Annotated in this window: 100 protein-coding genes and 3 pseudogenes (1 of these 103 running past the window's edge); 75 read left to right on the top strand and 28 right to left on the bottom strand. The window is 48.7% G+C overall.

The window, feature by feature from the left end:
- Positions 1 to 135 (top strand): annotated as a pseudogene (locus H583_RS37715) (IS256 family transposase); the annotation flags it as partial.
- 94 nt (positions 136 to 229) lie between these two features.
- Here H583_RS37715 and H583_RS0125920 read toward each other — a convergent pair.
- Positions 230 to 577: a hypothetical protein gene (locus H583_RS0125920; protein WP_028563027.1), complete on the bottom strand. Its 348-nt coding sequence runs from the start codon at positions 575 to 577 to the stop codon at positions 230 to 232.
- An 832-nt stretch (positions 578 to 1,409) separates the two neighbouring features.
- Here H583_RS0125920 and H583_RS37380 point away from each other — a divergent pair.
- The 5 genes and pseudogenes from H583_RS37380 to H583_RS34340 form a co-directional block, all read left to right on the top strand.
- Entirely contained in the window at positions 1,410 to 1,802 is a 393-nt protein-coding gene (locus H583_RS37380) for a hypothetical protein (RefSeq protein ID WP_028563026.1), read from the top strand.
- A gap of 661 nt (positions 1,803 to 2,463) precedes the next feature.
- Positions 2,464 to 3,078 carry a hypothetical protein gene (locus H583_RS0125905; RefSeq protein ID WP_028563025.1) on the top strand — a complete coding sequence of 205 codons (615 nt, stop codon included), beginning with the start codon at positions 2,464 to 2,466 and terminating at the stop codon, positions 3,076 to 3,078.
- Between the two features lie 47 nt (positions 3,079 to 3,125).
- Entirely contained in the window at positions 3,126 to 3,722 is a 597-nt protein-coding gene (locus H583_RS34345; RefSeq protein ID WP_051237008.1) for a hypothetical protein, read from the top strand.
- Between the two features lie 229 nt (positions 3,723 to 3,951).
- Positions 3,952 to 4,278, top strand: a complete 327-nt coding sequence (locus tag H583_RS0125895; protein ID WP_154665990.1) for a hypothetical protein — start codon at positions 3,952 to 3,954, stop codon at positions 4,276 to 4,278.
- Positions 4,259 to 4,612: pseudogene (locus H583_RS34340) on the top strand (alpha/beta hydrolase fold domain-containing protein); the annotation flags it as partial. The gene H583_RS0125895 and the pseudogene H583_RS34340, both read left to right, overlap by 20 nt.
- 248 nt (positions 4,613 to 4,860) lie before the next feature.
- On the opposite strand, the gene H583_RS0125885 reads toward H583_RS34340, so the two are convergent.
- Positions 4,861 to 6,066 (bottom strand): MFS transporter, encoded by a 1,206-nt coding sequence (locus H583_RS0125885; protein WP_028563022.1) that lies wholly within the window; start codon positions 6,064 to 6,066, stop codon positions 4,861 to 4,863.
- A 122-nt stretch (positions 6,067 to 6,188) separates the two neighbouring features.
- Here H583_RS0125885 and H583_RS0125880 point away from each other — a divergent pair, with 122 nt between their 5' ends.
- The gene (locus H583_RS0125880) at positions 6,189 to 6,809 is read left to right on the top strand and encodes a TetR/AcrR family transcriptional regulator (protein WP_028563021.1); all 621 of its coding nucleotides are present in this window, start codon (positions 6,189 to 6,191) and stop codon (positions 6,807 to 6,809) included.
- A 185-nt stretch (positions 6,810 to 6,994) separates the two neighbouring features.
- Here the strand turns inward: H583_RS0125880 and H583_RS0125870 are convergent, their stop codons facing one another.
- Positions 6,995 to 8,143, bottom strand: coding sequence for an epoxide hydrolase family protein (locus H583_RS0125870; RefSeq protein WP_028563020.1), 1,149 nt, complete (start codon positions 8,141 to 8,143; stop codon positions 6,995 to 6,997).
- Positions 8,144 to 8,253: 110 nt separating this feature from the next.
- On the opposite strand from H583_RS0125870, the gene H583_RS0125865 reads away from it, so the two are divergent.
- The 4 genes from H583_RS0125865 to H583_RS34335 all read left to right on the top strand — a co-directional run bounded on the left by H583_RS0125865 (position 8,254) and on the right by H583_RS34335 (position 11,295).
- Entirely contained in the window at positions 8,254 to 9,108 is an 855-nt protein-coding gene (locus tag H583_RS0125865; protein WP_028563019.1) for a helix-turn-helix domain-containing protein, read from the top strand.
- Positions 9,109 to 9,191: 83 nt separating this feature from the next.
- A complete protein-coding gene (locus H583_RS0125860; protein WP_028563018.1) occupies positions 9,192 to 9,776 on the top strand; it encodes a TetR/AcrR family transcriptional regulator in 585 nt (194 codons plus the stop codon).
- 102 nt (positions 9,777 to 9,878) lie between these two features.
- A complete protein-coding gene (locus tag H583_RS37910) occupies positions 9,879 to 10,271 on the top strand; it encodes an MFS transporter (protein ID WP_281170141.1) in 393 nt (130 codons plus the stop codon).
- Positions 10,216 to 11,295, top strand: a complete 1,080-nt coding sequence (locus tag H583_RS34335; RefSeq protein ID WP_281170140.1) for an MFS transporter — start codon at positions 10,216 to 10,218, stop codon at positions 11,293 to 11,295. The genes H583_RS37910 and H583_RS34335 overlap by 56 nt, the downstream gene beginning before the upstream one ends.
- Positions 11,296 to 11,410: 115 nt before the next feature.
- Here the strand turns inward: H583_RS34335 and H583_RS0125850 are convergent, their stop codons facing one another.
- Both H583_RS0125850 and H583_RS0125845 read right to left on the bottom strand, forming a co-directional pair.
- On the bottom strand, positions 11,411 to 12,781 hold the full coding sequence (locus H583_RS0125850; protein ID WP_028563017.1) for a sensor histidine kinase: 1,371 nt from the start codon (positions 12,779 to 12,781) through the stop codon (positions 11,411 to 11,413).
- Between the two features lies 1 nt (position 12,782).
- Positions 12,783 to 13,496 (bottom strand): response regulator transcription factor, encoded by a 714-nt coding sequence (locus tag H583_RS0125845; protein WP_028563016.1) that lies wholly within the window; start codon positions 13,494 to 13,496, stop codon positions 12,783 to 12,785.
- A gap of 167 nt (positions 13,497 to 13,663) precedes the next feature.
- On the opposite strand from H583_RS0125845, the gene H583_RS0125840 reads away from it, so the two are divergent.
- The 4 genes from H583_RS0125840 to H583_RS0125825 are packed head-to-tail and all read left to right on the top strand — an operon-like array spanning position 13,664 to position 17,940.
- Entirely contained in the window at positions 13,664 to 14,530 is an 867-nt protein-coding gene (locus H583_RS0125840; protein WP_028563015.1) for a carbohydrate ABC transporter permease, read from the top strand.
- Positions 14,531 to 14,564: 34 nt separating this feature from the next.
- Positions 14,565 to 15,419 (top strand): carbohydrate ABC transporter permease, encoded by an 855-nt coding sequence (locus H583_RS0125835; protein ID WP_028563014.1) that lies wholly within the window; start codon positions 14,565 to 14,567, stop codon positions 15,417 to 15,419.
- A gap of 18 nt (positions 15,420 to 15,437) precedes the next feature.
- A complete protein-coding gene (locus H583_RS0125830; protein ID WP_028563013.1) occupies positions 15,438 to 16,595 on the top strand; it encodes an efflux RND transporter periplasmic adaptor subunit in 1,158 nt (385 codons plus the stop codon).
- 13 nt (positions 16,596 to 16,608) lie between these two features.
- On the top strand, positions 16,609 to 17,940 hold the full coding sequence (locus H583_RS0125825; RefSeq protein ID WP_028563012.1) for an ABC transporter substrate-binding protein: 1,332 nt from the start codon (positions 16,609 to 16,611) through the stop codon (positions 17,938 to 17,940).
- Positions 17,941 to 18,085: 145 nt separating this feature from the next.
- Here the strand turns inward: H583_RS0125825 and H583_RS0125820 are convergent, their stop codons facing one another.
- Together H583_RS0125820 and H583_RS0125815 are read right to left on the bottom strand one after the other, a co-directional pair.
- Positions 18,086 to 19,825 carry a HAMP domain-containing sensor histidine kinase gene (locus tag H583_RS0125820; RefSeq protein WP_028563011.1) on the bottom strand — a complete coding sequence of 580 codons (1,740 nt, stop codon included), beginning with the start codon at positions 19,823 to 19,825 and terminating at the stop codon, positions 18,086 to 18,088.
- Positions 19,822 to 20,556, bottom strand: coding sequence for a response regulator transcription factor (locus H583_RS0125815; protein ID WP_028563010.1), 735 nt, complete (start codon positions 20,554 to 20,556; stop codon positions 19,822 to 19,824). The genes H583_RS0125820 and H583_RS0125815 overlap by 4 nt, the downstream gene beginning before the upstream one ends.
- 316 nt (positions 20,557 to 20,872) lie before the next feature.
- Between H583_RS0125815 and H583_RS0125810 the strand changes: the two genes are divergently transcribed.
- From H583_RS0125810 to H583_RS0125750, 12 genes are all read left to right on the top strand, one after another.
- On the top strand, positions 20,873 to 21,250 hold the full coding sequence (locus H583_RS0125810; protein ID WP_028563009.1) for a copper amine oxidase N-terminal domain-containing protein: 378 nt from the start codon (positions 20,873 to 20,875) through the stop codon (positions 21,248 to 21,250).
- Positions 21,251 to 21,267: 17 nt separating this feature from the next.
- On the top strand, positions 21,268 to 21,402 hold the full coding sequence (locus H583_RS38200) for a TraB/GumN family protein (protein WP_161631219.1): 135 nt from the start codon (positions 21,268 to 21,270) through the stop codon (positions 21,400 to 21,402).
- Between the two features lie 674 nt (positions 21,403 to 22,076).
- Positions 22,077 to 22,922 carry a DUF427 domain-containing protein gene (locus tag H583_RS34330; RefSeq protein ID WP_051237004.1) on the top strand — a complete coding sequence of 282 codons (846 nt, stop codon included), beginning with the start codon at positions 22,077 to 22,079 and terminating at the stop codon, positions 22,920 to 22,922.
- Positions 22,923 to 23,313: 391 nt separating this feature from the next.
- Entirely contained in the window at positions 23,314 to 24,471 is a 1,158-nt protein-coding gene (locus H583_RS0125795; protein ID WP_036710983.1) for a betaine/proline/choline family ABC transporter ATP-binding protein, read from the top strand.
- Positions 24,468 to 25,115, top strand: a complete 648-nt coding sequence (locus H583_RS0125790; protein ID WP_028563007.1) for an ABC transporter permease — start codon at positions 24,468 to 24,470, stop codon at positions 25,113 to 25,115. Before H583_RS0125795 ends, H583_RS0125790 begins: the two co-directional genes overlap by 4 nt.
- A gap of 22 nt (positions 25,116 to 25,137) precedes the next feature.
- Entirely contained in the window at positions 25,138 to 26,091 is a 954-nt protein-coding gene (locus H583_RS0125785; protein WP_051237002.1) for an ABC transporter substrate-binding protein, read from the top strand.
- A 74-nt stretch (positions 26,092 to 26,165) separates the two neighbouring features.
- The gene (locus tag H583_RS0125780; protein WP_028563005.1) at positions 26,166 to 27,521 is read left to right on the top strand and encodes an LLM class flavin-dependent oxidoreductase; all 1,356 of its coding nucleotides are present in this window, start codon (positions 26,166 to 26,168) and stop codon (positions 27,519 to 27,521) included.
- Positions 27,522 to 27,530: 9 nt separating this feature from the next.
- Complete coding sequence (locus H583_RS0125775; protein WP_028563004.1) at positions 27,531 to 28,436, top strand: DMT family transporter; 906 nt, start codon at positions 27,531 to 27,533, stop codon at positions 28,434 to 28,436.
- Between the two features lie 378 nt (positions 28,437 to 28,814).
- Positions 28,815 to 29,237, top strand: coding sequence for a MarR family winged helix-turn-helix transcriptional regulator (locus H583_RS0125765; RefSeq protein WP_028563003.1), 423 nt, complete (start codon positions 28,815 to 28,817; stop codon positions 29,235 to 29,237).
- 329 nt (positions 29,238 to 29,566) lie between these two features.
- Positions 29,567 to 30,589: an NADH:flavin oxidoreductase/NADH oxidase gene (locus tag H583_RS0125760; protein WP_028563002.1), complete on the top strand. Its 1,023-nt coding sequence runs from the start codon at positions 29,567 to 29,569 to the stop codon at positions 30,587 to 30,589.
- A gap of 360 nt (positions 30,590 to 30,949) precedes the next feature.
- Positions 30,950 to 31,720, top strand: a complete 771-nt coding sequence (locus tag H583_RS0125755) for a sugar phosphate isomerase/epimerase family protein (protein ID WP_028563001.1) — start codon at positions 30,950 to 30,952, stop codon at positions 31,718 to 31,720.
- Between the two features lie 180 nt (positions 31,721 to 31,900).
- Positions 31,901 to 32,923, top strand: a complete 1,023-nt coding sequence (locus H583_RS0125750) for an ROK family transcriptional regulator (RefSeq protein ID WP_028563000.1) — start codon at positions 31,901 to 31,903, stop codon at positions 32,921 to 32,923.
- A gap of 332 nt (positions 32,924 to 33,255) precedes the next feature.
- On the opposite strand, the gene H583_RS0125745 is transcribed toward H583_RS0125750, so the two are convergent.
- From H583_RS0125745 to H583_RS0125735, 3 genes are all read right to left on the bottom strand, one after another.
- The gene (locus H583_RS0125745; protein WP_028562999.1) at positions 33,256 to 33,636 is read right to left on the bottom strand and encodes a VOC family protein; all 381 of its coding nucleotides are present in this window, start codon (positions 33,634 to 33,636) and stop codon (positions 33,256 to 33,258) included.
- 107 nt (positions 33,637 to 33,743) lie between these two features.
- On the bottom strand, positions 33,744 to 34,946 hold the full coding sequence (locus tag H583_RS0125740; RefSeq protein WP_211228359.1) for an MFS transporter: 1,203 nt from the start codon (positions 34,944 to 34,946) through the stop codon (positions 33,744 to 33,746).
- Positions 34,947 to 35,111: 165 nt separating this feature from the next.
- Positions 35,112 to 35,765 carry a sugar O-acetyltransferase gene (locus H583_RS0125735; protein WP_028562997.1) on the bottom strand — a complete coding sequence of 218 codons (654 nt, stop codon included), beginning with the start codon at positions 35,763 to 35,765 and terminating at the stop codon, positions 35,112 to 35,114.
- Between the two features lie 658 nt (positions 35,766 to 36,423).
- Between H583_RS0125735 and H583_RS0125730 the strand changes: the two genes are divergently transcribed.
- From H583_RS0125730 to H583_RS0125700, 7 genes are all read left to right on the top strand, one after another.
- Entirely contained in the window at positions 36,424 to 38,244 is a 1,821-nt protein-coding gene (locus H583_RS0125730; protein ID WP_028562996.1) for a sensor histidine kinase, read from the top strand.
- Entirely contained in the window at positions 38,222 to 39,766 is a 1,545-nt protein-coding gene (locus H583_RS0125725; RefSeq protein WP_028562995.1) for a response regulator, read from the top strand. Before H583_RS0125730 ends, H583_RS0125725 begins: the two co-directional genes overlap by 23 nt.
- Positions 39,767 to 40,181: 415 nt before the next feature.
- Entirely contained in the window at positions 40,182 to 41,435 is a 1,254-nt protein-coding gene (locus tag H583_RS0125720) for an ABC transporter substrate-binding protein (protein WP_028562994.1), read from the top strand.
- A gap of 86 nt (positions 41,436 to 41,521) precedes the next feature.
- A complete protein-coding gene (locus tag H583_RS0125715) occupies positions 41,522 to 42,391 on the top strand; it encodes a carbohydrate ABC transporter permease (protein WP_028562993.1) in 870 nt (289 codons plus the stop codon).
- Positions 42,391 to 43,227 (top strand): carbohydrate ABC transporter permease, encoded by an 837-nt coding sequence (locus H583_RS0125710; RefSeq protein ID WP_028562992.1) that lies wholly within the window; start codon positions 42,391 to 42,393, stop codon positions 43,225 to 43,227. The genes H583_RS0125715 and H583_RS0125710 overlap by 1 nt, the downstream gene beginning before the upstream one ends.
- 271 nt (positions 43,228 to 43,498) lie before the next feature.
- Complete coding sequence (locus H583_RS0125705; RefSeq protein WP_028562991.1) at positions 43,499 to 44,473, top strand: aldo/keto reductase; 975 nt, start codon at positions 43,499 to 43,501, stop codon at positions 44,471 to 44,473.
- 32 nt (positions 44,474 to 44,505) lie between these two features.
- Positions 44,506 to 45,108: a DUF1349 domain-containing protein gene (locus H583_RS0125700; protein ID WP_028562990.1), complete on the top strand. Its 603-nt coding sequence runs from the start codon at positions 44,506 to 44,508 to the stop codon at positions 45,106 to 45,108.
- 58 nt (positions 45,109 to 45,166) lie between these two features.
- On the opposite strand, the gene H583_RS0125695 is transcribed toward H583_RS0125700, so the two are convergent.
- The 4 genes and pseudogenes from H583_RS0125695 to H583_RS37710 all read right to left on the bottom strand — a co-directional run.
- A complete protein-coding gene (locus H583_RS0125695; RefSeq protein ID WP_028562989.1) occupies positions 45,167 to 45,493 on the bottom strand; it encodes an AzlD domain-containing protein in 327 nt (108 codons plus the stop codon).
- A complete protein-coding gene (locus H583_RS0125690) occupies positions 45,484 to 46,212 on the bottom strand; it encodes an AzlC family ABC transporter permease (RefSeq protein WP_028562988.1) in 729 nt (242 codons plus the stop codon). Before H583_RS0125690 ends, H583_RS0125695 begins: the two co-directional genes overlap by 10 nt.
- Before the next feature lie 43 nt (positions 46,213 to 46,255).
- Positions 46,256 to 46,813 carry a helix-turn-helix domain-containing protein gene (locus H583_RS0125685; RefSeq protein WP_028562987.1) on the bottom strand — a complete coding sequence of 186 codons (558 nt, stop codon included), beginning with the start codon at positions 46,811 to 46,813 and terminating at the stop codon, positions 46,256 to 46,258.
- Positions 46,814 to 46,989: 176 nt separating this feature from the next.
- Positions 46,990 to 47,067, bottom strand: a pseudogene (locus H583_RS37710) (NAD(P)H-dependent oxidoreductase); the annotation flags it as partial.
- Positions 47,068 to 47,307: 240 nt separating this feature from the next.
- On the opposite strand from H583_RS37710, the gene H583_RS0125675 reads away from it, so the two are divergent.
- Positions 47,308 to 47,850, top strand: a complete 543-nt coding sequence (locus H583_RS0125675) for a DoxX family membrane protein (protein WP_051237000.1) — start codon at positions 47,308 to 47,310, stop codon at positions 47,848 to 47,850.
- Between the two features lie 139 nt (positions 47,851 to 47,989).
- Here the strand turns inward: H583_RS0125675 and H583_RS0125670 are convergent, their stop codons facing one another.
- Complete coding sequence (locus tag H583_RS0125670; protein ID WP_028562984.1) at positions 47,990 to 48,712, bottom strand: Crp/Fnr family transcriptional regulator; 723 nt, start codon at positions 48,710 to 48,712, stop codon at positions 47,990 to 47,992.
- Positions 48,713 to 48,882: 170 nt separating this feature from the next.
- Between H583_RS0125670 and mobA the strand changes: the two genes are divergently transcribed.
- From mobA to H583_RS36840, 12 genes are all read left to right on the top strand, one after another.
- Positions 48,883 to 49,470: a molybdenum cofactor guanylyltransferase gene (mobA, locus tag H583_RS34325; protein ID WP_051236997.1), complete on the top strand. Its 588-nt coding sequence runs from the start codon at positions 48,883 to 48,885 to the stop codon at positions 49,468 to 49,470.
- A gap of 626 nt (positions 49,471 to 50,096) precedes the next feature.
- On the top strand, positions 50,097 to 50,984 hold the full coding sequence (locus tag H583_RS0125660; protein ID WP_028562983.1) for a helix-turn-helix transcriptional regulator: 888 nt from the start codon (positions 50,097 to 50,099) through the stop codon (positions 50,982 to 50,984).
- Between the two features lie 38 nt (positions 50,985 to 51,022).
- Positions 51,023 to 51,850 carry an NAD(P)H-binding protein gene (locus H583_RS0125655; RefSeq protein WP_028562982.1) on the top strand — a complete coding sequence of 276 codons (828 nt, stop codon included), beginning with the start codon at positions 51,023 to 51,025 and terminating at the stop codon, positions 51,848 to 51,850.
- Between the two features lie 84 nt (positions 51,851 to 51,934).
- On the top strand, positions 51,935 to 52,540 hold the full coding sequence (locus H583_RS37705; protein ID WP_245586004.1) for an ATP-binding cassette domain-containing protein: 606 nt from the start codon (positions 51,935 to 51,937) through the stop codon (positions 52,538 to 52,540).
- Positions 52,497 to 52,799 (top strand): hypothetical protein, encoded by a 303-nt coding sequence (locus H583_RS37700; protein WP_245586003.1) that lies wholly within the window; start codon positions 52,497 to 52,499, stop codon positions 52,797 to 52,799. Before H583_RS37705 ends, H583_RS37700 begins: the two co-directional genes overlap by 44 nt.
- Before the next feature lie 319 nt (positions 52,800 to 53,118).
- Complete coding sequence (locus H583_RS0125645; protein ID WP_036711123.1) at positions 53,119 to 53,625, top strand: RNA polymerase sigma factor; 507 nt, start codon at positions 53,119 to 53,121, stop codon at positions 53,623 to 53,625.
- On the top strand, positions 53,618 to 54,757 hold the full coding sequence (locus H583_RS0125640; protein WP_028562980.1) for a hypothetical protein: 1,140 nt from the start codon (positions 53,618 to 53,620) through the stop codon (positions 54,755 to 54,757). The genes H583_RS0125645 and H583_RS0125640 overlap by 8 nt, the downstream gene beginning before the upstream one ends.
- A 270-nt stretch (positions 54,758 to 55,027) precedes the next feature.
- Entirely contained in the window at positions 55,028 to 55,471 is a 444-nt protein-coding gene (locus tag H583_RS34315; RefSeq protein WP_036710977.1) for a hypothetical protein, read from the top strand.
- Positions 55,472 to 55,732: 261 nt separating this feature from the next.
- Positions 55,733 to 56,329, top strand: a complete 597-nt coding sequence (locus H583_RS0125630) for a hypothetical protein (RefSeq protein ID WP_028562979.1) — start codon at positions 55,733 to 55,735, stop codon at positions 56,327 to 56,329.
- Positions 56,330 to 56,714: 385 nt separating this feature from the next.
- The gene (locus H583_RS0125625) at positions 56,715 to 57,191 is read left to right on the top strand and encodes an SRPBCC family protein (RefSeq protein WP_245586002.1); all 477 of its coding nucleotides are present in this window, start codon (positions 56,715 to 56,717) and stop codon (positions 57,189 to 57,191) included.
- Positions 57,192 to 57,313: 122 nt separating this feature from the next.
- On the top strand, positions 57,314 to 58,159 hold the full coding sequence (locus H583_RS0125620) for a uroporphyrinogen-III synthase (RefSeq protein ID WP_028562977.1): 846 nt from the start codon (positions 57,314 to 57,316) through the stop codon (positions 58,157 to 58,159).
- 48 nt (positions 58,160 to 58,207) lie between these two features.
- Positions 58,208 to 58,336: a glycerophosphodiester phosphodiesterase family protein gene (locus tag H583_RS36840; RefSeq protein WP_154665989.1), complete on the top strand. Its 129-nt coding sequence runs from the start codon at positions 58,208 to 58,210 to the stop codon at positions 58,334 to 58,336.
- Positions 58,337 to 58,424: 88 nt separating this feature from the next.
- Here the strand turns inward: H583_RS36840 and H583_RS0125610 are convergent, their stop codons facing one another.
- Positions 58,425 to 59,660, bottom strand: a complete 1,236-nt coding sequence (locus H583_RS0125610) for an MFS transporter (protein WP_028562976.1) — start codon at positions 59,658 to 59,660, stop codon at positions 58,425 to 58,427.
- Positions 59,661 to 59,994: 334 nt separating this feature from the next.
- Here H583_RS0125610 and H583_RS0125605 point away from each other — a divergent pair, with 334 nt between their 5' ends.
- From H583_RS0125605 to H583_RS0125590, 4 genes are all read left to right on the top strand, one after another.
- Positions 59,995 to 61,002, top strand: a complete 1,008-nt coding sequence (locus H583_RS0125605; protein WP_028562975.1) for a zinc-dependent alcohol dehydrogenase — start codon at positions 59,995 to 59,997, stop codon at positions 61,000 to 61,002.
- A 13-nt stretch (positions 61,003 to 61,015) separates the two neighbouring features.
- The gene (locus tag H583_RS0125600) at positions 61,016 to 61,858 is read left to right on the top strand and encodes a sugar phosphate isomerase/epimerase family protein (protein ID WP_028562974.1); all 843 of its coding nucleotides are present in this window, start codon (positions 61,016 to 61,018) and stop codon (positions 61,856 to 61,858) included.
- 62 nt (positions 61,859 to 61,920) lie between these two features.
- The gene (locus H583_RS0125595; protein ID WP_028562973.1) at positions 61,921 to 62,751 is read left to right on the top strand and encodes a sugar phosphate isomerase/epimerase family protein; all 831 of its coding nucleotides are present in this window, start codon (positions 61,921 to 61,923) and stop codon (positions 62,749 to 62,751) included.
- A 55-nt stretch (positions 62,752 to 62,806) separates the two neighbouring features.
- On the top strand, positions 62,807 to 63,700 hold the full coding sequence (locus H583_RS0125590; protein ID WP_028562972.1) for an AraC family transcriptional regulator: 894 nt from the start codon (positions 62,807 to 62,809) through the stop codon (positions 63,698 to 63,700).
- Between the two features lie 131 nt (positions 63,701 to 63,831).
- On the opposite strand, the gene hflX is transcribed toward H583_RS0125590, so the two are convergent.
- Positions 63,832 to 65,115: a GTPase HflX gene (gene hflX, locus H583_RS0125585; RefSeq protein ID WP_028562971.1), complete on the bottom strand. Its 1,284-nt coding sequence runs from the start codon at positions 65,113 to 65,115 to the stop codon at positions 63,832 to 63,834.
- 821 nt (positions 65,116 to 65,936) lie between these two features.
- On the opposite strand from hflX, the gene H583_RS0125580 reads away from it, so the two are divergent.
- The 5 genes from H583_RS0125580 to H583_RS34305 all read left to right on the top strand — a co-directional run bounded on the left by H583_RS0125580 (position 65,937) and on the right by H583_RS34305 (position 70,357).
- Positions 65,937 to 66,935: an N-acetylglucosamine kinase gene (locus H583_RS0125580; RefSeq protein ID WP_028562970.1), complete on the top strand. Its 999-nt coding sequence runs from the start codon at positions 65,937 to 65,939 to the stop codon at positions 66,933 to 66,935.
- A gap of 159 nt (positions 66,936 to 67,094) precedes the next feature.
- Positions 67,095 to 67,862: a ThuA domain-containing protein gene (locus H583_RS34310; protein WP_081667558.1), complete on the top strand. Its 768-nt coding sequence runs from the start codon at positions 67,095 to 67,097 to the stop codon at positions 67,860 to 67,862.
- 230 nt (positions 67,863 to 68,092) lie between these two features.
- Positions 68,093 to 68,704 carry a chromate transporter gene (locus H583_RS0125570; RefSeq protein WP_028562969.1) on the top strand — a complete coding sequence of 204 codons (612 nt, stop codon included), beginning with the start codon at positions 68,093 to 68,095 and terminating at the stop codon, positions 68,702 to 68,704.
- 60 nt (positions 68,705 to 68,764) lie between these two features.
- Entirely contained in the window at positions 68,765 to 69,304 is a 540-nt protein-coding gene (locus H583_RS0125565; protein ID WP_028562968.1) for a chromate transporter, read from the top strand.
- A gap of 309 nt (positions 69,305 to 69,613) precedes the next feature.
- Positions 69,614 to 70,357, top strand: a complete 744-nt coding sequence (locus H583_RS34305; RefSeq protein WP_081667556.1) for a C40 family peptidase — start codon at positions 69,614 to 69,616, stop codon at positions 70,355 to 70,357.
- Positions 70,358 to 70,468: 111 nt separating this feature from the next.
- On the opposite strand, the gene H583_RS0125555 is transcribed toward H583_RS34305, so the two are convergent.
- Entirely contained in the window at positions 70,469 to 71,749 is a 1,281-nt protein-coding gene (locus tag H583_RS0125555) for an adenylosuccinate synthase (protein WP_028562967.1), read from the bottom strand.
- Positions 71,750 to 71,858: 109 nt separating this feature from the next.
- On the opposite strand from H583_RS0125555, the gene H583_RS0125550 reads away from it, so the two are divergent.
- From H583_RS0125550 to H583_RS0125540, 3 genes are all read left to right on the top strand, one after another.
- Complete coding sequence (locus tag H583_RS0125550) at positions 71,859 to 72,737, top strand: LysR family transcriptional regulator (RefSeq protein ID WP_028562966.1); 879 nt, start codon at positions 71,859 to 71,861, stop codon at positions 72,735 to 72,737.
- 119 nt (positions 72,738 to 72,856) lie between these two features.
- Positions 72,857 to 73,564, top strand: coding sequence for a FadR/GntR family transcriptional regulator (locus tag H583_RS0125545; protein ID WP_036710972.1), 708 nt, complete (start codon positions 72,857 to 72,859; stop codon positions 73,562 to 73,564).
- Positions 73,565 to 73,639: 75 nt separating this feature from the next.
- Positions 73,640 to 74,419: an ABC transporter ATP-binding protein gene (locus tag H583_RS0125540; RefSeq protein WP_028562964.1), complete on the top strand. Its 780-nt coding sequence runs from the start codon at positions 73,640 to 73,642 to the stop codon at positions 74,417 to 74,419.
- A gap of 157 nt (positions 74,420 to 74,576) precedes the next feature.
- Here the strand turns inward: H583_RS0125540 and H583_RS0125535 are convergent, their stop codons facing one another.
- From H583_RS0125535 to H583_RS0125515, 5 genes are all read right to left on the bottom strand, one after another.
- Positions 74,577 to 75,662 carry a Gfo/Idh/MocA family protein gene (locus H583_RS0125535; protein WP_028562963.1) on the bottom strand — a complete coding sequence of 362 codons (1,086 nt, stop codon included), beginning with the start codon at positions 75,660 to 75,662 and terminating at the stop codon, positions 74,577 to 74,579.
- 40 nt (positions 75,663 to 75,702) lie between these two features.
- The gene (locus tag H583_RS0125530; RefSeq protein WP_028562962.1) at positions 75,703 to 76,788 is read right to left on the bottom strand and encodes a Gfo/Idh/MocA family protein; all 1,086 of its coding nucleotides are present in this window, start codon (positions 76,786 to 76,788) and stop codon (positions 75,703 to 75,705) included.
- On the bottom strand, positions 76,781 to 77,731 hold the full coding sequence (locus H583_RS34300) for a helix-turn-helix domain-containing protein (protein ID WP_051236995.1): 951 nt from the start codon (positions 77,729 to 77,731) through the stop codon (positions 76,781 to 76,783). Before H583_RS34300 ends, H583_RS0125530 begins: the two co-directional genes overlap by 8 nt.
- A 23-nt stretch (positions 77,732 to 77,754) precedes the next feature.
- Complete coding sequence (locus H583_RS0125520) at positions 77,755 to 78,747, bottom strand: Gfo/Idh/MocA family protein (RefSeq protein ID WP_028562961.1); 993 nt, start codon at positions 78,745 to 78,747, stop codon at positions 77,755 to 77,757.
- 399 nt (positions 78,748 to 79,146) lie between these two features.
- Positions 79,147 to 80,796 carry a glycoside hydrolase family 5 protein gene (locus tag H583_RS0125515; protein WP_028562960.1) on the bottom strand — a complete coding sequence of 550 codons (1,650 nt, stop codon included), beginning with the start codon at positions 80,794 to 80,796 and terminating at the stop codon, positions 79,147 to 79,149.
- 441 nt (positions 80,797 to 81,237) lie between these two features.
- Between H583_RS0125515 and H583_RS0125510 the strand changes: the two genes are divergently transcribed.
- The 3 genes from H583_RS0125510 (at position 81,238) to H583_RS35685 (ending at position 90,614) form a co-directional block, all read left to right on the top strand.
- Complete coding sequence (locus H583_RS0125510; protein ID WP_036710969.1) at positions 81,238 to 88,980, top strand: glycoside hydrolase family 3 N-terminal domain-containing protein; 7,743 nt, start codon at positions 81,238 to 81,240, stop codon at positions 88,978 to 88,980.
- A 327-nt stretch (positions 88,981 to 89,307) separates the two neighbouring features.
- The gene (locus H583_RS0125505) at positions 89,308 to 89,562 is read left to right on the top strand and encodes a DUF2164 domain-containing protein (protein WP_028562958.1); all 255 of its coding nucleotides are present in this window, start codon (positions 89,308 to 89,310) and stop codon (positions 89,560 to 89,562) included.
- 575 nt (positions 89,563 to 90,137) lie between these two features.
- Positions 90,138 to 90,614, top strand: coding sequence for a TetR/AcrR family transcriptional regulator (locus H583_RS35685; protein WP_028562957.1), 477 nt, complete (start codon positions 90,138 to 90,140; stop codon positions 90,612 to 90,614).
- A gap of 127 nt (positions 90,615 to 90,741) precedes the next feature.
- Here H583_RS35685 and H583_RS0125495 read toward each other — a convergent pair whose 3' ends face one another.
- Positions 90,742 to 92,376 (bottom strand): response regulator, encoded by a 1,635-nt coding sequence (locus H583_RS0125495; protein ID WP_028562956.1) that lies wholly within the window; start codon positions 92,374 to 92,376, stop codon positions 90,742 to 90,744.
- 6 nt (positions 92,377 to 92,382) lie between these two features.
- Positions 92,383 to 94,146 (bottom strand): sensor histidine kinase, encoded by a 1,764-nt coding sequence (locus H583_RS0125490; RefSeq protein WP_028562955.1) that lies wholly within the window; start codon positions 94,144 to 94,146, stop codon positions 92,383 to 92,385.
- A gap of 217 nt (positions 94,147 to 94,363) precedes the next feature.
- Here H583_RS0125490 and H583_RS0125480 point away from each other — a divergent pair, with 217 nt between their 5' ends.
- The 5 genes from H583_RS0125480 to H583_RS0125460 all read left to right on the top strand — a co-directional run bounded on the left by H583_RS0125480 (position 94,364) and on the right by H583_RS0125460 (position 99,865).
- Positions 94,364 to 95,713, top strand: a complete 1,350-nt coding sequence (locus H583_RS0125480; protein WP_036710966.1) for an ABC transporter substrate-binding protein — start codon at positions 94,364 to 94,366, stop codon at positions 95,711 to 95,713.
- A 13-nt stretch (positions 95,714 to 95,726) separates the two neighbouring features.
- Positions 95,727 to 96,611, top strand: coding sequence for a carbohydrate ABC transporter permease (locus H583_RS0125475; protein ID WP_028562953.1), 885 nt, complete (start codon positions 95,727 to 95,729; stop codon positions 96,609 to 96,611).
- A gap of 18 nt (positions 96,612 to 96,629) precedes the next feature.
- The gene (locus tag H583_RS0125470; RefSeq protein WP_028562952.1) at positions 96,630 to 97,460 is read left to right on the top strand and encodes a carbohydrate ABC transporter permease; all 831 of its coding nucleotides are present in this window, start codon (positions 96,630 to 96,632) and stop codon (positions 97,458 to 97,460) included.
- Positions 97,461 to 97,778: 318 nt separating this feature from the next.
- Positions 97,779 to 98,321 carry a hypothetical protein gene (locus H583_RS0125465; RefSeq protein WP_028562951.1) on the top strand — a complete coding sequence of 181 codons (543 nt, stop codon included), beginning with the start codon at positions 97,779 to 97,781 and terminating at the stop codon, positions 98,319 to 98,321.
- Positions 98,291 to 99,865 (top strand): methyl-accepting chemotaxis protein, encoded by a 1,575-nt coding sequence (locus H583_RS0125460; protein ID WP_245586001.1) that lies wholly within the window; start codon positions 98,291 to 98,293, stop codon positions 99,863 to 99,865. The genes H583_RS0125465 and H583_RS0125460 overlap by 31 nt, the downstream gene beginning before the upstream one ends.
- 144 nt (positions 99,866 to 100,009) lie before the next feature.
- Here the strand turns inward: H583_RS0125460 and H583_RS0125455 are convergent, their stop codons facing one another.
- From H583_RS0125455 to H583_RS0125445, 3 genes are read right to left on the bottom strand one after another with little or no spacing between them, the layout of a single operon-like run.
- Positions 100,010 to 100,513 (bottom strand): hypothetical protein, encoded by a 504-nt coding sequence (locus H583_RS0125455; RefSeq protein ID WP_028562949.1) that lies wholly within the window; start codon positions 100,511 to 100,513, stop codon positions 100,010 to 100,012.
- Between the two features lie 15 nt (positions 100,514 to 100,528).
- Positions 100,529 to 102,091, bottom strand: coding sequence for a sensor histidine kinase (locus H583_RS0125450; RefSeq protein WP_028562948.1), 1,563 nt, complete (start codon positions 102,089 to 102,091; stop codon positions 100,529 to 100,531).
- The gene (locus H583_RS0125445; protein ID WP_051236993.1) at positions 102,081 to 102,788 is read right to left on the bottom strand and encodes a response regulator transcription factor; all 708 of its coding nucleotides are present in this window, start codon (positions 102,786 to 102,788) and stop codon (positions 102,081 to 102,083) included. The genes H583_RS0125450 and H583_RS0125445 overlap by 11 nt, the downstream gene beginning before the upstream one ends.
- 180 nt (positions 102,789 to 102,968) lie before the next feature.
- Between H583_RS0125445 and H583_RS0125440 the strand changes: the two genes are divergently transcribed.
- The 8 genes from H583_RS0125440 to H583_RS0125405 all read left to right on the top strand — a co-directional run.
- The gene (locus H583_RS0125440; RefSeq protein ID WP_028562946.1) at positions 102,969 to 103,808 is read left to right on the top strand and encodes a YitT family protein; all 840 of its coding nucleotides are present in this window, start codon (positions 102,969 to 102,971) and stop codon (positions 103,806 to 103,808) included.
- Positions 103,809 to 103,933: 125 nt separating this feature from the next.
- Complete coding sequence (locus H583_RS35680; protein ID WP_051236991.1) at positions 103,934 to 104,617, top strand: HAD family hydrolase; 684 nt, start codon at positions 103,934 to 103,936, stop codon at positions 104,615 to 104,617.
- 217 nt (positions 104,618 to 104,834) lie between these two features.
- Positions 104,835 to 105,926, top strand: coding sequence for an NADH:flavin oxidoreductase (locus tag H583_RS0125430; RefSeq protein WP_028562945.1), 1,092 nt, complete (start codon positions 104,835 to 104,837; stop codon positions 105,924 to 105,926).
- Positions 105,927 to 106,447: 521 nt separating this feature from the next.
- Positions 106,448 to 108,613, top strand: a complete 2,166-nt coding sequence (locus tag H583_RS0125425; protein ID WP_028562944.1) for a hypothetical protein — start codon at positions 106,448 to 106,450, stop codon at positions 108,611 to 108,613.
- Between the two features lie 113 nt (positions 108,614 to 108,726).
- Positions 108,727 to 110,013, top strand: coding sequence for an ABC transporter substrate-binding protein (locus H583_RS34285; RefSeq protein WP_051236989.1), 1,287 nt, complete (start codon positions 108,727 to 108,729; stop codon positions 110,011 to 110,013).
- A gap of 109 nt (positions 110,014 to 110,122) precedes the next feature.
- Positions 110,123 to 110,995, top strand: coding sequence for a carbohydrate ABC transporter permease (locus H583_RS0125415; protein ID WP_051236987.1), 873 nt, complete (start codon positions 110,123 to 110,125; stop codon positions 110,993 to 110,995).
- Positions 110,992 to 111,795 (top strand): carbohydrate ABC transporter permease, encoded by an 804-nt coding sequence (locus tag H583_RS0125410; protein ID WP_028562942.1) that lies wholly within the window; start codon positions 110,992 to 110,994, stop codon positions 111,793 to 111,795. Before H583_RS0125415 ends, H583_RS0125410 begins: the two co-directional genes overlap by 4 nt.
- A gap of 171 nt (positions 111,796 to 111,966) precedes the next feature.
- On the top strand, positions 111,967 to 111,975 hold the 5' portion of the coding sequence (locus tag H583_RS0125405; RefSeq protein ID WP_028562941.1) for a response regulator. 1,578 nt of this gene lie beyond the right edge of the window; 9 of the gene's 1,587 nt are visible here — the first part of the coding sequence; it begins with the start codon at positions 111,967 to 111,969; its stop codon lies beyond the right edge, outside the window.

Raw genomic sequence — 111,975 nt, 5'->3', positions numbered from 1 at the left:
GCGCTGCTGAAGATGCTGTACTTAGTCACCATGGACGTCACCCGCAAATGGACAGGCCGTGTTCAAAACTGGGGACAGATGCTGTTGCAACTCTCGGTCTTCTTTCCCGAGCGTATCGGACAACACTTGCCGTGAGAGCCGTTCTCCCCCATCGGGGAGATTCTCTTTTCATGAGTTTACACATAATTCTTGACAGACCCAAAATTTGATTCATTCGTCATAAAAACAATTATTCTCTTATATCGTAACCGACTATCTTCTTGATATCCGCATCTATATATACGCCAATAGGACCAAGCAGCTCATCTTGAGTAGTTTTAAATGTCACCCTGTAAATATTTTCGGAGTTTTTTTCTAAAAAAATTAGAGGGAATTTTAGTTTCGACACCTCAATTTTTTCGATTGTAGCACTTTCCCAACTTCCTACTACGACTTTTTGCTCTTTTTTTGAAAGGCCTTCCCATGCAATTTTTTTCATTTGTGTTGGCTCATCTTTAACAGTGTTTGCATAGTCTTTTGAACAGCCGACCAAACATAAAACCATAACTATAGTTATTGATAAAATAATTTTTTTCATAGAGCACCTCACTGTCACTTTAATTGAATATATCAATTGGTTGCGTTAAGAATTTTGTGTAAATAAAATCATCCATTTCTTGTAGAAGCTTATTTAGTTTATGGTACCTGAATCCGCGAAACTATTATATTAAAAGATTAGAAAAAGCCCTATGGTGAAGTGAAATAGAGAAAAGGGAAGATTTCCCACTATGTTCTCATTTACCCTGGAGTTGCACGATGAATCTTGTACGCTTTCAACTGGACTAATCGCTCGAACAACTCACCGCCCATTCGGGCCTTGCGCTTGTTGGCCGGCTTTTATCCCATACCCACATTTCTAAACGCCTTGCCGAGTGTGCCCTACCTGGCGCCCTTCGGCCAATTGTCTCGCATTCCGATGTCCTGCTCGCTTACCTGGGGCTGCTTTGCCAAGGAAAAAGCGATTTTGATCCTATTTAACCGTTTCGTGCCGATCGCTTTTTCGCCAAGGCGCTCGGAATTGGACACGTCCCGTCTTCACCCACCCTCAGGCAACGCCTGGATTTGGCCGCATCCTACAAGCTACGATCCGCTGGCCTGCTTTGTTCCCTTCACGTGCCACTCACGCCCGTTCAGGCCTTCGGACGGGAAGGACAGGTGCAATCCTGTTGCCGCTTGACCTCGATGTTTCGCCATTGGACAACTGCGTACCCGTAAAAAGGGGAGGCGATGAGCTATAAAAGGTCGACGGTTATACCCCATTTCTTGCTTATCTGGGGCAAGAAGGGTATGGCATTAATGCCAATTTGCCCGAGGGCAGCACCCACGTGCAAAAATAAGTGGATGCTATCCTGCTCCATAGCCTGTAGCTCGTGCGGCGTGCGACCGATCAGCCGCTTCTTGTCCGGATGGATGCCAGCAACGACGCCCTCGTGAATGTAAACGCCTGCCTGGAGCAAGGCGCGGATTTCATTATCAAGCGCAATCTGCGCCGCGAGTCGCCCGAGGAATGGCTCATGATCGCCCAGCAAAATGGCATGTGCTGTGAAGAACGAAATGGCAAACGGTTCTACTTAGGTGCCATGGAATGGAATGACCGTAAGCTGAATCGCCCCATTCGTGTCGTGTATCAGGTCATTGAGCGTACCATCGAAGCGAGCGAGCGGCTGTTGCTTGTGCCTGAAATCGAAGTCCACATCTTTTTTACGACGCTTGATTGTTCGCCTTGGCAAGTCATTCGCCTATACCGCGAATGCCACCAGTGAGCAGTTACACAGCGAGTTGAAGACGGATTTGAATTTGGAGCGCTTGCCTTCCGGAAAGTTTGCGACCAATGACTTGGTGCAGGGCTTGTTGCCTATAACCTCCTATGGATACTGGGCAAATCTCGTTGCAGCAACCGGATGTCCCTATAAAAGGCGGCGTGCAGCGCAGACGGGTAAAGACGGTCATTGAAAACTTGATTTGGCTTGCTTCTCGCCTTGTTCAGTCATGCCCGGCAAACTAGGCTCCGTTTCAGCGCCCATATCCCGTGTTTTCCGGCCTTCCGCCTTATTTATACCACGTTGGCTAGGTAAACCATAGGGTCATACGCTTGTGTTAGGGTTGCCTGAGGCAAGCCTCTGTTTTCCTGTACACTTTTTCAGAATACGATCACTGAATCTGTAAGAAATACATGCGAACCCTAGGATCGACTAACCTTCCATGGATTCAGGTATAAAAATATGGAAATTTTAATCATTATAGTATATATTGATATTATAAAGCTAAAAATTTACTTTTTCAAACATTTTATCATTTTTAGAACGGGGGTATGTATTATTGTAGTAAATCATGCTTGATTCAACAATCCGCTCCAAACAAATGAAATGAATGTTGCAAGAGTGAGGTCAGTATTTAGTCTATTATTATGGGAGGATGTAATTTATGAAATTAAAAACACAATTGATTAAGACAGTCTCATCTTTATTAGTCATTGGAGCACTTGTAGTACCACCAGTTACTGCAGATACATTTACATATACTAGAAAGGGAGGCGGTATATTTGATGCCTGGTATGACAGTTCTGTCTCCTCTTACGGATACACGCCTCATTTAGATTTCTCTAGAAACGCATGGGGAGGGATTTCTAGCAAAGTATCTATCGGATTTACAACAAACCATAGGGGCTATAGTACTGATGAAATATATGTTGGCAATAGCGCTACCACGAATTTGTTCGGCTTGATGGTTCCTTACAAAGTCTCTTGGCCAACAAATACATTGGCAACTGATCAAAAAGGAAATGCGCCGACTTCAAATTGGGATTATAGTGTTATTTCTATTTATGATAATTCATTGAGTGCACATAAATTAAAGACTTGGACTGGAATTACTCATACTACAACTCATGAATTGGGACACTCTTTAGGTTTAGCTCATACAACTACACATGGTCAAATTGGCCCATCCGTCATGTCAGCAGGCAGTGTTGCTGACCGTAACGTAAATACTCCAAACGCATACGACAAAGCCCAGCTAAAGTTAAAATGGGGTAGTTAAAAGTAGTAATTTAAATGCAAATATACGAAAAGGTGGAGTGTTGTAAAATGAATCTTGCCCTTACAAAGAAAAAACTAATAATTCTTTTTACTTTTGTTGCTATATGTTCATTAACTACGTACTATTACTTTGGAGTCTACAAATCTATCTCCAATGTATCGTTACAAGCTAGCTATATTGATTACGATACTTTAGAAGAATTGTCTTCAGGTGCGGAACTCATTGTAATTGCTTCACCTACCGAAGATTTTAAAAATCGTGAACATAAATCAACTTTTTATAAAAGTGGTAAGGCAAAAGTTTTACAGGACATATATACATTAACAGATATTAAAATAGATAAAGTGATAAAAGGACCAAGTAACATACCCGATACAATTAAAATTGTTGAACCTATTGGACTATTACAGGAATACAATGGTCTGAAAAAAGTCGCGATTGAAGATTATACCGAGTTGAAGAAGAACAACAAATATATTATTTTTCTTAGCAAAAACACCTATGGTGTATATGGCATAATTAACATGCAAAATGGTAGATTTAATTTAGATAATCAAGACAAAGATGATAGTAAATCGAAGAAAGAAGAAATTAGAGAGAGTATGAGAACAGAAATTTATAAAAGATTTAAAGGCTCAATCTAGAAATTAGCGGTTGATCTTTCAATTGGGCATCCGGAGTCGGTTGTATTCAATTTAAATGCCGGTTTTGTAGCAGGCTCGATTAGAAGTAGTGCCTACGCTGGTGAGCCTTGATCGAGACTGTCAAGTAAAAAGTGTAACCTTTGAAATCAGCATCTAGAAACTACCGAGCCGGAGCGTACCCGTTCCTGTCGATGATCACGGCTTGTGTGTCGACAGCTTGCCAACTCATGTGCAGCCTAAGTGCGGGAGCCGTTTCGCTGCGCAGTCTAGTGCAGCAGACCACGGCCTCGCCAGTGTCGAACGTGATGACAAAGGTAAGACGTATGTAACAACCGGTATTGCTAGCGTTGCCGTAATGGAAATTGTTTTCATTCTGCGTATTTTTCTGGTCGAATGGGTAACACATCATCTGGAGAAGGCTTATCTCTATTCGGCCCAGCATCATTTTGACCTGAATTTAATTGCACCGGCATTCGTCCTGATGGCTATAGCCATGGTAGTGGTTCGAATCGGCGGTGTAGTTGTTAAAGTAAAGCGAGCATCCATATGCTGGTGAGTTTATTTGGACAAAAGGAAGTAATTATTTTGGCTGGCAATCTGTTTTGGGGCATGAACCCGGCCATGAAGAGGTTAGTAAGTATTACGTGCCTGCGCGTGCAAAATCACTGGCCGGTTTACCAACTACTTATATAAGTATAGGCAGTATTGATTTATTCATTGATGAAGCCATATTATTTACAAAACAACTGGTCTTTGATGGTGTCTTGGCAGAATTGCATGTATACCCCGGATACCATCATTTATCCCCGATGTTTCCGGATGCCCATTTTTCAGTGGAAGGCAACAAAAGCAGTGAATGGGCTTTGCTGAAGGCGCTGAGTTTGCTTTAAAGAGAAGTGTTTTATCAACCAAGTTCTTTCTTCATCGAAAAAACGGCTTCTTTTTGGGTCATTGACGCAAGTACTTGCCGGGCTTTAGAAAGCAAGAAACCGGGAACAGCCTTGATTTTACAAGGCTGTTCCCGGTTTTTAATTCCTCATCCTAGGACTTGTTTGCCCTGTCTTCACTAGTTCGGGTTCGCTCCCCGGTACCACATTAACCGAAAAATCGTATTCCTTCTTCTTTCTGCTTGTGTGCCTCATCGATTTTTAAGAAAGCCGTGTTTTTTCGCGCTCCATGAAATAATAAATGCCAAAAGGAGCAAAATCAGCAGCACTCCCGGAAAAGACTGAACGCCAACAAACTCCAGCAATGCACCGCCAGCAATTCCTCCGCCAGCTATAGCCAGATTCCATACGGTTGTATTAATCGGCATTACGATATCTACACCTTCTTCACCGCTGGCCTCAGCTTGTGCGGTTTGCAGCAGTGTGGCTGCGCCCCCAAAGGTTAGCCCCCATAATGCAACGGCTCCCAAAATGACCGATACTGATGTACCACCCAGCCATAGTGCAACAGATGCAACGATGAAAACGAGCAAACTGAGCAGTACAAGAAGGCGCAGCATGCGGTCTATCAGCAGACCGACAATCCAGATAGAGACAAGTGCCATTAAACCGAAGACGAGCAGCATGAGATCGACACGTGCGGCCAGTCCGGAAGGTTCGAGAAACGGGGCAATGTACGTATATAAAATATTGTGTGCCAGCATCCAGGTGAGTACCACCATGAGTATCGGCCTTATACCAGGCAAAACAAAAACCTGGCGGACAGTCATTCTTTGATTTGAAGGCTGCCCGGGATAATCCGGCACCTTCCATAGTATCCATGCAATTAAAACAAGAGCCAGGAGAGACATCAGGCCAAATACTGCACGCCAACCGACCAGGTCGCCGAGCAGAGTACCGATCGGTACCCCAAAGGTAAGCGCAATCGGTGTGCCCACCATTGCTACAGCCAACGCACGTCCTCTTAATGCATCCGGTACCATGCGACGCGCATAACCGGCGATCATGCCCCATGCTGCGCCGGCAGCCACGCCGGCGAAAAAGCGGGCGATAAGTGATAAAGCATAACTGGTCGATAAGGCGGTAATGGTGTTGAATATCAGGAATCCTACAATAATGGCAAGCAGCAGTGGACGCCGTCTAAACCCGCTGGTAAACATCGCGAACGGAATTGCCGCTACAAGTGAGCCAATGGCATAGAGAGTGACGAATTGACCTGCCATCGCTTTTGTAATATCCAGCCCTTGCCCGATTAACGGCAGTAATCCGGCTGGAATGGTTTCGGTAATTATACAGATAAATCCTGCCATCGCAAGCGCCAGAAGTGCGAACCAGGGCAGTCTGGCAGGGCTTCCCGCCGATTGGTCCACATCCGTGGATGATGAAAATGAAGACAAATTAGTTTCCTCCTCAAGATGAATTTAATTATGGATCGATCATTCCATATATAATCCAACCTCATCCACTTGTCAAGGACTTCTGGATCGATTAGTATAAAATTAATAGAGGAGGTTATTTTATGCCACGAACGGGACGCCCCCGCGCTTTTAATCGTGACGAGGCAGTTGTTGCCGCGATGCTTTTGTTCTGGGAACACGGTTTTGAATCCACTTCCCTTGCCCAATTGCGCACAGCAATGGGAGATATATCAGCTGCGAGTTTTTACGCGGCGTTCGAATCCAAGGAAGCGCTGTTCCGCGAAGCGGTTGAGCAATATATCGCTACCCACGGACAGGTTTCGGAAAGCTTCAGGGATACAAGTCTGACATCGAAAGCAGCCATCGAGCAGGGATTGCGAAGAACAGCACGCATGCAGACAGAGAACTCTCACCCTTTAGGCTGTCTATTGGTATTGTCTGCTACAACCTGTTCCCCTGAGCAAAAACATATCCGGGAGATGCTTGCCAAGGAACGAGGAAGGGTCCGGGGTTGGCTGAAAGATTGTATAGAACGGGCAGTGGCAAATGGCGAGTTGCCCGATCGTACAGATATCCCAGTGCTGGTTACTTTAATGAATACATTTCTTCAAGGAATTTCAACACAAGCCCGGGATGGTGTTCCATATGAAGCCATGGATGCTGCCATAACGCAACTGATGAGCGTATGGGATACGTTGTCGGTTAAGTCTAATGTAAGCTGACGTCCATCATCACGGGTGAGCCGTTTGCCGGTTTGAAGGGAAAATAAAAAGCTCCTCCGTCTAAAAGACGGAGAAGCTGAATGAGGAGCAGTATTTGGGGAACCATGATACGAGCGACCTGTATACTTTACTGCTTGTCGTTATCGATGAGGCTGGCAAGAAGTCCGGCAGAATAAATCTGTGGGCTATTTTCTAATCGATCTGTAAAATGCCCGAAGGTCGTTGGCCAGCAGTTCCGGTTCTTCCATAGCAGTAAAATGGCCGCCGGAAGACATAGTGGTCCAATGAGTCACATTCAGATTGCGTGAAGTCCATGATTTTGGGGGGAGCAATATATCTGCTGGAAATATGGCCATGCCTGTCGGAACATCTATGCGGCCCAATGGAGGCAGGGAGTGCGAGTTTTCGTAATACATACGTGTTGATGAACCTATGGTGCCAGTCACCCAATAGATCATAATATGGGTCAACAACTCATCCTTGCTGTATTTTTGGCTGAGGTCACCGTCACAATCGCTCCACGCGCGAAACTTCTCGATTATCCAGGCTGCCAAACCGATGGGCGAATCGGAAAGTCCATAAGCAAGAGTCTGAGGCTTTGTCGATTGAATGGACATATAGCCCCCCTCATTGGCAATCCACTCAGAAGCGTTCTTCTTATATTGAAGTTCTTCTGCGGAAAATTCCGACTCCTCCTGTGAAGTCATGAGACTCCTGATAATGCCAACATCAGTTAGATGGATTCCATATAAAAGTTCAGGATAATTTGCTGCCAGATACCTTGTAACACCGGAGCCAATATCTCCTCCTGCAGCGGCAAATTTTTTGTAGCCTAATTCTTTAGTCATTAGCTTGGCCCACAGCTGGGAGACACGAAAATTGTTAACGCCAGGGTGATTAGGATGACCAGAAAATCCGAATCCGGGCAATGAAGGGACAATGACATCAAAAGAGTCCTCGGGATTGCCTCCGTAACTAGCCGGATCCGTAAGGAGAGGAATAATTTTTTGATAACGAAGGTAACTGTCAGGCCATCCATGGGTAAGAATAAGGGGCAGAGGGTCAGGTCCTTTCCCACGCTCGTGTACGAAGTGTACATCTATCCCGTCAATTTGGCTGTGGAACTGGGAAAAGCGGTTCAAAATCGTTTCTTGTGCACGCCAATCGTAATGATCTCTCCAATAGGAAACGAGTGATTTTAAATAATTTAAATCTGTTCCTCTCTCCCAGCCTGAGTCTTCTAATTGATTGGGCCAACGAATGTGCTGCAGCCTGTATTTCAGATCGTCAAGGATTTCATTAGAGACATGAATATGAAACGGTTCAACAGTCATGATGATTTCCTCCCTTTTCTTTGATTTACAGCCTTATTATAGCCCTTGGACTTGTGTGTTACACTGGAATAAGTGAAACAACCAACTATACGATTTGACAGGTGATTAGGATGCCACAAGCAGACAGACACAAAGAACGTACCGTGAACATTGAATTTGCAGCAGTGGAGGATTTTAATAGGCTTCCATATACAGAAAGGTTTACACTGATTTTTATTACGGCCGGAAGTATAAAGGGGATACTGAACGGGCGTCCAATATCTATTTGCGCTCCTGGTATTCTTTGCTTAACAGAAGACACGCATGTGCAAGTCATTGAAAAAATAAATGTATCTGCGCAGTCCTTTAGTTTTCATCCCGAATTTCTTAACACCGCTACCCTTGCCGAAACGAGGGATTACTTTCCTTGGGGTCCTAGAATACAAACAGGGCATTCGCTTTTTCAAAGTAATAATCTGTATACGGGATTGCCTCGGGTAACGGAAAAAGCATACCCGTTGTTGTTTGAATGGTTTTTCGTACTTGGAATGGAAGTGCAGGCACAAAGCGATGCGCTCTGGGTATGCAGAATCAAAAAGTATCTCATTCAAATTTTAGGTTTGTTGGAAGAATTGAATCGGAATAGGGAACACTCGCCGGTTGATGTCGTGTTAGACTATATTCACACCAACTATCCGCGAAAGATTTCATTGGAGGATTTGACGAGGTGTGCTCATTTGAATCGTGTGACTCTAAATAAAAGATTTCAGGAAAGATGCGGGAATACAGCGATCGGTTACTTGCTTTCACATCGATTGAAGGTTGCGTGTGACCTGTTAACACACACCGATATGAGCCTTAATGAGATTGCTGATGCTACCGGATTTGAGTATGATACCTACTTTATTAAACAGTTTACAGCCAAAAAAGGGATATCGCCGACGACATATCGGACTACCTCCCGTAAGTTCGCCACTGTTCAATAATGAAATACTCTTTACAAAAAATAATTGACTGATCGATCCGGTAAGGGTAGTATGGACAGGGACATGGGAAGGGGGTCTCTTAATTGGCAAGGAGCAAAGAATTCGATACGAACCTTGTCCTGCACAAAGCGATGAAAGTGTTCGGACATCACGGTTATGAGGGGACATCTCTGCAAATATTGCTAGACGGTTTGGGGATTGCCCGCCAGAGCTTATATGATACGTATGGAACGAAGCGGGACCTCTTCATTAAAGCTGTTAAGCACTACTTAAACGAGAAATCGTCGACGGTCGTCGTCTATCTCGAGCGTTCGGGGTCCGTCAAGCAAGCGGTCTCAGATATCTTTTATGAGATTGTGGCGACGCTTCAAGATGAACATCGGCGCAAGGAATGTTTGATTTTGTACAGCGCCATCGATCAGGTTCCGCATGATCCGGAGATCGCGGCATTGTTTGAACAAGATCGAAATCGGTTAGAGAATGCTTTCCATGAGGCGTTAGTGCGGGCAGTGAAACAAGGAGAGCTGAGTCCGCAGCAGGATTTGACGGCACTGGCGAGGTATTTGTACCATTCCCGATACTCGTTAATTCAAGTAACCAAATTAACTGATGATCCAAACGTGTTGAAGGAAATCACGGCGATTACCTTAAGCACGCTTGAACGATAAAGAGGGGCGCAGAACGCTCCACTTTATTTCTCCATATTGGATCGATCAGTCAAAAAACGACTAAATTAGACCGAATGGTCTGTAATTGGAGGGCGAAATTCAATGCATTCAAAACAGTTGAAAGGATTGGCTCTATTCATTCTGGCTATATCACAGCTGATGATGGCACTCGATTACACAATTATTTTCGTCGCCATGCCATCTCTCGGGGAAGCATTAGGCTTCTCCGCAAACCATCTTCAATGGGTAATCAGTGCTTATTCTCTCGTATTCGGCGGTTTTTTATTAATCGGCGGACGGCTATCCGACCTGTTGGGAAGACGCCGCATGTTCATAGTCGCCATGATTTTATTCGGTTTAGGTTCGCTGCTTGGGGGGATTGTCGGAGTCACAGCTGATGCTAATTGTCGCCTGAGGACTACAAGGCCTGGGCGGAGCATTGCTGTCTCCGGCGACATTGTCGCTGATCATTTCCAACTTCGAAGAAGGAGTTGAGCGCAACCGTGCCATGGGTATTTGGGCAGCAATGGGCGGTTTTGGCATGTCACTTGGCTTGCTGCTGGGCGGTGTATTGACCAGCTACATCGGGTGGGAAGCCACGTTCTTCGTGAATGTTCCGATTGCAATTCTCACTGTAGTGTTGGCACCAATCGTGCTCAAGGAAAGCAAGACGATATCCGAGACAAGGCATTTCGACGTTGCAGGCACGATTACAGTTACGGCAGGATTGCTCCTTATCGTTTACTTTCTGATTCAATCGCCGGTTGAAGGATGGCTTGCCTCCCGCACACTGCCTTTTATTGTGCTCGGAGCCATCTCTCTGTTCGCCTTCGTCATCATCGAGCGGCGTTCGAGAGAGCCATTGATGTCCTTCAGGTTATTCCGCAATCGCAACCTGACCGGTGGTGCGTTGACCGCCTTTCTTTTCTCTGCCTCATTTGGCACGCTTTATTACTTTTTGACGCTTTATACGCAAAATGTTCTACACTATTCAGCTATCCAATCCGGTCTCACTTTCTTGCCTCTGACGATCAGCGCTTTCCTGGGGGCAAGGTTAATTAACGTCATGTTCGCGAAGATTGGAGTCGTCGGGACGATTGCTACGGGAATGGGACTTGGAACTGTCGGGTTCCTGCTGCTGACCCAATTGTCGGCAACAGGCTCCGCATGGGGCTTCATTCCGGGGACCATCATTATCGGCATTGGTCAAGGGTTCGTGTTCACGGCAATGTTCATCGCTGGCAGCACGGGAGTCAATTCCAAGGAGCAAGGCGTAGCCTCTGCACTGATCACGACCGGGCAGCAAATCGGCGGCGTGATCGGTCTGGCAGTCATTATGGCAATGATCTCCTCGGGATCAGGTTCAAATGTATCATTGGAGGTAATGAGTCCCTCTGAGTTAAATCAGTCTATTCAAACTGCATTTGTCGTCACGGCCATCGTTACGTTGCTTGGCATCCTGGTTGCCTTCGTCATGCTCAAGAAAGGCAAGGTTGCCGCTGCAGATAACGATTGTTAACGTTATTCATTTAAGCAAAATTTCATCAGAGTGTCGAAAAGTCCAGAGGACCTTATTGGCACTCTGTTTTTATATGTTTGAGCTGTCGCCATGTTTGCAGCCCAATGTGTACAATCTAGGAAAGGGTTGGAAAACGCAAAACAAACGCTGCGCCGCCGCCTGGCTCGTTATGGGCCGAAATGCGGCCGCGGCACCGCTCAACGATAGCGCGGGAAATGGCCAGGCCCAGGCCAGTCTCTCCGTTCTTTCCTTTCGCAAACCGCTCAAAAAGCTGGGATAATAACGGTTCGGGAATCCCTTCGCCGTCGTCAGTGATTCCGATGTCGATCCCTTCGGCGCTTATAGAAATTTGGATGCGAATCGTTTCCTTGGCATATCGGGTCGCGTTGCCCAGAATATTGATCATCGCTTGCAGCACTTTCTCCCGGTCGGCATAGATCCACCACTCCTGGTCGTTATCAAATCCGTTCATCTCGATCCGCAAGCCGTTTTTGACGAGTAGCGGGTTGATTCGCTCTAATGTCTCTGAAATTAATTCCCTTACCGGAACACGGTCCATGTGAAAGATGCCTTCTTCGCTTTCCAGCTTGGCGAGAAGAATCATTTCCGTCACGATTTTTTTCAATCGTTCGCATTCTTTGGCGATGACATCCAAACCAGTATTGGCCTCATCCCCTGTGAAGATGCCGTCCTTGATGCCCTCGGCATATCCTTGAATGGACATGAGCGGCGTTTTCAACTCATGCGAGGTGTTTTGAAAAAATTGCTTTTGCGTACGCTGGTATGTCTCCAACTCGCCAGCGAGAGTATAGACCGTCTTCGCGACTTCTCCGATTTCGCCTCCCGTTTCGACCAGTTGAACTTCAGAGAAGCGGCGCGATTTCACCTTGTTCAGTTCCTTCCTCAAATCCCCGAGCGGCTTGACGAGTCTTTTCGTGATCAGCATGCTCAGCAGGAAAGCGACAATCACTCCGACAGACAGGATAATCATCAACCGTTTAAACAAAGAGATCTGCATCGCTTTGATCTTGCTTAGCGGGGTTGCTACCACTGCCGTGACACCCAGACTGTCCGGCTCAATGCTATGGGTTGCCGTGAGCGTTTCGACGATATATTGGTCATCCTTTCCTTGCCATATGGATCTTGATCCGGGGAGGTCCAGCTTGGATAATTCCATCAGCTCTGTCGTCGCTTCGCTGTTCAGGTTGGTGTAGACGACTTTCTCCCCGGGTGCAATCAATAATGCGTTCGTAATTCCGGCAACAGGCATCATATTATAGTCTCTCTGCGTATCTGCTTCTTGCGCCGGCATGAGCGGCATGACTGGAGATAAACCCATGAGCATGCTGGCTTGATTACGAAGCTCTTTCCGCTGGCTGTCCACCAAAGTGTCAAGCAGCAGCGGATAAATCAGAACAGCGGTAACCGCCAAAATACATAGCAGCAGCAATGCAAATGATAGATGAAGCCGGTAAATCATTCTCATTTTATTGCCCCGTCCTTTCCGTCCGCAGCCGATAGCCATGTCCTCTTACCGTATCGACCGGAAGATCCTTGATTTTTCTCCGCAGCCGCTTCACAAGATCGTCAATTGCCCGGTCGTAGCCGTAATAGTTGTCTCCCCAAATTAACGTAAGCAGCTCGTCCCGTGTGAACGCCCGATTCGGCTGCTCGGACAACGTCTGCAGAAGTTCCAGTTCCTTCAGCGTCATCTCGACTTCTTCCCCGCGCCAGAACACGCGGCGTTCCTCCAGAACAATCCGCAGCTCCCCAACCTCGATCACTTTACCCCCGGGCAGCGAAGGGACAGGATTCTCCTGGGCTTGGCGAATGGAGCCGATACGCTGGAACAAGCGGTTCACACGCGCGACTAGTTCCCTCGGGCTGAACGGCTTCGTCAAGTAATCGTCGCCTCCGAGCTCAAGCCCGAGGATGCGGTCCACTTCTTCATCGCGGGCCGAGATCATGACGATCGGCACTTCCGCCTCCTTGCGGATTTGCCGGCACAAATCGAAGCCGTTCATCCCCGGGAGCATGATGTCGAGAATCCACATATCCGGCGGATCGCTTTCCCATAGCTCCCACGCTTCTTCTGCCGTCGACAGTGTAATTGTACGGTATCCTTCTTTATGTAAATAAGCCTCCACGATTTTCCGGATCTGGGCATCGTCATCGACTATGGCAATTTGATAGGACTTCATGCAGCAACCTCCATATATTTATCGAAACCATTCTATCATAAAAGGTTTGTCTGCGAAGCGATGCCACACTTTTTCCACATTGCTTTCATATTAACTCCCCAGAAGTGTTTGTAAACTAATGGACGTAAACCTGTCGCACATATCGGCTCCCGATTGGAGGTTTCTTCATGAAATTGTACCGTCTGGCCCGCAAGGAGCTATTGGTTGCCCTTGTTTTTCTGGCTCCGAGCCTGGCGGGGTTTTCCGTCTTCTATGTGATTCCGTTCGGCCAGAGCATTCTGAACTCTTTTCAGGATCGGCTCGGGGGAAGCTTCACGCTGGACAATTACAGGGAGCTGCTCCTCAGTTCCTCATTTCAGAAAGCGGCGTCCAATACGTTCTGGTTCACCGCAATCAGCGTGCCGATCCTCGTCGCCCTTTCGCTCTTGCTGGCGTTGCTTCTGAACCAGCGGGTATTCTTCCGGAATTGGCTGCGCACGGCTTATGTGCTGCCGCTTGTTGTGCCGGTGGCTTCAATAGTGCTTGTCTGGCAAATTCTGTTTGACTGGAACGGCAGCTTAAATGCTGTTTTGGAGCATTTCGGCTATAGCCGTCACGATTGGATGAAATCCGAGTGGGCCGGCTTTGTGATTGTGCTGGTCTATGTATGGAAGAACATCGGATACAACGTCATCCTGTTCCTGGCCGGCTTGCAGAACATTCCGGATCAATATTATGAAATTGCCAATCTGGAAGGGGCAGGTCCCGTTCGCAAGTTGTTCGGGATTACGCTCACCTATTTGACACCGACGACGTTTCTGGTCGTGCTGATGTCCGTGCTGAATTCGTTCAAGGTGTTCCGCGAGACGTACCTCGTCGCCGGCGCTTATCCGCATGACCGGATCTATATGATTCAGCATTACATGAACAATATGTTCCTGTCCCTCGATATTCAGAAAGTGTCTTCCGCGGCGGTGTTGATGGCGCTTTGCATTACAGCACTCGTGATCATCCTGTTCCGCACGGAGCGGATTTTCCGCTCTTATATGGAGTAAGCGCAACATAGAAGTGAAAGGGGTGAATGACGTGATGAAGCAATGGGGCACACCGCTGCTGCGCTCGTTATTGCTGATCGCGATCGCCGTCCTGCTGCTGATGCCCGTCGCCTTGACCATCGTCAGTTCATTTATGGCGGAGCGGGAAATTATGGCGAATTATCGCATGCTGGGTAAAACCGACACGAACGTATTCGTCAATCTCAAATGGATCCCCGACTGGGTGTCGTTCCAGCAATACGACAAAGTATTGATCGCGACGCCGAAATTTCTGTATCTGTTCTGGAATTCCGTATGGCTTGTGGCTCCCATTATTATCGGGCAAGCGTCAGTGGCAACACTCGCCGCGTTCGCATTCGGCAAGCTTAATTTTCCGGGCAGGGACGGATTGTTTTTCCTTTACCTGATGACAATGCTGATGCCGTTTCAGGTGACACTCGTGCCCAACTATTTGATGGTTGACCGGCTGGGCCTCATGAACCACCCCGGCTCCATCATATTGCCTGGCGTGTTCGGCGCCTTCGGCGTGTTTCTGCTGCGGCAATTCATGCTCCACATCCATTCGGCTTTTGTCGAAGCGGCGAAAATGGACGGGGCGGGATACTGGCGCATCTTTATATCCATTGTGCTGCCGATGGTGAAGCCGGGCATTGCTGCACTCATCGTGCTCCTGTTCGTCGACTATTGGAATATGGTTGAGCAGCCGCTCATTTTTTTGCAGGAAGCCGCAATGCAGCCGCTATCGGTTTTTCTTTCCCGCATTCAGGACGATGCGCTAGGCGTCTCGTTTGCTGTCTCGGTCGTGTACATGATGCCCATGGTGCTCCTGTTCCTAAGCGCCGAACGGTATTTTATTGAAGGAATCCAGCTTTCCGGCGTGAAAGGCTGATCGAAAGGAGAAGGCAACATGGTCATGCAAAGACAACGGATCGCCGGCATTGCCCTTGCTGCTTTCCTGCTTATATTGGCGGGGTTGACATTGTTTAGCCAAACATTGCAAACCGCATTGCTGCCCAAAGTGGCGACAGAAAAGCCTGCGCAAAAAACGATGACCCACCGCATCGAAGGAAGTGGTGTGATCACGCCCCGGCGGCAAACCGAGTTAAAAAGCGACAGCAGCTGGAAGGTGGTGAAGGTGCATGTCCGCAATGACGAACAAGTAAAAAAGGGCCAGATTCTGGTTACGTTCGACGGAACCGAGATGCAGCAGCAGATTCTTGATGCGGAGGACGAGCTGAAGAAACGAACCTTAAACCGGGAGCTGCTCCAGGAAAGGTTCGTGGCTGCCCACCAATCGAGTGACGAGGCGGAGATTCGCAAAGCAAAACGTGACCTGGAATTGGACAAATTGGATCGCGACATCGCGTTGCGGAGAATCGAAACGCTCCGCAAAGACCTGGAGCGTAAAAGCACGCTGATAGCGCCTGCGGACGGCAAAGTGGCAAATCTTGAAGCCGAGGAAGGCATGAGCGTTCCCGAAGGGCAGCCGGTGCTCACGCTGGTGAAAGCCGGCGAGGGATTCCAATTCACCTTCACGGTGGATAAGGAGTCCGCGGATTTGATGCGAAAGGGCGAGAACGTGACGGTTAACGTTGATGAAGTCAAGCGGCGGCAGATTGAAGGAACAATTGCCGAAATCAAGACCGCTTCCCAGGGAAGCGGCAGCGGAGGTTCTGGAAGCAAGCCGGACACAGATAACGGCATGCAAGACGGAGGTGCCAATGGAAGCTCCAAGGCTCAAAAAACGATTGTTGTCCACGTGCCGCAAGGCGGTCTTCAGGGAGGTGAATCCGCCAGCATTAATCTGGAGAAGCCGTTCGAAGATCAAGGGATCGTCATTAACAAAAAGTGGCTCAAAAAAGACAGCTCCGGAAGCTACGTATTCGTCGTTCGTGAGAATCGAAGCTCAATTGGCAACACGTACACGGTCCAGAAGGCGTACGTGAAGACAGGAAAAGGGAATGACGAGGAGATCGTCGTGCTTGGAGGCGTCTACCTGGAAGAGGAAATTGTTGCAGAGTCGAGTGAACCGCTGCAGAATGGCAACCGGGTTCGATTAAATTGAGAGGATGATTCATTTGAAAAAAATATTAGTCATGTTGTCCACCGTTCTATTGTTATCCGCCTGTTCCGGCAACGGGGGAAGCGTTCCCAAAGGGGAAACGGAGGGCGACCGGAAAACTGTCGTTATATCGGTTATGAGGAAGGATCGTTTCCTGGAAAACGCGGTGCAAAAATTTGAGGAACAGCATAAAAATATTCATATCGAAATGAAGGAATATAAAGTGTCGGAGGATACCGGGGGAGGCGGCATGTCCATGGAGTCCCTCTCACTGGCCGATGTAGAAAAGTACGTGCAATCGGTGACGACGCAGGTCATTTCCGGCAAGGGGGCCGATATTATTCTCATGAGCGAGTTGCCCCAGGACAAATTCGTTGAGAAGAAACTGCTCGTCAACTTGAATGATCTGTTGTCCAAAGACAGCTCATTTGATCAAAATACGCTGTATACCAATATTTTGAAGGCGTCGCAAGACGGGGATGGTCTGTATGCCATGCCGATCTCCTTCTCGCTTTCCCTGTTTCAGGGAAATACCGGGCTATTGAAGAAGGCGAATATTTCAGTTGAAAATAATGAATCGTGGAACTGGACCCAATTCAAAGAAGTCGCCCAAAATTTGAAGGAACAAGGCGGTTCCGATAAGCTTATTAACCTGCATCCGACGTCGCTGCTCTTTGATTTCATCGAGGACAATTATGCTCAGCTCGTGGGGCAGGGCCAGCCGGACTTTGACTCGGATTCATTCCGCAATATGATGGCGGAAATCAAGTCCATGTATGACGAAGGCTTGCTAAGCGAAGGGATGTCGTTCGATGACGACCAGGCGGCATTTCAAATGGCTGACATATACAGTCCCGAGCAGGCACTGACGATGCGGCAAGGCCTGGATTATTACCAGAAGCCGAGCGCAAGCGAGAAAAATTACGGTGCACCGTTCAAACCCACGTACAGTTTGGGAATAAACAGCAAATCCGGCGTTCAACAGGAAGCATGGGCATTCATTAGATTTTTGCTTTCCGAAAACATGCAAGCTTCCCCGAATCTCATGGGATTGCCAATAAATAAAGACGTCACCAGCAACAAATTTAATGAGATATTGCAAAAAATCGAGAGCGGAACGCTGGAAACGATGATCCCCCAAGATATGCTGCCGGATGGGGAAACGGTAAAAAAACGGATTGAAGTGGTAGAAAAGCAAATCTCGGAGGCAAATTTCCGCAGATTCAGCGATATGAAAGTGCTAATGATCGCTATGGAGGAGTTCAATACGTTCATGAACGGGCAGAAATCTGCGGAAGAAGTCAGCAAGCTGATTCAAAACCGGGTGAAGACGTATTTGAATGAGTAACGAATCGTTCCAATTTAGTATGTTCTGATATTACAAGGAAGTTTGCGAATAGGCATTTCCGATTACGGGCCCGAAGGGAAGCAAAACGGCGAAGAACCTTTAACAATACAGGTTCTTCGCCATTTTTAACTTTCCAGCCGAACGCTCAACAGGGTAGCGTAATCTCAATTTTGGTGCCTTGCCACAATTTGGATTGTACGTGGATGTCGCCGCCGTGTGCTTCTACGATGGTTTTGGCGATGCTCATTCCGAGCCCGGAGCCAGCCGTCGATTCTTCTGTATTCGTTCCACGGTAGTAGCGATTGAATAAATGATGCAGCGTTTCCTCATCCATTCCTTTGCCATTATCAATGACCCGGATGAATGCCTTGTTGTTTATCCTGCCGACAGAGACGGTGACGACTACACCCGGAAGGTTATGCTTTACGGCGTTGGACAGCAGATTGTCCATCAGCCGCTGCAGCCAGGTTTCATTGCCTTGTACAGGTATAGGGCGCTCATCCCCAACGTAGTGAAACTGGTATTCAGACATCGTGGCATCGTTGACGTACTTCAGCACGGAGCATCGCACCAGCTCATCCAAATCCATCTCCTCAAGCTCGATGATCGGTTCTCCCTGTTTGAGCTGATGAATCAAAGAAAAGTCGGAAATCAGCTCAAGCATATAATCTCCTTTTTCCCGGATTGTCGATCCCATGGTTCGCAGTTCCTCCTGGCTCCATTGCTCAGGCAGGCTCTCCAGCATATATCCGTAGCCCTGAATGGTGGACAGGGGCGTACGCAGATCGTGGGAGATCCCAGACATCCACTCCGATTGGGTCTTCTCCAGTCTCGCGCGCTCCTTCTCTGTTTGTGCCAATTGGTGGGTCATCTGATAGAAGGATTCAATCACTTCCTTATAGAGCCTGAAGCGGATTCTCATCATGCCGCTGCGCCGGAATACCTTGCGCTTGTCCTTGGTTGTCAACACTTCGTTGTATTGGCCCTTACCCATACGTTCGAACCAGCCTGCAAACAGAATCAGCGGCTGAGCGTAGCGGTAGCCGTGCCAGATGGAGAGCGGAATCGCCAAGAGTAGAATTAGACCTGAAAACCAGATAAGGTTACGCGTAGCCGTATCCATCACAGGATGCTTCACAGGACCTCCCTCTGTATTAGGCCTGTAGAGAATCCAGGTCATTCCGCTCCGATTGTCCCGATGGGCGACTATATTCGTGTCATAGCTGCCGGGCGACTGCTGGATGGCGAGAATATCCAGCGGACGATACGCCTTCTGTATGTATGCTTCATCACCGATGCCTTGTACAGTATGACCAGCAGAGTCAATCATCTGCAGATAGCTGCCGGTTTCGCGCAGTTGCCGGTCCAAGGCGGGAACCGCTTCGCTGCGCACGAATCCATGCTGTCCGTAGGCGTCAAACCAGGCAACGAGCAGGTTACGATCAGGACTTTGGTAGCCCAGCATATACACAAGCGGGTCCTGGAAAGAGAAATTCAACTGTGTAAGTACGGAATATATTCCAAGCGTCCGTGTCTCCTGAATATTGAGAAGCTCGGAGGTGGAGTAGGAGGTCTGCAACGCATGATGGGGAGTTGTATTAACGGCGTAAATTACCTCTCCTTCGGAACTGACAACCTGCAGCCACATGTCTTTCTCCTCGATGAGCTTGGTCCATTCGGGGGAGAGCGTAATCGTCCCGTCCTTGGAATAAGCTTCCTGAGCAATCATTTGCAGGGCGCCAGCCGGAAAATTCCGGCGTATCTCATTATTGTTCATGTTCAGGAAGTACAGGATGCATGCAATCAGAGTAATGGCCACAATCACCAGGGAGTAGAAGATCAATTGATACGTGAAGTGGAAGGCCATGCGTTGTTGAATCTTCATCGCTCTTGAGATTCCTTAACAAGCTTATAGCCTAGCCCGCGAACGGTGACCAGCAGCTTCGGATTGCCGGGATCAACCTCGATCCGCTCCCGTATGCGCCGGATATGTACCATCACGGTCGAGTCATCGCCCTGCCCGTTGATTCCCCAAACCTTGTCGTAGAGCTGTGCCTTGGAAAATACAATGCCGGGAAACTTACAGAAGTGCAGCAGCAGCTGGAAGACCTGCGCGGGGCAGGGGACAGGCTGTCCCTCCACAATCAGCTCGCCTTCCGCCTCGTTGACGGTAAAGTGGCCGAACCGGTAAAGCACCGGATCGGGCCGCTTTACCGGACTGGCTGAGGGAGATTCCTGCTCCAGACGGCGTATGCGGGCCTGAATTCTTGCGGCCACCTCCAGGGGATTGAAGGGCTTCGTAATATAATCGTCCCCGCCCATGGCAAAGCCTCGCAAAACATCGAGATCAGAAGCCTTGGCAGTCAAAAACAATATATGCGGATTTCCGTATTCGCGGAGTTTGGAGCAGATGTCTAGTCCGCTGCCGTCGGGGAGCATAATGTCGAGCAGAACGATATCGGGAAATATGCGCGCTCCTAATTCAAGTGCTTCTGCACAGGTAGAAGCTGTGTACAGCTGATGAAATCCTTCTCTGCGAAGCACCATTTGCAGCATGGTAACAATTGAAGGCTCGTCGTCAACGATTACGATTTTAATATCAGATAGATTTGTCATTGTTTTCACCCGTTCCCATTGTAGCATACCCACATTAACAGAACCTAAACGAAAGAGACACGGTTAAGCTGGTGTTTATCTGGTTGTTTAGGCTCTGTTTCAATGAAGTTGATAGGATAGAAATAAGCATCCGATTCGAATACCCGGCAACAGCAGTTTCTAAAGAAGATCGTCCCTGGCCGCCTAAATCTATAATGCCGTTTTTTATCATTTCAATTAAGAGGAGCTGTATCCAGATGAAAAAGACCAGCGCAATACTTCTTACCCTATTTTTGCTACTTCCGCAGCCTCTTCCGTTTATGCAGCAGAAAAAGACTTGTCGGTACAACTAAATGGACAACAAATCCAGTTCGGCAAGTCCAATCCGATTATTGAAAAAGGGGTGACACTTGTCCCGGTGCGTTCGCTTCTGGAGAAGATGGATGTCAAAGTGAAATGGGATGAAGCGACCCGTACTGTCAGCGGTGCCAAAGAAGGTCTCTCCTTGTCCCTGCAAATTGGCAGTACGAATGCAACTGCCAACGGCAAAGCAGTCAAGCTGGATGCATTACCAAAGCAAATCCGGAATGTAATCTATGTACCGCTCCGCTTTGTCGCAGAAGCTGCAGGCTATAAAGTTGCCTGGAGTCTGCGCCAGGTTGACCTTAGCATTAAAGAGCAATCCGAGGGAAGCAAGGCTTTCTGTGGAAGGTAGAGGATAAATTCAACACGGTGTATCTGCTTGGGTCAATCCATCATGTACCCGAAGGAATGTACCCTCTGCGTCCGGAGATTGAGCATGCGTTAAAAGCTGCTGATTACTTGGGTGTAGAGGTTGACTTATCTTCATTCACGCCTGAACAATAGTGCTTGCATCGAATCGTTCCACAGCATTCTTAAAATATGCCCGTATTCACGGCGTTTGGTGTAAAGTTCGCTACCCCAGCATACCTGCATTAACAGAACTTAAAAGATGAGAGGAGACTTAAGCGGATGTTCATTTAAAATCATTTCCAAAAATATGTCTCAAAATTGAATAATAAGGAAAAGCAACCTTCAAAAATTTGTTTGAAGTTGCTTTCCTTACTTTACCTGTTTCTTTCTTTTGATTAGTTATTACTAAATTATCCTATTTTGGGGTATTTGATGTATACGGAGTCCAGTCTCCGCCGTAAGCTTTTGCACTTGCTATGTGTGAGAACCTTGCGAAAGAAAATTGAGTGTCAGTTATCTGTAAACATCATCTCTTTTAATACGGAAGCTGGCAAGTCTTATACACTGCTAGGTCATTAGAAAGAAAAGTATATTGTGAAACTCCACCTGCAAGGGTGGAGTTTCTTCCTGTTCGGGGACTGGCCTGTCAAGCTATAAGAAAATCATGGTATCCGCTCATGGTGAGGATCTGGTGTGGAGAGGAATTGTCGCCGCTATATTATTCTTATTATTTTAATCGGAATAGTACTTGTTAAATTTTGAAAATGGTGATATTGTCTAAATGTAATAATTAATTACTTAATAACGATAATTAAGGAGGAAATGAAATGAGTGATTCAGCTGCATCAACCTGCCAGACAGCAGTATCCGCATGCTCCAGTGATCCAAGTGTCTTACCTGTCGAAACGCGTGTAAAAATAGAGCCTACCTCGAGATGGGTGCGCGTGCAGGTCGATGGGGTGACGATAGCAGACAGCAAGTCTGCTGTGTTGCTCCATGAGCGGGGGCATTTGCCGGTTTATTATTTTCCGAAATCCGATGTCAGGCAGGATCTGATCGTTGCCAGTGAACACCGTACCTTCTGCCCGTACAAGGGCTACGCCTCGTATTGGGATGTTAAGGTGGGCGATCGGGTGATCGAACAGGCCGCCTGGAGCTACCCGGACCCGATCCCGCAAAGTGAAGGCGTTCGTGAGTATATTGCGTTTTATTGGAATAAAGTTGACAAGTGGCTGGAGGAGGAAGAGGAAATATTCGTACACCCTCGCGATCCCTACAAACGGGTCGATGCCATCGCCAGTTCCCGGCACATTCAAGTTGTGCTGAACGGAGTAGTTGTTGCAGACAGCAAGCGGCCGGTTATTGTATTTGAAACCGGGGTACCTGTGCGCTACTATTTACCTGAGGAGGATATTCGCAAGGAGTTGTTTACCTCTTCGGATTTGAAAACAAGCTGCCCTTATAAAGGGGATGCTTCTTACTTGAATGCAGAGATTAACGGTCAAAGCTATGAAAATATCGTATGGACCTATCAGAGCCCAATACCGGAAATTCCAAAAATCTCCGGACTGTATGCCTTCTATAACGAGCGGGTCGATACGGTCTATGTCGACGGCGTACAAGAGACCGTGCAGCAGTGGCACAAGTCAATACTTGATTTATTTGAAGAATGACATTGCTGCCGATATCTGTCGGTTTTTCCTGGACAATTTGGAACGATTCAGACGGGAAGAGCCGCTGCAGGGTATTGTCGACCGTCAGCGGGGCTATTAGCGTCAAGACAACCGTAACCTGTCTTGTGAGAAATGGGCATTGAGGTGTGAGGATATCATGCGCTGAGACTGACCTGTTAGCAGGAAGTCTTTCTGCATGCATAAAACCTATAATTTTTATGAGAATAATAGGTTATTTAGATGCATTATACATACTATCATTCATTTAATTACTATTAGTTAGTGTTTATCTTATATTATACAATATTGACCAACCATACGATTGGAGGTCTTGTTTTCTATAATGGAAAATAAGGCCTCTTCATGTTTATTAAAGGAAAGGGTGAGCGCTATGAGCAGCATCGCATTGGAATTTAGGCAAGTGAGCAAAAATTATGGAGCCGGTCCTGTGCTTGAGAACTTCAACTTAACGATAGAGAAGGAGCGACTTGTCACACTCATCGGCCCATCAGGATGCGGGAAGACAACCTTGCTCAAAATGATAAATCGGCTGATCGAACCGGAGCAGGGACAAATATTGTGGGAAGGGAGCGATATTAGCAAGCTGGACCCCGTCGAGCTGCGCAGAAATATCGGCTATGTTATCCAGCAGATCGGTCTGTTTCCGCATATGACGATTGAGGAGAACATTTCGATCGTCCCGCGACTGAAGGGGGAGAGCAAGCAGAAGCTTGTCGGACGTACGGAGGAGCTGCTCCAGTTGATCGGGCTGGACCCGGCCCGGTTCCGCAAGCGATATCCGCATGAGCTGAGCGGGGGACAGCAGCAGCGTATTGGCGTTGCCCGTGCATTGGCTGCCAATCCGTCCATCATTTTGATGGATGAACCGTTCAGCGCGCTCGATCCGATCAGCCGTGTGCAACTGCAGAAGGAACTCATTCACCTGAATCGGCATGTGAAGAAGACAATTGTTTTTGTCACGCATGATATCGATGAGGCGCTCAAAATTGCCGACGACCTCATTCTGCTCAAGAACGGTCAGATCGTGCAATCGGGATCGCCCGGGGAGCTGCTGCAGCATCCGGCGGATGCATTCGTTAGGGAGTTTCTTGGCAGCGAGCGGTTTGCCACGGAAGTATCCGAGCAGCCACAGTCTGCGCCTTCGCTCATAAGTCTGATGGATGCGAGCGGCACGATCGATTTGCACTGTCAAGTACCAGAGGCACTCCAGCAGCTGCATGCAAGCCGGATGGATGAGCTGCTCGTTACCGATGCCAACAACAAGGTCGTCGGCATCGTGAGGAGTGATGAGCTGAGGCGGTGGGCGGGGTTAAGCGAGAGCTCTCGATTGAAGGTAGCGGAAGTGATGCGCCCACCTATTCCGTCGGTACAGGATCATGCGACTATCGCGCAGCTGCTCACCTTGTTGAACGAGTATTCAATCGTTCCGGTTGTCGATGCCAGCCAGCGCCTGCTGGGGACCATTACCCGGCAAAGCTGCATTAAGGCTTTCGGACAGTCCTATGATAGAAAGGAGACGGCAGTATGAGTTTTTGGGAAACGATTCAAACGGATTGGCCGAAAATACTGGACAAAACAATAGAGCATTTCGAACTGTCGCTCATCTCGGTGCTGATCGCCTGTCTGATCGCCATCCCGACCGGCATCTATTTGACAACGCATAAACGGCTTGCTAACGGAATTATTACTGTCGTATCCGTTATTCAGACGATCCCAAGCCTGGCGCTGTTCGGCTTTATGATTCCGCTGGTCGGTATCGGCAAGCAGCCTGCAATTATCGCACTGACGCTGTATGCGCTGTTGCCAATTTTGCAAAATACGTACTCAGGCATACTCAGCGTGTCTCCGGCGCTCATTGAATCGGGAACCGGGATGGGGATGACCCGCTGGCAAATTCTGAGATTGGTACAGCTGCCGATCGCCCGCAGCTTCATTATGGCCGGTGTGCGGCTTGTAGCGGTTCAGACGATCAGCATAGCGACCATAGCGACCTACATTGCTGCTGGCGGGTTAGGTGATATTATTACGCGCGGAATTGCGGCGATTAACACGAATGTCATTCTGGCCGGAGCGATTCCAGTATCCTTGCTTGTCATTATTGTTAATTTGCTGCTGCTGGTCTTGAACCGTTGGTTAACGCCGAAGGGCCTTCGCCACCTGACGAAGGATTAATAGAAAGGGGACAAGGAATAAGATGAAGAACATGACGAACAAGAAGAACATGCTAGCAAGCGGTGTGAACAAACGTTGGGCGAGGCGCAAGAGAGCTCTTCTTGCCATTACGGCAGCAGTGCTGCTTGCAGTCGGTATGACCGGTTGTGCCAAGGGAGGAAGCTCAGATACGATTCAGGTTGCAACCAAGGGGTTCGCAGAGTCGGATATTTTGGCGAATGCTTTGAAGCTTCTCATTGAACAGGAGACGGATCTGAAGGCGGATGTCAAGAGCCTGGATAACAATTTGCTCTGGAATGCGCTCAAGATTAATGAAGTGGACACTTATGTGGAATATACCGGAACGGCACTTATTAATATCCTAAAGGCAGAACCTGAATACGATCCTCAAACGGTCTATGACAAAGTGAAAAAGGAGCTGAAGGAGAAAAATCAGATCACAGTGCTGGATCCCTTGGGTTTTACTAATTCTTATGCGTTTGGGGTACATAAGGAGAAAGCGGAGCAGTTGGGTCTGAAGACAGGGTCTGATGTTGCTGCAAAATCAGAAGAGCTGGTTTTTGGAGCAAGTGAAGAATTTATGAATCGCCCGGATCTCTGGCCGCCGGTTTTGGAAAGTTACCAACCCAAGTTCAAGGCTATCAAGACGATTGCAGGGGGCTTGTATTATCAAGCGATTGACCAGGGATTGATTGATGTCGCGATGGTGCAAACGACCTCTGCCCAGGTTCTGGTCAGACCTATTGTTGTGCTGGAGGATGATAAGCATGTCTATGTACCCTATTATGCCGTCCCGATAATTCGCGATGAAGTGTTGAAGAAACATCCGGAGTTGGAGAAAATACTCAATTCGATGGCAGGGAAAATTACAGATAAGGAGATGCAAAGACTCAATGGCGAGGTTGAGAATAAGCAGCGGTCTGCGCTCGAAGTGGCTAAGGAATGGCTGATAGCCAATGGTTTGTTGAAAGGGTAAAGGCGCATTGTGATGATTTTTTTTACAGCGTATACCGCCTATTCATATTGGATAACTAAATGGAGGCTGATGAAATGAGTAAACCGCAACGACAAATGGCGCTCGGAGCGATGATGTTTTTCCCGGCGGGAGGGAATATTTCCAGTTGGAGGCATCCTCTGACCGATGTGCAAGGGCTGCTTGATTTCAACTACTATAAAAAAATCGTCCAGACGGCAGAACGCGGCAAGTTCGATATGTTCTTCTATGCCGATGAGCTGTACGTATGGGACCGCTTCGAATCCGGGATTAGCCATGCCAATAGCATTCGCCCGGAGCCCTTCACATTGCTCGCTGCGCTGGCTGCAGCCACCGAGCATATCGGACTGGCGGCAACGGTCTCCAGTACCTATAATGAGCCGTATCATGTCGCACGCAAGCTGGCGACACTGGATTACTTCAGCAATGGGCGGGCGGCCTGGAATATCGTCACCTCGAGGACGGATGAGGAGGCCCGAAATTTCGGAAGGGAGCAGCATCTGGAGCATGGGACTCGCTATGAGCGGGCAGGGGAGTTCATTGATGTGACCCAAGGGCTGTGGGACAGCTGGGAGGATGACGCCCTGCTCTTGGACAAGGAAAGCGGGTACTTCGCCGATAAGGAGAAGCTGCACAATCTTCAGCACAAGGGCAGTCACTTCCAGGTGCATGGCCCGCTCAATGTGACCAGACCCCCGCAAGGGTATCCTGTGCTCATTCAGGCCGGCGCCTCGGAGGCCGGCAAGGAGCTGGCTGCCGCCAAGTCGGAGATTGTCTTCGCGCCGATCAGCTCGTTTTCGGCTGAAGGTTTGCGAGCCGGTCAGCAGTTCTACGAGGATATTAAGGGGCGCATGGCCAAATATGGAAGAAGCCGTGACGCGTTGAAAATATTGCCCGGCATCATGCCGATTATCGGCCGGACAGAAGAGGAAGCGAAGGAGCAGCTGGCGCTCATTGAGAGCTTGACGCCGCCGCAGCTTGGCCTCGATCTGCTCTCCCATTATCTGGGGCAGGACATTTCGTCCTATCCGCTCGATGAGCCGCTGCCGATCCGGCCGGATCTCGACCAATTCAATCAAAGCAAGAGCCTCCTCAAGAGCATCCTTGAGCTGATGGATGACGAACAACTGACGCTGCGCCAGCTGTATGGACGATTGACGAACAGGCTCGGGCTGGCCGGGACGCCGGAGCAGATCGCCGATTTTATGGAGGAATGGTTCCTGCAGGGGGCGGCCGACGGCTTTAATGTCTCATTCCCCCATCTGCCGGGCGGCATCAATGATTTCGTGGAGCTGGTAGTACCGGAGCTGCAGCGCAGAGGGGTGTTCCGCACCGAATATACCGGCCGTACTCTGCGTGATCATTTATCGCTCCAGCGCCCGGCCAATCGCTTCACTTCTGTCGGTGTGTAGCTGAACACGATGCCGACTGCGTATAGATCAGCATTTGCGGGGTTGTTTGTTGTCGCTTTCTTCTGGGGCATCAGTTTCGTTATTAGCGCTTATCTGTTGCAGGCGTTCTCGCCGGTGCTGCTCTCGTTTCTGCGGCTTTTGTTTACATTCGGATTTTTGCTTCTTCTCTATTGGGGCATCAGGGGAAGAAGAGCGGTGCAAAGGCCGAGCAGAGCCGAATGGCTGCTGCTGCTGTATTCTTCGATCTTCTTTACATTGATTCAACAGCCGGCCTATTTTATCGGGTTGGAATATTCGACTGCAGCCAACGCTTCCTTGATCTATGCGGCGGCGCCACTTACAACGCTGCTTCTGGAGGCGGTCTTCCTGAAGACTCGCATTCAGGGGATGAAGCTGTTGGGAGCGGGACTAGGATTTGCGGGCGTGCTTATCATCGTGCAGAGCAGCGGACAAGCTTGGAGCATTGGGGAGGGTGATCTTTACTTGCTGCTGGCGATGCTCGGCTTATCGGTGAGCGTATTATTCACCCCGAAGCTGGCCCTTACGCTGTCTCCATTAACCATTACGACTTATTCCTCCTTCGTCGGTACCTTGCTGATGATGCCCGCCATCGGGGGAGAGTGGCTGCTTGGAGGGAGCGTCATGCCGGGCAGTCTATGGATGTGGCTGCTTACCGCCATTGCCGGTCTGATAAATGTGGCTGCAGGAGTGTTGTGGATCCGGGGTGTGGCGGTTGTCGGTCCAGGTACAGCGTCGCTGTTCCACAACCTCCCGCCCTTCATCGCTATTTTATTTGGTTTCCTCTTGCTGGGCGAGCAGGTGGGCGTCTCTCAGTTCGCCGGAGGAGCGCTCATTCTGATTGGGGTGTTCGTCACAGGCTGGGTTCGCGCTGATGCGCCTGCTCCTATAGGATAGGCAGCACCTCAGAGTGAGCAAGCTGTACCTGCCCTCGCGGGAGCAATCCTGGTAGAGACGGGGGAAGGCTGGGAGAACGGCTCGGCAAAAGCGGGCCACTAAGACGGGCGGCAGCCTGAGCCTAAGGCTCAGGCATATGTTGCTGGTGAATCCGTAATTTTGATGTACCCGCTGCTTATGCTGTGGACGTTTTCCGCTTGGTCTTCCGGGCCTGCGCTGCAGTTCCATTTGATTGCTCTAGCCCCTTCGGCAACAAGCATTATGCTCAGTTTGTATAGCTCGATCAGTCAGTTGGGCATGGCTTTTGACCGTTTTGACTAAGCTTGATACAATATAGACTAAGTCTAACTATTTTATATAGATGAGGTGGGTCTATTATTGCAAAATAAAAATGATTTCTTGGATAAATGGTTGTCTTTGACGCATATTTATTCCGGCATAAATGAAAAATTGGAGCAGGCACTCCAACTGCAATACGGTTTGTCTTTGAAGGAGTTCTACGTTTTATTTTTCATATCCAGGTCCGAGGAAAAAAAATTGCGGTTGCAGCAGCTTGAAGACATGGTCAGTTTAAGTCAAAGCGCGATATCCAGACTCGTTGTGAGGCTGGAAGCCCAAAACTGCGGTGCCTTGCAAAGACATGTATGCGAAGATGACCGGAGAGGTGTCTACACAAGAATTACTGAGGTGGGCGAAAATAAATTGCAACGCGCATTAGAAACGTTCAATGAAGTGCTTCAATTAGAACTTCAAGGGAACGATCGCAAAGGTTTTCAACAGCTGATACAAAGATTATCCTGATTCATTGTTTGGGAAGGTACTCACAGGAAGAATACACGAGTGCCTTTTTAATCCTGAAAAAACTTGTTTGCGTTCATTTTATTCATGGCTTGACAGAAGTTATTATTTTCGATAAATTATATGCATGCGCATGTTTCTTATTTTGAATGTTAACATGAGATACAATTACGTTTAACTTATGGGGGAGAATTACCGGACCAATCATAGTGTGGTCATGATGAAAGTTTTGGTTGTCGGGCACAAACGTGTAGGAAAAATAAGCACGATATTATATATGCTTGCGCATGCATTTTAATTTTCGAATTCAACAATTGAGAGGAGTTTTTTTTATGAATGATCTATTTAGTCCCTTTACAATAAAAGGTCTGGATTTAAAGAACCGCATTGTTATGCCGCCAATGTGCCAGTATTCCGTTGATAAAAAAGATGGTGTCGCCACTGAATGGCATTACATGCACTATGTTAGCCGTGCCATCGGCGGCACAGGCTTGGTCATCGTCGAAATGACAGATGTAGAGCCAGATGGCCGGATTTCCGACTTCGATCTGGGCCTATGGTCAGATGATCAGATTCCGGCTCTCAAACGGATTGTGGATGCTTGCCACAGTTACGGCGCCAAAGTGGGAATTCAGATTGCACATGCAGGACGCAAAGCGGAGGACGCTGAAGTACCGGTTGCACCATCGGCCATTGCTTTTGATGAAAAATCAAAACAGCCCCGTGCGCTGACGACTGAAGAGGTTAAAGGTCAGGTGGAGAAATTCCGCGCTGCTGTAGCCCGTGCTGTTCAGGCCGGCTTTGATACGATTGAGCTTCATGGGGCACATGGCTATTTAATTCATCAATTCCACTCTCCACTTACGAATAAACGTGATGATGAATATGGAAAAGACTTAACTCTTTTTGGACGCCAGGTAATTCAGGCAGCAAAAGCTGAAATGCCGGAAGACATGCCACTCTTGATGCGTATTTCTGCTATAGAGTACGTTGAAGGCGGTTATGGTATTCAGGAAAGCATTGCTTTTGCCAAGGAATATCAAGACGCGGGAGTAGACGTATTTCATATTTCAGCCGGTGGAGAAGGACCTATCGCAGCGTGGGGCAGACCGGGAACTCATGCGGCATACCAGGTGCCGCTCGCTAAACAGATCAAGGAATCCCTCGATATTCCTGTAATTGCCGTTGGCAGACTGGATGATCCAATTTTGGCGAACGCAGTGATCGGGAATGAAGAGGCGGATCTGGTTGCTGTCGGCAGAGGAATGCTGAGAAACCCTTACTGGGCACTGGAAACGGCTTCGAAATTGAAAAAAGAAACGCAAATTCCAAGACAGTATACGACAGGTTTCTAAATTGACAACCTGAACGAGATGATTTTGAGGAAGGTCCTCTTCCATATCCATTGGCAGGCATAGTTGGTCCATAGTATATTAAATGTATAAAAGAAACCTCTCCTTTGGTATGTGGTTGGGTGGTACCCCCATTTTACTAAGGAAAGGTTTCTTTTTGTTATGAAAAAATTGAAAAGAAGTGTCCCTCAGCCATTTTTATCGGGATTTGGATGAGCGGAAGAATCTGCTCGATCCTTTTTCTCCTTATTACTAAGGGAGTTAATATATTAGACATTGACTCCTTCTGAAGACAGGGGTATAGTTAACCCATAGTTATTAAATTCAATTTAATAACTAATTAATAAACGTGGAGGGTAAATTATGACAATACTTGGCTTTCAAGCTTCCAGTCTTAGACCCTATCTTACGACAGCAGATGAAGTACAACATACATTCCGTAAACTGCATAATATGGGGTATCGCGATGTACAGCTGCAATGGATCGATCCTGCCGTCCCTTTGGCATTCACGGCAGAAGCTTTGCGAGAAACAGGGATGAAATGTATCGCAACTCAAGAAGATTTTATGGTAGTGCGAAATAATTTGGATTACTATGTCACGATGAATAGGCTGTGGGAAAGTGATTCTTTATGTGTCAGTACCATCCCGCGTGAGCTAATGACACCGGAAGGAATCGTGGAATTTTGTGATGAGATGGACCAAATGGCTAGGACGCTGGGTGAACATGGTATCACACTTACCTTCCACCCGCTCTGGTTCAACTATGAGTACATTAATGGCATTCGTGCCATAGACATCGTAATGGAACAGTTGCCTAAAGTGGGCTTAACTTTATGTGTATATCACACTGTTCGGGCAGGTGAGGACCCTGTGGCTTTATTGGAACGGTATCAAGGGCGCGTAAATATATGTCATTTTAAAGATTCCGCACTCTCAACCGAGGGGAAAGAATACTTGGTTCCACTTGGTCAAGGTCGGATTGATTGGTTGCCCATATTTGAGGCTTGTCATCGAACCGGTGTGAAATGGGGACTGGCCGAGCAAGAAAACTGGCAGAAAGACGCCTTCGATTGTGCAAAGGAGAGCTTGGATTATCTAACGAAATCGGGTATCATATCAGCTAATGTTTAGCAAAACAACAGCGTATGGTTTTCAACCAATCTTACCGTTTGCTGTGGCGTAACCATTGGAGATCGCAGCGTCACTGTTGGTGAAGGAAGTGTTATACTAAAAGATATTCCGCCTGACTCGCTTGCTGCAGGCTTGCAACATTATGAAATGAAAATCGGAGTTAATAGGCCGGGGGTTTTTATGGGAATAAATATGCTGGATATGAAAGAGAGCAATTCACAAACAGTTCTTTGGAGCCTTTGTTCATACAAAACCTCCACCATTAAACAATTGGCTCGAACGACAGGATTAAGCCTTGTTACCGTTGGAAACATACTAAATGGATTTGTAGAAAGCGGAGAAGTCACACTCGGTAAAATGTATTCTGCAACGGGAGGAAGGCCGTCTCAAGCGTATAGCTTTAATGCAGAATTTGCACATGTGCTTGGGTTATCGGCGCGGGTACGCAAGGGGAAGAATATTATCAGTGCTTGTGTCGGGAATCTTTACGGGGAACACGTATGGGACGTAGAGGAGCCGTTTGATATCATTCAACTTTCTAGTTTTGATCAGATGATCAATGAGGCCCTGCGAAACTATTCGACTATAAGTCTTATTGCTTTTTCTCTGCCGGGTGTGGAGCATAATGGTGTTATTTTGGTAAATGACTTTACTACATTAAAGGGGACTGCCTTTACAGAATATTTTCAGAAAAAGTATGAGTTGCCGGTTATTGTTGAGAATGATGTCAATGCAGCAGCTTTTGGTTTTAGCCAACACACAGAAAAAGTATCCTCTATTGTCGGCATTTATTTCCCTCGTACTTTTGGTCCAGGTGCAGGCGTTGTGATTGATGGCAACATTCATAAAGGGGTCGCTGGTTATGCTGGTGAAATCAATCTGCTGCCTATCGGTGTTGACTGGATAACGATTAATTATGATGATTCCAAAGAGCTAGGAGCTGCCATTTCTAAATTAATCAGTATTTTTTGTGGGACAATCAATCCCGAATATGTTGTTCTTTACGGTGATTTTTTATCCGAAGCTTTAAAAGAAGCGATTGAGCAATCAATACCTTCAGAGGAATTGAGGGAAATATTCCCTGTTGTTAATTATGAAAGTGATTTAGATGCCGACATCCTTCATGGTTTGATCGCACAGGCGATTGCGGCATATCAGTCTGGTCTGCGCGGAAATTCTCGACAGGACAACGAAAATATCTAAAACATCGGAGAATGGTCATGATTTTATCATACCTTGTGTAGTGTTTTTCCATCTAATCTAAAAAGACAACGACAAGAGTCGTTGTCAGATTATAGAGAAACCCGCGTTTTTTAATCAAAACGTGGGTTTTCTCTTTTTTAGGCGAATGAGAGGGAGCAGGCCCCCCTTATGTCCTCCTATCGAGGTGGAGGGCGATCTTCTTTATGTTCTGAACGGCCGCGACCATCAACGCTTGTTCCAAGAAGTTGTTCAAGCTCCACATATAAGGTACGCCATTGAGCCCGGTCTGGCCTATGGTCTCCGAATGGGGGGGCGGAGCAAGAAGGACACGTTTAAATCGTGATTTCTAACCGATTCATTTCTGGATCAAGCACTAAACTTTCGTAGTAGCCGTCACCGGTTGTTCGCGGCCCATCCAAAACCTGAAAGCCCTCCTTCTTTAAGCGATCCGTCAAATCATTCACCTTTTCTTCAGAACCGACGGAAAAAGCAAAATGGGTAATGCCGTAATATTCAGCAGGTTCTAACTCCGTAAGCTCGGGTTTTTGCATCAATTCCAAACGCGCACCTGTTTTAAAGGTCAAAAAATAGGAGTGGAAATGTTTCTTTTCATTCACATATTTTTTATTTGCGATGCCGTTGAAAAATTTTTCATAGAACGATTTCATCTTTTCAAGGTCCTTGGTCCAGATTGCGACATGTTCAATCCGCATCATCCATCCGCCTTTCTACATTAAATGTGTTCTTCTGTTTCTTCTTTAGCTACCTCGCTAATCCACTTTTTCAATATACATTTGCCGGCCCCTGTTACTTCAAACACTTAGCTCTCCAGAGAAGCACTTTTATGAACGCCAGCTTTCTTTTTATACGCCCGTATTAGCATTTCCCTACAAGCCAGCAATCCGACGCCGCAAGTGAGAAGCACATATGGCATTAAGGAGAAGGAGACGTGCGCAAAGAGTTGTCCAAACAATGGCGCAACCAGCGTAGTACCGGTATAGGCAAATGCCATTTGCATACCCATAGCCGCCTGTGCGTTATGCTGCCCAAAATAAATGGGAGTTTGATGTAGCATGGATGGATAGATCGGCGCAAGCCCTGTCCCAACAATAATGAATGAAATTATTGTGAAAATCGTCGGAAGCGGCAACAGCATGATAAAAAATCCAAAAATCATAAGAATGGCTCCAAGACGAATCAGCGCCTCATTGCTCAACTTAATGGAGATAAAGCCGCTTAACATCCGTCCGGCTGTGATTCCCAAGAAAAATAAGGATACCCACCCGGCAGCACTTTCTGGCGAAATGCTTTCGTTTTTCACCAAATAACTTGACCCCCATAGCATCATGGAAGCTTCCGTTGAAGAAACCAGAAAGAACGAAAACATCCCAAAGACAGCACCTCTTGTTTTCAGCGAAGCGAGCAGTCCTGGCTTATCTTTGGTTTGCAGATCTTCTTCAGTCTGCTTCGTTGACGGGCTTTCAAATTTCCTCCACATAGGAAGTGAAAACAGCAGCAAGATAACCAATGAAAACTGTACCATCGATATGGTAAAATAACCGCTTCTCCATGTGTTTCCCCACAATACGAGCGTAGACATCAAAATGGGACCCAACATGGCTCCAACACCCCAAAAACCGTGTAGCCAGTTCATATGCTTGGCTTCATAATGCTCGGCCACAAACCTGTTCAGTCCGGCATCAACTGCTCCGGCCCCAAGACCAAGCGGAATCGCGCAAGCCAATAACCAAATGAAGGAAGGCGAAAACGAAAAACCAAGCAGGGCAGCGGCAGTCATGGCGACACTGATAATCGTTACCTTGCCAGTGCCAATGATTCGAATCAACTTGTATGAGAGCAAGCTGGAAATGATGGTGCCTATGGAAATAATAATGGATGCAATTCCCGCGTTTCCGATGGGGACACCCAAATCAGTATTCATGATGGGCCAGGAGGAACCAAGCAGGGAGTCGGGCAATCCAAGGCTGATAAACGCCAGATAAATTAAGATAAGAAAAATCATGTCCATTCTCCGTTGTATTATATTATTATGACGCAATGGCCTGTTCAATCGATTCTCTACAATGAACGGCAATCGATACTTCTTTTGAAAATGACTTATTAATACAGTTCCCTTCAAATGTTCAAAGCCATCAATCTAAGGCCTGTCGTGTGAGCCAACTGTTTTTTATTCAAAGTGCCCGTCTTTCATGACTTGGCAGTCCGCTAAAATATCCGGTTTGTAGATCATGCTGTCTGCTTCGGCAATTTTACGGATGACTTTACAGGGTACACCTGCGGCGAACGAATCGGGCGGGATATCGTGCAGAACAACGCTGCCTGCTCCGATGACGCTACGATCGCCAATGGTTACACCGCCACAAACGGTCACATTGGTTGAAAGCCATACATCATTACCAATCGTGACCGGCTTGGCATAACAAAGCAATTGCGCATTTCCATGTTGATCCAGCATCTGTCTGCGTTCGGATGCAACGAGTGGATGGACGGGTGTAACTATTGTGACGTTAGGCCCGAAGCTGACATGATTGCCGATTATTACTTTTGCATCGTCTTGAACCGTAAAATTATAGTTTGCAAAAAAGTGATCGCCTATTTCGGTGTGGGTACCATAATGAAAAAAAACAGGTCCTTGAATAAAACAATTTTCACCTTTACTGCCAAGAAGCTGGTTTAGAATCTTTTCTCTTGTTTCGGTTTCATTTTCGAGGGTACGACTATACAAACTACTCAAATTATGGGCTTGCAATTTAATGGCCCGAAGTTCTGGATTGGCCGGGTTAAATAAAATACCTTTTAAAATACGCTTTTCTTCGCTCATCGTTCTACTCCCCTTGTATTCTACTCTTTAGTAGTGATACCCGAATTCACAAGATACGTTTTTATCCCTTCCGTCAACTTCAACTCACGGTGGAGTGTACCACTGTGAAGTGATTTACGAAGTTCGAAAAGGTATTCCGTCCATCAGCTGAAGTGATTAGAAAAGGTCTAAGGCTGGAAGCATGAAAGCCAAGTGATGTCGTCATAATTATCTATCATATTTTTTATTAGTTATTTTAATTAATTTAATAAGTTATAACATAAATATATCTCATGTCTGTATGAGAGTCAAATATCTGAAAACTGGCCATTGGATGAACACTTTACCCATTCAAATTGTTTTCGATATTCCAAGGGAACTAACAGACTCTTTAATTGATAATTATTCTCATTTAAATAGGGGAGCGCATGCTGCAAATATGAAGCTTATTCAGTCATCACTTCTTTACCACTGGTATCGCATTGTTGGATATTCATGCTCTGGGCCAGACAGAGCGTCTTACCCGTACATCGTGTTTTCATACCATTATTTATATAGCTGACGGGACAGGCACTCTTGTCCAAAAGCGGTCCGAGGAGACGCCGCTGCATATAACCAACTTACTATTTCGTCTATCCCTGTGCTACAATGTACAAGGAAATGAGTGGGGGATGCCAACATGAGACTTATCAAAGGGAGTATTATAACAAAAGTTATTATCAGCTTAATCATAGCAACAAGCGTTCCGTTCATTATTTCTAACTATTTGTCTTATCAGATTACGGGCAACGCCATCAAACGCCAGCTTGTTGAGCTTAATCAAAATTCAATGTCCATTACGATGTCATCCTTGCAGTCTTATCTGCATGAATTGTCACTGCTCGGTCTGACCTACTTTTCGGATCCGGCTCTTGTCCGGTTATTGTCAGAAAAAGATCCCCAAACGCCTGCTGAAAGCATCTATATTGAGCAAAGACTTGGGAACATTTATGCGAAATATAGTGAGATAGGTGCGGTTTCTTACAAAAGCGCACTAACAAACAAGCAGTTTAATATTCGTAATCATTATAATTCTATTGTTCAAATTCCTGATTTTAAAAATCAGGAGTTGTCGCATGGACACACAGAACTGGAACAAACCTTTCAAGTTACACATCATAACAAAGAACCAAGATTGCGTATCAATAAGCCATTCATAGATGTTTATACCCGGGAAATAATCGGTTTGACGACTTTTGATGTTAAACCGTTACAAATCCGCAATATTCTTGCTTCCTTAGCGACAAGTGAGCAAGGGCCTGTGTACCTTTTTATCGGAAATCATTTGGATTTACTCTATACAACCGCAGATGAGATGGAGTTGACATTTGAGCCCTCTTTAAAAACCGGAGAACCATGGAAGGCAGAACTTAATCAAAGGCTGCATACATCACAATCACCTGCAGATCAAGGGGAACTGCAAACGGCTAAAGGCAGTTATGTCTATTTTAATCAAACAGATGAAAATGGCTTGATCGTTACAATGGTCAAATTTATTCCCCAATCACTAATTAATCAGGCACGTACTTCTGCACTAGGGAAAACGGTATTCATTCAAGCTATTTCAATTATTTTTGTTTCTGTCTTGGCGGCATTTATTTCTTATTACATGCTGCGCAGAATTAAAATCATGTTGGGACACATCAAGAAATTGCAAATGGGCAATTTTCACTTGAAGCAAAAACCGGTACAAACAACACCGGATGAGCTGGATTTGCTGGAAATGAAATTGCATGAAATGGCCGGTGAACTGGATGAACTATGGAACAAGCAATACCGTCACCAGCTTGAGTTATCGCAAGCCCGTTTGAAAATGCTGCAAGCTCAAATCAATCCCCATTTCTTCTATAACACGCTGCAATCCATTGGAACGTTAGCAATTAAATCCAAAGCCCGTGACGTTAGTGACAGACTTGCCGAATTTGCAGCTTTGTTCCGTTACACCATGGATATTGAGAACGAGGATGTTTCGCTGGAAGAAGAAATTGAACATTTACAGCATTACATGGTACTCCAGCAGGGACGCTATAAGAGCAAGCTTCAATTCGATTTGGAGTATCCAAATGAGGCGAAATATATTTCCATCCCTAAAATGACTTTGCAGCCGCTTGTTGAAAATAGTATTATACATGGCCTGGAACGTGGAAATGGTCAAATTCATATTATTGTAAGCGTTGTTTTGACGAAGCATTCCATGTTAATTGAAGTCATCGATAATGGAAAAGGCTTTACAAATCAACAAATTGAACAGGTCAAGGCTGGTTACATTGAGCACGTTGTCGGAACAGAGAAAAGGGGAATTGGCTTGTCCAATGTGTTAAAGCGATTTATGCTTTATTATGGCAACGGATTTAATTGGTCGATTTCAAGCAAGCCTTATAGTCAAACGATCGTGGCATTATCATTGCCGGTTGGAGCATCAGGGGAGGCAAAAGAAGATGAAATTACTAATCGTGGATGATGAGGAGCATGTACGTGAAGGGATTGAGCTTTCAATTGAATGGCAAAATTATAAAATCAATCAAATATTAATGGCCGAGAACGGGTTGGAGGCATTGGAAATCGTACGTGAATACAACCCGGAGTTGATCATTTGCGATATGAACATGCATATTATGGACGGCACAGAGTTTTTGGAGAAGCTTCGGGAGGAAGGGTGGACATCCAAAGTTATTGTGCTGAGCGGTTATCAGCAGTTCAGTTACACCAGGGCGACTCTGATTGCTAACGGTGTGGATTACTTGCTCAAACCATTTAAAATAAGTGATCTGGACAAAGCAGTTCAAAAAGCATGTGATCAAATAAAAAAAGAACAGGAAGTCAGCCTGAAGGAGCGCAGCACTAATTTTCGCTTGAATGAAGTCAATCATCTTGTAATGGAGCAACGTTTTTCCCGTTTAATAGAAGAAGAACAGGTTTCTAAGGAAGAGTTGGATGCTTTTCTTGCTGCTCTTGGCATCAACCCTGACAGCTTTTATGTCGTTACTTTTTTGCCGAGAAATAAAGACGCTGTCGTAAAGCAATATTATGCCCGCGATGAGCAGTTGCTTAATTATTCGATGAAAAATATTGTTAAAGACCTGGTTGAACCGCTTGGCAACTGGTATGCCCTTCAGCATGAAGAATTTATGATTGTATTTTTAACCTCTGATTATTTGCTTGCTGATATCGAGATGGCTGTGAATGAATTACAGAAAGCATGGAAAAAAACGTTGCGATTATCTTCATTTTCTGGTTTTTATAAAATGAGACTGACCGCCGGCAAGCTTCAAGTGGCCTTGATTGAGGAAAAATCGATGATTCTTAACTGTAATGTTTTTGGTCATATGAAGAGCGGCTGCAAGCCAGCAGTTGTGCACTTTTTTACAGACAAGGAGCGTGTCATTTTAGAAGCAGTTCTCACAAAAAATAAGCTGTATCTTCATGGGTTGGTCGAGTCTTTCGAAATGGAACTGGCTGCGCTTGAGGCTGTAAGCCTAAGAGAGCTCCAGCACTATACGATGGAAATTAATCTGTTGCTGGTACGGGTTTATCTTCAACTCAAAAGCAGCAGCTTTCATGAGACGATGCCCCTATGGATATCCAATCTGGATGAATGGTCCTCAAAGCTGAAACAAATTTTCAGTGACATGCTGGAATCAATCGACTACGGGAGGCTGGAAATAAGTCCTGCTTTATCCGTTGCTACGGTAAGAAATTATATTATGGATCATATGAAGGAAGAAATTACATTAGCGGGTCTGGCAGAGTTGTTCCATTTTTCACCGCAATATTTGGCGAAGAAGTTCAAAGAAGAATATGGCACCACAATAATGAATTATTTGACCCGGATAAGAATAGAAAAAGCATGCTCATTGCTTGATCATACGAAGTTGTCTATTCAAGAGGTTGCGATTGAAAGCGGCTTTGAAGAATTGAATTATTTTAGTAAAGTATTTAAAAAGCATACGGCTTTTACACCTAGCGGCTATCGGAAGAAATAAAAAAATATATAATCCAAACACATTCAATATAGAACCAAACTACTGCTGTCTGAGATATGAATGCAGCTTTTTGGAATTGAATGTGTTTTATTTTTTTCAATATAATAAGAACCTATATAAGTTGAACAAAAGAAACGGAGGTCGGATAGCCGGAGTGTGAAAGGATTCTGGAGAAGCGAAGCGTTCGCCTTTGTTCCCGGATTTCCGCCTTACCTGTCGTTCATTCAAGAAATCCGGGAACAACAGCGATCGGAAGAACCTTTCATACGGCGGCCCTACGCGACATTCATTCGTTCAACTTATATAGATTCAAAAATTACTCATATAGGCGAATACAGTACCTGTAAGCGGTATCTGATTATAGATATAATAAACCTGTAAACGAAATTAATAATCACAATAGGGGGTTGCAAAATTGAAAAATAGATGGTTTCTTGCACTACTAACTGCTGTGCTTTTCATCATTTCAGCATGTGGCAACAATACAGGCAGCAATTCAAATGAAGGAACAAATAATGGTGGTACGAAAGCCAAGCAGCTGGCTAAAATTTCTTTATTTCAAAGTAAAGTTGAAATAGCCGAGTCACTTGAGAATTTAGCCTCCAAGTATAAACAAGAAACAGGAAATGAAGTTGAGGTGTGGGGTTCGGCAGGCGACTCCTATATTACACAACTGCAAACCAAGCTGGCAGCAAATGAAGGTCCGACAATTTTTTCTGTCCAACAAGGTATTGAAGCGGAAAAGTTTGCATCCTATTTCTATGATATGACGAATGAGCCTTATGCCAAGTACATTGTGCCCAATATGGCTTTGGAAATAGAAGGTAAAGTTGTAGGGGTTCCAATTGGAATCGAAGGCTTTGGCCTTGTATACAATAAAGATTTATATGATCCCTCAACTGTGACTGACACAGCGTCATTTGTTAAAGCTCTTGAAAAGTTCAAAGCTGACGGTATTAATGGTTTGAGTCTGTCCCAAACCGCATACTTCCTGATTGGTCATATTATTAATACTCCATTTGCCATGCAGGCCGATCCTATAGCTTTCATTAAGCAAGTAAATAAAGGTGAAGTAGACTTAAAGGAAGTGCCTGAATTCCGGGATTTCGCCAAAGTGATGGAAGCGATTCGTGCTTACACTGTTAATCCGGTTGAAGTAACCTATGATAAACAAATGGGCGATCTGGCAATGGGCAAAACAGCCATTGTCCACCAGGGCAACTGGAGTTACAGCATGCTTGCTGATTATGGCGATCTCAATATCGGCATGGCACCGCTTCCGATCGCGGGCAACGACAAGCTGGAAGTCGGTATCCCGTCCGGTTGGGTTATCAATAAACAAGCATCTCCCGAGAAAATTGCAGCAGCCAATGCTTTCTTCGAATGGTTGTACACCAGTGAAACAGGAAAAAATGCAATTCTTAAAGATTTTGGTTTTATTCCAGCGGTTACAACGATTGAACCAACCGGCTTAGATCCGTTATCACAGGAAGTTTATGATGCAACCCAATCGGGCAAGACGCTTCCGCGGGCTTTGAATTATTTCCCGCAAGGAATCATCATTAACGATCTTGCTCCGCTAGCTTCTGAATTTTTTCTTAATCCTTCAATGACACCAGACCAATTTCTTGACAAGCTGCGGGATGTTTGGGCGAAAGCTGCCAAGTAATGCGAAATTGTCGAAGGCCTAACTTTTTTTAAAATGTTAGGCTTTCCTTCTCACTTCTAAGTAGAACTTGATAAAGGGAGTTTCATATGCCAAATAAAAAAATATGGTATTTTATATTCACTATGCCACTATTTTTGATCTTTTGTATTGTTGTTCTTGTTCCGTTCCTGATCGGAATTTACTATTCTTTTGTGAATTGGGATGGCATTTCCAGCAACCCCAAAGTATTTGTTGGTTTTGACAATTATACTGCGCTGTTGCAGGATAAACGTTTTCTTGCATCTGCGTGGAATACAATAAAATTTACTCTATTTGCACTATTCAGCGTTAACTTGCTTGGTTTGGTATTTGCTTTGATTGTTACTTCCGGGTTTAAAACAAGTAATCTCGTTCGAACACTATTATTTATGCCAAACCTTATAGGCGGCTTGATTCTGGGATACATCTGGCGATTTATTTTTACGGATGGATTTAAACAAATCGGAGAAATAACGGGAGGAGACTCCATTTTCTTTAACTGGCTAATTGATCCAAACTTTGCCTTAATTGCACTGGTTGTTGTCTTTACTTGGCAGATGGCCGGCTATACGATGGTGATCTATATTGCCGGGATTCAAGGGATTTCTGAAGAAGTCATGGAGGCAGCTAAAGTAGATGGAGCAAATATATGGCATCGCATGACCAAAATCGTATTTCCGTTACTAATGCCATCGTTCACCATTTGCTTATTTTTAACGTTGTCGGGTGCCTTCAAAATTTATGATGTCAATTTGTCCTTAACAAATGGCGGTCCAATTCATCATACGGAATTGTTTGCTATGAATGTGTTTAATGAAATATTCGGTTACGGGAATTATGGGCTCGGCCAGGCGAAAGCCATTTTGTTCTTCGTTATTATTGCCCTTGTGACCATTACTCAAGTGGTCATTACCAAGCGAAGAGAGGTACAGATGTAATGAATAATGCTAAAAATGGTATCATCTCTTTGTTAATCGTTATGATCTCGTTATTGTTTCTGTCACCCATTTACATCATGATTGTGAATTCGTTCAAAACGCGTGCTGAATTATATGAGAATGTTCTCTCTTTGCCAGGCAGCTTCAGCTTTGAATATTATACAGCAGCGATCAAGAAAATGAATTTCTTTGTTGCGCTTGGAAATTCACTGTATGTAACAACTGCGACGGTTATTTTTGTCATCGTGCTTGCTTCTATGATGGCATGGATGCTCGTACGTCGCGATAATGTCTGGAGTAAAATTATTTTTTTCCTGTTTGTAGCAACCATGCTCATTCCGTTCCAAACCTTAATGATGCCGCTTATGCAAGTGATGGATTGGATACGTACCTATTTACATTTGCCAATGCTGAATACACATGGGGGATTAATATTCATGAATATTGGTTTCCATGCGGGTATAGCGGTATTCCTGTATCACGGGTTCATTAAGTCAATCCCTGTCGCATTGGAGGAAGCAGCTGTTCTTGATGGCTGCAATACATTCGGCGTATTTTGGAGAATTATTTTTCCTTTGCTGAAAAGCATTAGTGTAACCGTCGCGATTCTCGATGTAATTGCCTCATGGAATGATTACTTGCTGCCTTCACTCGTGTTATCTGAAAAAGGCTTGCGTACGATTCAGTTATCCACTTTTTATTTCTTCGGGGAGTTTACAATTGTTTGGAATCAAGCGATGGCCGGCTTAACGTTAACTATTGTGCCTATTATTATTTTCTATTCTATTGCACAGAAATATATTATTAAAGGGATTGCGGCAGGAGCAGTCAAGTAAACAAGAGTTGTTGCAAGAATGAAAAGGCTCAATTTAAGAATCAGTGGTTGACCACTGTAAGCAGCTGGAGCGGAGAGAAAGAGGGAGACTGAAGAAGCGAAGCGTTCGCCTTTGTTCGCAGATTTCAACCACGTACAGGGAGGAATACAGGAAATTTGCGAACAACAGCGATCGGAAGTCCCCTCTTTCTCGAAGCGTTGCTTCAGCGTTCCGTGTCAACCACTGATTTCGATTTTGAGCCAATAAAAAAACTCAAATTTTGGAGGGTCAAATGAAACCTTTACAATTAGAAAAACGCGGGATAGCCGCAAGCCGTATGATTATGGGATGTATGGGATTTGGGGGAGGCTGGAATCAGAACCCGATCACAGCAAGTGATATCAAACAAGCCCATGAGGCAGTTGATGCAGCATTATCAATCGGGATCAATTTTTTTGATCATGCGGATATTTATACTTTCGGGAAGGCAGAAATCGTATTCGGCCAAATTTTAAAGGAACGCAAAGATCTTAGAGAAAGCATATTCATTCAATCGAAATGCGGTATTCGTTTTGAGGAAGGTCCCGGAAGGCCGGGAAGATATGATTTTTCCTCTGATTATATTTCCAACAGTGTTGATGGAATCTTAAAAAGACTTGGTGTAGAATGTATTGATTTCTTGCTGCTGCATCGCCCGGACCCGCTGATGGAGCCGGAAGAAGTTGCCGAAGTCATCCGTGAATTAAAAGAGTCCGGCAAGGTTCGCCACTTCGGTGTTTCGAACATGAACGCAGCACAGATCAAATTGCTTCAGTCTTATTCTAATGAACCTTTTATTATCAACCAATTGGAGATGAGTCTGGCTAAACTTGACTGGTTAGAAACAGGGGTGCTTGTCAACCATCATGAACGCATGCATGCTCATTTCCCGGAAGATACCCTGGATTACTGTCGTCTTGAAAATATCCAAATACAAGCATGGGCTTCTTTGGCACAAGGGCTGTTTTCGGGAAGAAATATAGATGGTGAGTCCGAATCTGTACGAGAAACGGCACGGCTGGTTCAGGAGATGGCCGAGCAAAAGCAGACATCGGCAGAAGCCATTCTATTAGCATGGCTGATGAGACACCCTGCAAGTATTCAACCGATTTTGGGTACGATCCGGCCGGACCGTATTCAAAAAAGTGGTGAGGCGATGAAGCTGACGCTGACAAGAGAAGAGTGGTATTCACTCTATGTAAGTTCAAGAGGCAGAAAATTGCCATAAATAAAAATACGTAGCAGTTAACGGGGGTATATATGGGTCAAGTAAGCTTTTTAAGCCAAGATATTGGTAACGTTGCTTTGGAAGGTTCTATTGAAAAGACTGATGAAGGGTACGATATCATTGCAGGAGGGGCAGATATCTGGGGGACTGAAGATCAGTTTCATTTTTGTTATGTAACGGTTCATGATGATTTTGATATAGCCGTCAGATTAGAATCCCTTAGTATGGCTGATCTTTATACGAAAGCAGGTATTATGGCCCGCAAATCTTTACTTGCCGATAGTGAGCATGTATTCTTCATGGTTTTCCCTGACAATAGCCCCCGGAATAAAAATAACGGCGGTTATGAATTTCAGTATCGGGAAAAGATGGGGGAGGAATCGTTTGCCATATATCCGGATGATTATAGCTCAGAGCACGCAGAATTTCCAATTCATTATCCAAACACCTGGTTAAGACTAAAAAGGTCCGGAAATATCTTTCATAGTTATTCCAGCACAGATGGCGAGACATGGAAACAATACTCGAGTCATGAAATGGAAATAGCGCAAACGGTCTACTTAGGGTTGGCTGTTACCTCCCATAATGAGCAACAGTCCGTGAAAGCAGCATTTAGGGAAATAACAATGAAATAGCATGATTAAAGAAGAGAGCTGTGTGTCAGCTCTCTTCTAGTGCATAAATGTGCAGTGTCTACATATATAATCTCAGCAGCATAATCGTAATCATGCCCACAATTACAGTCCCAAGCAAGCTTCTTGTGAGCAGCGCTACCAAGATTGTAGGAACAGAAGCGATGATTTCTAAATAATTGCTCCGTAGTGCCAGGTTGTCATCGGACAAAAATAATTCTTGTGCAACTAATGCCGACATCACGGCTACAGGCACATAATTCAACCAGCGCATGGCCCAATCCGGTATGTTCACTCTGCTGAATACAAGGAGGGGCAGCACGCGCGGTAAAAAGGTTACCAGGGATGAGCCTAGTATGGCCAGCAGCACATTCCATTTCACTTCCATTTTTCTATCACCATCCCCACTGTAGCCGCCGCTATCGTAGCGATCATCACGGCGATGCTGCCTGATACGACATAACTTGCCGCCAGCAGAACAAGAACCGTGCAGCCAACGACAAGCAGGTCTTTAACGATTTTTTTGCGGCTTGTCAGTTGAAGGACGAGCAAGCCGATGAACATGGCGGGAAGCGCAAAGTCAAGTCCGAATCTTTCAGGCTCCGTTATCCACTCTCCCAGCCATGCTCCTGCCAAGGTAGCAGCAATCCAGTTCAAGTAAGCCGTAATATTCAGCCCATGCATCCATCTTTCGCTAATTTGTTTTTGCTTCGCAGCTTTATTGATCGCTACGCCGAACGTCTCGTCTGTAATCAGGGAGCCGATGAGCACGGACTTCGCTGGTGTCATCCATTTGAAGTAGGGGGACAATGCTGCGCTCAATAGCACATGCCGGACATTGACAATAAAGACGGTTAGTATAATAGCGGTGATTGATCCTCCGGATGCGATCATGCCGGCAATGATGAATTGGGCCGAGCCTGCATAGACGAGCAGAGACATGAGGAAGATCTCCATCATGCTGAAGCCGACTGTTTTGGCAATGACACCAACTGCTATCCCAATGCTCAAATATCCAAGCAGTGTCGGAATACATTCTTTAACGCCTTGAAGAAAGCTGTCGTCCCTGCGGACAGCCTCGTTATCTAATGGAACAGGATTGTGCATGTTCTCCTCCAGTCTATTTGCTGTAAAGATAGTTATACATGTATCATGCAGTCGGATAATGAATAATGAGCACACATTTTACCATTTCAGTACCGCGATTATAATACGTATGTGGCCGGTCCGCTTGAAACAAAATGCTGTCATCCCGTCCGATGGTATATTCCTCGCTCTCAATCTTCAAGTCCAAAGTACCCTGCCCGACAGTTAAAAACTCCTCAACACCGGCATGGTGCGGCTCTGAAAAATGTGTGCAGCCCGGATCAATTTCAAGCTTATACACTTCAGATGAGCGCTTGGGACTAAACGGAATGACGGGATATACCCGATACCCTCCGCCACCTTCTGCTATCGCATCAAGATTATTTTTGGATATGATCGTAACCGTCGCCGCGTCCTCCTTAAACAAAGAGGAAAAAGATAAATGCAGGCCATTTGCTATCTTCCACAGGGTGGTAACGGTTGGATTCGTTTCGCCTCTCTCGATTTGCCCAAGCATTGCTTTGCTTACTCCTGTCAGTTTGGCTGTCTGATCCAGGCTTAGTTTCCTGTCTTTACGAATGCGCAGCAGATTTTTGCTCACTCTTTCGTTAATAGACTGCAAAATAATTCCTCCATTATGTACGTTATATTACTTATTTGTGCATTATATCATACATTAATTAAGTTGACTATCTTCTTCTGATTGCACCGGGCAAGATTTTTGAGAAATAATAATAGATAAAATCCACCTTTTTTTTGTACAGGCAACTGATATCTTTCGTCAGCATAGCCGTCCTTTCCGTAAGCAAAACCGTAGTTCCAGACCCTGTCAAGATAACCCTTCAGCATGGCAGGCACACCGTACCAGCATAACGGGATAGAAGGAAGGATTTCCATATAAAATCTGGGCACAATGATGCAGAAAATTTACCCGTCTCTGGAATTTTGCCATTGAACCCGATCGACCCCTTCCCGAATGCCGTCGAATGCACAGAAATGCGAGCGAAAATAGGTCCTTATTGTGATTTTTTTCACATACACTAGCTATGATTTAAGTCATACTATAGATGTAGCAAAAATCACAACAAAGAAGAAGCAGTGAGGGGAGAGGTCAGTATGATTAGAAAATGGTGGACTGAACATGTGGGGGCTTCGGCTCTGCTGGCATTATTGAGGATTTACCTGGGGTGGCAATGGCTCGTGCCGGGGTGGCACAAGCTGATAGGAGATACACCGTTTGATGCGACCGGATTTTTGAACAATGCGGTCAATAATCCGGTGGCGGAGAAGGGAACGGGGGCGCTGGTTTATCCAACCTTTACAGCCTTTGTCGAGCATTTCGCGCTGCCGAATGTGAAACTGATCAATTTCCTGATCCCGCTTGGTGAACTCCTTGTCGGACTGGGACTGATCCTTGGAGGGCTGACGCTCACAGCGACATTTTTCGGATTGCTCATGAACTTCATGTTCATGTTTGCCGGAACCGTATCGACAAATCCATGGCTGATGCTGCTTGGCTTCCTCGTTATTGCCGGGGGTGCGAATGCCGGACGCTTCGGAATTGACTACTTTATCCGCCCGTTTGTCCACAAGGCGATTGCCAAGCTGAGGAAAGGCAATAAGCCGGCAGGTACGGACCAGCCATATGGCCCGGTCTAAGCCGATAGAAGCAGGATAAATGATAAGAAGGCTGGCAGTCCTCCCAGCTGCCAGCCCGATCCAAATAGCGGAAATCCCCTTTAGTTCCTTTCAGTGAAGGAAAGCTAAAGGGGATTTCTTATGAAGCGTATAGTGGAAGCTACATTCTGCAGATATCCTTGGGACAATTCTCGCAATGGCAAATATCCCGCAAGTAATTGAGATCATGAATGACCAGATGCTGATGCTCATAGGACAGGACGCCGCGCGTCTTCAGATCATTCAGCATCCGATTGACACTCTCCCGCGTTGCTCCAATCATCTCGGCCAGATCGGTATGGGTCTGCTTGCTGGAAATGTAGATGCCGTCATCTCTTTGTACACCATAGGAGTTGCACAGACGGATCAGCGTCGAACAAAGCGCGCCAGGTTTGCCGAACATCATCAGATCCCGGAATTTCGTCTGCGTAACCCGATGCATCAGCCCCATCCATTTCATAAATTCCACAGCCAGCTCTCCATGGCGCCAGAGCAGAATTTCCAGGTCACGCTGCTGGATCACTCCGATTACCGTATCCTCCACCGTGTCCGCGCGGAACGCGTGCATCGATTGCTGGAACGGATCAACTTGCCCGAACAAATCTCCTTCCTGATGGATGCACATAATAATCTGCTTGCCATCCGGCGAGGATTTCGTTATTTTCACACTGCCTGACTTCAAGTAGTACAATTTATCCGCATGATCTCCTTCTTCGTAGAGGGAGCTGTTGGCAGGCCATCTCTTGTCGTACATGATTTCTGTCAGCTTCACCAAGCTATCCGGCGAAAAGCAGGATGTATTCCTTATTCCCGTATCCTGAACTTGTGATTCATATGCGGTCATGTGAATCCCCCTCCAATACTGATAGGACTATTATATACGGAAAATATTGTTTTTGAGTGTGATAAATATCACATCGCGGTGACCAGAATCCAAAAACGTGAGATATCTCACAGCCAAACTGTTGCCCGGGTGGTTTAATAAAAGCAAAAACCAGGGAGGAGGAGAAGGAGATGAACGTAACAGGAGCCATTTTGGCGGGAAGCCAGGCGTCCAGGACAGCGGGGAGGCCAAGCCATGCTTTTTGGTTCTATAACGGGGAAATGATGCTGGAACGCCAGCTTTCATCTATGCATCCGCTCTGCACAGAACGGATTGTAGTTACCGATTCACCGAAGCCGTTTTTGGATGTGCTCGATCCCAATGTTCGGCTAATTACCGATTTTGCTGCGGGAAACGGCCCGCTCGGAGGATTGCATGCAGCACTGCATCTGTCCACTCATCCGATCATTTGGGCTGTTGCCTGTGATTTGCCGCTTCTCGACAGCAAGGCAGCAGAATATATGCTTCACAAGCTGAAGGGCTATGATGCGGTCGTCCCGGTACTCAATAACCGTTTGCAGCCCTGGTGCGGCATTTATGACAAGCGCTGTGCAAAGGTCGCTTCGGAGCTGCTGAACAATGGGCTGACCTCTCCTCTAGTGTTTTTGTCCTTTATTCAATATAAGCCGGTTCCGGCATTTGAATTTTTGGAGCATGGGATTGATCCCGGCTTCTTGTACCGGCTCAGCCATCCGAATGAGCTGACGCGGCCGTCGTGATGAAGCAGCAAGGAATTCAAATATCATGCAGCACATAGCCCTTAATGGGCGATATGACAAAAATCACAGCAAATTTCTTAATAGTAGGTTAAAATAGAATTAACGGGTAATTATCATTAGGAATTGCAAAGCGATGTTAATTATTCCGTATGCAGAGGGGGGAATTTATACATTCAAGCGGTTTCCGCTGTCTTCTTGCAAGTAACAGGATATCCGTGAAAGCTATAGCCACAGCAGCAAGCATCTAAGATAAAGGGCTGATCAGCAGGAAAAAACGGACAAGTCAAGATGAGCCCTGTATACCTCACGTTATGAAAGCTGATTCGAGATAGCCATGAACGGATATTGTCTTAATCGGCTAATTCGTCTCCGGGTTGCCCGGGTTCATGAACCTGGTTGGAGAGATTAGATAGATATTTAGAAGCGCAGCGGCTGTCGCATCCCTTTAACCGGCAGACACGCTGCGCGCATACTTTTAACAGCAACAGCCGGACGGCAAGTTTCCTTATGTTCAGGAAGCTTTTTGTCCGGCTGTTTTTATAATCCTGACATACAAGATGTCAGAATTCATAAGTTATGATCTTTCTTAGATGGATGGCAAGCACAAGAAGCGGAGGAGAATGAAGATGAGGCTGGATCGGATGCTCGGGATTACGATGGAGCTATTGACAAGGCAAAGGGTGACGGCTGCCGGACTGGCATCGCGCTTTGAAGTCTCCATTCGTACCATTTACCGGGATATCGAACTGATTAATCAGGCAGGCATACCGGTTGTCTCCTATACAGGTGCAGATGGCGGTTTTGAGCTGATGAACGGCTTTTTCTTGACGAAACAGCATTTTTCCGTGGAAGACTTGTCCGTCATCTATCATCTCTTGGAGGGCATGGATGGAGCGATGGGAGGCAGAGCAGCGTCCTTCATGCATAAGCTATCCGGATTGCAGCCAGAGCTGCTGAATGGGAAACACAATAAACTTATTTTCGACATGAGCACATCCCCGTCGGAGAAGGCCGTGATTTGGCCGCTCATTGATGCTCTCAATGGGCACAGAGTAGTAAGCTTCTCTTATACGAGCGCATCCGGCACCCGTACTGCCCGCCGTGTAGAGCCAATGGCATTGTACTGGGAGAGCAGGGCATGGTATCTGGAGGGATACTGCCTGATGCGGAAGGCGAGGCGTTTCTTCCGGGTATCCAGACTTTCTGCGCTGGAGCTGACAGACGAGCAATTTCAGCCAAGGGATGCTTCGACGCTTCCTGCTGAAGAAGAAAATGCAGGTCTGCATGTCCATCTTCGCTTTGATGCACAGGTGAGCCAGCGGGTGAAAGAGCAGTTCAAGGATTCGTATACCGGGCATGAGGGGTATGTAGATGTACACACCGTGTTTTACTCCACAGAGTATGCCGTATCCGTCGTGCTGAGCTATGGGAGCAGGGTCACAATTATGTCACCGGCAGAGCTGAAGCGGGAAGTTCTGGAGACCATCAGCCAAATTCAGGAGATGTACAGGTAAGGTAAGCAAGAGATGTACAAACAGGGAGGAGATGCAAGATGACGTTATTAGTGACAGGAGCAACAGGGACGGTAGGAAGGCATGTGGTTAGACAACTGGTGGAGAGAGGAGAACAGGTCAGGGCGGTAAGCCGGAATCCGGAAAAAGCGGGTCTGCCTGATGGGGTAGAGGTCGTGCCCGGTGATTTGAATGTGCCAGAAACGTTGCAGAGTGCGCTGAAAGGAGTTAAGGGAATATTCCTGATTACCTCCAGCGACGAGCCGAATGCTTCGCTTGATACGCACTCCGGACTAATCGGGCTGGCAGAGCAGGCAGGGGTACAGCGTATCTCAATATTGGTCGGCTATGAGGAGGGGCAGGTAGAACAAGCACTCAAGAAGAGCCGGATGGAATGGACGCTAATCAAGCCAGGGGAGTTTATGGCGAATATTCTTGCCGATTGGCGGGGTTCGATTCGTTCCGAAGGAATGGTCCGGGAAGCATTCGGAGACGCTCCGAGCGCCCGGATCCATGAAGCAGACATCGCCGCGGTAGCCGTGACGTCTCTGCTCGAAGATGGACATGACAAGCAAAGTTACACATTGACCGGCCCGCAATCCCACTCGCGCCGGGAGGCGGTAAGCATCATCAGCGAAGGAATCGGCAAGGAGATTGTGTTTGAGGAGCTGACCGAGGAGCAGGTGAGGCAAAAGTGGAGAGCGGAGGGCTATGAAGAAGGAGATATTGATTTTTTTGTTCTGATGGGCAAAAATCCTCCCGAAGTTGGCCATACGGTTGTCTCTACCGTACAGCAAGTGACAGGACATCCCGCCCGGACACTTGCGGAGTGGGTGCAGGAGCATAAACAAGAATTTCTTGAAGATTGAGCCTATCGGATCAAAAAGAGGTCTTTGTTTTAAAATTAAATCCGATTAAATTTACCGGATTAAATATAAATTAAAGGGTGCGGCATGTCTTACGCGATCGAAGCAGCAAACCTTGGCAAATCATTTAAAGAACATCAGGCTGTCCGGGGCATTCATCTGCAGATCAAAAAAGGGGAGCTGTATGCACTGCTTGGACCAAATGGAGCGGGAAAAACGACGACGGTTCATATGCTCTCCACCTTACTCCAACCCGGTAGCGGGACAGCCCGGGTAGCCGGTTATGAAGTGCTTCACAACGCCAGTGAAGTACGGCAAAGAATCAGCCTCACAGGCCAGTTTGCGGCTCTGGATGAAGGGCTCACCGGCAGGCAAAATTTAATGCTGGTTGCCCGCCTTTACGGCTTTTCCCGCAAGCAAGCCCGTAATCTGGCAGAGCAGCTTCTGGATGGCCTGTCAGAAGAGGACGGAGACCGTCTAATCCGGCAATATTCCGGTGGTATGCGCCGGTGGCTGAATATTGCCGCCAGCATCGTAAGATGTCCGGAAGTAATCTTTCTTGATGAGCCTAATACCGGACTAGACCCCCCGCAGCCGTCAGAAGGTGTGGCAGTTTGTCCGAAACCTTACACAACAGGGCACAACAGTGATGCTGACCACACAATATTTGGAGGAGGCCGATCAATTAGCTGACCGTATCGCTTTTATGAATCAAGGGGCAATCGTTGCCGAAGGGACGCCGAATCAGTTGAAGGCTTCTATTGGCGGCAAAACCTTGACGATCCGGTTGTCAGAGCAGCAGGATTACACAGCAGTCTGGCGCTTGCTATCCGGGCATCACAACTTGAGCGGAGCCCTCGGAGATGATCCGCATATCATTCATGTGCCGGTGCCGATGCAGCCTTGGCTGGTTTCACCCTCCATACACTGGCTAGACATCAGGTGCAGGTAGAGAGTTTTGCTCTTAGCCAGCCCAGGGCATGGCGGCAGCTCTGTATTTGTATGGGTATAGAAAGAGACAGTAACGGGTCGATCATGACCTCATGACAAAGTGCTGCACCTGCCAGTCTAACCTTTCAATTAATTTGACCCGCCATGCGGCATGTTCCTCCACGCCGTCTGGCGTTTTTTTGCATGTATAAGCTCATTTCTGCTGGCTGCTTCATTTGAAAAATATTTTTCAGCGAAACGGAACCAGTTCTTCTTTTGGGTTGTCTAATGTATGGGGGTGAGGATATTTGGATGATTCAGACTGGAAGTATGTTGAGCAGATGGATACACAAGCCTTGCAGTATCTCATGTCTGCTTACGGCCAGGACATATGGAATCTGGCATTCCTGTTAACGAAGCGTCATCATTTGGCGGATGACATTACACAGGATGTTTTTATTAAAGTTTATCAATCCATACATTTATTTCGGGGAGCCTCCAGTATGAAAACCTGGCTGCTGTCGATTACACGCAATATCGCGATTAATTATATGCGGACCGCTTTTATGCGGAAGGTGACCTTAACGAGCTGGATTTCATCCCAGGGAGTGGGCGTATCGGCGGAAAAAGAGGTGCTTGAGCAGTCGGTAACAGAAGAAATTTGGCGGGTCGTGCTGAAATTGCCGCTCAAGCTGAGGGAAGTGCTGATTTTGCACGCCAAATATGAGCTGTCCATGAAGGAAATGGCCAGTGTGCTTGGTATATCAGAAGGGACTGTGAAGTCCCGGCTGGCCCGCGCACGCAAAAAGGTATCCGCTTATTGGAAGGAGGGTGCAGCCTATGAATGACTTTGAACCAGAATGGTATAATCGGCTAAAAGGCAGCCCTGTCAACCGCAGAACTTTTACTTCTGATCATATGGAGGAAATTCAACAGAAGGCATCCCGGTTAAGGGCTGTAAACATTCAAAAGCAGCGGGCCCGCCGGACCAGATGGATGATGGCCGCAGCCGCAGCCTTTGCCATTATTGCCGGATTGACGCTCTATCATAGCAAGCTTGGCAGCTTGGCATCCGAATATTGGAAAGAAATCACTGTGCGGCATGTGCCTCCTGAACCTGTTGATCCGCCAAAGAAAATCGAAAATGAGCCAAAGGAGCAGGAGAAGCTTATTCCGTTGAAAATTGACGCCGCATCTGGCGTGCTTAAGGACGTATGGCCAATAGATGATGTCAAAGATATATCGGTTTATAATGACCAGACGGGAGAGAAGATCGAAATTCCGAAGGAACGCCAGTATGTGGTGATCCAAGCTCTCGCATGGACGGACCTTGTTAAAGCAATAGCTTTGAACCAGGATGCAGGGGATGAAAAGGTGACGTTGGCGCTGCAGATGGAGGATGGTACGGAATATGCAATTCCATACAGTCCGGAACAAAATACGATCGATTTGGGCGGCGGACTTTATTATGCGAGTGACAAAATACTGTTGCTTGTCAAAGGGCTGTTGGAACCGGGCTCCAGGCTGGCTGAGCTGGATCGTGTGCTGGAGCAGGCGCGTGTGGAATATTCAGCCGATGACAGCCCCAAAATCGATGACAGCTTTATGTATGATTTCCGTCGTTTGCTTATTGATGGCAGTGATTATATCGAGTGGCAAACCCGGCTTGCTGCTTATAGCGATGTACAGCCCTACCGTTATTTTGACAGTATGGGTGAGAAGCTCGACACCATGGGGGAATATGGTGGAGCCGATAATCTGATCGCCCTCAATTCCCAACTGGTGTTTGCCAGCAGTCAATATAAAACTGTGGACGGCGTTGGTGTCGGCTCACTCGAAGATGAGGTGCTCAAAAAACTGGGCAAGCCGAATTTGAAGACGAAGACAGGCTGGGGCTACAAGTCCGGGGATTATGTACGCTTCTACCTTTACTTTGAAGAAGGCGTAGTCAAGTATATGTCTATCAATATGCCTTCATAGGGGAAAATGAGATTGGCGGAGAATTGAAAGGTTTCATTAGGTTTCATTCTGAAACCTAAACTTTATTGGTATTGAGACCTTAACGGGTCTCTTTTTATTTTGAGAGACAGAGAGGTTGATCAGGATACCAAAAAACTGAACAGATATGAGGAATTCGACATGAAATGTAAAATAACAGGTAATTTTGTCCTATTAATTGTTATGGATATTTATGGTAGAGTCGAAGTTGATAACTGGCCAGTGTCTAAATAAACGTAATCGGAGGATCATATGAAACTGAAAAAGCTACTCATCGCAGTTATGGTTGTTTGTATGCTGCTACTGCCTCAATCAGCTTTTGCAGCAACTGGGTTTGGGGATACAGAGGATACTGCTATGCAACTTACTCCTCGTTCCCAAGGATTTGAGTTTTTCTTATCAAATAGTTCCGACGTAGATTGGTATAAATGGACAAATACTACGACTAATCATCAGGCGTTTTGGGCTCGAATGATTATGCCAAAAACCGGGTACTACAAATTTCAATATAAAATTAAATTTAACAATGACGATGAGACACAATTATTTGAATCACTTCAGGCTCCTAATGAATTTGAATATAGATTCTTTTCACACATTATAGTTCCTGCAGGTGCAACGTTGTATCTCAAAGTATCACCGAACGGTTTCAACCCGAATGACAGATTCTACAGCCTTTTATTCGATTATTATTGATTTTCCTGAAAGCCCCCTATACGAGAGCTCTGCAAAACGAATACAGTTTCTATAAAACAAAAACACGACCCAGTACCGTTACGGCACTGGGTTTGTTGTAGTATGGAATGGCTTGATCTTTTGTGGGACCGCTACCGACAGCAGCAATAGAGCTTTCACAATTGTAATGAAAGCCGACAAGGGTAATTATGGTATAATGATCCCAAAAGTATAAAACTACCATTAACATGGGAAATGATGCAGAACAGGGGGACTGTATCCATGCATCTGCATTACAAATTAATGACGATTCGGGCCTGCTTTCTGCCATTCATTATCTACTATGCTATTTTTATGTCCAGAATTCTGTTTTACAAGTTGCCGTTTACGACAGGCAATATCCTGCTGGCTATTCTCCCGCTTCCGGTTCTTGCTGCTCTGGCTGTGGTTGTCTATTACAAATGGTTGAAACGTGTAGCAAAATTCCATATCGTCAGTTTTGTTGCGCTTGGAATCATTTTCTGCCTCGCAACTTTGTCAGCTATGGGCTATAACCTCAGCAATACCAAATTCGACTACAATAAATGGGTCGAATCACCAAATCTGCGTATTGATATAGTTGATCATATGCTGACCAAATATGATCTGGACAGCCGAAGCAAAGATGGAGTTATTGATTTGCTTGGCCTCCCTGATGATCCTGCCACGACGCAGGAAGTGGGCGATGCGTCATTATTTGTCTATCTTCTTGGAGTCAAAAAGATAGAAAAGAATGATAAAACCTACTACTTGAATATTCAATTCAATCAAGACAACCTGGTAGAGCGCTATTTCATTACCGATTTCGCTGGAATACCGGTACCACAGAACGATAAGTGACAGCAAGACTTCGTCCATGTCTGTCAAGGACAGGGCATAATGCACCGTATGGCATCATAGCTATAGTAACGGGAGACCAATTTCGCAGCGGGAGAGGAGAAGCGGTACGAAGGAGCATTACAGCTGGCAGGGAGGGAATGCAATGAGTACAGAATTGCTCATTCAACTGCTTGTGCTAATTGTAATGATCATCGGGCTTGCTGTCCGTTCGGATTAGTCTTGCCAAAGGGGAAAACCGGAGGTCCGCGGCGGCCTTCGGTTTCTTCTGTTTGCAGGCCGCAGCAGGAATTATCCGTCAGCCATTTACGAAATTTGGAATAACGTTTAAGATATAGAGCTAGGACAAGAGAAGCGGTTCAAGCCAACTGAATACGGGCTTCGCAGCATGGGGGAGATTACGCTGGTCATCGTTACCACAACCATCGATATCGCGGCACCGGCCGATGTCTGCTTTCGGCTTGCGAGTGATATCAGCGTCCATACGCAGACAGTCTGGAAGCATACGAAGGAACAAGCTGTCGAAGGCGTCACCGCAGGCCCGATTGGACCGGGAGAGACCGTTACATTTGAAGCAACACATTTTGGGGTCAGACAACGCCTGACTTCCAAGATTACAGCGTATAATGCGCCTTATATGTTTGTGGATGAGATGCAGAAGGGGGCTTTCAAGAGCCTTCGCCATATTCACGAATTCGAGCAAATCGGGAATAAGACCCGAATGGTGGACACGCTGTATTTTGAAGCGCCGCTTGGCGTTCTGGGCTGGGCAGCCGAAAGGCTTGTATTAAGAACCTATATGAGACGGTTTCTAGAGCATCGCAATCTGCAGCTCAAACGTCTGGCTGAACACACAGAAGCCTGACGGTTCAAATTGGCGGGTCATAATTAATGCGGCTTCGGATGGTTTCGGGAACCGCATTTTCATTTATGATAGTCAACATAGGTAGCGGACAAGGCATACTACGAGACGAAGGGGTTAGACAGATGGCAAGAGGCTTGGAGGGTAAACGGATTGTGCTCGCAGGTTCGAGAAAGTTAAATGAACTTGGCGTCATGATTGAAAAGCAGGGCGGCTATCCGGTCGTCCGTTCACAGCAGGGGCTGCTTCAGTTGGCGGAGAGCGAGGTGGAGCGTGATCTTCGCCTGCTGCTGGATAGCAGCACAGACTGGATGGTGTTCACAACGGGAACAGGGCTCGAGGCGATGCTGAATCTGGCTGAGCAGCATGGCTTTCGCGACAGCATTGTGGAACGAATCAAGCAATCCAGAATAGCGGCAAGAGGCTACAAAACGTATGCCATGCTTAAAGGGCTGGGGATTGTCCCGGAAGTTACAGATGACGATGGTACTGTTCAAGGGTTGCTCCGCGCGTTGGAGCCATATCGTTTTGAAGGCTTAAGCGTAATGCTCCAATTGCATGGCGAGCCGATGCCCGAGCTGGTTCATTTCCTGGAGCAGCAGGGTGCTGCAGTCCGAAGTATACTGGCGTATAAGCATATTCCGCCGGATGCAGAGATATCGCTGCAGCTCTGCAAGGAAATTGTGGAAGGCACTGTCGACGCTGTATGTTTTACAACGGCTGTGCAGGTCAGATATTTATATGGATTTGCCCGGGAACACGGGTATGCTGACCGGCTCACAGGCAGCTTTAATTCCCGCGTGCTGGCAGCAGCTGTCGGCAGGGTAACAGCTGATGCATTAAAGGAAGCCGGGGTAGAGCGGCTGGTCGCGCCTGAGCTGGAACGCATGGGTGCGATGCTGGTGGAGGTCGCCCGCTATTATCAGCAGCAAGAGGCAGGGGACAAGACATCCGGAATTGAACCGGCATAAACAAGCCTGCTATCATCTCCCATACCGGTTGTGAAGGAACAGCCTATAATGCTTGAATCCTCTGATGCCGGGAGGGTTGCAGGCGCAGATGTGCTGGAGAAGGATGTAAGGTCGACGCAGGATGGCGTATGTCTCTTGCACCATGAAGATCATCCGTCCTTTGCTCCGGACAAATGATGTAATTGCAGATATGAACTATATAGATAAAAAATAGCCTGCGTTCCCATGACAACATGGGGATGCAGGCTATTTTTATAAGTTCCGTTCAGGCGTATCCGCGAACTTGTTCGTCTTTAGGCAGCCATACAGCGAGCAGGCCGAGAAGCGGAAGATAGGAGCACAGCTTCATGACGAAGGCAATGCTCGTGGCGTCCGCGACCGTGCCAAGCACGGCAGAGCCGAGACCGCCGACACCGAAGGCCAGTCCGAAGAAAAGGCCGGAGATCATTCCGATTTTGCCGGGCAGCAGCTCTTGCGCATAGACCACAATAATCGAGAAGGCTGAGGACAGGATAAAGCCTGCCAGAATAGCCATTCCCGCAGACCAGAACAGATCGGTGAACGGCAAAATGATCGAGAACGGCGCCGTACCTAAAATCGAGAACCAGATAATATTGCGCCGTCCGAAGCGGTCGGCCATCGGTCCGCCAAGGAACGTTCCGGCTGCAGCAGCAGCGAGGAACGCAAACAGGAACCATTGCGACTGGCTGACCGACAGACCGTAATCATGAATCAGATAAAACGTGTAATAGCTGGTCATGCTGGCCATGTAGACGTTTTTGGAAATGACCAGGAAGACGAGAATGACAATGGCCCATGATATTTGGCGGCGGGTCAGCGCACTTGCCGGGTTCATCTGAGAGGCCTGGCGCGGGCTCCGTGACGGCCTTGGAGCAAGCTGCTGTTCCTTGTACCAGCGGGCTACATAAATTTGAATTGCAATAGCTGCCAGAGCAGCAAAGCTGAACCAGATGACACCGAACTGGCCGATTTTGACAAACAGTACAGCGGTTATAATTGGCCCGAGCGAGCTCCCGATGTTGCCCCCTACCTGAAAGATGGATTGGGCAAGCCCCCTGCGCGGACCGGCTGCCAGATAAGCCACACGCGACGACTCGGGATGAAAGATCGCTGAGCCGATCCCGATTGCCGTGACCGCTGTCAAGATGAGCGCGTAATGCGGTGCGAGGGCCAGCATCAGGATACCTAGCAGCGTAAAGCAGACTCCGAGCGGCAAAATCATCGGCGTTGGACGACGGTCGGAGAACTGTCCGACCAGCGGCTGGAGAATGGACGAAGTCAGGTTCATCGCCAGCGCAATCATGCCGATCTGGGTGTAGCTCAGGCTCAACTCGTCTTTCAGTACCGGGAACAAGGCGGACACTGTAGACTGCATCGTATCATTCAGCAGATGCACAATGCTGATGGCGAATAGGATCGGGTACACAGTTGCTGAAGCTGTGTTCGATCCGGGTTGATTAAACTTCTTTTTCGTACTCATGATACGCTTTCTTTCACTTCCCTCAATTGAAATGGCATTCCTTCCCGTATGGGGAATGAGTGTCGGTTAAGCTACTATATCACAGAAAACGGGCAGCGTGTGGAGCAATATTCTTCATAGGTACAGTTACAATTTAGAGATAAATGGCCCGAATCTCCCTTAGTAGCCGATATGACTGACTTCCCGTATTTATGAAGGTTTTTCCATGATACAGCTGTCCCGGCAGCGAAGTGTATAATCGTAGTGACAGACAAAAAATCATTTTTGCAGCCAAAGACTTTCAAATTGTAAAGCCTTACATTAAGAGGGAGATGATTATGAGGAGTGAAAATAAATGAAAAATAGAAAAGTAATGTTCGTCAATCCCTGGGAAGTAGAATTGGTAGAAGAAACGGCCGGCTCCTTAAAACCGGGCCGCGGTGATGTGCTCGTCAAATTAATTTATTCCCTGATCAGTCCGGGAACCGAGCTTGCAATGTTGTCTGGCAAGGAATCTTGGGCGCCTCATCCGGTCTGTCCAGGCTATGCCAGCGTAAGCCGGATTATCGAAGTTGGCGAAGGAGTAACGGAATTCAAGGAAGGCGATATTGTATTCCATTACGGCAACCATCTGGAATACCAGATCGTAGCGGCGCGTGATGCATTCATTAAAGTGCCGGAAAATCTGGATTTGAAATGGGTGCCTTTTACCCGCATGGCAACGGTTGCCTTCACCTCCGTACGTGTCTCGAATATTGAGCTTGGCGATTATGTCAGTGTATCCGGGCTTGGACTTGTAGGCAATCTGGCGGCACAGCTTGCCCGTTTGCAGGGAGCGACTGTGATCGGAATTGATCTTGCCAAGGAGCGGATACACACAGCGAGCCAATGCGGACTCGATTACCCGCTGGATGGCGGAGAGGGCAATACCCGGGACAAAATTATGGAGATCACCGGGGGCAAAGGCGTGGCCTGCCACATTGAGGCGACTGGAGTACCCAAGGTCGGCGTTGACAGCCTGAGCTATATCGGTTCGCTGGGCGAAATCATTTTCCTCGGCAGTCCGCGCGGCGAATACAACACCGATGTCACGGATGTTCTGAATTACTGCCACCTCTACAATCGCGGCTGTATTACATTCAAGGGCGCACACGAATGGCGATACCCGACCGAGCCAAACCAATTCGTCAAGCATTCGCTGGTGCGCAATTCCCTGATTGTATTCGAACTGATGAAGCAGGGGCGTTTGCAAATTGAGCCGCTGATCAGCCATGTGATCAAACCGGAGCAGGCGAAGGAAGCCTATGACGGGCTCAGGAATCATAAAGACCAGTACAATGGCGTGCTGTTCGACTGGTCATAAGGGGGAAGACACAATGATTAGAGGATTAACACGCGCCGGGCTTGGAGATGTAGGATCAAATGCGGATTTCATCCGCCAGGCAGCAAATTTCGGTTTTCAGTCGGTCGATTTGAACCCGCTCGCATTCATTAGAGAGGTTGGGCAGGAAGAAGCTGTCATGATGCTGAAGAGCCATGGAGTCCGCATCGGCTCGTTTGACTTGGAAGTCGATTGGCGGAACTCGGAGAAGCAGTTTTTGGACAGCTTGAAATCACTCAGTGAAGTGGCGGAAGCGGCAGCTTCCCTGCAATGCTTCAAGTGCTGCACCTATATTTTACCGTCAACCGATCAGCCTGCCGCACTCTTCATGATTGCTGCAACAAGGCGCCTGAGGCTGGTTGCCGATGTTCTTGGCGCATACGGTATTTCGCTTGGTCTGGAGTTTGTAGGCAGCCACCATCTGCGCACGCAGTGGGCCAACCCGTTCCTTTGGACAATGAAGGACACGCTGGGATGGATAGAAGCGATCGGAGCGAGAAATACAGGTTTGCTGCTGGATTCCTACCATTGGTATACAAATGGCTTAAGCACAGATGATCTTTTGCAGTTAAGGGCCGAGGATATTGTACATGTCCATATCAATGATGCGAAGGACCTTCCAATTGCGGAATTGCTTGATCATGAACGGCTGTATCCGGGTGAAGGGGTTATTGATCTGGCAGGGTTTCTTGAGAGTCTGAGAAAGATCGGCTATAAGGGAGCTGTTGCCCAGGAGGTGCTGGCGCCTTCATCCGGCCAAAGCAGAGAGGAACTGCTGGCCCGGTCCAGAGCTGGTTTTGACCAGGTATTTGGCGCTGATGAAAGCATCTTGGCTTAGAACAGCCATGAGCATGGACCGGAATCGAACACCGATCACTCTTTAGACAAGGAGATTTGCCAATGTCTGATTTCAAAGGGAAAATTGCTGCTCACGCCATCACTTGGGGGGACGATCATCTCAAAGCGGTGGAGGAAATTTCACAGCTGGGATACCGGGCTATTGAACCGTGGGCATCTTTTGTGCTTCAATATGAAAATAGAATCGACACCTTCAAAGAATGGCTGGCCGGATACGGGCTTGTGCTGACCGGATTGTATGGCGGCGCGTCCGGCGGTGCGAACCAGAGATTTGCTGACCCCGGAGTCCGCCGGGAACTGGTGGATCATAATGTGCGTCTTGCCAAAACAATCAGGCAATGCGGCGCAGACATTCTTGTCCTGGGACCCGGAGGAACGCGCGAGCATCCGACTACACCGGATGAATTGAAAAATGCGGCTGTGACGATCAACGAAATTGCCAAGGCAACATACGATCTTGGGGTAAAAGCCTGCATCCATCCGCATCTGTGGACAGAGGTGCAGGACGAGCATGAACTGGTCGCATTGATGGAGCAGCTCGCGCCCGAGGTGTACTTCGCTCCTGATACGGCCCATTTGCTCGGAGCGGGCATGGACCCGGCAGCTATCATTCGCCGCTACAAGGACAGAGTCGCTTACGTGCATATGAAGGATCTGACCGTTCAAAATCAGGCTTCAGCAGAGGAACTCCCGTTCTTTTGCGAGCTGGGGCAGGGTGCTGTTGATTTTGCAGGTGTTATTGAAGCCTTGAATGACATCCGTTACACAGGCTGGGTTACCGTCGAGGTCGACAGATCGCTCAACACGCCATACCGGAGCCTGGAAATTTGCCGGCATTATATAGAACAACAATTGCAGATCCCGATTAAATAAGATCACTGCTTCTATAATCATTAGATGGCGGATCATTCAGGAAGGAGGACAGCAGATGGATGAGTCATGGATGAACAGCATATCTCCTTTTGTCAGGGCAGGCCGAATCATGAAATCATTTTCCCTGACCGGAGAGTGGATGGACCATGATCATGTCTATACGTATATTGAGCAGGGGGAGGCGGAATTTATTCTCCGTGGCGTCAAATATGTGGTGAGGGAAGGCGATGTGGTGCTGATGCATCCGTTCATGTCCCATCTTATCCGCTCTACGACCTCCGGGCTTCCGCTTATTCAATACATTTTTCATTTTGACCTGTACTATGATCAGGCACGAAGCATGCTAAAGCAGACCAGCGCCGCCAGCTTTCGCCAGGAGGATGCACCTCCGGGGGAAATGCAGCTTGCACATATTCACCCGATTGCCCGATTGCAGCTGGCGGACCGGATTGAATTGAAGAAGCGATTTTTACAGATGCATAAGGAAATGGCCGGGTCGGGTCCGGGGAATCTGTTAATGATCAAGTCCATTTGCCTGGAGCTGTTGTATCTGTTCTTCAAAAACCAGGCCGGACACAAGGAAACAGAAGGGAAAATGACCAAAGGGTGGCCGACTATCGAAAGGGCAATCGGTTGTATGAACAAGCGCTATCCTGACGTCCGGCTCTCCAATGAAGAGATTAGCAAATATGCAGGGGTCACACCTAATCATTTGTCCTATTTATTCAAAAATCAGCTCGGGATTTCCGTCTACAATTATTTGAAGCATGTCCGCATTGAGCAGTCCAAGCTGAGAATTTTACAAGGGGACAAGACGATAACGGAGGTTGCAGAAGAAGTAGGCTTCTCCAGCATTCATTTGTTCAGCCGCTCTTTCAAGGAGAGTGTAGGCATTACGCCAAGCAAGTTCGCAGCGATGCAGTCATCCATACTGGATTTGATGGATTAATTTAAAGAACATCGTAAATCCTGAATGATCCGGCTTACCGGAGATGCTGGTCCGAAAGCCCGCTTTTTTTACAAGGAGTCTTTTTAATAAAGAAACCAGTCCCGCCGGGACTGGTTTCTTTTAGCGTGCGTTTAAAATGGCCGGGCGTCTTCCAATATCTGAATATCATCGCGGTAGCGATCAATATCGGCGATCCGGCAGGACATGGTAAGCCTTGTTCCATCCTCTTCATAGGCTGTAGCCTGAACATCTGCATGAGAATTAAAGTAGGATACCACCTGCCCTTTATCATAAGGGACCAGAATTTCACATTGCACAAAATCCTGGAAGATCCGCTTGGTCAATTCTGCTGACAGTTCATCTATGCCGCGCTTTTCTCTGGCTGACAGATAGATGCTGTTCTTCGTTAAGCGCGGATAAGGCTCATCGGTCAGATCGGACTTGTTGTAAACGATAAGCTCCTTTACATGATCCGCTCCCAAATCACGCAGTGTCTCCCGTGTAACTTCCATTTGCACCTCCCAGTCGGGATTGGATCTGTCCACGACATGCAGCAGCAGATCCGCTTCGGCAACCTCCTCCAGCGTTGAGCGGAAAGCCTTGACCAGATGATGGGGGAGCTGGCTGACGAATCCGACTGTATCGGTCAGCACGAAGGATCTATTGCCGGGAAGCTCAATGCTCCGGGATTTCGTCTCCAAGGTGGCAAATAACATATTATGGGCGAATACTTGCTTATCTGTGTCCGGATGATACACTTCCAGCATCGCATTCATCAGTGATGATTTGCCGGCATTCGTATACCCGACAAGGCTGACCACGGGTACCTCGTTTTTACGGCGCTGCTTGCGCAGCACCTGGCGCCGCGATACCAGCTTCTCAAGTTCACTCTCCAGCATGGCAATCCGGTCCTCGATCCGCCGGCGGTCGAGCTCCAGCTTGGTTTCACCTGAACCACGGTTCCTGAGGCCCGATCCGCCGCCCTGTCTGCCCAGCGATTCACGGCTGCCAACCAGCCGGGGCAGCATATAGTACAGCCGTGCGATCTCAACCTGAAGCTGGGCTTCTCTTGTTTTCGCACGTTGCGCGAAAATTTCCAAAATCAGCATGGTCCGGTCGATAATTTCGCATTTCAGCTCCGCCTCCAGATTGCGAATCTGGGCGGGGGACAGCTCATCATTGAATAAGACTGCCGGGTGGTCACAGGCTTCCAGCATGGTCTTCAATTCTTGGAGCTTCCCGCTGCCGATATAGTGGGAAGTGTGGAGTCGGGCTGACTTTTGCCGTACCTCTCCCACAGGCTCTATATTGCAAGCCGCTGCCAGATTGGCAAGCTCCTCCATGGAATAGTCGAATTTGTGCTGCTGCGGCAGTTGTACACCGACGAGCAATGCTTTGGTTTGTTCTGCAGTCATTTATATATCTTCCTTTCATATACCTGATTTGTAAGGCAAACAAATAAAGCACAGGCAGGCTGCCTGTGCTTGGGTAAGCGAAGAGGAAATCAGGGGACATGACTCAGGCGCTAAATGTACGACAGCGCTGGACGTGTCCGGGTTGGCCGGAATCCCAAAGATGGAACGGTCTATGTCAAAGCAACATCCGAATGCCCCGCTTCAATAGATATCGAAGGGAAGGCTATTGATGGTGCTTGGCATAACATGTTCCATATAAGGTTAAATGGGCAGACCTATCCTGATTCCTCTGCTTACGAGGCAGAGCCTTGGGCGTGTTCAATTAAACGCGCAAAGTGCGAATCCGGAAATAATCTACCACACTTAACCCTCCGTTCATTTAAAAGTAGATCAAGTGTAGCATAATTGGCTTTCCCTGGCAAGTATGGACAATCATTCAACCGGCGACCAGTTCGATGCGAAATCCGGCTTTGGCATCTTGGCGATTGAAATACCCGAGCCTGGACAGGGCCGGCAGTAGGTTCTGTCGTCAATATTAGAAATAATACTCCGAACTTCAATATTACAGTTAACCCGTAATCTGTCCCCCGCTTGTTGGCCTGTCTTGTCCCGGGAGCCTTCATTAAAAGGCTATCGGGCTTTCATCTTCTATAAAAAAGGGAGCGGGCAAAGGGAGCGGGCATCGCAACATCACTTCCGAGCTGCGGCAGCATACGGCAAACCGCGGGGTGAGAGGCAAAACTGCATTGACAATAAGAATGCCAGCATTATACAGTGATGATAGGTGTAACGTTACACAATCGATTAGAGGGGGAATGGGAATGACCCTGCATTTGGGAATCGATCAGGGCGGAAGCAAGACCATTGCCGTATTGTACAGCGAGGACGGCAAGCTGCTCTCTCAAGGGACCAGCTACGGCTCCTGCTTTTATTATGACGGCGTGGAGCATGCGCTGGCGGCAATACGCCAGGCGGCACAGCAAGCGCTTGAGAAGGCGGGAGCAATGCCGGAAAATATCCGCACAGTAGCGGGAGGCATCGCCGGTGTCAACTGGCCGGAAGAGGAAGCGCTTATCCGGGGCGAGCTGCAGAAGCTGTGGGAAGGGGCGCAAATCAGAGTCGTCAATGACTGTCTGATTGCACTTGGAGCAGGCACGAACAAACCGGATGCCGCGGTGCTGTGTGCAGGCACAGGACTGAATGTCGCACTGCGGGGACAGGGCGGTGTCGAGGTGGTCTACGGCAGCTATATCGACCGGCTCGATCAGGGTGGACGCGGTCTTGGAGAGAGAATTCACCAGGCGCTGTTTGATGCGGAGATCGGCCGCATACCGCCTACACGCCTGACCGCGAAGGTGCTTGAGTTTTACGGGCTGGATTCTGTCGTGCAGGTGCTGTATGATCTGCCGCGTGATCGGCTCAAGCGCAGCCCCAAGGATATGACCTATCTGCTCTTTGAGCTGGCGGATGAGGGGGACTTGGCTGCACATGCAATCGTCAGCAGCTTCGCCAAAAACATGAGCAGCTATATTACGGCCGGAATAACCAAGTACAGGCTGCAGGAGACGGATTTTGACGTTGTTCTGACAGGGGGGCTGTTCAAGACTCAGTATCCGTTACTGAGAGAGACGGTAGTATCGGAAATTCAAAGCGTTGCTCCTCGCGCTAAAATTGTAAATGCCCTGTATGAGCCGGTTGTCGGTGCAGTCAGACTGGGGCTTGGCGGCTTGTATGCCGGGGATATTCCTGAAGAGGTATTGCTGCAATGCGAGCAGGGAGCACAGCAATTCGGGCTGTTGAGAGACGGGGCGGCTGTCTGATGCCGAAGAAGAAGCATTTGTGTGTCTGGCTTTTGGAATGCGGTTACAATGCTTGAGAACGGTTTCGGCAGCAGTGCCGGTAACGGTCTCAACCGCAAGGGTGCAAGCTGATAACAGGGAGGGCGGAGCGGGAGCTCCAAGCCCCGGGAGGAGACTGTCATGCAGCAGACAATACGGGTAACAGTATGGTGTGAGCATAATCAGGACCGCTATGAGCCGGTCAGTCTTGTATACCCGCATGGAATGCATGAAGCCATTGCCGAAGGATTGCGCCAGGTTTCGGACTTTCAGGTACGAACCGTCACACAGCATGATCCGGAGTGCGGCTTGGACAACGAATTAATAAGCAGCACTGATGTGCTCATCTGGTGGAGCCATCTGGACAATAATGACCTGCCGGATGATCTGGCTGACAGAGTATGTTCCCATGTGTTGAACCGCGGAATGGGCTTGCTGGTGCTGCATTCGGCTATGTTCTCCAAGCCGTGGCAGAAGCTGATGGGTATTTACCCGCAGCCGCCGGGATGGGGGAGCTTCCGGACAATGCCTCAGGGAGAGCGGCAGCGGTTATGGGTTATTACGCCGGGGCATCCGATTGTACAGGGGATTGATGCCTGCATCGAAATTCCCCGGGATGAGATGTATGGTGAGCCGCTGCTGATCCCGGAGCCGGACAAAACGCTTTTTATCAGCTGGTTCGAGGGCGGAGATGTTTGCCGCAGCGGCTGCATATTTGAGCGGGGCAACGGCAAAATATTTCTGTTCACCCCGGGTCATGAGACCTTTCCGATCTATTATCAGAAGGAAATCAGGCAAGTGCTGAAAAATGCTGTGCGCTGGCTGGCACCATCGGGAACAGGAGCGTTTCAGCCGGATGTCCCTTACCGGGATGGTACCCCGAAGGAAAATTTGCAGCATCGGTTGTAAGCCAAAGAAAGAAGGATGAAGCGCCAGAAGCCGGAGGTATGCTTGTTTAATCAACAATCAACACCATCAAGGTTTTGCCCGGACAGACGGGTGAGGCCTTGTTTTTGCATGCACGTTTCCACTGGCTGGCCATCTGCCACAGAGCGGTCATAATCTGGTCTGCATACCAAAATAGAAGATGGTATACTAGATGGGTTAAATAGTTTTAGGCTTACCGGGGGAAAATAGAAATGCGACAGCAAGAGAAGCAGAATTTATGGCTTTTGTTTATCAGTTTTTTGAAAATCGGGCCCATGACATTTGGCGGCGGATACGCTGTGCTTGCCGTCATGGAGCGGGAAGTGTCCGAGCGGCGCAAATGGCTGCAGGCAAGTGAAGCAGCCGATGTATTTAGTATTGCAGGCTCCGTGCCGGGCGCAGTAGCGATCAACTCGGCTATGCTGATTGGTTACCGGGTGGCGGGACTTTTCGGTGCAATAGCTGCGCTGGCAGGCATTTTGCTGCCTACGTTTGCGATTATTATTGCCCTCTCGGCGGTTTACCTGATTTTTCGGGATCAGCCGAAGGTGGAGGCGGCATTTTTATCTATACGCGCGACTGTAGTGGCGCTTGTCGTATATGCAGCATATCGGATCGGGAGAACAGCGGCAGTTGACTTTCCGGCTATTCTGATTATAATTTTGACCGTTGGATTGCTTTATTTGGGCAGGGGAGTTATCCATCCTGCGCTTCTGATAGCAGGGGGAGTGGCAGCAGGCATCTGGATTGTACGGATACGCAAGCGCAGCGGCAAGGAGATACCTCCGAAAAAAGAAGAGCCTGTTTACGATTATATGATATAGGTGCAGTTCCCTTCGGGTATTCGTGCTTGATGGTATTTGTCACAGAGGGGGTATTGCACCATGCTTCTCAAGCTGTTCTGGATGACTTTGAAAATCGGGTTAATGTCGTTTGGCGGCGGCTATTCCATGGTACCGTGGATTGGCAGTGAGGTTGTCGACCGTTACGGCTGGCTGACGGAGTCGCGCTTTACAGAGATGGTATCGTTGTCCGGGCTGGCTCCCGGGCCGATGGCGACGAATATTGCCATTGCAGTCGGTTACGAGCAGGCAGGTCTGACTGGAGCAATTGTGGCGGCCCTCGGCATGATTCTGCCGTCCTTTCTTATTATTGCCGCTATTGGCGTCTTATATGTAAAGATTAGAGGGAGCAAGCGTCTGCAATCTTCGCTGTACGGTTTGCGGTCGGTGGTTACCGGACTGATTATCTATTCCGCTCTGATGCTGGCCCGCGCCAATGGCATGTTTGAATTGACAGGATGGTTCGCCTGGAGCCAGCTTATCATTTTTCTCGGTTCGCTTGCGGCCTTGATGTTTTTTCGCAAGCATCCTGTTGTCGTCATGATCATATCCGGACTTGTAGGCATTGCTCTCTATGCTTGACAGGCCTGGTGGCAATCTGCGGCGATAATTGCTTTGAAGGCTGTTCTTTCTGTATTAGCGGTAGTGAATGGGGGTTCAAACGGGGCAGCAGCCAGGCAATCTGGGGCTGCCCCGTTTGTTTTGCTTCGTTTTTAAACGTTTTCAAATGTCAAGAAGAGAATACTTATTCTTTTCTAATAATTGCTGCTAATCCTATGCCTGTCCTGGATTTTTTGTATTAGAGGTACATTTTAGGAAATGTCTGCTGTGATATAGTGAATGACAGATAAACACAGACGAGAGACATTATAAGAAAGAAGGAGATCACCTATGAATCCAGTACGTGTACCTCATGCAGGCAAATGGTTGGCAGCGGCAGGGCTCAGTTTGACACTCATGTTGTCCGGAAGTTTGGCAGGCGCACTGCCGGCAGCTTATGCAGCGACGAACAGCACGTCCAAAGCGAACACTGTTATTTCAACCGGAAAGCAATTTTTAGGTGTCGATTATAAATTCGGAGCCACGTCCGGAAGAACAGATGAATTTGACTGCTCTTCTTTCACACAATATGTATTCAAGAAAATTGGCATTGATCTGCCGCGTACCTCTAAAGAGCAAGCCAAGGAAGGTGTTAAGGTGTCCCGCGACCAGCTTCAGCCTGGAGACCTGATTTTCTCCGATACAAACCGGGATGGTGTCATAAATCATGTCGGAATTTACATGGGCAATGATAAAACACTTCAAACGTACCGCAAGGGGATTGGAGTTACGATTTCGGATTTCTCCGGAAGCGTATGGGATGATACTTTTGTAACTGCCCGTCGGGTCATTAAGAACGACAGCCCGTCCACAGGCAGCGACAATTCATCCTCAGGTGATCAGCAAAATACCGGCTCCGGCAAGCCAAACGGACAAGATACCGGCAATGATCATTCTAATCAAGGGAGTCAAGGCGGAAGCGGTACTAACTCTGGACAGAACGATTACGGCAGAAACAATGACCGGAATTCCGGCTCAAATTATGACCGCTCTGACCGTTACAATCACAACAACTGGTGGAACAGATTCTTTTAATAGAGATCTGCAATAAGCAAAAGCAGGCGAAGCCCAGAGTGGCTGCGCCTGCTTTTTCACGTTCCATGAGCAAACTGTACTGTTTATAATCGGATGATCGATTAACTTCAGTTATCTTGCAAGGAGCTGGTTCCGGTGCGGGCCAGTAGATATATAAGAAATATTCACTTTGCCTGCCGCCTGTATGAACTCTACATACTTTTGAGCTGCTGGAGGCAATTCATCGTAAGAGCGAACGGTGGAGAGGTCGCTTTTCCAGCCCGGAAGCTTCTCCAGCACCGGCTGTGCGCCATCCAGGCGGGCTGTAACGGGGAAGTTTTCCGTTATCGTGCCGTCAGCGAGCTTGTAGGCGACACAGACCGGAATTTCATCCAAATAACCGAGCACATCGAGATTCGTGAGCGCCACCTCAGTCGCCCCTTGAATAGTCAACCCGTAACGGGTAGCTACTGCGTCAAACCAGCCCATGCGGCGCGGTCTTCCCGTGACGACCCCGAATTCGCCGGCGTCTCCGCCCCTTCTGCGCAGCTCATCAGCCCTGGGCCCGGCAATCTCGCTTATGAAGGGACCTGCGCCCACACAGCTGGAGTAGCTTTTGACAACGGCCAATATGTTTGTGACGGCGTAAGGCGGGAGCCCTGCGCCAACTGTTGCAAATCCGGCCAGGGTAGAAGAAGAGGTCGAATAAGGGTAAATGCCATGATCAGGGTCACGCAGGGCGCCAAGCTGTCCTTCAAACAGAATGGATTCTCCGCCCGACCACGCTTGATGCAGCAGCGCTGTCGTGTCGGTCATGTACGGAAGCAACTGCTCTCCGAGTCTTCTAAGCACAGGCACAAGGGCGGCGGCATCCAGCGGCTCCCGGTTATAGAGGTGGGTAAACAATATGTTTTTCCCGGCAAGCGACTGCTCCAGCCGCTCCTTGAGACGGGCTTCATCGAACAGATCGCCTGTTTGAATGCCCAGCTTGGCATATTTATCCGCATAGAAGGGCGCGATTCCGCGTTTGGTGGAGCCAAAGCTGCGTGAGCCGAGGCGCTCTTCTTCCAGTTCATCCAGCAGGCGATGGAGCGGCAAGACGATTTGTGCACGGTCGGATATCGCGAGCTTTGGCTCAGAGATGCCCGCTGCAAGCAATGTCTCCCGCTCACGAATCAACTGCTCCATATCGAGCGCGACTCCCGGGCCAATCACATTCCATACTTCGGGATGAAAGACACCGGAAGGCAGCATGTGAAGCGAGAATTTACCGTAATCGTTAATGATGGTATGTCCGGCATTGCTTCCTCCCTGATAGCGGACAACATAGGATGAGCGTGCGGCAAGCACATCCGTCATTTTCCCTTTGCCTTCGTCTCCCCAGTTCGCGCCGACAATAGCAGTTACAGTCATTGTTTTTCCTCCTTATGGTTGTATCTGGTATCTGATTTTATTATAATTGTTGGAAAATCATAAATAAAATTGATATATCTAATACCAGATATAAAGAGAGGTAATATCTGTGGAGATCAATCTGGAATGGTACCGTGTATTTTACTGGGCGGCAAGGACAGGCAGCCTGTCGAGTGCTGCCAAGCACTTGCATATTACGCAGCCGGCAGTCAGCCATACGCTCAAGCAATTGGAGTTGAAGCTGGGCGGCCCCTTGTTTTACCGGACAGGACGGGGAGTGGAGCTGACTGCCGAGGGCAAGGTGTTGTACACGTATGCGGAGCAGGCGCTAAGCTTCATGGATGCGGGGGAGAAGAAGATTGCGGAGATGCAGCAGCTCGAGTCCGGTGAAATTCATATCGGGGCCAGTGATTCGCTGTGCAAGCATTACTTGCTGCCGCTGATGGAGCAGTTCCATCGACAATACCCCGATGTACGCATACGCGTCATGAACCGGACGACACCGGAGACGATCAGCATTTTGAAGGAAGGCAAACTGGATTTTGGCTTGGTTCATCTCCCTGCTGCTGATTCCCGGCTTGAGATTCGCCAAGGCCTGGCATTACAGGATTGTCTGGTAGGCGGGGAGCGGTACAAGGAACTTGCTGCAAGCCCAATGCCGTTATCGGAGCTGGGCAGGTATCCGCTGCTGCTTCTGGAGAAGGGAGGGAGCACGAGAAAATTCCTGGATCAGTATGCAGCCTCCCACCAGTGTCAGCTGGAGCCGGAATTTGAACTGGGAAGTATGGACCTGCTGGCAGAGTTCGCTCAAAGCGGCTTTGGCCTGGCTTTTGTCACCCGCAATTATATTGGGCAGGAGCTGGTTGAAGGCAAACTGTTTGAGCTGCCGCTGTTTCCCCCTGTTCCACGGCGCCATATTGGCATTGCTACCCTTCGTGGTGTGCCGTTGTCTGTGGCGGCAGGCAAATTTCTGGAACTGCTTGTATGAGAATGTCGTCCATTTAAACAATCGGCCTGTTTGAGGCCTTTTCATGTTCCGGAACCGGTGAGACCTGCTTGTCAGCCGCCATCTGGTAATGGTATTCTACCTATACAGGAGATGATCTGATGAATTCAAAAATTTCATTTCAGACGTTAAACCGGCCCAAGCTGGTGGACGAGATTGTCGTGCAGCTTCAAGCGAAAATATCGAGCGGGGAAATCCAGCCCGGGCAGCGGATTCCGACAGAGCCGGAGCTGATGAAGCAGTTCGGAGTCGGGCGATCTACGATCCGCGAGGCTGTGCGTGTGCTTGTACATGCAGGCCTGCTGGAAAAGAAACAGGGTTTCGGCACGTATTTGAAGGGCAATCCGGTTATTCAGGAGCCGCTAGCCGACCGGCTGCGCCGGGCAGAGCTGCTCGAAGTGTACGAGGTGAGGAAGTTGCTGGAACTGGAAATTTCCCGGCTGGCGGCGGAACGTCGTGACCAGGATGATTTGGAGCAGCTGCGCAGCCATCTGGACAGACGGAGCGCCGCGCTGGAGCGGGAGGATACGGCAGCTTACCTGCAAGCAGACGTCGCTTTTCATCTGGCACTTGCTGGTGCCAGCAAAAACGGCATTCTGGCAGATCTCTACCGTACGTTTTCCAATGTACTGCTGGAGTCGCTCCACAAACTGGCTGATGACCAGAGCGTTCATGACCCGCATGTGCTCTTTCATGAGAAGCTGTATGAGGCGGTTCGTGATCAGGATATTCAGGCTGCTGCCGACTGGACAATCCGTAATTTGGATGGCACGGTCGGACAGTTGAAGAAGCATCTGGGGCAAGCTTAATTTTTTTCAACTTAAACGTCTGATGATATGCTGAATTGATAACTACATTACTATGGAAAAGGGGAGACAAGTACGATGAGCAATGTGATTGACTTAAAGGGGATCAGTTGGCGGAGAGATGAGAAAACGATTCTGCGCGATGTGAACTGGCAGGTTGCCAAAGGACAGCATTGGGCAGTGCTCGGCCTGAACGGTTCCGGTAAAACCACGATCCTGAATATGATCAACGGCTACATCTGGCCGACGACCGGAACAGTATCTGTACTGGGGCATGAGTTTGGGACGATTGATCTGCGGGAGCTGCGCAGATCAATCGGCTGGGTCAGCTCGTCGCTGCAAGAGAAGATGCACTATAATGATCTTACAGACAATGTGGTCATCAGTGGCAAATATGCCTCTATCGGCTTGTATGAGAAACCGACCGCGCAAGATTATGAGCAGGCACATCAACTGATGCGCGATCTTGGCTGTGGGCATCTGATTGGCGGTTATTACCGGACCTGCTCCCAGGGCGAGAAGCAGAAAATTCTAATTGCCCGTGCGTTAATGGCTTCCCCGAGGCTGCTTATTCTGGATGAAGCCTGCAATGGTCTGGATTTCATCTCCAGAGAAGCGCTGCTGTCCAGCATTAGCGAGATTGCATCCCGTCCGGATGCGCCGACATTGCTGTATGTAACCCATCATACAGAGGAGATTTCACATGTTTTCACGCATACGCTGCTTGTCCGCCGCGGTACGATTTTTTCGGTCGGCGAGACAAAGGAGGTCGTGACAAGCGAGGCGCTTAGCGAATTTTTTGAAACACCGGTTCACATTTCATGGCAGAAGGAAAGAGCGTGGCTGTCTGTTCCATGAGTGTGATGACATCAGAATTGAATAGGGATTATACGCACTTTTAACATCTGTAACAGCAAACAGCCCCTAGCGGTATATACCGGCAGGGGCTGTTTAATTATGACACGGCTTTAAGAGGCCCAAATGGCTGGTCGATTGCAGCTATCACGCATGCAAATTATTCGTTAAAGTAAACGGCCTTGCCAGTACGGGAGGATTCATAGATGGCTTCCAGAATCTGCGATACGACATACGCCTGCTCCGGTGTTACAACCGGATCGGTGTCCTCTTCGATGGATTTAATCCACATTTTCATTTCCAGATCCGGGCCTTCCTCGGATGCGCCGTCATAGAAGGCAACGCCGCCGGATTGCAGTTCCACTTCGGTCGTGAACAGACGGCTGTTGCGCTCGCCATTTAGACGAAGGCCGCCCTTCATGTCTGCTCCGCCTTTCGTTCCGGAAAGGGAACATTTAGCTTCATCCACCTCAAGCGTATTCAGCGCCCAGCTGGACTCGACCATAATGGTCGCGCCATTTTCCATAACGATCATGGCGAATGCGGAGTCCTCAACGGTAAACTTCGCAGGGTCCCACGGTCCCCAGGCGTTGGCTGCATTTTCGGTCTGGGAGAGCTTATGATAAGCCTGGCCCAGTACAACCTTCGGCTTGTAATTGTCCATCATCCAAAGCGTAAGGTCGAGGGCATGGGTACCGATATCAATCAACGGGCCTCCGCCTTGTTTTTCCTCATCAAGGAATACACCCCATGTCGGAACCGCACGGCGGCGGATCGCATGCGCCTTGGCATAATAGATTTCACCCAGTTCGCCTTCTTCACAGAGCTTTTTCAAGTGCTGGCTGTCTGTTCTGAAACGGTTGTTGTAGCCAACCGTCAGTTTCTTACCGCTTCTATTGGCCGCTTCAACCATCCGTTTGGCATCTGCCGCCGTTTTGGCAATCGGCTTCTCGCACATAACATGCTTGCCGGATTCCAGCGCTGCAATCGTAATATCGGCGTGGGAGTCGTTCGGTGTGCAGACATGAATGATGTCAATGGAACTGTCTTTAAGAAGCTCCTGATAATCGCTGTATACTTTGGCTTCGGAAGTTCCGTATTTCTCCGCAGCCTGTTGTGCGCGTTCCTCAACAATATCACAGAAGGCAACCAGCTCAACATTTTTCTGTTTGCTCAGGCTTGGCATGTGCTTGCCGTTGGCAATCCCTCCACAGCCGATAATTCCAATACGGTATACGTTGCCCATTTGTCATTCCTCCATTTAGTTATGAATGTTGAAACAAAACTTACAATTCAGGAATATGAATTTCAACCTCGCGTTTGAGCTCTGCCGAGCGCAGGAAGCCGTCCAGTATTGCCTGGCTGCGGACAATCTGATCGCCCGGAATCGGAGCAGGCGCATTGTCTCTTACAGCCTGTACGAAGTCGCGGACCTTCTCATGGAACAGGTTCAAATTATGGTTAATGAGCGGAATTTCGCTCTGGGTATGATGCTTCTGAATGTCGTGGAACATCGTGATCGAGCCTACGCGGCCGTCAAATACGCCGCTCCATGGTCCGGTTCCGGCAGGCGTGATTTTAAGCCCTGCATCCGTGCCGAGAAACATGGTAGCGCCCAGTGTATCCATATGCATTGCCCAGGAAATTTTAAAGTTCATGACCATATCGTTCTCGAAGCGGATCATGGCCACCCCGAAATCTTCGACCTCAAATGCGGAAGCCTGCGGATGATAGAGCGGGCTCGTGCCGAAGTGATTGGAGGAGTAGGCCGATACGGACAGCGGCTTCGGGAAGCCGAGTGCATTCAGCGCCATGTCCAGCGAGTACGTCCCGATATCAACGACAGCGCCGGCACCTGCCAGATCCTTGCGGATAAAGGTGCCCTGCGGCATGCCGCGGCGTCTGCCGCCGCCAGTCTCGACATAATAAATCTTGCCCAGCTGGCCGGATTGGACGAGTTCCCGCACAAGCGCAGTGTTCGGGTCATAGCGCGGCTGGTAGCCGATGTTCAGCATATTTCCGGTTTCCTTGGCGACCTGCGCCATATGAACGGCTTCGTCCAGAGTAACGGACATCGGCTTTTCCAGCATGACTTGTTTGCCTGCGCGCAGGGCGTCAATCGTAGTCTGATAGTGGGCCACATTCGGCGTACAAATACTAACGGCATCGATATCCAGCTCCAGCAGCTGGCGGTGGTCATCAAATGCTTTGGCTTCCGCCAGTCCTTCCAGCGCGATGAACTCCGCTGCTTTGCCAGGAACAATATCAGCTACAGCAGCGATAACCAGATTGTCCAGCTGCTTGTATGCTTCTGCGTGAGCGCGCGCAATGCCGCCGCTGCCAATAATGCCAATCCGCAATTGTTTAGTCATAGGGGATTTGGCCTCCGTTTCTCAATATAGTGTTATTGCGGTATTCAGATGGTGTCATGCCAAGCCGTTTGCGGAATACCGCGTGCAGATAGTTTCCGCTGGCGAACCCCTCAAGTGCGGCGATGCTTTCGACGGAGAGGCTGCCTTCTTCCAGCCGTCTGCATACCGCCTCCAGCCGAATGTCCTCGACAATTGCACTGAAGGAGCGCTGCTCGGGCTGTGCTTTGAAGATGCGCTGCAGCTGGCGCGAGCTGATGTTCAGCTTCTCGGCGACATCCTCCAGCGTGAGCGGGCGGTTATGATTTGCGCGGATATATTTCAGCGCAAGCCCGTACCGGATCGCATTCATGTCTCTGGAGGGCAGGCTTGGCTGAGCTTTCCCCGTGTCGTAAGCACGCACGGTCCGCAGCAAAATTTGAATGACCGACTGCTTGATCGTCGTATAGGAGCCGGAATAATTGTCCAGGCTGGCCTGGAACGCCTCCAGGAAGCAGGGCATCGCCTGGTAGACATCCTCTGCGGGCTCAAGCGGCAGTTCACGGAGCTTGGAGACACAATCATGCGCTTCCGCGATCTCCCATTGATCAGCTGCCTTGCCCTCGCCTTCGGGCCGTTCTTTAATATCGACATGGAGGCAGAGCTCATGCATCGCTTCCATGGAATCCGCTTCCTGATAATGGACCACGTCTGGACCGGTCAAATACAGCATGCCGTGCTCAAGCGGGAATTCCTGCTCTCCGAGAATGACCCTGCCTTTGCCGCGGGGAATATAATGGAATTCAAATTCCTCATGCTTGTGATAGCTGATGGTTTTGCCCGGCTGAAAGGTTGTCAGATGAAAACGGAGGACGCGGATATCGTAATTGCCCCATTGGATACGCAAGTCGAGCCGTTCAAGCACTTCCATCCGGTCCCGCATCACTTCATAGGGAAAGCTGTTCATTTCCGTTTGTCCTCCGTTCCCGGTTATGTCAATGAAATCGTACGTTTCTCGGCAGCCGAATTGTTCGCAGCTTCCATAAGTTTGGTCAATTCAAGAGCCAAAAAGATATTTTCATCGGCTGTTGTATCCTTTTCAATATGTCCGATCCACTGCTCGAATGCGCTCTCACGGTTCGCAGGAATTGGCAGCTCATGCCATGAGCCGGCATATTCCTCGCCTTTGCGGTTGGTTCTCAGCAGCAGCTTCGAATCGGGAATGCCGTACAACAAGGTGCCGTCGGTGCCATGAATTTCTACTGTAAACGGCGAGTAGCTGTTCACAAATCCTGCTTCGACAATGCCTACCGCACCTGATGGCGTGGACAGCAGGGCAACAGCATTATCCTCCACCTGTTTGCCGGTCACGTAGCCGAATTGGGCAGACAGGGAGTCAGGAGATTCGCCAAGGAACAGTCGGGTCAGGTACATCGGATGGCAGCCGAGGTCAATCAGCGCGCCTCCGAGACAGTCTTCCAGGCTGTAAAAATGCTCCGGCAGCCAATTCGCTGTTGCGCCGTTATGGGACAAGCGTGCGCGAACCTGCGTAATCTTGCCAAGCAGCTGCTGGTCCAGCACTTCGCGGATTGCCAGTGTATAGCCGTCATTCAGGCGGGGGAGAGACACGGTCAGCTTAACGTTATTACTCTTGGCCTCCGCAATAATGTCCTCGGCTTCCTTCGTAGTAGCGGCAATGACTTTCTCCGTAAAAATATGCTTGCCTGCCCGCGCGGCCTTCACCATCACTTCATGGTGCATCCGGGTTGGCGCATCGACAATGACTGCGTCGATGTCGCTGGCCAGCATATCATCCAGCGAAGCATAGAACGGCACATTTTGCTTGTCGGCCGCTTCCTGTCCGCGCTTTGCATCTTCATCCCATACGGCGACGATTTCGGCACCGGGATGTGCCTGCGCCTGCTTTGTATAATCCCAGGCATGGACATGCCAGTAGCTGATTTTTCCAATTCTCAAGGTCAATGTAATCGCTCCTTCATCTGTAGGCCCTGATGGTGTTATTTCCCCGCCCTGAAAGGCAAGGGTCACGGAGCCTATATATAATATTATGACATTTCGAAATAACTTTAACACATCTATACCACTATTATAAGTATAAAATGACGACAATCATATGCAAAATTACGACGTAATTTGAAAGAGGAATAAACTTTTTCAAAGTGTGAACTGGCATCCAATGAACGAAGCTAATCAGCACGGGAACTATCTGATAAGAGGCAGCGGCGCCTTCAGGGGAAATAGGGAACTGCTGTGCCGACATGGAAAAAGGGTGCCCTTGGCAGCGAGAACCGCTGCCGGGCACCCTAAAGGCGGGGATGGGGGTATATGCCTTAGATGTGAGAGTAGGAGGGAGTTATGAAATTATTGTAATTGCTCCAATGTGAATTGCTCCCATTGTCCGCCATAGGTCGGGCGATTAGCATAGAGTACAGGCGTGCTCTGATTCAGATCAACGGTGACATACTGGTTATTGGCCAGCGCCTTCAGCGCTACCAGTCCGCTGCCTACATTCTCCAGCTGGAATTTCTCCCATTGCTGAATGGTGCTGCCGTTTGCGATCAGCCTGCCGCCCTGATTCGGATTGGCCTGCACATAGCGGTTGTTTGCCATAGACAAGAAGGATACCGTACCGTCAGGGTTGTTGATCATCTTGAACATTTCCCATCCGCCTGCTTGCGCACGGTCGGCAATCAGCGGGTTGTTGCCGTAATTGTCAGCGCTGACATAGTATTGGTTGGCATTCGCCTTCAATGCTGTCCAGGTGGCAGGTGTCGGAGCCTGCTGTGTATATTTGGACACCAGATTAATAAGGGTTGTGTTCGTATTAAAATTGGAAGTCACAAATTGATTCCATTTGGAAATGATTGTTGCTGCGCTGTCGCTGTTCAGGTTCGGTGCAGGATTGTTGTTATTGTTGTAATAACCCCAGTTGCCTCCACCCTTGACCTTGTAGCTCCAGTTCGTCCAGGAGACGTTCAGCGCATTCAGTCCGGACAGCCATTTTTCATACAAATCGTTGTGGTCAAAGGAGAACTCGCCGGCGTAGACCGGAACATTCCAGTTGCGCTGGTAGGTTGTAATATTGCGGAGCCAGCGCTCGATTTCGGAATTGGTCAGATCCCAGTTGAACCAGTCCGCAAAGTTGTAGTGATGGGTCTGATACACAACGTTCGTCCAGCCGTAGGTGGAAGGAGGAAGCGCGGCGAACCACTCAAAGAAAGCGGCAATCATAATAATATGATTCGGATCTTTGGCGCGGACAGCTTTATAGAGCCGGTCATAGAAATCCATTTTCTGACGGACTTGAGCAGGGTTTTCCCCGGCGCCGCTTGTGACGAGCGGCTCATTGAGCAGATCGTAGGCGGCGACAGTCGGGTTGCCGTTATAGCGCGTAGCGATGCGCTCCCAAATTTGAACCGTCCAGCTTTGGTACGTTGGGTTGGTCCAGAGCTGGTTGGAGTTCTCGCGACCGCAGGAATGCCAAGGGCAGTGGGCGCCTGGTGTGCCGTGCATGTCGATAATGACATACATATTGCGGTTGCCGCTTTGCTCGATCAGCCAATCCAGCTTGCGGAAGGAGACGGAATCCGGCTTCATATTGCCGTTCAGATCCATAAAGTCTTCCCAGTAGATAGGTACACGCACCGCGTTCATGCCCATATTTTTAAGGTTGTCCAGGTCGCTGGACTGAATCCAGATGTCCTGGTAGCTGTTCAGAAGATTTTGCGCTCCGCCTTCACCGAAGCGGTTCACCAATGTCCGGCGCAGCGTATATTCATCGACAGCACCTGCCGGAGTCATCCAGTTCTCCTGAAGCAGCCAGCCGCCGAGGTTGGTTCCCCGGAGGTTGACGATATCCCCGTTGCCTGAATTATTGCGGATGACCGTGCCGTTTGCCTTCAGAAAATCATTCTGGCTGAATGCTGCGCTGACCTTGGCCGGTCCGATGAAACTCAGAAAGCTGCTGAGCAGCAGTACGGAGCAAGTGACGAGCAAGCTCTTCTTTAGCATAATTATGGCCTCCTGTTTCTAATTAATTTTCCTGACCCAGAGCGGCAAGTTGCTGCTTTTTGTCAAGGACAAGCGTCAAAAGCTGACATTGGGGCGGAATATAATGTCGGCTTGTACCTCCCTTCGTGTCTTCATTATAAAATGAAACCGCTTCCAACTGGAAGTTGTTTCTATCATGACAGTTTTTTCGCTAAAAAAACAGGTATCATTTTTTAGATTTAATCCTAATTTTTTCAATTTTTAACGCTCGGAACCGAATTTCGACATCTTGCGCCGCTCTGTAGAATCGCCTTACATGAATGAGGACATTCGATAAAACGGTGCATATCATCAAAAAAATGACTCATATTTTAGACGGCCTATAAAATTTATACTAAGAGCAGTTCCTGAAACCTTGGAACAATGAGGAACAATACCGACCAATTTAAGGAGGGTGTACGTTTGAAGAGAAAGCTGGCGAAGTGGATTGCGATCCTGCTGGTCCTCCCAATGATGTCCGGAACGGTACCGTTTGCGACGGCTTCGGCTGCGCAGGGGGACGGTGGACTACCGGCTTATCTGAATCCGGGCCGGAGCACGGAAGAGCGCGTGAAGGATCTCTTGTCGCGCATGACACTGGAGGAAAAGGCCGGTCAGCTGATTCAAGCTGAGCGGGCAAGCATTACTCTGGAAGAAACCAAGCGCTACCAAGTTGGCTCTGTACTGAGCGGTGGCGGGTCATTCCCCAATAATGCCGAGGCGGACAGCACGGCAGACAAGTGGCGGGAGCTTGTGGATCAATATCATAGCGGAGCGCTGTCAACAAGGCTCGGCATTCCAATTTTATACGGGGTGGATGCCGTCCACGGGCATAACAACGTCAAGGGCGCGACCCTGTTCCCGCATAATATCGGAATTGGAGCAGGCAACAACCCGGAGCTCGTCCGCAAAATAGGGGCAGCGACAGCGAAAGAGATTCAGGCGACAGGCGCCAACTGGAACTTCGCCCCGACGATTGCCGCCCCGGAAAATATCCGCTGGGGACGCACGTATGAAGGCTACAGCGACAAGCCGGGCATTTCCGGTCCGCTTGGCAAAGCCTATATTGAGGGTCTGCAGGAAGGTGAAGGCCCAAGCTTCGGCAGGAAGGACCGTGTGGCCGGGACAGCCAAGCATTTTATCGGCGAGGGCTATACCGACAACGGGACCAATCAGGGAAATACGACCCACTACACCGAAGAGGAAATTTTGGAGAAGGATCTGGAAATGTACAAACAGGCCGTGGATGCCGGCGTACAGACGGTTATGGCTTCCTATCACAGCATTCAAGGTCTGAAAATGCACGCCAACAAGCGGCTGCTGACCGACGTGCTGAAGGGCGAGCTTGGATTCCATGGTTTTGTCATCACGGATTACAATGCGATCCAGCAAATTACAAGAGACCAGGAAGGCAATGCCGTCAGCGGATTGAAAAATCAGGTGCGGGTGTCCATTAATGCGGGCGTCGACATGCTGATGCTGACAGGAGACTGGAAAAATGCGCTGGCTCATATTATTTCACTCGTAAAAGAGAAAGCGATTACAGAGGAGCGGCTGGACGATGCGGTAACACGGATTCTGCGGGTCAAATTCGATGCCGGTCTATTCGAATATCCGAAGAGCGACAGCGATCTGATGCCTTTCTTTGGATCGGATAACCACCGTAAGCTGGCAAGCCAGGCAGTGTCTGAGTCCCTGGTGCTGCTCAAAAATGATGAAGTGAACGGCAGCCCGATTATGTCACAGCTAAGTAAAGCAAAACGTGTCTTAGTCGCAGGCAAAAATGCTGATAATATCGGCAACCAGGCTGGCGGCTGGTCCATTACCTGGCAGGGCAAATCAGGCAATATTACGACCGGAACGACAATTTTGCAGGGCATTAAGGATAAGCTGGGTGCCGATAACGTCACCTTCAACCTCCATGGCCGCGGAGCAGCCGGGCATGATGTCGCGATTGCGGTACTGGGCGAGACGCCATATGCCGAATCAGCAGGCGACAGCTCTGAGCTGGGGCTGGACATGGCTGATCTTGCTACGCTGAATAATATTCGCGCTTCCGGCGTGCCGACGATCGTCATTCTTGTATCCGGCCGTCCGCTGCTGATCGGGGATCAGCTGAAAGATATGGATGCCCTCATTGCCGCATGGCTCCCGGGTACAGAAGGACAGGGCGTTGCAGACGTGTTGTTCGGCGACCATGATTTCACCGGCAAAAACCCGATCCGCTGGCCTTTCTACGTCACGCACAGCTATCCGATCAAGGATTCCGGCAGCAGCAACCTGCTGTTTGATACCGGTTATGGCCTGACGAAGAACCAGCCGACTCCGGAATTGCCGGTTAAGCCTGGCGAGCCAGAGCCGGAGTCGCAAGTGATTCCGGGCAAAATCGAGGCTGAGGATTTCGCAGCGAAGAGCAGCGGACTGAATACAGAGACGACCTCAGATGAAGGAGGCGGGCTGAATGTCGGTTGGTCTTCAGCGGGCGCATGGCTTGAATATAATACAGATGTTCGTGAAGCGGGAACGTACCGTGTAGATTTCCGGGTTGCTGTTAATGCTGCCAATGCTTCGCTTCGGGTGAAGCTGGCTGACGGAACGACAGCAGGCACTTTCCAGACGGAAACGACAGGCGGCTGGCAGAACTGGGAGACAGCTTCTTTGGACAATGTTGTCATTCCAAAGGCCGGCAAGCAAAAGCTGCGTATTGAGTACGTAACAGGCGGCTTGAATTTTAACTGGATGCAGTTGACCCGCACGGGCGACGTCCCTGACGGAGGCGTTGTGAATCCTCCTGAAACCCCTGGTAATGGAGAGCAGGGAGAGACAATCGCAGCGGATGCCGTAGAAGCCTGGGTAACCCGTGAACGTGATCCGGCTGACCGCAGATGGTATTATTCGGACCGTTCCCACCCTACAGACCAGAAGCTGCAGCAGCAGGCCAATCTGGATCTGGAGAAGCCGGGCAGCGGCGAAATGACAACGATTACACTCGACGCGGATAAGAAGTATCAGTCGATGCTCGGCATCGGTACCTCCATGGAGGAATCGACTGTTCATAATCTGATCAAAATGTCACCTGAGAAACAGGAGGAAGTGCTGCACAAACTCTTTGATCCTGTAGATGGGGCTGGAATGAGTCTTGTCCGGCTGACCATTGGGACATCAGACTTTACAGCACAAAAGTTCTACAGCTACAATGATTTGCCTGCTGGTGAAACAGATGTGGAACTGAAAAAGTTCTCCATCCAAAAAGACATTGATTTTGGAATTATCCCGACAGTCAAAAAAATGCAGGCCATCAACCCGGACCTTAAATTCTTCGCTTCCCCTTGGAGCCCGCCAGGCTGGACCAAAACAACCGGAAGCATGGTCCGCGGCCAAATTATTGAAGAATATCTGCCGGTTGTAGCCAGGTATTATGTGAAGTTTCTTGAAGCTTATGCCGAGCACGGCATCTACTTTGAAGCGATGACGCTGCAAAATGAGCCGCTTCTGGAAATTGATTATCCAAGTACGCGGATGTCCTGGCAGCAGACTGCCCGTCTGGCCAAGCTGATGCGCGCCGAGTTGGATAAGCACAGCAACGAAAAAATCAAGCATGTCAAACTGTGGATGTTTGACCATAACCCGGGCGACACAATGGCCTTCCCTGCGCTTATTTTGCGTGATAACAATGAGGGAGCCTATGACGCGGTAGACGGAACAGCATTCCACGACTACGGCGGCGAGCTGTCGATGATGTCGCAGCTGAACGATATGTTCCCGGAGAAGCATGCCTACTTGACCGAGCGTGCAGTATGGGGAACAACGGGAGCCGACCGGATCGTGCAATATTTCCGCAACTGGGCCAGGAGCTACAATACATGGGTAACCATGCTGGACAGCGATATCAATACCCATCAATGGGTAGGCATTCCGGACCCGACACCGATTGTTCAGGATTCGTCGGACCGCGATAATTATTGGCTGCTGCCTGAGTATTACCTTTTCGGCCAGTTCAGCAAATTCGTAAAACCGGGTTATGTACGAATCGACAGCAACTATGGTTCGGCAAGCACGGTTACGAACGTTGCTTTCACCAGCGAGGATGGCAGTGAAATTGTAGTTGTTGCTGTCAATCGGACGGAGGAGGCGCAGCGCTTCAGAATTTTGGCAGACGGCCAGCAGATTACCGCTGAGCTGCCAGCCAAGTCGGCTGGAACCTACCGCTGGAAGCGCAGCATTGCTCTTCCGGGAGAAGTAACAGCGACTGCCTTCACTAAAGCGGATGGGGACTACAATGCAAACGCTGAAGGCTACGTCGAGATCGGCGAAACAGGTACAGGTGCATCATTTAACTATATGGTCAATGTGGAAGAGGGCGGAAGTTATGTGGCAGGTATTAAATTTGCTGCTGAACGTGCTTCCGGTGAAGTGAAATTGTATCTGAACAACAGTCTGGAGGCTATTGCTTCCGTTCCGGTCCTTGCAACCGGCGGAGAATTTGCCGAGGCCAGAGTGAATGTCGAGCTGCCATCAGGCAATCACAAGCTGACTGTGCGGGCGGATGGAGCAGCTTACAAGTTGAAATCCGTTGCTTTTGCCAATCCGGCCGAAGATTTCACCCGTTTGCCGGGTCTGCTCAAGGCAGAGGGCTTCAACACGGCAGAAGGTGTGCTGGCTGTTGAGAAAGGGGCTTACTTTGGAACAGACGGCACCTGGGCGTCCTACAAGATTGATGTCCCGGCAGCAGGAGATTATGCACTGACTTACCGCTATGCGGCGGCTGGTGACGTTAAAGTTGTGCTTTCTGCAGACGGCGAGGAAGCTGAACCTACGGAACTTCCTTCTACGGGAAGCCTGAATAGCTGGGGAAGTGCCGAGGCGGCCGTACGCTTGAGTGCGGGAGAACAGGTACTGAAACTCAGAGCAGCGGAAGCAATCGACGGCCTTCGCATCGAGTGGCTGGCAATTGGTCCTGTACTGCAAATCGAAAACCCGGTTATTCATGAAGGGGAAGAAGACGGCCATCCGATTGAGGTGACTCTGATTGGAGGCACATTCCAGGAGACACTGGATGCTTCCAAATGGCAGCTGGCCGGATATGATGAAGGCACTTCGATCCGTTCTGTTGTACGGCTGAATGAAACGGCTGCACTTGTCACACTGCAAGGCACCCGTACGAAGGTCTTTGATAAAGACCGGACGATTACGCTCAGTGTTGACGAATCACAATTGACAGAGCCGCATTATGGCGGCAATGTCCGGATTTATGGCTTGTTGAAAGCAATTGCGGTCAACAACCCTGCACATCTGGAAGTGCTCGAAGACCAGATTTCTTATGGCGGAGGCTCATTTAACCTTACGCTTAAGCTTGACGGCGGCGTGTTCGCATCCGATAAGCTGGATCAGATTAAATTAACAGGTCCAGGGGTGACGAACGGTTACATCGCAGGCAAGAGCGTTCATTTAAGTGACAAGACGACAGCAATTCTGACCATTTCCCGCAATCCGGTCGTATTCTATGAAACACTGGATCTGAACATTGAGGTGCCGGCTGATGTCTACACAGGCAGAGAAGCTCTTCGTGCGGGCGTTAAGCTGGAAGGTACGGAGAAGAATGCGGCTCCGGTACCACTGCTGGAATTGAATGCTGTTGACCAGTTCAACCGGATCAAAGGCATTACGGTCACCGGCGAAGGGAACCAGAGCAGATTGACACAGATCGATACCGGAGACTGGATCGATTATTATGTCACGGTTCCGGCGGCAGGACAGTACACGATTACCTTTACAGCGGCTTCCAGCGTATTGGCTAATAAAGGTCTGCATATCAAATCTGGTGATGGCGCGAACTGGAAGCTGCAAGATCAAGTCACCGTTCCAAATCTGTATGAGCAGACTGGAGAAATTCGCAGTACGCTTGACCTCCCGGCCGGAGAGGTGAAGATTCGTCTGGAAGCGGCAGCTGGCGGCTATGAAATCCGCGGCATCCATTTTGATCCGCATGCTCCAATCAAGCTGGAAAAAGGAAGCGAGCATACGATCCAGGCAGAAAGCTATTACAAAGGCGATACCAATGCGATTCAGACACAAACAGGTTTCAAAAATGTCGGCTTTACTGTAGCCGGAACTGCTCTCTACTATGATCTGCAAGTGGAGGAAGCGGGCTACTACAAAGTAATCTACCGATATGCAACGCAGCAAAACGGTGTTCGTCTTGTCCTCTCGGCAGATGACTCCAAACCGTATACTGTAGCTGCACCGTCCACTGGCAACTGGGGAACCTACAATGAGCTTGCGAGCGGCATCAAGCTGAAGGCCGGCAAGCAAACGCTGAAGCTGGCGATGCTTGGCGAAGGCGCCAATATCGACTGGTTCAAATTGGTTCCGGCAGAGGAAGAGCCGGAGCAGCCGGAGGTTGGAGGCGAGGCGGCGATTCCGCACAGCTCGCTGAAGCCGGGTATCTATTCGGAAACGAAGAAGATTGAGTTGACTTCAACTACGCCAGGAGCAAGCATCTACTATACGCTGGACGGTTCATTGCCGACAGAAGAGAACGGCCAGCTGTATAAAGATCCGCTCACGCTGAATGAAACAACTGTGCTTCGTACGATTGCAGTCAAGCAGGGCATGACGTCCAGCTTTGTCTCTCCATTCACCTATGTTGTGAAGGAAGCGGAGCCTGGACAGACCGCGGCGCCGACCGCTTCACCGGCACCGGGCACGTACACCGCAGCACAGAAGGTTACATTGACTTCGGCTACCGAGGGCGCAGAGATCTACTACACATTGGATGGCTCTCAACCAACAGTATCCGGCACCAAATACACGGGCAGCCTGGAAGTGAAGCAATCGGTTGTCATTAAGGCGATTGCAGTCAAGGCAGGATTTAAGCCTAGTGAAACAGCCGTACTGTCCTATACAATTAAAGAGGTTCCATATTATCCTTCTCAACCAACAACCAAGCCGGACACGGAGAAACCGGATGAAGAAACTGGTGAAGCAGGTGGCAAGGAAGGGCGCATTACGGCCTCCGCACCGAAGCTGGATACAGCAACAGGTGTAGCTAAAGCTTCTGTAACCGGGGAGCAGCTGGATAAGGCTGCTAAAGAAGCATTGGCAGACAGCAAAGGCATCAAGCGAATTGCAATCCAGATTCCTTCTGTAGCCGAAGCAAATGGTTACGAGCTGGAGCTTCCAAAAGCTGCTCTGACCGCAAGTGAATCTGCAATCAGACTCCAGGTAGAGACAGCTGAAGGCCAACTGCTCATTCCGGATACAGTATTGTCCGGATTGAACATCGGGGACAGTGATCAAGTAAGTGTTATCATCTCGAAGGCTTCCCCGGATGATCTGCCGGAAGGCATCAGGTCAGCAGCAGGTGACCGGCCTGTTATCAAACTGAGCTTTGCTGTAAATGGCAAAGTTATCGCATGGAGCAACCCGCAGGCGCCTGTCAAGGTAACGGTACGTTATGAAGCCGGCCCTGCCGAGCAGGCTGGCAGCGAGCTGCTGTCTGTCAGACATATTGATGCAGGTAGCGCAGTAACGTCTGTATACGGCGGCAAATATGATGCAGCCAATAAAGCGGTTCAATTTGCAGCTGCTTATGACGGATTGTACAGTGTCGTCTACGAACACAAGGCATTCGGCGACCTCGGCAAGCATGCATGGGCACAGCAAGCAATTGAAGTGCTGGCAGCCAAAGGCATCATTAACGGCGTATCAGACAGCAATTATGCGCCGCAGCAAAATGTGAAGCGTGCAGATTTTGCACTGCTGATTGTCAAGGCTCTGGGCCTTACCGGCACAGCAACAGCCAGCTTCACAGATGTGCAGGAAGGAAGCTACTATTATGAGGCGGTAGGCATTGCACATCATCTGGGCATCGTCAATGGCAAGGCAGACGGGCGTTTCGATCCGAATGCATCCGTTACCCGCCAGGAAATGTTTGCGATGGCGGCCAGAGCACTGAAGCTTACGGATAAGGAGCTTGCTCCAGCCGACAAAGATGCGCTCTCGGGCTTCCAGGATCTATCCAGCCTGGCTTCCTATGCGGAAGAAGGGGCAGCACTGCTTGTTGCAAATGGCATCATCAAGGGCAGCGGCTCCAGGCTGAACCCGTCAGGCTCTACAACACGTGCCGAGGCAGCCGTGCTGATTTACGAGATTTACAAGCGCTAGAACAACTGGAATACTCATACTAACGATTCAAAGCAACGTATTGTATGAGTAAAAAACAGTCCTGCAAAAGCAGCCCGATTTGTAAACTGCACCCCCAATATTAGTCGTGTCTAACGAATGGGGTGCAGTTCAGTCAGGCTGCTTTTTTTTTGCAATGATCTTCAATAGGACGGGAGAATCTCTTTTGCTTAGTTGCAAGCCGGAAGGCTGTACATTGGCATGAGCAACTGAGAAACTGATCTGGTATACTTTTAGAAACGGGAATCTGGTCTTTATTGAGAATCCGGGACGCACATCCACAATTTTTTTTGTGAAGGAGAGAGTTATATGTCATTTGTGAAGTTGCCAAGAGAGCAGAAGCTTCAGCTCGTTGAGCAGATTCAGCATTATTTTGAGATGGAGTTGTCACAGGAAATCGGACAGCTGGCGGGAGAGAACCTGCTTGATTTTATGATTAAGGAGCTGTCGCCTTATTTGTACAATCAGGCGATGTCTGATGCACGCGGCGTAATTAGTGAGAGGATGGCCTCGATTGAGGAAGAATTGTATGCGCTTGAGAAGCCTGCCACACGGGGACGATAAGTTCTGCATCCTGTGCCCTCCACCTCCACACGACATGAAACATTAGTGCTTTCAACGTAAAGGATTCAAAGTTACTGATCAGTGCCTGCCGTAAAAGCACTGGTCAGCAAAGGGAAGCTTCGGTGGATGAAGTACGGATTAGTAAAGTGAAGCCTTCAGAAGAAAAAGTGGTATAAATATCCATGTGCTAGATGAATATATATCGTATATAAAATTCCAGTTCAAAAGTGAATTCAAATTCATTTTTGAACTGGAATTTTGAAAGTAGAATAAATCCCTGAAATCATATGTATAATTTTTCCTGTTTACTGAATGATATAGCTCTTTTTTGATCTGTCATTAATCGTGAATACGAATTCTCTTTTAGGAACCGTAACTTTTGCAGGAACTGTAACTTTATAACTGTGCTGCCACAGCTCACATTTCCTGCAAGGAGAAATCTGGAATCTAATGTAAGAGAGGGAATGGAGGTTTTTAATTGCAAGTGCTGAAAGATGAGATCCGCACTTCTATTTTGCGCTGTGCAGGGAAAATATTTTTGGAGCGCGGGTTCGAACAGACATCGATGAAGGAGATTGCAGAAAATAGCTGTCGGCAATCTGTACCGTTATTTTCCTAATAAAGAATATCTGTTTGAGGCTGTTGTCTCTCCGGCTTACGATCAGCTGATGGAGCTGATACAAACGAATGAGCAGGATCTGCTTGAAAGTTCGTCGTTCATCGGGCAGATTGGGCATATTTTTGCTGAAATCGTAGACGAGAACAGGGAAGGGCTGCTTATTCTGCTTGACAGCAGACCGGGAACACCTTTCCACGGGACTAAAGAAGAGTTGTTTGACCGACTGATGGAAATTTTGGCAGAGAATCTGGACAGCTTTAATCGCAAGCATCCGTCAACTCCATTGAATTTGCTAATTTCCAGACCGTTAGCGGTCGCTTTTCTGGAGGGCTGTTTCGATATTATACGCAATCATACAAGCAGGGATCTTATTATGAAGGTTACCAAAGATTATATTTCCATATGGTTCATGGGGCTGAATACTGCGTTTTAGTTTTGTCCGCGAATGAAAGATGCAGGGCTGCGATGCGAGACGGATCACAGCCCTGCGTCACAGCCCTGAATGACAGTTCTAATGGATTGAGAGCGGCTCTTTAACCTGCTTAAAGCCGGCTTGTGCGTTAATGAGCTACCGGGTAATTCTTCTGAAATTGTGTAGGCGTCATGCCGGTCCACTTCTTGAACGTGGAGCTGAAATGCCGCTCCTCCTGATAGCCGACCAGCTTGGCAACCGCATAAACCTTATACTGCTGGCGCAGGTATTCCTTCGCTTTCTCGACCCGGTACTGGTGCAAATAGTCGAGAAAATTAATGCCGAGCTCCTGCTTGAACAGGGAGCTGAGATACGAATTGCTGACGAATACTTCTTTGGAGGTGCTGTCCAGCGTCAGATTGGTAGCGTATTTTGCTTTAATCAAATCGAGTGTCGCCTGCACGGTCCGGTGCAGCACCTTCTGGGACAAGATGCCGACAATCTGCTGGAGGGTACGCTGGAGGACCGAGGCTACATCGTCCAATGTCTCCAGATTGGAGAGTTGATCTGCTGGCATGATCTCTCCCGGCCATTCCGGAGAGGATGCATAGCGCTCCCGCATCCATTTTTGCAGTTCCCAGACCAAATTGGAGGCTCGCAGATTGACTTCCTCCTTGCTGTAATGGGGGTGCTGGCGAAGATAGCCCAGCCATTCCTCCAGCGTATCGACCGATTGCTCATAGCTTTCATTTTGCAGCTGCAGGAGCAGGTTTTTCTCCATTTGATCCAGATAAGGGTGGCCATGCTGCAACAGCTCCGGATCTGTGGCGCAGGCTTCCGTATACATATAAATGCCGCCGCGTCCCCGGTAGTACCGTTCCGCCATAGCTTGGGAGACTTCCTGGTAGGCGACATGGAGTGTCATCATACAGTGAGAGGCAGTGCTGACAGCAAGGCTGGCTGTGTGCTGCAAGTAGCGCCCCAGATTAGACTGCACGAGCTGCAGGCCGTCCGTAAGCCGCTGGCAGCTGCTGTGTGCCGGATGTCTGGCAGGGCAGCCGATCCATACGATATCGTCCTGATAGACAAACACCTCCAGCTGGCCGCCGTAGACGTCCTTGAGCGATTCATAGGTAATATTCAGCGCGGCGTAGCGGAATAACTCCGCATCCTGTCCGCTCCAGTCAGCAGCTTTATGCTGCGGCTTCTCCAGCCTTAATCCTCCGACCTGAATGCCGTCCTGCTGCTTGAGCGCCATGCCAAGCTCCTGCATCATACCGCCACGGTCCTCCAGCGGCAGCGGGGCCAGCTTGACCCAGCCCGACAGCACCTGTGCTTTGAGCAGCGGAATGTTCTTGTTCCAGCTGTGGCTCAGGTCATCAATTCGCCGTCCCTTTTGCTCCTCCAGCTCCTTCTTCTGCTTGATCTTCATAATGACGCGCAATATATCCTGCGGCATACACGGCTTGAGCAGGTAATCCTCGACGCCCAGCTTGATCGCTTCCTGGGCATACTGAAACTCGTCATAGCCTGTCAGCAGCACGGCATAGAAGTCCAGTCCTGCTACCCTGGCCTCGGAGATTAGTTCCAGCCCGCTCATAATTGGCATTGTAATATCGGTGAGCACAAGGTCGGGCTTCTCCTGCAGCATGCATTCCAGTGCCTCGCGGCCGTTTTCTGCTTCACCCATAATTTGGATTCCATAATCATTCCAGTCGACCATGCTGATGATTCCTTGGCGAAAAGAAGGCTCATCCTCCACCACAAGCAGTTTTAACGGCATGCTGTATTACCTCCCCAGTTTCAATTTGATCGTAATCCTTGTTCCTGCGCCATGCCGGGTATCAATGTTCATGCTGGACTGTTCATCGAATAATTGGAGCCTTTCCTTCACGTTAATCAGCGCAATCCCCGATCCGCTGCCTTCCGGACGGAATGGCAGGGAGGGTCTGGTGAGCCGCTGCTGGAGCATTTCTGCCTGCTCGGGCGTCATGCCTTTTCCATTGTCCATTACTTCCAGCACAGCGGAGTCCTCTTCCTGGTACGCCCGCACACTAATATGTCCGCTGCCCCCGAGTGGCTCAATGGCATGAACGATCGCATTCTCGACAAGCGGCTGCAGAAGCAGCTTTGGCAGCTCGAAATGCCGCAGTGAAGGAGCAAGCTCAATATCAAAATGCAAGCGTGAAGCATAGCGCTTCTGCTGGATAAACAAATAATGCGAGATCAGCTCAAACTCCTTCTCCAACTGAATGAAGTCCTGGCCGCTGTTGAGGCTGAGCCGGAATACCTGGGATAGGGAAACGACCAGCTCAGAGATTTCCTTGTCGCCCTTCTGGACAGCGCTCCAATTGATCATATTCAGCGTATTGTATAAAAAATGAGGATTGATTTGAGATTGAAGCGCTTTCAGTTCCGCTTCTTTTTGCTTGAGCCGGGAAGAGTATACATCGTCGATCAGCGTTTTGATCCGCTGGACCATCGTATCGTACCAGTAGCCCAGCCGTCCGATCTCATCATTGCCGGTGAAATTCACACGCTGGGAGAAGTCCCCATGCTGCACCGCCTTCATCGAGCGAATCAGCGTTCGCAGCGGATTCGTAACAATCCGGGCCATAATCCAGGTGAGCACAATCATAATGGCGGATACCACAATTGTTATGATAAAGGTGATTGAGCGAATGCTGCTAAGCTCTGACAACAGGCTCTCCCGGTTTTGAATGACGACGGCCTTCCAGCCGGTAACTGCCGATACCGCTTGTGTGACGAGATATTCATCATCTGCGCTGCTGTCTGACGGGAAGGGCAAATCGCTGGCAGGCTTGCCGATCCACTTCAGGCTGGAGGCAGCCACGATTGTTCCCTGATCATTGACAATATATTGGAAAGCGCTGTCACTGCTGTCGTATAAAATTTTGCTCATATGGTCGGCGTCCATGCCTATAATCAGCAGCCCGTTCGTCTGAAAGCTGTAAAAATCCTTGAATGACTTGATAAGAACAATTTTATGGTGATAATCGCCGGGAATGATGCCGTCAGAGGGACGGAACAAATCCCAGACAAGCTGTCCGGATGCTTCCTGCAGCCGCAAGTAGAATTCACTTTTGCGGAAGGCTTCCAGCGTAATCGCACTGGCAATGCCGACCTGGCTGATGACAAACGGGTGTACAGGCTCGTCGAAGGCAGGGTCCGGGTAAAGAATAACGGATTGAATCGTATTTCCGGTTACCATGAGAGGCACCAGATTTTTGAAGAGCTGATCGCGGTTTTTGCGGGTGTCCTTGCTGATGACCATGCTCTGAACGACAGGATTAATAAATAAATAATTTGAAAAATTAAGCATATCCTTGGCGACATAGTCCAGCTGGTCTCTTGTTTTGCTTGCCATATGGTTCTGTGAGTCTTTGATTTTGGCGACCACTTGGTTGGAGGCGATATAGTAGGAAAACATGCCGGTCAGGCCTCCGGTTGCAATTAGAAGCGGAATGACCATGGCCAGCAGTTTTTGCTGAAATGACAGATTGCGAAAAAAATGAACCGAAGTAATTTTCATTGATGTTCTTCTTTTCCCCCTGCCTGGAAATATCCTATGTAATCTGATTCAAGTATATAAAGAATGGAAGAAAATTGACATAGATTTTGAATAATTTCAAAAAAATGCGCCGTTTATCTAAATAATCGGTCATTCTCCCTCCTGTAAAAAGCCGCTATAGTAAGTACCAGAGCAGGCGCTAACCTGATCAAAATTGCATCGATAAGGTGGGTTAACAATGAAAAGAGCAATGATACTGGTCATGATGTTCGCCCTGACGGGCATGCTGCTGGCGGCATGCGGGGGCAGCAATGGGGGGGCCCCGGCCAATCAGCCCCCGCAGACGAATAAGGAAGACGGGACGAACAGCAAGCCGGAAGGGGAGCAGGTCAAGCTGAAATTTTTTAGTGCACTCGCTGACCGCTCCAATGGACCGGGGAAAATCGAGCAGAATTTGATTGACGCGTACATGAAGGAAAACCCGAATGTGAAGATTGAGGTGGAAGCCCTCCAGGATGAGCCGTACAAGGCGAAGATGAAAGTGTATGCTTCCTCCAACGATATTCCGGATATTGTCCAGTCCTGGGGCCAGGCGTCCTTCATCAAGCCGCTCATTGATGCCGGACTGATGCTGGAGCTGAATGAAGCGGATTTTGCTTCCAGCAAGTTCGTACCGGGCGCAACGGACGGATTCTCGCAGGACGGCAAGCTGTACGGCCTCCCGCGCAACACGGACTTCTTCGTCATCTATTACAACAAAAAGCTGTTTGAGGACCATGGTGTGAAGGTTCCGGAGACAACCCAGGAGCTGAAAGCAGCGGCTGAAGCATTCCGCAAAGCAGGCATCAACCCGATTGCCTCCAACGGAATGGAAGGCTGGTCGCTGCCAATCTGGTTTGAATATGTAGCACAGCGTCATAATGGCGACTTCAATCAAATGGATGCCGTCCTGAACGGTGAAGCTGCCTTCTCCGGCAATGCGGACTTCCTGGCAGCAGCAACCGAAATGCAGGAGTTTGCCGTAATCAAAGGCTTGGCGGACGGATTTATTACAGCAGACTACGGTACTTCCCGTAACATGTTCGGCCAGGGTCAGGCTGCAATGTTTCTGATGGGCAACTGGGAAGCCGGTCTTGCCACAGATGAGAACTTCCCGGAAGAATTCCGCAACAACGTCGGTGCAATTCCTTATCCGGCTTCGGATAAAGGCAAAACAACCGATGTGGCAGCCTGGTTTGGCGGCGGCTATTCTGTAGCCAAAAACAGCAAGCATCCGGAAGAAGCAGTCAAGTTCCTTCAATATTTCTTTGCTCCGGAAAACTGGGCAAAACAGCTCTGGCAGACCGGAAGCGGCACGCCGGCACAGAACTTCGATGAATTCCTGACTGGCAGTGAATCTGAACTGCAAAAACAACTGATTGGTATTTTCAGCTCCATTACAAGCTCCAGCGGTACGCCGGTACAGGACAATGGAACGGATGAATTCAAAACCAAGGTCATGGAAGCGCACCAAAACCTGCTCAGCCAGCTGATTACCCCGGAGGCATTCCTGAAGGAGCTGGATGCGGCAGTCGCTCTGATCAAGTAAAGGCGGGACCCACATGCATAAATTAATGAGCAACCGATGGACGATTACCTGGCTGGTTGCACCAGGACTTACCCTGTTCCTGTTCATGGTCTGCTTTCCGATTCTGATGAGTGTCTATTACGGCACGACCAACTGGACGGGACTCGGTGAGTATCAGAGTGTAGGGTTCGCCAACTATTACAAGGTGCTGTTCGAAGACCCGATCTTCTGGCGCTCCTTATGGAATGCGCTGCTGCTCCTGCTTGCAACGCTCGCGCTTCAGCACCCGGTTGCCATTTTGTTTGCCATCCTTATTACCCGCGCCGGGCGGCTGGAGAAGACGTTCCGCACGATCTTCTTCATCCCTGCGGTGATCTCGATCGTTGTCACCTCCAAGATGTGGGTGAGTGTCTTTCACCCGAGCTACGGGGTGCTGAACAAGGTACTGGAGCAATTGGGATTGGCTTCGCTCAAGCAGGATTGGCTGGGTGATCCGTCCGTCGCCATCTGGAGCCTGATCTTCGTCGTCATGTGGCAGGGCTTCGGTTATGCGCTGCTGCTGTACTATGCAGGACTGCAGGGGATACCAAAGGATCTGTACGAGGCTGCCGAACTGGACGGGGCGGGCAAGATAACGCTGTACACCCGGGTTGTAATCCCGCTGCTCTCCCCGATGATCCGGGTAGCTGTCATTATTGCGGTGACGACTTGTCTAAAGCAGATGGAGACCGTGTTCTTGATGACCAACGGCGGTCCGGGCAGCACGACGCAATTTTTGGGCAACTATTTGTATAAGACAGCGTTCAGCTCATCGCTCTATGGCTACGGGAATGCGATTTCTGTCATTTTCGTCATCATCTGTCTGATTATTACCGTTGTGATGAACCGGGCCTTGAAAAAGGATGTCGGGCAATTTTAGAAAGAAGGAGGAGCGCATATGGAAAGACAGGGGCGGCCTCCGATCGTGCTTCAGCTGCTGTTAGGGCTCGTAGCGCTGCTGCAAATTTTTCCGCTTGTGTGGCTGGTTAACTTTTCGTTTCTGAAGAGCGGCGATTTTTTTGGAAGCGAGATTTTGAAATGGCCGAAGACCTTTGAATTCGCCAACTATGTCAATGCCTTTACTTACGGGAGTGTACCCAAGTACCTCCTGAACAGCTTCATCATCACGGCCGTGACCATCGTAGCGGCGGCCGTGTTCTCGCTCATGATGGGCTATGCCTTTACACGGATGGAATGGAAACTTAGAGGGCTTGCTCTGGGGCTCATCATGCTGGGTATGATCGTGCCGATCCACGCCACCCTGCTGCCGAACTTCACTCTGTTTAACAATATGGGCCTGCTGGATCATCCATTGTCGCTGATTTTGCCTTATATCGCCTTTTCCCTTCCAATCAGCACCTTGATTATGACCGGGTTTTTGGAGACGGTGCCGCGGAGCATTGAGGAATCAGCGGTGATGGACGGCTGCGGCGTATTCGGCCTTTTGACGCGAATCATATTTCCAATTACAAAGCCGGCAGTTGCGACCGTATGCATTATGAATTTTATCAGCTGGTGGAATGAGTTTATTATGGCGAACACCTTTTTAACCTCAGACCGATTTAAGACGCTGCCTTTCTCCATCATGAAGTTCGCCGGGCAATATTCGTCTAATTACGGTGCGCAATTCGCTGTCATGACGATGATTGCTTTGCCGACACTGATCATCTACCTGCTGTTCACAGAGCAGATGGCCAGGGGAATTACCGCAGGTGCGGTAAAAGGGTAGTTTGACTTCAAGAGTAAAAGGGTAAATGAATTCATAAGGGCCGTGCAGAGAACAGGATGTTCTCAGTACGGCCTTTCATTATGCTGTAAAAAAAAATTATAGGTCATAAAAAGAGTTCTTTTGCTGCAAAAAAAAGTATTTTTTGTCGAAACCGTGGCGATTTTCTGAAAATACATAAAAATTCCTTTCCATAGATATATAATTTTTGCTCCATTAATCCGATATGGTTACAAGAGTCTGCTTATCAATTCAATTAGACACATGAGCACGACAATCGAGATACCATACGAACGGATAAAGACAAAGGAGTAGAGAGAGATGTTCAAGCGTGTGGAGAATGATTTGGAGCTGGCGATGTTTAACGGTGTCTGGACGACGGTCTGGATGGAGAAGGGATTCGACCTGGAATTTTCGCAGGATGTGCTGGGGCAATTTTTGGTTGTTACGGATGAAGGGCATTATGTCGGCACGTCGGAGGTCAAGACGTACCGGCAGGACGGCAGTCCTTTGAATGAGGTAGCGCCATTTCACCTGCATCCTGATATAGCCGCAGCGCCCGGGCGGGTCGCCGAGGTGGATAAGATGGCATTGCTAAAGCCCTATCGGGGTGAATATGCAAGCGATGTGCTGTCCTCGGTCATTTGCTATGCGGAAGAGCAAGGCATCCGGTTTTATGTGGCGCTGATGGAGCCGGTATTCTTGAGGGCGCTGCGCATTACCTACAAGGTCCCGTACGAGAAGCTTGGCGACAAGCAGTATTACAAAGGGGATTATATCATTCCGGTTCTTTTGAAAGTGGAGGAAATCTACCGCAGCAAAGAGCAGTTTTCATGGCTGATCAGTCCCCAGACAACCGCGTAGCCCGCTGTGTCTTCAGCCAGCGGGACGTGCAAGATTATACACAACCGACAGAAAAGGTGGAACTCGTCATGAAGCTCACTGAGCTTGACAAACGCAACCGATTGTTTATTAAAATTTTGTGGACACTGCTGGCTCTAGGGATTTTGACTGATATCGCCATTGGGCTCAAGCTGGAAATGATTCTGATGCTTGCGGGTATCGGGGGCATCATGTGCGCCCTGGCTACATTGATGACCTACAGGCGCATACTGGTCAACTATATCAAGTATGTGGTGCCCTGTATTCTGATGTCGATCGTCCTTCTGTTGATCGTGTCCGACCCGAATCCGGTCATCAGCACTTACTTTCTCATTTACGTGAACCTGACGATCATGACCCTGTATGCCGACTTCCGGCCGCTTATTTTTACCGGAGTGCTTGGGGCAGCAGTAAGCACCTATCTGTATCTGGACCCTGTTCTGCAGGAAAAGCTGTTTGCCGGAGAATCACTTGTCTATCTGTATTTATACCTCGGCTTCGCTACGGCGGCGTTGTCCTTCTCGGCGAGATTCAGCCAGCACCTGCAGCAGCAGGTTACCAGGGAGCAGCAGGAGGCGCTTGCATCCAAGGAACTGACAGAGTCCTTGCTGGCGAAGCTGAAATCCTCGATCCTCGTTTTGAATGAATTTAGCACCAGCCAGAAGCAGACGGTCCATTCGACCGGGGAAATTTCCCGGGAGGTGACGGCGGCTTTCACCGAGATGACCGCTTCAATTGAGACACAGACAGGTAAAATTCTAAATATTAACCAGTCGGCCCAAATGATTCATAACGCTGTCAATCATCTGCTGGAGGGAATGACGAAGCTGCAGCAGGTATCCGATGATAATGCCGCCCTGACCGGGGAGAGCAGCGCACAGATGAATGTGCTTGCAGCGGAGATGGCAAGAGTACGCCAAATGGTGGACTTGACCGTCGAAATGATGAACAGGCTAAGCGAGCAAAATGAGCGCGTGAGCTCGATTGCTGCTACAATTACGGATATTTCCCAACAGACGAATTTGCTTGCACTGAACGCGGCGATTGAAGCGGCGCGCGCAGGGGAACATGGCAAAGGATTTGTAGTCGTATCGGCAGAGGTGCGTAAGCTGGCGGACCATTCACGCAGTGCGGCTGCAGAGATCGAGGAAATTCTCACAGATATCCGATCTCAAATTGATGCGGTTCATGCTCAGGTTGAGCATGGCCATACAGCGGTTGCGGCGAGCAGCGAGGCCTCAGGGCACGTACAACAGCTGATCGGGAGGATTACCGGCAATACGGAGCTTGTCAAGGAGCAAACCTGCGCGGTGGGCGAATCGGCCGTACAGCTCCAAGAACGGTATAACGATATGGCCGGGGATATGGTGCATATCGCTTCTGTCACCGAACAGAGCATGTCCTCCGTCGAGGAAATGTGCGCCAGCATGGAAACACAGAACGGGAAAATTACGACGATGGTGGAAGGTTACGCGAATCTGGACCAGCTTCTGTCGGAGCTCAAGGAGCTTGCGGACAAGCGCTAATCGCCCAGGATGCACGGAAGGGATATCAGAGCAACATTTTATTAAATCATCCTAATCAGAAAACAGCGGTGCCGCAATCCCTTTGGTACAGGGAAGCGGCGCCGCTGTTTTTTTGGTTATGGACGATCAGCCGCTAACACGTGTTTACTTTTTGGCTGTTGTGGTTCCCTGGAAGCTGCCGGATACTTTGCCCACAATTTCGAGCTTGCCTTCCTTAATATTGTCGAATGACTTGGAGAAGTCGGGCTGAACCTCTGCTACCTGAAGGCTTGCTGTTCCCTTATCGCCATCTTTGGCAGGAGCAGGGAGAGTTTTTCCGTTGCCGTTCAGTTTGCCTTTCACTTTGCCGACGGCTACGGCTTTGCCTTCTTTGACCTTGGACAAGTCGGGCTTCGCATCTGTTTCTTGAAGTGTTGCTTCAGAACCGTTAGCGGCTCCTGTAGTACCTTTGCCTTTGAAATCTCCGGACACTGGACCAATAATAGTGAATGTTCCTTCTTTTACATTAGAGAAATCCGGTTGACCCTTGACGGCTTCAAGGGAAGGCTTTACGGTAGAAGCTCCATTGTTCGGCGCAGCGAAAGCTGCTTGTGCAGTTACGGCAGAGATAGCTAATACAGCACCCAGTAATACCATTTTCTTTTTCATCTTGATCAGGCTCCTTTAAGTTGTGGTTTGTCTTACAAGAACAAGTTTAGCCTGCGTATCTGGAGATGGTATGGAGACTGGGTGTGATTTGAATGTAATTGCCGCTTCCGGAAAGTAAAAGGAAAAGGCCACGCCTTCATCCGTATTACGGGCTTCAACACCGATGTCAAGCTGCTGCAGCATGTTTTTGGTAATGTACAGGCCAAGCCCGCTGCCGCCTGTATTGCGGTTGCGTGATTGTTCCAGACGGTAGAAGGGCTCGAAGATCCGGCCGATTTTGGAAGGATCGATTTTCGCTCCCGTATTCACAACTTCAAAGCCCTGACCGTATGCTCCGCTTATTGGCCTAATAAATACTTGCTCACCCGGGTTGGTGTACACAATGGCATTATGAATGACATTGCTCAGGGCGGTCTCCAGCAGCTTGCGGTCGGATCTAATCTCCATGCTCGCCGGCAGGGAGGAATGCAAATAAACCGTTCGCTGCATGCCAAGTTCCTCATATTTGGCCAATAGCTCAAGAACAAGATCCTGCACGGAGATCAGCTCATCGTCGCTGGGGAGAGACAGGCGGTCGGATTTGGCCACATGCAGGATATCGCCAATAAGCGTCTCCATTTCTTCCGCGACTTCCAATGTCTTGTGCAGATAGGCGTCACGGTCTTTGTAAATGCCGATTTTGTAGAGCATCCCCTCCAGCTGCCCTTTTAGAATCGTTAAAGGAGATTTCAGTTCATGCGACACAGCGGCGAACAGTTCTCTTCTGCGCGTCTCCACTTCGCGTTCGCGCTTCATTTCCATTTGAAGCTGCTCATTGGCTGTTTCCAGATCGCTGATAGAACCTTTCAGATTGGCAGCCATAATATTGAGGCTTTCCGCCAGCCTTCCGATTTCATCGGAAGAGTGAACCGGTATGCGGGTATCCAGTTCAAGCTCTGCCATGCGGCTTGCGGAAGCGGTAATTTTGCGGATGGGTCTTGTAATGAGGAATGTATACAAAAAAGATCCCCCAATGGAAGCGATAAGTATGAATAATGCCACGTAAGGAGCCAGCATCCCTAAAACTTTGGATGCCTCATCGATCGGCTGGAGAGCCGTGGTCGCCTGCAGCTTTGCTTGTTGTCCTTTATAGGTCAGGCTTCTGCTTACCATGGGAGCTTCTCTTGCACTTGTTTGTGTATTTGTATTTGCCCCATCAGAGTATTCAGCGGGTGTAAGGGTCCCTCCAAGGGCTCCTCCAGCCTCAGAAATGGCTATTGCATAACCCGACTCTATATGCGGAGCGAGAATCTGGTCAGCCCCGTCAGAAATCGTAATAAAAGCGCGGGTCTGCTCCCTTAATTTATTAAAGGCCTGCTCAACGTCCTTATCCGGCAGACCTTCGATTGAAGTGATGAAATGGTCGACTTCATTTTCCAGCTGTTGCTGCTTATAGTCTTTGTAAGTATGCGGCAGCAGTGTGAAAATAACGAGGTAGGTGATGATTGAAAACAGCAGCAATATGCCTGCAGTAAGTCCGAAAACTTTGAAAGCAATGGTGCTTCGCAGGGCAGAGAAGAGTGACTGGTTAGCGTTCAAGTTTGTACCCGACTCCTTTCACGGTTTTAATGAACATGCTGTTCGTTTTTTTGCGGATGTTTTTCAGGTGCGTATCAATAATCCGGTTGTCCCCGTAATAATCGTAGCCCCAGACCGTATCCAGCAGCTGCTCCCGGGTTACAATTTTTCCGGCTTGCATAATCAGCATTTTGAGAATTTCAAATTCCTTCGTTGTCAGGCTGACAGGCTCGCCGCTTACATAAGCGTTATAGGAATCCAGATCCAGGCGCATGTCCTGGAATTCGATCCAGCTTCCGGCGGGAACAGGATGGGAGCGGCGAAGCACAGCTTCTACCCGTTTGATCAGTACCCGGTAGGAAAAGGGTTTGGTCATATAATCATCAATGCCGATTTCGAAGCCTTCAACTTGCTGATGCTCCTCATTGAGCGCTGTCAGCAATATTATTGGAACGTTTGATTGCTGTCTAAGTATGCGGACTACATCATGACCGTTCAGATTCGGCATCATGACGTCGGAGATGACCAGATCATACTCAGCTTTGTCCCACATCTCCAGCCCTTCCACACCGTCTGCGGCAGCCGTTACGTTATAGCCTTGCGAGGACAAGAACTGCTCCAGCAGCTGCCGGATGGCGGCATCATCTTCCATCACTAAAATATGTTTGTTCAACTTTCTCACCCCGCAATCATTATACACGCCGAATCTGAAGTTCATATGAAGTTGTGTCTGGAACTTCCAACCATCTTTTCATAGGGGCCAGTTCCTGCATTATGTTTTATAGAAAGTGGTCATAAGAAGTCAGAGCCTCGATGAGGCGGGTACGAGAGGATTGCAGGGAAGTCCTGAAATGATGTATGATTAAGGGATGATTGCGGAACGCGAGGTTGATGGTAAATGTGGAAAAGAATAGCGAATGACTCGATTTCATTAGTAATCGGGGCGTTTTTGTTTGCGCTGGCGGTCAATTTGTTCGTCATTCCGAATGATCTTGGCGAAGGCGGCGTCACGGGAATTACTATTATATTGTATTATTTGTATCAGTGGTCCCCAGGGCTTGTCAATTTGATTATCAATTCTTTTTTGTTGGTGGTCGGGTATAAATTTTTGGACAAGCGGGCGATTGTCTACACGATTGTTGCCGTGGTTCTGAACTCCTTGTTTCTGCATCTGACGAAGGACTGGAATGTTGCTTCCGATGAACTGATGGTGAATGCAATTTTTGGCGGTGTACTGGGCGGGGCGGGTATTGGAATTATTATCCGTGCCGGCGGAAGCACGGCGGGGACGACGATCCTGGCGCGGATTGCGCACAAGGTGCTGGATTGGAACATCAGCTATGCGCTGCTGTTTTTCGACTTAATCGTAGTATTCTGTTCCTACTTTATTATTGGGGCAGAGCGGCTGATGCTGACGATTGTCATGCTGTATATTGCAACCAAGGTGATGGACTTTATCATTGAAGGTCTTAATCCGAAGAAGGCTGTGACGATCATTTCGCGGCATCAGGACGTGATTGCCGAGCAGGTGAATCTGGTGATGAACCGGGGGGTTACAGTACTGCAAGGGAAAGGGTATTACTCCAAGGAATCAAAGGAAGTGCTCTACATTGTCATCAGCAAGCAGGAAGTTTCAACACTCAAAAAGATTGTCAAGACGGCAGATAAGGATGCATTCCTGACCATTCACGATGTAAGGGATGTATTTGGCGAAGGCTTTGTCGAGCTGTCTAAATGATGATGGAACTTTGCGGAAGCAGGCCGGGCTGGCTTGACCGCCCAAAAAAGAAATGTTTATAATGATAATTATTTTAATGATACCGGATACAACGTTGCTTTTTGAAAAAGAAGGGAGCCCGCAAAATGGATCTGACTCGCATCAAGTGGATATTTTTTGACCTTGGCGATACGCTGCTGGACGAATCTGCAGCTGCTGAAGATGTCATCGGCCAATATGTCCGCAATGCCAACCGTCTTGGCTATCCGATCTCCCGGGATGCCATGTGTGAGCGGCTGTCCCATTATTTTCGCGAAATGACGGAGATACCGATTAAACCGGTTCTGGAGGAGATTGTTTCTTCGCCGGAGCATTGGCATGCCATTCGGGAAGGGGTCAAATATAATAAACAGCTGGAGCAGCCATTCCCAGGCGTCGAGCCGATGCTGAAGCGGCTGTCAGCCAGTTATAAGCTGGGAGTCATTGCGAATCAGAGTCTTGGCACGCTGGATCGTCTCAAGGGCTACAATCTCGATTCCTATTTTAGCCTGATGGGTTCATCCGCCGAATTGGGCATGAACAAGCCTGATCCCCGGTTTTTCCACTGGGCGTTGAAGGAAGCGGACTGTCGTCCCGAGCAGGCGGTCATGATCGGAGACCGGATCGACAATGATATTATTCCGGCCCGTGAACTTGGACTCCATGCTATTTGGGTCAAACAGGGATTTGCGAGAGTACAGCAGCCTCCGGACGGAGAGCTGGCCCCGGATTACATTGTGGATCAGATTCTTGATGCGGAGCCGCTATTGACAAGGAAACATGACAGATAAGAGAACGAACGCCATACATAATGATTTTCTGTGAAATGCGGCTGCCTCCCAGAGGAGCCGCATTGTTGCGTTGCAGGCCAAAGAATAGATTTGACTTTCGCCTATAAGGTAATTTATAGTAATTTTAAGTACACAGGCCGGATGAATGGCCACTTGTATTTCAATAAAATCCGATTAATTCTATAGGCATAATAATTATAAGGAGGCTTATCCCAACATGACCAATTTGTTCACCCCATTCACTGCAGGAAATTTGCAATTGTCCAATCGTATCGTAATGGCACCCATGACCCGCGGTTTTTCACCGGACGGAGTTCCGGGTGATGATGTAGCTGCTTATTATGCGCGCAGAGCGGCTCACGGCGTAGGATTGATTGTAACTGAAGGCACACTGATAAATCACCCTGCTGCCGGTTCCAATCCGAACTGGCCGAATTTCCACGGGGAGGAGGCATTGGCAGGCTGGTCCAAGACGGTAGAGGCTGTACATGCTGCCGGAGGCAAAATTATTCCCCAGCTCTGGCATATCGGCCTTGTACGCAAGCCGGGGGATCTGCCAAATCCCGAGGCGCTGCCGGTCGGTCCTTCCGGCTTGTCGCTGGCAGGAGAGCAGGTTGCAGAGCCGCTGGGCGAGGCGGAAATTGCCGACCTTATTGCTGCCTACGCCAAGGCGGCTGCTGATGCAAAACGGATTGGATTTGATGGTATTGAGCTCCATGGCGCGCATGGTTATCTGATCGATCAGTTCTTCTGGGATAAGACGAACAAGCGGACAGATCAGTATGGCGGGGATATTGCTGCACGGACGCGCTTTGCTGTGGAGGTCATAAAGGCATCCCGGAAGGCCGTAGGGGAAGATTTCCCGATCGTACTTCGCTTTTCGCAGTGGAAGGCGGGGAATTACGAGGCCAAGCTTGCTCAGAATCCAAAGGAACTGGAGCAATTCCTGGCGCCTCTGGCCGATGCAGGCGTTGACATCTTCCACGCTTCCACACGCCGCTACTGGGAGCCTGAATTTGAAGGCTCGGCTTTAAATCTGGCAGGGTGGACGAAGAAGCTGACCGGTGTTCCGACGATAACTGTTGGCTCTGTCGGGCTGGACAGGGAGTTTATCGGCTCGAAGTTTGCACAGAATGCGGAGGTTTCGGGCTTTGACCGGCTGCTGGAGATGCTTGGGAATGAAGAGTTCGATCTGGTCGGGGTTGGCCGCGCACTGCTGACTGACCCGGCCTGGGCAGATAAAATACGGAACCAGCAACTTGCTGATCTGCAGCCGTACAGTACCGAATCGCTAAAGACGCTATACTAATCTCTCAGGGAAAGCTGGGGAGGCTGCCGGATTAAAAAGCAATGATAACCGTCAGCCTTCTTTTTGTTGGAGGAAATATGATGTTAGAAATGGGCCAATCAGTTGTCTGATAGGATTTTTTTATGCCTTTTTACCTGCTAAGCATACAATTTTCTGCACAGGCTTTGTGGCAATATGTCAAATAAATGCAAAGTAAAAGTAAGTTTATTGAATCGAAATTTGACGGAAAGTTCGTTATGATATAACAATATAGCCAGTATTTTACTGTGTGATCCGATTTGTGATTACATTTTGTAAATAAATTTTTAATATACATCGGCCGTATAGCCGGGGCGACTGCCATCAACGGATCTTATCCGCGGCATGTTCGAGACCGGCTATCAATTATGTCCAAAGGCCTAAAAATTTCATCAATAGATACAATCCGCTCCGTCCATGACAGGCGAACAGAAGTCCTTGATCGTTCTCGATGAGAATAACCCCATGTTTATTTTTTTGGAATATAATGAAGGAGGCGCATTATGATTTCGATCGTTTTTCATAAAGAAGAGGATGGCTATTATCCGCTATTTCAGCAATGCGAAGGAGTAGAACTGGCGGTACCCTATCCGGTGGAGGCTGCTTTCCTGGCAGGCGATGTGCAGCGTCTGAGATATCAGTCGGTTACCGAAATCAAGGCTGGGAACTGGCTGGCGGCTTGTGAATTCCATCAGGGAGGCTACCGGTTCGATATCCGGGACAGTTGGACAGCTGGAGCTGCATCCAAGGTACATAGAACCGTGCGAGCCGAACGGGAGTCCGGCAGGACAAGCCAAGCGCAGACAGACGGCTTTCAGCTTCAGCTAGGCTTTGTACAGCCGGTTCAGGAGGAGACGCCCTTCCGCTTTCACGCGCCGTCCACCTGGTATGGAACGATTGACCAGCATCGCGAAAATGTAACACGCATGTATATGGATGACCGACTGACCTACCCGCTGGTATTGGGCTATGATTCCTCGACAGGTACGACGGTTTGTCTGTCGCGTACACAGCTTCCGGCTTTCGTACAGCCGCCGTTCAGACCGGGACGTGAGGCCAGCTTTACCCAACGGACGGATATCGGCTCATTGGGATACACCCGGGAAGGCAATACCGTCCGCTATCAGGCATGTCTTCCTTATTATGAAGGCGAACGCAGCGTCGCACTCTGTGCTGATCAACGGCCAGTATCGGCCTATTTTCCGCTTGACGAAGCCGTTATCGAGCTTAAGGCCGCCTACGAGCTGCGCATCTCCAACCAATGGGGCTTCGATGAAGCGGTATTTGATGAGTTCAAGCACAAAGCCGCCCTGAACAAGCCGGAGCCTGTCAGTCTGCCATTCTCTTTGACAGATTCGATGGAATACCGGAGCGTTTCCCTGCGAAACTCGTACCGGGAGCTGCCAAGTGGTGCTGCGGGCTTCTTCTTTCATTTTGATCCGCGAAAGGGGTACCGTAGTGCCCCTTCGGGCTTTGGGGCTTCATTTATCAACATTCCTCACGAGAGCTACCAGACGGTGCTGGAATACGGCTTCACAGGCCGTCAGATTCATGCTGCATACGAGACGGCCAGACGCGCCGGAGGCGAATGGTGGGACAAGGGGAAAAAGGTCATTGATTTCTTCGTGGACCGATGTACGACGCCTTCGGGCTGGATGTACACGTTGTATGAAGTAGAGGAGGACCGTCCGTTTCATTCGTTCGGGGATGCTACTGCTCCCAAGCTGCACTATGTTTCCCATGGTGATATCTGCGGCAATTATTTAAGGCTCATGGTAGAGCCGGCTTTCGATCTGCTCACTGCCTACCAGCATTACCGCGAGAAAGGCCGGACCGAGTCCGGATGGTATGATGCCGTGAAGCGCTTTGGCAATTTCCTGGTACGCCATCAGAACGGGGACGGCTCCTGGTACCGGGCATTCCAGCAGGATGGGACGCCTCTGAAAAATGCGCCGGGCTTCGGCAATGACGAGTTCTCCTCCAAGTCCGGTACAGCCATTCCAATTATGTTTCTGATTGCCCTATGGCGGGAGGAGCCGGGGGAAGGGATGCAATATTTGCGCGCAGCCATCAATGCAGCCGAGTACGTGCTGTCCAATTATGTACAGCGGAATCATTACCAGGGGGGGACCCTTGATAATCCGAATGTCATCGACAAGGAAGCGGTTCAGTATACGATGGCTGCACTGTACACCTTGTACAACCATACGCGCGAGGAACGGTATCTGAAGGGGGCAGTGCGCGCAGCAAGGCTGTTCGTTACCTGGAACTATATTTGGTCAGCTCCGACAATGCCGGGTACGGATTTGCACAAGCACCGCTTTAATACGGTCGGCTGTGGCGGGATTAACTCCATCTGGGGCGGCGGGGCCGTCGATATCTATTCCCTGTTCTTTATCCGCGAGCTGCATGAGCTTGGCGAAGCGGCGGATGAGCCGTTCTTTTGCCAGATGGCGGAATGGATTGCAAATGGTTGTCAGCAAGTACTGTCTCATCCGGGAAATTTAATGGGATTCACAGATATCGGCATGCAGCCCGAAGGCTTTGGCGTAAGCAGCCAGGGACAGGATGAGAACATGATTGCCAAAGGTGATATATGGGGAACGCTTGGGTGGATTTACTCTGCTGGTCTTCTTGGCCTAGGACGATATATAGAGAGTCGTAGGTAAAAGGATAGATATCTGTACAGGTTCGGCTATATTTATTCATTTATAATGGGTCTGATAACAGGTACAGTGGAAGAGGAAGCATCTGTATATTTGATAAAGGGGAGGTAGAGGGGATGGTCAGCAAAGAAAGCCGGGTCCTGTTGCTTGCTCTGATTATGATCGTACTGTCCGGATGCTCTGCTAAGGATGGGAGAGAGACAAATAACAATCAGGCGCATGACATGATTGAAATTAAGATGCTCAGCAGCTGGAGTACGGATACGGAGCGTGGAAGAGCGCTGCATGAACTGGTAAACCAATATAATCAGTTGCGGGCGGATAAAGTGAAGGTCAGCATTGATATTAACCCGGACTGGCCGACCTACCAGGAGAAGGTCAAGACAATGATTGCAGCCAAGCAGCCGCCGGATTTGTTCAATTACAACTTTAATCCGAATGATCTGTCCCGGCAAAATTCAGGCCAATTGCTTAATTTTTTACCTTACATGGACGAGGAATGGAGATCGCGCTTTAAGCCCGAAGATCTTGCAGCGCTGACAATTAACGGCGAGTTGACCTCCGTACCTTACGAAAAGGCGGGCGTACTGTTTTATTACAATAAAAAACTGTTCGCCAAAGCCGGTATTACGGAGTTTCCGCAAACATGGGACGAATTGTTTGCGGCTTGTGAAAAGTTGAAAGCGAAGGGCATTATACCGATTTCGCTGATGACGGCAGATGACTCCTGGCATTCAACGAACGCCCTCAGCTACCTGGCTGCAGCAGCAAGCGGGATGGAAGTATTCAAGGTGGGTGTCTCGATTGATACACCGGAGATGGTGATGGCTGCAGAGAGACTGAAGCAACTGTTCAGCTATTCGACAGATGATGCCATCGGGGCGAATTATTCCATTAGCTCCAATAACTTCGCGCTTGGCAATACGGCTATGATTATTGACGGGCCATGGCTGATCGGTTCACTGGATAATGAGCTGCAAAAAAACATCGGCATTGCAGCGGGACCGCTGGTCGAGAATGGGAAAGCTCAAAAGGGCTTTATCATTACGGACACGTACACACCTTGGTCTGCTGGCAAACAGGAGTCTAAGGAGAAGGAGCAGGCCATTGTCGATTTTATGAAATATATGACTTCTGATGAAGGTGTCCGGCTCATGACGCTTGAGGGACGTATACTGTTGTCAATGGATATTAATCTCGGTGAGGAAGAGCTTGAGAAGGCGGGACCGGTGCTTGGACAATTTATCAGCGTATCCAACAGCGCTCCGGAAAGCCTGATTCAAATCTCAAGGGTACTTAAGCCAACGGCCATTTCCAAGCTTCCGTCGTTGATCGAGGGCATGATGTTTGATCAGTTCGACCCGGCCGGTATGGTGCGCAGGCTGAATGAAGCGAATCAATAACCGCCGCAGTAAACGAATAGAATTTTTTAACTACACGCTGCCGCTAACGGGTTGGAGAAAATCCGTTAGCGGCATGCGTTTTAATTTACGGAAAAGGAGAAGGCTTCACATGATTGCCAAACGACATATTGTTCTTTACCTGATGCCGGCAGTTATATTCACTCTCCTGTTTTTTGTCTTTCCGTTATTGTATGCAGGCTATATCAGCCTCCAGCAGTGGAATGGAATCAATGAGATGGTTTATGTAGGTCTGGACAATTTTGGGCTCGTTTTTCACGACCCTGTCTTCAAGAAGGCGGTTATCAATACATTGTTGTGGATTTGCTGTGCGGTGTTTTTACATATCCCGTTCGGACTCCTGCTCGCGCTTATTCTTGCCCGCAAGCCGCGAGGGTGGAAGGTATTCAGAGTGCTGTTCGTGCTTCCGAATGTCATATCGACGACCGCCATCGCTTTTTTATGGTATTTTGTGCTGCATGTTAATCTCGGCCTGGTCAATAATTTGCTGAAGATGATTGGGCTTGATTCTCTGACAAGGCCGTGGCTGGCAGATGTAAGGACAGCGTTGTTTGCTCATCAACTGCCGTTTATCATTTATGCCGGATTGACGATGGTGATCTTCCTGACCCGGATCTCCGCCATTCCGTCGGAACTGTATGAGGCTGCGGAGATCGAGGGCGCAACCAATTGGCAGAAAGACTGGTATATTACGATACCGCTTCTAAAAAGCGCTGTGCTGATCAATATGATTTTAAATTTAACCTTTTGTCTGCGGATGTTCGAATATCCGTTTCTGATGACAGGAGGAGGGCCGGCCAATGAAACGGTCAATCTGGGACTGTATATGTTCAGGGAAATGATTACGGCGGGCCGGTACGGGGTGGCAATGGCTGCCGGGCTGCTGACGATTGGAATAGGTGCGGCAGTCATGGGGACGATTCTGGCGCTTGGGCGCATGACAAATCGGAGGGCCGGAATATGAAGTGGATGAGAAGCCTCTTTTTATATGCCGTAGGCACAGTTATGCTCGCCCCGTTTCTATGGATGATCCTGGCCACCTTCAAAACTAACCGCGAGTTGTTTGCAAGTCCGTTCGGATTGCCTGAACATTGGCTGCTGGACAATTATGCGGCTGTGCTGTCCAGGCATCCGGTTTCGGTCTATTTTTATAATTCGCTGATCATTGCCGCAGTATCGACACTGCTTGCCCTATTGCTTGCAACGCTTGCATCGTATATATTTACCTATACATTCCGCTGGCGCACCGGCTGGCAGCTGCTGCTGGTTGGCGGCATCCTGGTGCCGACGAATGCGTTTATGGTTCCCTATTATTATCTGATCAACTGGATCGGCTTTTACGATTCTTTGATAGGCATTGCACTTGTCTATGCAGGGATATCCCTGCCGCTTAGCGTATTAATAATCAAAAACTATATGGATACGATTCCCCCGGAGTTGGCCGAGGCGGCCTTTATGGATGGGGCGGGGGTTCACCGCACCTTCACGCGCGTCATTCTGCCGATCAGTTATCCGGGTATAGTGACGGCATCAATCTTTCTGATGATTACAGCCTGGAATGAACTGTTGTATGCCAATTTGCTTACGCAGAGCGAAGGCACACGCACCCTTCAGGTTGCAATCCGTTTTTTTCTGACCACCTTTCAGGCGAACTATCCGCAGGCCTTTGCTGCGATGATTCTGGCAATTGTGCCGACCGTTGTCATTTATGCTCTATTAAGTGAAAAAATCATCGGCGGTCTGACAGCAGGTGCGGTAAAGTAAGAGAGTGACAGCGATCGGAAGGATTTTTCACACGGCGGCCCTGCCCGAAATGTATTCGTTCAACCGGGATCGTCTTAGGAATTCACCGTTATACTTTTTCTGCGCGAAACGCTGCTGCCGGCAGGGCAGCCGTTTACGCTTGCATCCTGATAGAAAGAGAGGAGACGAGGAATGCGCGTA

The organism is Paenibacillus pinihumi DSM 23905 = JCM 16419 (assembly GCF_000422505.1).
Taxonomy (GTDB): domain Bacteria; phylum Bacillota; class Bacilli; order Paenibacillales; family Paenibacillaceae; genus Paenibacillus_D; species Paenibacillus_D pinihumi.
This window is presented reverse-complemented; position numbering and strand designations above follow the sequence as displayed.

Excerpts from the sequence above, each read along its gene's own strand:
- H583_RS0125920 (WP_028563027.1), bottom strand. The coding sequence starts at position 577 with ATGAAAAAAATTATTTTATCAATAACTATAGTTATGGTTTTATGTTTG.
- H583_RS0125905 (WP_028563025.1), top strand. The coding sequence starts at position 2,464 with ATGAAATTAAAAACACAATTGATTAAGACAGTCTCATCTTTATTAGTC.
- H583_RS34345 (WP_051237008.1), top strand. The coding sequence starts at position 3,126 with ATGAATCTTGCCCTTACAAAGAAAAAACTAATAATTCTTTTTACTTTT.
- H583_RS0125880 (WP_028563021.1), top strand. The coding sequence starts at position 6,189 with ATGCCACGAACGGGACGCCCCCGCGCTTTTAATCGTGACGAGGCAGTT.
- H583_RS0125870 (WP_028563020.1), bottom strand. The coding sequence starts at position 8,143 with ATGACTGTTGAACCGTTTCATATTCATGTCTCTAATGAAATCCTTGAC.
- H583_RS0125865 (WP_028563019.1), top strand. The coding sequence starts at position 8,254 with ATGCCACAAGCAGACAGACACAAAGAACGTACCGTGAACATTGAATTT.
- H583_RS37910 (WP_281170141.1), top strand. The coding sequence starts at position 9,879 with ATGCATTCAAAACAGTTGAAAGGATTGGCTCTATTCATTCTGGCTATA.
- H583_RS0125850 (WP_028563017.1), bottom strand. The coding sequence starts at position 12,781 with ATGAGAATGATTTACCGGCTTCATCTATCATTTGCATTGCTGCTGCTA.
- H583_RS0125845 (WP_028563016.1), bottom strand. The coding sequence starts at position 13,496 with ATGAAGTCCTATCAAATTGCCATAGTCGATGACGATGCCCAGATCCGG.
- H583_RS0125840 (WP_028563015.1), top strand. The coding sequence starts at position 13,664 with ATGAAATTGTACCGTCTGGCCCGCAAGGAGCTATTGGTTGCCCTTGTT.
- H583_RS0125835 (WP_028563014.1), top strand. The coding sequence starts at position 14,565 with ATGAAGCAATGGGGCACACCGCTGCTGCGCTCGTTATTGCTGATCGCG.
- H583_RS0125830 (WP_028563013.1), top strand. The coding sequence starts at position 15,438 with ATGGTCATGCAAAGACAACGGATCGCCGGCATTGCCCTTGCTGCTTTC.
- H583_RS0125820 (WP_028563011.1), bottom strand. The coding sequence starts at position 19,825 with ATGAAGATTCAACAACGCATGGCCTTCCACTTCACGTATCAATTGATC.
- H583_RS0125815 (WP_028563010.1), bottom strand. The coding sequence starts at position 20,556 with ATGACAAATCTATCTGATATTAAAATCGTAATCGTTGACGACGAGCCT.
- H583_RS34330 (WP_051237004.1), top strand. The coding sequence starts at position 22,077 with ATGAGTGATTCAGCTGCATCAACCTGCCAGACAGCAGTATCCGCATGC.
- H583_RS0125795 (WP_036710983.1), top strand. The coding sequence starts at position 23,314 with ATGAGCAGCATCGCATTGGAATTTAGGCAAGTGAGCAAAAATTATGGA.
- H583_RS0125790 (WP_028563007.1), top strand. The coding sequence starts at position 24,468 with ATGAGTTTTTGGGAAACGATTCAAACGGATTGGCCGAAAATACTGGAC.
- H583_RS0125785 (WP_051237002.1), top strand. The coding sequence starts at position 25,138 with ATGAAGAACATGACGAACAAGAAGAACATGCTAGCAAGCGGTGTGAAC.
- H583_RS0125780 (WP_028563005.1), top strand. The coding sequence starts at position 26,166 with ATGAGTAAACCGCAACGACAAATGGCGCTCGGAGCGATGATGTTTTTC.
- H583_RS0125775 (WP_028563004.1), top strand. The coding sequence starts at position 27,531 with ATGCCGACTGCGTATAGATCAGCATTTGCGGGGTTGTTTGTTGTCGCT.
- H583_RS0125760 (WP_028563002.1), top strand. The coding sequence starts at position 29,567 with ATGAATGATCTATTTAGTCCCTTTACAATAAAAGGTCTGGATTTAAAG.
- H583_RS0125755 (WP_028563001.1), top strand. The coding sequence starts at position 30,950 with ATGACAATACTTGGCTTTCAAGCTTCCAGTCTTAGACCCTATCTTACG.
- H583_RS0125750 (WP_028563000.1), top strand. The coding sequence starts at position 31,901 with ATGGGAATAAATATGCTGGATATGAAAGAGAGCAATTCACAAACAGTT.
- H583_RS0125745 (WP_028562999.1), bottom strand. The coding sequence starts at position 33,636 with ATGCGGATTGAACATGTCGCAATCTGGACCAAGGACCTTGAAAAGATG.
- H583_RS0125740 (WP_211228359.1), bottom strand. The coding sequence starts at position 34,946 with ATGATTTTTCTTATCTTAATTTATCTGGCGTTTATCAGCCTTGGATTG.
- H583_RS0125735 (WP_028562997.1), bottom strand. The coding sequence starts at position 35,765 with ATGAGCGAAGAAAAGCGTATTTTAAAAGGTATTTTATTTAACCCGGCC.
- H583_RS0125730 (WP_028562996.1), top strand. The coding sequence starts at position 36,424 with ATGAGACTTATCAAAGGGAGTATTATAACAAAAGTTATTATCAGCTTA.
- H583_RS0125725 (WP_028562995.1), top strand. The coding sequence starts at position 38,222 with ATGAAATTACTAATCGTGGATGATGAGGAGCATGTACGTGAAGGGATT.
- H583_RS0125715 (WP_028562993.1), top strand. The coding sequence starts at position 41,522 with ATGCCAAATAAAAAAATATGGTATTTTATATTCACTATGCCACTATTT.
- H583_RS0125710 (WP_028562992.1), top strand. The coding sequence starts at position 42,391 with ATGAATAATGCTAAAAATGGTATCATCTCTTTGTTAATCGTTATGATC.
- H583_RS0125705 (WP_028562991.1), top strand. The coding sequence starts at position 43,499 with ATGAAACCTTTACAATTAGAAAAACGCGGGATAGCCGCAAGCCGTATG.
- H583_RS0125700 (WP_028562990.1), top strand. The coding sequence starts at position 44,506 with ATGGGTCAAGTAAGCTTTTTAAGCCAAGATATTGGTAACGTTGCTTTG.
- H583_RS0125695 (WP_028562989.1), bottom strand. The coding sequence starts at position 45,493 with ATGGAAGTGAAATGGAATGTGCTGCTGGCCATACTAGGCTCATCCCTG.
- H583_RS0125690 (WP_028562988.1), bottom strand. The coding sequence starts at position 46,212 with ATGCACAATCCTGTTCCATTAGATAACGAGGCTGTCCGCAGGGACGAC.
- H583_RS0125675 (WP_051237000.1), top strand. The coding sequence starts at position 47,308 with ATGATTAGAAAATGGTGGACTGAACATGTGGGGGCTTCGGCTCTGCTG.
- H583_RS0125670 (WP_028562984.1), bottom strand. The coding sequence starts at position 48,712 with ATGACCGCATATGAATCACAAGTTCAGGATACGGGAATAAGGAATACA.
- mobA (WP_051236997.1), top strand. The coding sequence starts at position 48,883 with ATGAACGTAACAGGAGCCATTTTGGCGGGAAGCCAGGCGTCCAGGACA.
- H583_RS0125660 (WP_028562983.1), top strand. The coding sequence starts at position 50,097 with ATGAGGCTGGATCGGATGCTCGGGATTACGATGGAGCTATTGACAAGG.
- H583_RS0125655 (WP_028562982.1), top strand. The coding sequence starts at position 51,023 with ATGACGTTATTAGTGACAGGAGCAACAGGGACGGTAGGAAGGCATGTG.
- H583_RS37705 (WP_245586004.1), top strand. The coding sequence starts at position 51,935 with ATGTCTTACGCGATCGAAGCAGCAAACCTTGGCAAATCATTTAAAGAA.
- H583_RS37700 (WP_245586003.1), top strand. The coding sequence starts at position 52,497 with ATGCTGACCACACAATATTTGGAGGAGGCCGATCAATTAGCTGACCGT.
- H583_RS0125645 (WP_036711123.1), top strand. The coding sequence starts at position 53,119 with ATGGATACACAAGCCTTGCAGTATCTCATGTCTGCTTACGGCCAGGAC.
- H583_RS0125640 (WP_028562980.1), top strand. The coding sequence starts at position 53,618 with ATGAATGACTTTGAACCAGAATGGTATAATCGGCTAAAAGGCAGCCCT.
- H583_RS34315 (WP_036710977.1), top strand. The coding sequence starts at position 55,028 with ATGAAACTGAAAAAGCTACTCATCGCAGTTATGGTTGTTTGTATGCTG.
- H583_RS0125630 (WP_028562979.1), top strand. The coding sequence starts at position 55,733 with ATGCATCTGCATTACAAATTAATGACGATTCGGGCCTGCTTTCTGCCA.
- H583_RS0125625 (WP_245586002.1), top strand. The coding sequence starts at position 56,715 with ATGGGGGAGATTACGCTGGTCATCGTTACCACAACCATCGATATCGCG.
- H583_RS0125620 (WP_028562977.1), top strand. The coding sequence starts at position 57,314 with ATGGCAAGAGGCTTGGAGGGTAAACGGATTGTGCTCGCAGGTTCGAGA.
- H583_RS36840 (WP_154665989.1), top strand. The coding sequence starts at position 58,208 with ATGCTTGAATCCTCTGATGCCGGGAGGGTTGCAGGCGCAGATGTGCTG.
- H583_RS0125610 (WP_028562976.1), bottom strand. The coding sequence starts at position 59,660 with ATGAGTACGAAAAAGAAGTTTAATCAACCCGGATCGAACACAGCTTCA.
- H583_RS0125605 (WP_028562975.1), top strand. The coding sequence starts at position 59,995 with ATGAAAAATAGAAAAGTAATGTTCGTCAATCCCTGGGAAGTAGAATTG.
- H583_RS0125600 (WP_028562974.1), top strand. The coding sequence starts at position 61,016 with ATGATTAGAGGATTAACACGCGCCGGGCTTGGAGATGTAGGATCAAAT.
- H583_RS0125595 (WP_028562973.1), top strand. The coding sequence starts at position 61,921 with ATGTCTGATTTCAAAGGGAAAATTGCTGCTCACGCCATCACTTGGGGG.
- H583_RS0125590 (WP_028562972.1), top strand. The coding sequence starts at position 62,807 with ATGGATGAGTCATGGATGAACAGCATATCTCCTTTTGTCAGGGCAGGC.
- hflX (WP_028562971.1), bottom strand. The coding sequence starts at position 65,115 with ATGACTGCAGAACAAACCAAAGCATTGCTCGTCGGTGTACAACTGCCG.
- H583_RS0125580 (WP_028562970.1), top strand. The coding sequence starts at position 65,937 with ATGACCCTGCATTTGGGAATCGATCAGGGCGGAAGCAAGACCATTGCC.
- H583_RS34310 (WP_081667558.1), top strand. The coding sequence starts at position 67,095 with ATGCAGCAGACAATACGGGTAACAGTATGGTGTGAGCATAATCAGGAC.
- H583_RS0125570 (WP_028562969.1), top strand. The coding sequence starts at position 68,093 with ATGCGACAGCAAGAGAAGCAGAATTTATGGCTTTTGTTTATCAGTTTT.
- H583_RS0125565 (WP_028562968.1), top strand. The coding sequence starts at position 68,765 with ATGCTTCTCAAGCTGTTCTGGATGACTTTGAAAATCGGGTTAATGTCG.
- H583_RS34305 (WP_081667556.1), top strand. The coding sequence starts at position 69,614 with ATGAATCCAGTACGTGTACCTCATGCAGGCAAATGGTTGGCAGCGGCA.
- H583_RS0125555 (WP_028562967.1), bottom strand. The coding sequence starts at position 71,749 with ATGACTGTAACTGCTATTGTCGGCGCGAACTGGGGAGACGAAGGCAAA.
- H583_RS0125545 (WP_036710972.1), top strand. The coding sequence starts at position 72,857 with ATGAATTCAAAAATTTCATTTCAGACGTTAAACCGGCCCAAGCTGGTG.
- H583_RS0125540 (WP_028562964.1), top strand. The coding sequence starts at position 73,640 with ATGAGCAATGTGATTGACTTAAAGGGGATCAGTTGGCGGAGAGATGAG.
- H583_RS0125535 (WP_028562963.1), bottom strand. The coding sequence starts at position 75,662 with ATGGGCAACGTATACCGTATTGGAATTATCGGCTGTGGAGGGATTGCC.
- H583_RS0125530 (WP_028562962.1), bottom strand. The coding sequence starts at position 76,788 with ATGACTAAACAATTGCGGATTGGCATTATTGGCAGCGGCGGCATTGCG.
- H583_RS34300 (WP_051236995.1), bottom strand. The coding sequence starts at position 77,731 with ATGAACAGCTTTCCCTATGAAGTGATGCGGGACCGGATGGAAGTGCTT.
- H583_RS0125515 (WP_028562960.1), bottom strand. The coding sequence starts at position 80,796 with ATGCTAAAGAAGAGCTTGCTCGTCACTTGCTCCGTACTGCTGCTCAGC.
- H583_RS0125505 (WP_028562958.1), top strand. The coding sequence starts at position 89,308 with ATGTCATTTGTGAAGTTGCCAAGAGAGCAGAAGCTTCAGCTCGTTGAG.
- H583_RS0125495 (WP_028562956.1), bottom strand. The coding sequence starts at position 92,376 with ATGCCGTTAAAACTGCTTGTGGTGGAGGATGAGCCTTCTTTTCGCCAA.
- H583_RS0125490 (WP_028562955.1), bottom strand. The coding sequence starts at position 94,146 with ATGAAAATTACTTCGGTTCATTTTTTTCGCAATCTGTCATTTCAGCAA.
- H583_RS0125480 (WP_036710966.1), top strand. The coding sequence starts at position 94,364 with ATGAAAAGAGCAATGATACTGGTCATGATGTTCGCCCTGACGGGCATG.
- H583_RS0125475 (WP_028562953.1), top strand. The coding sequence starts at position 95,727 with ATGCATAAATTAATGAGCAACCGATGGACGATTACCTGGCTGGTTGCA.
- H583_RS0125470 (WP_028562952.1), top strand. The coding sequence starts at position 96,630 with ATGGAAAGACAGGGGCGGCCTCCGATCGTGCTTCAGCTGCTGTTAGGG.
- H583_RS0125465 (WP_028562951.1), top strand. The coding sequence starts at position 97,779 with ATGTTCAAGCGTGTGGAGAATGATTTGGAGCTGGCGATGTTTAACGGT.
- H583_RS0125460 (WP_245586001.1), top strand. The coding sequence starts at position 98,291 with ATGGCTGATCAGTCCCCAGACAACCGCGTAGCCCGCTGTGTCTTCAGC.
- H583_RS0125455 (WP_028562949.1), bottom strand. The coding sequence starts at position 100,513 with ATGAAAAAGAAAATGGTATTACTGGGTGCTGTATTAGCTATCTCTGCC.
- H583_RS0125445 (WP_051236993.1), bottom strand. The coding sequence starts at position 102,788 with ATGAACTTCAGATTCGGCGTGTATAATGATTGCGGGGTGAGAAAGTTG.
- H583_RS0125440 (WP_028562946.1), top strand. The coding sequence starts at position 102,969 with ATGTGGAAAAGAATAGCGAATGACTCGATTTCATTAGTAATCGGGGCG.
- H583_RS35680 (WP_051236991.1), top strand. The coding sequence starts at position 103,934 with ATGGATCTGACTCGCATCAAGTGGATATTTTTTGACCTTGGCGATACG.
- H583_RS0125430 (WP_028562945.1), top strand. The coding sequence starts at position 104,835 with ATGACCAATTTGTTCACCCCATTCACTGCAGGAAATTTGCAATTGTCC.
- H583_RS0125425 (WP_028562944.1), top strand. The coding sequence starts at position 106,448 with ATGATTTCGATCGTTTTTCATAAAGAAGAGGATGGCTATTATCCGCTA.
- H583_RS34285 (WP_051236989.1), top strand. The coding sequence starts at position 108,727 with ATGGTCAGCAAAGAAAGCCGGGTCCTGTTGCTTGCTCTGATTATGATC.
- H583_RS0125415 (WP_051236987.1), top strand. The coding sequence starts at position 110,123 with ATGATTGCCAAACGACATATTGTTCTTTACCTGATGCCGGCAGTTATA.
- H583_RS0125410 (WP_028562942.1), top strand. The coding sequence starts at position 110,992 with ATGAAGTGGATGAGAAGCCTCTTTTTATATGCCGTAGGCACAGTTATG.